Genomic DNA, 84,429 nt, shown 5'->3' with positions numbered 1-84,429 from the left:
TCATCCAATTATTTTAACAGTATTTTTCTTAATAGTGACTATATTACAAGTATTTAAAACGACATTTCGTGTCGTTCATATGGTTTACTCCAGTCGCTTATATCCTCGTGCTGAACCACGAGGTTTTACGCTCCAGTGGATAAAAAAAAGCTCAACCATATAGGGATGGTTGAGCATAAAAAGGATGTGTATAAAAGCACATCCAGAGGGTTTGAAAATCTTGCTGCAAATGATATTTCACTGATTATTGAATACAGTGGATCATTTTCAGTACGTGAATTATGGAGTAATTTAGTCGACTATACAAATAGATTTTTCCTATTAATCCAAGACAAATATTCAATGAAAGATTCATCTTTTTTTCTTAACAATTTAAATTATCTTACTATTTTTACAATTATTTTAGAAAAATTAAAAAAACTGTCATAATTCATAACACTCAATACTGTATAAATTTTGAATAAAAGGCATTTTAAATACACCTTTATGTGATCAAAAAAAACACCAATTAAACTCAACTTTTTGCTTGAATGTGTACGCGTGCTTTCATTTGTGCCAACACAATACCCGTTAAAATAATCAATCCACCGATACTGTGATAACTCCCCCACACTTCTGCCAACCAAAAATATGCAATGATAGCCGTGAAAACAGGCATCAAATTCATAAAAATACTGGTGCGATTTGGCCCTAAATATTGAACGGCCAACATCCATACCAAAGGTGCAATAATTGAAGGAAATATACCTGCATACAGCACACTTAAACCATTTTGGCTATTTAAATGATCCAAGCCGAACCACAAAATAAATGGCAGATGGTAAAGTAAGGCGAATATAATTTGCACATAAAGACTCAGCATGAGCGGCAATTTTAAATTCCATTTCTTTAAAAACACCCCATAAAAGGCGTAAAAAAATACCGCCAAAACCATGAGCATATCGCCCGCATGTCCTGTCAGCTGACTGAGTTGACGCAAATCTCCTTGTGCAATCACATACAACAAACCCGAAAATGAAATAATGCAGCCCAAAACCGCAAATCGTGTCGGAATGTCTTTTAAGATCAGCAATGAAACCAAAACCGTAAACATGGGAATAAACGCATTAATAATGCCCATATTGGTTGCAGTGGTGTAATTGGCTGCGGTATAGCTTAGACCTTGATACAGCACCAAACCAAAAGCACTAAGCACTGCCAACTGTTTCAAATGTGGACGAATCAACTCACGCTGCTGCCAAACTTTGGGCAATATCCACGGGGTTAAAATCAGAAAAGCAATCAACCAGCGATAAAAACTGATACTGACGGGTGAAATATACTCCGCCACATACCTCGTTACTGCAATATTTAAAGACCAAATCAATACCGCAATCAATGGCAATAAAATTGCCCAAAATACGCCTTTATCTGACCGTATCATGTATTCATCATCCTTGTTGTACCAAACAGCATACCTGCTGTGAAACCCTTTTCTATAACTGACTTGTGATGCAAAGTGCTAAAAACCCAGTGTCTATTTATGGCACTTTTCGCTCGATTTATCCATCAATAAAATAAAATGCAGATACGAATTACATTTTTCTGCGCAATATCACGGCTATGCGGGATTCCATCAGTGTCGTAAATTTCTTTGCTATAAAACTTGCTGTACCCAAAAATTACAGTTACAACAGTAGCGGTAAAATACAGATTCTAGGAAGCAACTATGCGCACTTCAGTTTATGACATTGCAGTAAAAACCAATCAGGGTACGGAAACCACATTAAATCAATATGCAGGAAAAGTGTTGTTGATCGTGAACGTGGCATCAAAATGTGGCTTAACCCCGCAATACGAAGGCTTACAGCAACTCTACGCAGCAAAACAGGCACAAGGCTTAGAAATTTTAGCCTTTCCATCGAATGATTTCTTGGCACAAGAACCGGGCAGCGATACAGAAATTCAGGAATTTTGCTCACTGAATTATCAGGTGAGTTTTCCATTGTTTGCTAAAATTCCAGTCGTGGGTGCAGAAAAACATCCTCTCTACACGGCTTTAACGCAAGCAATTCCTGAACGTATTGGTGAAGGCCCATGGTGGAAAGATTTGGTCGATTATGGCTTAACCCCAAATAATCCGCCTGAAGTTTTATGGAACTTTGAAAAATTCCTAGTTAACAAGCAAGGTGAAGTCGTAGCACGTTTTGCGCCTGATCTAACTGCAGACGACCCACGAATTTTGGATGCGATTGAGGCTGAATTGGCTAAATAATTTTTTATTCAGCAAGTTAAAGAGTTCTTTCATAAATTCTCTTTAAATCAATAATTCAGCTCCCCCATCCTCTTGCGGAATATATTCCTCATCCTGAGCCATATATGGCGCAAGAGAAGGGACTATCAATATCAATTCGACGCATTACTTATGATCATTTTTCATTTATGAAAGATGTCTAATACATAGGAGTTTCTTTAAAACTCCTATTTTTTGATTTAGACAAAAAAATTAAGATTTGTTATTGCTTTGCAACAATCTGTTTTTTATTCATATTTTCGTTTTATATTCATTCTCAATGAGTACCAAAAATCACATGAATATGAAAAATGTATCTTCGAAGACACTACTTCCGTTTGCACTATTGAGTTCTGCCTTGCTACTCAGCGCCTGTGATCAAATGAACACGCCGCAAACGCAAACAACTAATCAAGATGATTCCAACGCATCATCCAACAGCAATACAAACCCAACCAACGCTCCATTAAGCAGTGGCAATATGTTCTATATTGTGCGCGATGTGGCTGATCTACAGCTCAAAGCAGGTCAATATGTCGAACAACTGAATCAAACCAAGTCTGAATTGCAAACCGCTGTAGATGCGCAAGATCCACAACAATTACAAATTGCAGCGACTCAATTACAACAGCAGTTACAAGGCTTCAATCAAACACTAAGCAGCCTAGACTTAAAAACACAGGAAATTGATACCATCCGTCAAAACTTATTGGCTGCCAATCAGCAAGTTTTGGCTTCACCATTTTTAAATGGACAAGTCGATTTAAGCAAAGTGGACTTTAAGAAACTGGAACAGCAAATGGGGAGTATTCAAGCTGAAATGCTAAAACTGGCGGGGATGATTTTACAAGGTGAGTCAAATCAGCCTACTGAAACTACCAATACAGCATCTTAAGCAAAGATAAGGCTTCAATTCCAAACAGCATAAAAAAAGCCACTCTTTCGAGTGGCTTTTTTCAATCTTAAACCGACAATTAAAGTGCGCGGTTTTTGATTTTGCGGATGGTTTCCAACTGTGCAGCAGTTTCTGCCAAAGCAGCCAAAGCAGCAGCAGAGTCCAAATCGCTCTTTTGATTTGCCAACAATTGTTCAGCGTGTTTACGCGCTTCAATAATTGCCGCTTCATCTAAGTTTTCTGCACGAACTGCAGTATCTGCAAGAATCGTAACAACATGCGGTTGAACTTCTAGAACGCCACCAGATACATAGATTAATTCTTCTGTACCATTTTCCAGCAGAACGCGGATTGCACCCGGCTGAAGCAAAGTTACCAGTGGTGCGTGACCCGGCATAATACCGAGTTCACCGCCAGCACCTTTTGCAATTAGCATAGTCACAGTGCCCGAGTACAAAGACTCTTTTACACTTACAACATCACATTGCATAGTCGCCATGAGAATCTCCTAAATTAGAGCTGCTAATTAAAGTTTCTCGGCTTTAGCAATCACTTCGTCAATACCACCAACCATATAGAACGCTTGTTCTGGGATATGATCGTATTCACCAGCTAGAAGACCTTTAAAGCCACGAATTGTATCTTTAAGCGGTACAAGTTTACCAGGCGCGCCAGTAAATACTTCAGCTACGTGGAACGGTTGAGAGAAGAAACGTTGGATCTTACGTGCACGGTATACAGTAAGTTTGTCTTCTTCTGACAATTCGTCCATACCAAGAATTGCGATAATGTCTTTCAATTCTTTATAACGTTGAAGAACGTTTTGAACTGAACGAGCAATTTCGTAATGCTCAGTACCAACAACTAATGGATCTAACTGACGTGAAGTTGAGTCTAGTGGATCGATCGCAGGGTAAATACCTTGAGATGCAATATCACGGCTCAATACTACAGTTGCGTCTAAGTGCGCGAACGTTGTAGCAGGTGATGGGTCAGTCAAGTCATCGGCAGGTACGTATACAGCTTGAATAGATGTAATCGAACCAGACTTAGTTGAAGTAATACGTTCTTGAAGAACACCCATCTCTTCTGCAAGTGTAGGCTGATAACCTACTGCAGATGGCATACGACCTAGAAGTGCTGATACTTCAGTACCTGCTAGTGTATAACGGTAGATGTTGTCTACGAACAATAATACGTCACGACCTTTACCGTTCTCATCTTTTTGATCACGGAAGTACTCAGCCATAGTCAAACCAGTTAACGCTACGCGTAAACGGTTACCAGGCGGCTCGTTCATCTGACCGTAGACCATTGCTACTTTGTCAAGAACGTTAGAGTCTTTCATTTCGTGATAGAAGTCGTTACCTTCACGAGTACGCTCACCAACACCAGCGAATACAGATAAACCTGAGTGCGCTTTAGCGATGTTGTTGATCAACTCCATCATATTTACGGTTTTACCAACACCCGCACCACCGAACAGACCAACTTTACCACCTTTCGCGAACGGGCAAAGTAAGTCAATGACTTTAATACCAGTTTCTAAAAGGTCAGTAGAAGCCGCTTGTTCTGCATAAGAAGGCGCTTGACGGTGAATTGGTAAACGCTCTTCAGTTGCAACTGGACCAGCTTCGTCGATAGGGCGACCAAGAACGTCCATGATACGACCAAGTGTCGCTGTACCTACTGGTACAGAGATTGGCGCGTTAGTGTTAGTTACGTTCAAACCACGCTTAAGGCCTTCAGTAGAACCCATTGCAATAGTACGAACTACGCCATCACCAAGTTGTTGCTGAACTTCTAATGTAGTTTCAGTACCGTCAACTTGGAGAGCGTCATAGATCTTAGGAACGCTGTTGCGTTCAAACTCGACGTCGATAACCGCGCCGATGATCTGAATGATACGACCGCCACTCATTGCTGTCTCCTCAATTCAAACTAATAATGTTAAACGGCAGCGGCACCACCAACGATTTCAGAAATTTCCTGAGTAATCGCGGCTTGACGCAGCTTGTTATAAATAAGTTGTAGGCTCTTGATCAGTTCACCTGCGTTGTCTGTTGCAGCTTTCATTGCAACCATACGTGCAGACTGTTCACATGCGATGTTTTCAATCACACCTTGATAAACCATAGACTCGATGTAACGAACCAATAAACCATTTAACAGCTCTTCAGCTTCTGGTTCATAGATATAGTCCCAACCGTATTGACGGTTAAGAGTCTTGTTTTCTTCAGCAGCTGCTAAAGGAACAAGTTGTTCGATTTTCTGATCTTGAGTCATGGCATTGACAAAGCCGTTTGACACGAGGTAAATGCGATCTAACTCGCCTTTATCGTACGCATCTAACATCACTTGCACAGAGCCAGATAACTGTTCAAGACTTGGCGCGTCACCTACGTTTGTAGTTGCACCAAGCACTTTACCGCCGTAGTTTTTAAAAAACGAAACCGCTTTTTGACCAATTAAAGCAAACTGAACTTCAATTGACTGCTCTTGTTGTTGCTGTACATGCTTTACAACTTTCTTGAACAAGTTAATGTTCAAGCCACCTGCCAAACCACGATCTGAAGACACGATGATATAACCAACGCGTTTTACAGGGCGTTCAATCATATAACGGTGTTTGTATTCAGGGTTCGCCTGTACCAAATGAGCAATTACACGGTGCATATTTTCGGCATACGGACGGCCTTGAGCCATGCGCTCTTGCGCACGACGCATCTTAGAAGCAGCAACCATTTGCATCGCGCGAGTAATCTTTTGCGTGCTCTTGATACTAGCAACTTTGGCGCGAATTTCTTTTAAATTTGCCATACGCTTAACCTAGTATTCGAAAGCCCTTTCAGGCTTCCGAAGGTTGATTCCGTGAACCAAACCCCTAACTAGCCAATGCTAAATTAGTAAGTTTGAGTCGCTTTAAAGCTTTCAATACCTGCTTTGATTGCAGCTTCGATGTCTTTGTTGAAATCACCAGTTTCATCGATTTGTTGCATTAACGCAGCATGTTCTGAACGGAAGTAAGAGATTAACGCAGCATCAAAGTCTACGATTTTCTTCACTTCTACGTCAGCCATATAGCCTTCGTTAGATGCATAAACTGAAACAGCTTGGTCAGCAATTGAGTATGGCGCATATTGTTTCTGCTTCATTAACTCAGTTACACGTTGACCATGTTCAAGTTGCTTACGAGTTGCTTCGTCAAGGTCAGAAGCGAACTGAGCAAACGCTGCCAATTCACGGTATTGCGCCAAAGCGGTACGGATACCACCAGACAATTTTTTGATGATCTTAGTTTGAGCAGAACCACCAACACGCGATACAGAAATACCCGCGTTCACAGCAGGACGAATACCCGCGTTGAATAATGATGTTTCTAAGAAGATCTGACCATCTGTAATCGAAATTACGTTGGTTGGTACGAATGCAGATACGTCACCTGCTTGAGTTTCAATAATCGGCAATGCAGTTAAAGAACCAGTTTGACCTTTAACTTCACCGTTAGTGAATTTCTCAACGTAGTCAGCAGATACACGAGAAGCACGCTCAAGTAGACGCGAGTGTAGATAGAACACGTCACCTGGATACGCTTCACGACCTGGTGGACGACGTAAAAGCAATGAAATTTGACGATACGCAACAGCTTGCTTAGACAAGTCATCATAAATGATTAACGCGTCTTCACCACGGTCACGGTAGTATTCACCCATTGTACAACCAGAGTACGGAGCTAAATACAGCATTGCTGCTGGATCAGATGCACCTGCTGCGACAACAGTGGTATACGCCATAGCGCCAGTTTCTTCTAGCTTACGTACTACGTTTGCGATAGTCGATTGTTTTTGACCAATTGCTACGTATACACACTTAATGCCAGAGTTTTTCTGAGCGATGATCGCATCGATCGCCATTGCTGTTTTACCAGTTTGACGGTCACCAATGATCAACTCACGTTGACCACGGCCTACAGGGATCATGGTATCAACTGATTTATAACCAGTTTGAACAGGTTGATCCACTGATTGACGCCAAATTACGCCTGGTGCTACTTTTTCTACAGCATCAGTTAATTTTGCATCAATAGGGCCTTTACCATCAATTGGGTTACCCAAAGCATCTACCACACGGCCTAAAAGTTCTGGACCAACCGGAACTTCTAATACACGACCTGTGCAACGTGCTTTTTGACCTTCTTGAAGGCTTAAGTAGTTACCTAAAACAACGACGCCCACTGAATCCTGTTCTAGGTTCAGTGCCATACCAAATAAGCCGCCGTCGAATTCGATCATTTCACCGTACATTGCATCAGCAAGGCCGTGAATGCGCACAATACCGTCGGATACCATAACAATGGTACCTTCGTTTTTAGCGGTCGCGCTGGTGTCCAGATCGCCGATACGCTGTTTAATGAGCGCACTGATCTCGGATGGATTCAGTTGTTGCATTGCGCTATACCTCAATCTTTTATTAGTTCAGTCTTCGCAATTAAGCTAAAAGACGTGTCCGCATTTTTTCAAGCTTGTTAAGCGCAGAATCATCTATCACTTGGTCGCCTGCACGAATAACCACACCCGCAATTAACGCTGGGTTCACTTCTACAGAAACATTTACTGCCGCAGCGAAACGTTTTTCTAACGCTTGAGCAAGAATTTGTTCTTGTACAGAAGTCAATGGGAATGCTGATTCAATCACAACATCCACAGTATTGTTATTCTGTGATTTGAGCTGTTCGTATTCTGCTTGAATTTCAGGAAGCAAAGCCAAACGGTTGTTTTCAGCAAGCAATGTCAAAAAGTTTGACACTGCTGCAGTTTGGTCTTCACCTAAAACTTTGGCAAAAATACTCACCTGCTCAGCAGGCGTAAGCTCAGGGCGATTTAAGTAAGCTGAAAATGCTTCGTCTTGCACCGCAGCACTGAGCAAGTTAAGTGCTGTTGACCAATTGTCAGTTGCACCTTGCTCAGAAGCGTAAGCAAATGCTGCTTTAGCGTATGGGCGTGCCAACGTCAAGAGTTCAGCCATAATCTGCCTCTCTCTTAAAGTTTAGCAGCCAGCTGAGTCAGCATGGCATTGTGAGCTTCTGCGTCAACTTGCTGGCTAAGAATTTTCTCTGCACCAGTTACTGCAAGCGCAGCTACTTGTTGACGTAATTCTTCGCGAGCAGAATTGATTTCTGTATCAACAGCTTCTTTCGCTTGTTGACGAATACGCTCACCTTCAGCAGATGCTTGGGTACGCGCTTCTTCTACCAATTGTGCTGCACGACGATTCGCTTGTTCGATCAATTGAGCCGCTTGTGCTTTAGCTGCATCTAATTCAGCTTTCACTTGAGCTTGCGCATCGGCAAGATCAGCTTTGGCTTTCTCAGCTGCATTTAAGCCGTCAGCAATACGACGCTGACGCTCACTAATCGCATTGATTAGTGGTGGCCATACAAACTTCATGCAGAATGCAACGAAAATCGCAAATGCAATCGCTTGGCCAAACAATGTGAGGTTGATATTCATTGCAAATTCCTCAAATAGTGAATTTCGGAATTAAGCTGATTAACCTACAAATGGATTAGCGAAGATGAAGAACAAGCCAATACCAACACCGATCATAGGCACAGCATCAAGAAGACCTGCGATTAAGAACATACGAGTTTGAAGTTGTGGAGCCAATTCTGGTTGACGAGCAACAGCTTCAAGGAAGCGACCGCCTAAAAGACCAAAACCAATCGCAGTACCTAAAGCACCGAAAGCGATCAAGATAGCAGATGCAATTGCAACTAGACCTAAAGTGAGTTCCATGATAATTCCTCAGAGGTTAGGTTTTATACCAAATTAAGTTAAAAAATTGTGTGCCCAACCGCCCGATGACAGTTAGGCCATACCATTAATGCTTTTCGCTTGCCATGCTCATGTACACGATAGTCAACATCATGAAAATGAATGCTTGTAGCGTAATAATCAAAATGTGGAAAATCGCCCAAGGCACAGACAATGCCCACTGGATCCAGAACGGTAATAACGCGATAAGAATGAAGATTAACTCTCCCGCATACATGTTACCGAACAGTCGTAGAGCCAATGAAACTGGTCGCGCCAAGAAAGTAGTCAATTCCAACAATAAGTTGAATGGAATTAAAAGCACTTTAGCAACTGGATTACTTGGGTTGAATGGGTTAAGTGCCAACTCACCAACGAAGCCGCCAACACCTTTCTCACGAATACTATAGAAAATAATTAAGAAGAATACAGAAATAGACATACCTAAGGTAATGTTTGGATCTGTAGTCGGAACAATTTTAAAGTAAACCTGATGAGGGTCCACACCCAGCATAGATGCAATCGCCTGTTGAGCTACATAAGGAATAAAGTCAACAGGGATCAAATCCATCAAGTTCATGAGGAAAATCCACACGAAAATGGTTAATGCTAAGGGTGCAATTAATCGAGACTTCCCATGGAAGGTATCACGTACACTTGAATCCACAAACTCGATAATCACTTCAATTACTGACTGGAATTTACCAGGCACGCCTGAATTTGCAGCTTTCGCAACAATCCAGAACAATAAACAGAAGATCAGACCAAGTCCGATAGACCAACCCATTGAATCCAAGTGAATAGCAGTGAACCCCATCTGTTGAGCTTCTTCAGCAGACTCAGCCAACTTCCATGAACCGTCTGGCATTTTGCCATAGGTCATATTGGTCAAGTGATGCTTGATATACTCGGTCGAAGTAAGGGCATGTTCTTCAGCAGCCATAAATCACACCTGGTCAATGTAAAAAAACTAATAGAACAAACGAACATCGCGTGCTGCTTGATATCTCGCCTATTCCTGAAAAACTTTTCAATTTTTGCTGCGTTTAGACTCGTTTTTGTAATCGTGACACCCAAAATGGCGCAACCCACGACATGCTTTGAACGAGCATAAAACCACAAAACAATGCCACCGGGGATAACGGCTGTACATTGCTTAAAATTAAAATGAATCCTACGATCACGATTGCAAACTTACCGAGCATTCCTCTATACATGTTCGAAAGAACCTGTCTGGACGCTCGTGCACCTGCTGCTCGAAACGACTGCCATGAAAAATAACAACTTGCCAACCAACAAACACTAGCACCAAGTGCAGCGCTTAAGGCAGCCGTTGAGTCTTTCAAGACCCACGCTATCAGGGCTGAAACTGGAATCATGAATGCTTGTAAGAAGACCAAAGCTTTAGCTAATCGTCGGTCAATCAAGCGACTAGTTCGGCTCATTTTTTTATCCACTCACAGCATTAATGCTTGACAAGTTCAACTGATGATCGTTTTTTATCGCAGGCATTATAGAGTTAGCCCCCTGAACATGCAATCGTTTCCCGACCTTAGTCGTGTTTTTTTGCATGTTTGTCTCGGAATTGTCATATTTCAATTTTGCTTAAAAAACGCATCATTTTCGTGCATTTAATACACAAGCCTTGGTTTGCTTGGCTAATTGCTGCCAAGCTTGCACAAAATCATCTGCACCGCGCATGCTTTCATCGACCTTTTGAAACACAATTGGATTCAATTTCATATACTGATTTTTACTGGCATGTCCTTCTGCAAGTAGGCACATTTTTGGATTTGGTCGGTGATCGTTCAAATATTTAATTTGTGCGACTGTTGGCGCAATATGCGGATCATTGGTCATCGACCCAGAAAATTCTAAATTTAAGGCACGTTCTAAATATTGATAGGCATCGTGATAAGCCCAATATGGCTGTACTGCAGTTTGAGTCTGAAACTGACTTGCACTTTTGAATAAACTCTGTGCGAAGGCACGTGCGTTATTCCAATAAGCATCGCGATGTTCAGGCATTTGCTGAGAACGTAACGCGGCAATAAAGAAGCCGATACGCACCGCATTGTTTGGGTCTAGCCAGACATGGCTGTCTACTGTATTTTTTAATGCTGCACCACGTTCTGAACGCTGCGGCAAAGTTTTCATAATGCCCGTATCTAATAAAGCAATCGCTTTAGGATTTTGATGTAATACACGTTCTAGCGGTGCTTCATGCGCCTTACCTAGCCAAATAATTAAATCCGCATCTTGGATGATTTTTCGATGTGCAGGCGTGAGCGATACATCATGCCCTGTTTGATCTGCCAGTAATAACGTGGGTGTTTCGATATTTTGCGTGACTTTTTGGGCAATCAAATAGATAGGATGGGTAGACACCACCAAAGCCTTCGCCATGCTGACAGTACTGCATAACGCTAAAAGACAGAAACTAAATAAACGAAACATTGCGGCATATCACGAAAAATCGACAAATGTTATAATATAACAAATTTATAAAAATACCTACGTATAATCGAAACTAATAACGCTTCATGCTAAGATTTACTGTCGTTTTTCTTTTAAAGTTCAACTGGGGTGGCTATGAGCTTATGTTCGCACGAGCATCACAATGCATTACATGGCGTTCACGACCATCACAATGTCGATCAACGTCTTGCCGAAGCTGAAAGTTTATGTGCGGCAACAGGTGCTCGTTTAACACCGCTACGTAAAGAAGTGTTGGAACTCATTCTCAAGGCATCTGCACCAATGGGTGCTTATGATTTATTGGCGAAAATTAAAAGTGAGTCTGATCGTCCTGCAGCACCGCCAACGGTGTACCGTACTTTAGATTTTTTACTGGAAAAAGGACTAATTCACCGTTTGACTTCAATCAATGCCTATATTCCTTGCTGTCATCCACGTGAAGGACACCAAGCGGCTTTTTTAATCTGTACTGAATGTAAAGTCGTTAAAGAAGCTTCAGCGCAAGGTTTATTAGAGCAATTAGATCAGTTGGCAGCCTCTGACCGCTTTAGCCCGCATCACAGCATTATTGAGATTTCTGGAAAATGTCAGCAGTGCAACAGCAAATAACCACTGCACCGCTCATCGCCTTGCACAATATTCAGGTGCGAATAGATGAGCGCGATATTTTAAAAAATGTCGATTTTGAATTACATGCACGTGAAATTGTCACGCTAATTGGCCCCAATGGCGCAGGAAAATCGACTCTAATTAAAGTCTTGCTTGGCATTGTCAAACCAAATGCAGGCAAGCTCGTAAATGCTCGCAAATTGACCTTTTCTTATGTGCCGCAAAAGTTTAATCCTTCACACAGCTTGCCTTTAAGAGTGAAAGATTTACTGGCTTTAGAAAAATGCCCAGACGCAATTAAAGCAGAAATTATCCGCGATACTGGCATTGCCAAACTGCAAGATTCAAAAGTACAACAACTGTCTGGTGGTGAGCGGCAACGGGTGCTATTGGCACGCGCCTTATTACGTCAACCTGATGTTTTGGTACTGGATGAGCCGATGCAAGGACTAGATATTCAGTCCGAAGCTGAACTGTATGACTATGTGCGCAACTTACCGAGCAAATATGGCTGTGCGGTGTTGATGGTGTCGCATGATTTGCAATGGGTCATGCAAGGTACGCATCGTGTGGTATGTTTAAATAAACACATTTGCTGTAGCGGTTTGCCCGAAAATGTACAGCAACATCCTGAATACCAAGCTATTTTTGGAACCAATCGGGTGTTTTATCAACATCACCATGAACACTGCGCCCATGGCGATCATGCCGAGCCTTGTCAGCATGATTCACGTCCTCATATTCACCCTGAACCGGAAGCTTAACCCATGATGGATTGGCTACAATTGCTGTTACCTGCATGGATCATGGGCAGTTTATTGGTATTTTTGACCGCCCCACTTGGCTGTTTAATGCTGTGGCGACGTATGTCCTTTTTTGCCGATACGATGGCGCATGGCACCTTATTGGGTGTGGCGATTGCAGGCGCGTTGAGTTTACCTCTGTGGATGGGTGTGACCTTCTTGGCATTATTATTGGTGGGTGTTTTATGGATTTTACATGATCCACGGTTGCCGAATGATGCATTATTGGCGCTCTGCTCTGCGACCTTGCTCTGTTCAGGGTTGCTCTTTATTCAACATATTCCAAGTTTGCGTCCTGAGTTGCTGAGCTATTTATTTGGTGATTTACTCACCATTTCATGGGCAGATTTACCCGTATTTGCTTTGGTCATTATTGCAGCCTTAGCGGTACTCTATAAGTTTTGGCAGGCTCAAATTCAAATTGCAATTGACCCTGACATTGCAGTCAGTGAAGGTGTGAATGCACAATGGCAACGTCTGATTTTTATGTTGTTATTGGCATTATTTACAGTATTGGCTTTACGTGCAGTCGGCTCTTTATTGATGGGTGCATTGCTGGTGATTCCCGCCTTAACCGCACGTTTATTGGCTCACTCGCCTAAACAAATGGTGATTTGGGCGTTTATTGTGGCGCAAATTGCAGTCAGCGTAGGTTTATGGTCAAGTGCAGGCTTAAACATTTCAACAGGTTTAAGCATTGTGATGACTATGGCGATCATTTTTGCAGTAATTTTTAGCGTGCAAAAAGTCAGAAAGATAGCTTAGTTTTTCGTTAATGAATATCTATATTTTTGTATTGCAGCAATGAGCATTACGACCAAAAATGGCAGTATATACGCTATCCACAGTGCTATATCACTATGAATCACTTGCTGTAAAAGACTCAATTGCTGCTGACTTTCTGAAACAGCATTCCAATCTATCTTTTGTAGATAAAACATTGCATGAATGGCAATCAACAACACAGCCGTAATATTAATCAACACCACACTTTGCCACACCGTATGTTTAAAATAAGTTTGCAAGGCGGCAAATACAAAAGAAAAAATCAAATTGATACTCAAATGTGCCATCAAAGCAATTGGCCAAAACACGCTATCTACTGAAAAGTGAATCGCTAATCCAATTGCAATTAAAGTTGAAAAACTTAAAAGCAACATGCTGATCCACCAATGTTGCCAATAAAGTGCTCGCGGAATACATTTTATTTTCAACGTATGTCTCAATCTATTTTTATAATTACAGCGTACACTTTTGTGTAATTGAAGACATTACTGATGCACCAAACTCAACAAAAACGCAGCACCTGCAAACAATGCAGCAAAAGTACGATTCATAAATTTTTGCTGCTTCGGTGATCTTAACAAACGCAAAACTTTTGCAGCCAAGCCCGTATAGCCCGCCATCACAATCAAATCAATACTAATCATGGTCAGTGCCATAATTGCATATTGCGTCCATTGCGGTTTAGATAAATCTAAAAATTGCGGTAAAACTGCCAATAAAAACACAATTGCTTTGGGATTGCTCATATTGACCAGAAAGCCGTACATCACCAATTTTCCAGCAGATTTTCGCGTCAGCTCATGCTGAATTTCAATCGACTGTGCAGGCGCTGCCCATTGCAAATACGCCAGATATAACAAATATGCCACACCAAACCATTTCACAATTAGAAATGCCCAAGGTGTTGTCGCAAATAATACCCCTGCCCCTGCGGCTACAATCGCGATTTGCAATAATAAAGCGAGTTGTAGACCAATCGCATTCCAATACCCATGTCGAAAACCATAATTCAAACCACTCGACATAGATGCTATTGCACCCGCGCCAGGTGAAACACTAATCACCCAACAGGCCAACATAAACGCAATCCAAACTTGATAAGACATATATCGCTGCTTTTCACAAGACAGTGCATTATATGATATTTCACTTAATCTCATGGCTAAAAACGTTGAATAAAATCGGGTTCGGGCTATTAAGCCTGCATGCAATCAGGCACAATAAAGTCAACTTTATAGAAAACAACAAATTTTCAGGAGCTATACATGACTGCCCAATCTGTAATTTTGCCACTACCTTCAGATCATGCTCGCTTTCTTGTACTTCGTTTAAAAGACTTAAGCATTACTGAGTTAAAAGAAAAATTGGCTGACTTGTTTAGCACACGGGATCGTTTGATTACCCAACATCCACATGCCCAAATTAAAACTGGCGTTGCTTTTGGTCCTGAACTTTGGGCACAACTCTATGAGCAATCTCCAGATGGTTTTAAACAATTACAACCGATTCAAGGGGCGTACCCAATGCCTGTCGTGCCTGCCGATGTGATTATTCATCTCGCGAGTGCCCGTTCAGATATTTGCTTTGCGCTCAGTCAGGCCTTTTTTGAGGGGATCCAAGACAAAATTGAAGTGTTGGATGAACGGGTCTGTTTCCGTTATTTTGATGGACGCGACATGACGGGATTTATTGATGGTACCGAAAACCCACAATTTCCAGATGATCGTGCCGAAGTTGCACTTTTAGGGGAAGATGCAGGCGTGTTTGCCGATGGTTCTTTTATTTTTGCACAGCGCTATTGTCACGATTTAGAAAAATGGAAAAAGCTCAAAGTCGATGCCCAAGAACACGTGATTGGACGCACCAAACTTGAATCGATTGAATTAGACGAAGATGTACAACCTGAAAATTCGCACGTTTCACGTACAGTCGTTGAAGATGATGCAGGCGATGAAATGGAAATTTTGCGCCATTCTTTACCTTATGGTGATGGCAAAGGCGATCAGGGTTTATTCTTTATTGCCTATACCAAAGATTTGAGCATTATTGATGCCATGTTAGAACGTATGTTTGGTACTTCAGGTGATGGCATCCATGACCGTTTACTGCACTTTGTGACTGCTCTAGACGGTGCATATTACTTTGCCCCAAGTGAAGAGTTATTAGAAGAAGTGATGGAAGGTTGATCAAAGCTATCATGAAGTTGCTACAAAGCGACTTCATGAGGATTATCCTATACATCAAATAACATCGGACAGCATAATATATGCCTTTACCACTCCATTTTTTTTACTAATATAATCAATACTTAGGAAAAAATTATCTTTGTTTTTTGCAATATGGTTTATTTTGACTCGATCCCCTTGGATGAGATAAGACTTTTTCCGAATAAAATAACGATCAAACAAGAATGCTTTAGGAGAAGTTATCATCAGATTTTGAATCTCTCTTCCTAAGTCATCTTTAAGCACATAAACTTTATAACCATTTAAAAAATAAGTACTTATATTTATGTTTGGAGCCAAAGATTTCCATTCCTCTTGTCTTGAATAGCTTCCAGACTTTAATGTATAGATTCTTTTGTAGCTGATTGCTCCATCTTTGAACCTTTCAATAATCTGATTATTTATAAATTCAGGATCATACAAAGGACTTAAATAAAATTCTTTTGCCTTCAGGGAAGAAATTTCAAATATTCGATACTGCCCACTTGGATTACAGTCTTCAGTATAATTGACCACTACATATTTTTTTAAAGGAATACCAAAATACTCTACTGAAAAAGCATCTTTATCAAAACAATAGTCTTTTTTATTAAATAATAAGAAATTTTCTCCGTTTTCATTATAATAAATACTATTTTTTTCTTTAATCAATATTTCTTCTGCCGATACATAACAAGTAAAAAGCAATAAAAAAAATAGATAAAATTTATTTAAACCCATCTCTTTTCTCAACCTCTTTTAATATTTTTATAAATAATTTTTTTCTTTCAGCCATACCATTATTTCCACCGTTTATTCTCCTACTAACAGATTCAACAACTTTTAAATGATAGTTATCACTATAAGTGCCATTTAAATCTTTATATCCTTTGTGAATTAAACTATCAGCATTTTTAAATACATTAAAAGCCCAGACTGAGCTATCTACAGCATGAAATAAATCATCACAGAGTAATTCCGGATTATTAACCACGTCAATTCCAGAATAGCTTTTATATTTTTTATACGCACTTTTCCAAGTTAGCTGAATTAAGCCTCGCCCTTTGTATTTAGGGCCATCTCCTAAAGATGTGTTTCCTTCAGCCAAAATTTGTTTTCTTCTTCTACATGCTCGGCTTTTTTTTATATCACAAACAGATGGTGGAAAATTTGAAATATCATAATCCTTACCGCTCGCATACTCAATCAATGTATTAAAATGATCACACTCATGATAAATTTGTGCTAAAAAATGACATAACATTAATTTGTCTTTAAGATTATGCTTAATTAGGCTTTTGTTTAACTCTATAACAAATTTTTCAGGTGGAGTATTATGTGTCGATCGCCCTTTCATTACACGATGAGAAAATAGTTTATTAGAGCCATAAACAGCTTTAAAAAAACTTAATGAAACTATCTCCTCTAAATTATACTTGATACTTTTCTCAATACTCGGCCTACCCTCTGCCGTGATACCTTTAACAACCTCCACATCCAAACGCAATTCAACCGCATCTGCACGCATTCTTTTTGCACTATAAGTCACAGGGCTTAAAGCATCCCCATTCGGCTTTAATACTCTAAATTGCAAACGCTGCCCCACCATACTGAACAATGGAGTACTGCCATTTAAAATGGTAATTATCTGTTTTTTACCCGTATCCAACATCAACATTTCAATATCAGTTGGAGTTTCAATTAACTGCTCACCTGTTCTATCTTTTAGTTTTAATTCAGATCGGCTTTTGAAATTACTATATGGTTCATCGAGTTGTATTAAAATCGGCTGCTGTGAGCCATTTTTAGAATTTACCTCACATTTCACGACAAATTGATCATTTGAAGTTAACACCAAAATTTCAATATCACGCTGTGGTGATGACAATACCTCCACGATCCCATTTTCATTGGTATATCGTTCATAAGCATTTTTCCGCCCTCTAGGTCTTGATTGAATAGGAAAATTTGAAACCACTTTCCCAGCACAATCTACCACTTTAAAAGTAGTTGTAACAATTCTAGCTTTGGTTTCACCTAATTCTTTTTGTTTATATTCTTCAATTGTTTTAGGTAACTGAATTTTTATTGGATCTTGTGATGATGAACCAATAGATGTATGAATGACCTTAAAAACAGTAAAATCTTTTTGATTGGGTGGTTTTGCCAGTATTTCTACTGTTCTTTGTGGAGATGCCTGAAATACAAACTGCCCATGAAGATCAGTTTTCTGAAGATTTTCACGTTTTGAACCTTGGTATCTAGACATAACATTTAAGTTGATCACCCGACGCCCTGAACGATCATAAAATTTTGATGTAATTGTGACTAAATTACTCATTAGCCTAAATCCTCTTCTGCATAAACTTCATCTTCTTCTAATTCTGTTTCTTCTTCTATTTCAGCCCATAATTCATCAATATTATTATCTTGTACAGCCGACTGAGTTAAATAGACATAGGATGAATTAAACCCTAACGCAACGAATTCAGTTTTTTCTGACGTATAAAATCTTAATGAACTGACACTCTGATTTGCATCTTGTATATTTTTATTCGTGTTAATGAGCCTTCCATCTTGCTTTCCGACAACAAAAATCTCTTTCTCATCTTCAGTTGCAACATCCCACTGATAATCAATTTGATGACTATATTCAGTCTCAGCTTGAGGCAAACTGTATTGGACGCTTGCCACCCGTTCCCCACCCTCAAAACAATGCTGTCCTGCTTTCGCCTCAAATTTAGCTGAAGTACTCACAAAAACACCTTTTGAATTAATTTTGATTTGTGAACCACCTGCCGTTAGCACAATTTCTTTTGGACTGGTAATTTCCACCCGATCTTCCGTAGAAATCAGCTTGATTTTCTGGCGTGCAATTGCATCTATAGCACCATCTTGTGCCTGAATTTCGACTTTACCCTTGGCTGCAAAAGCACGTATACCTTGCTCCGCTGCAAATAAACTGATTTTATCGCGTGCATGTGTAATCACAGATTTTTGGGTAGAAACATTAATACTGCCTGCGGCACTTTGATGAATATGTTGATCTGCAGAAAGGTGTAAATCTTGCTGAGTTGAAACTGCAATTGAGTTGGGCGCACAAAGAATCATAACCGCCTGCTTAAAACTTGCCGCTTTAGTTTGATCTTCTAGTTCAATTTGATTTAAAAATTCTTTGAGATGCTCCAGTGTTTCCAAAGGATCTGTTTGCTGATTTTGTGCCAACTCACTTAAGCCTTTGCTTGCCGCTAAACTGGACTCCAATTGCCTTTTGGCAGGACTCGCATCTAAATGATACGCTTGTGCCTGTGCTTGTGGATGAGTTGAAAGCAGTAAGCCTGCACCTGCACGCACAGCTCCCCACCGATCAGTTCTTAATTCAAAGCCTTCGCCGCGCCCAATTGAATCCTCCTGCCGCATTGGATGGCTCAAATATCCTAAATTCAACTGACTCGCAGCATGACTACTCTGCAATTGCGCACTGAATTGTTTGGTGGTGTCATTGAAGCGAAGTTGGTTAAACCCTGCACCACGTATTTCTTGTGAACGAATCCCGCTCAAGTATTTGGTATCGGGTAGAGTTCCAACTGTATCGAATTGTGTCTGTTGTCGTTCTGCCTCATGTAAACGTCCAACCACAAAAGGACGATCAATATTGCCATCAAAGAAATCCACCACCACAATTTCACCAATACGTGGGTGAAATCTTGCACCATAACCCTCACCTGCCCACGGTGTGAGTACATCCACCCACGCCGAATCGCTCTCATTGTCGTTGGCACCCGCACCACCATCATGCAAGTGGTCATCACTTCGGGTAAATAAAAACCGAACTTTAATACGCCCCCACGCATCTACATGCACGGTTTCATCCTCAGGTCCAACCACTTTAGCGCGCTGTGGATAAGCCACGGGACGATGCAGTAATGGATTAAACTCTGGAACGAGCGCAATATGTCGTCGAATCAAATTCAATTGACAAAATTGTTGAGGATCACCCTCCAACGGTAACTGAAATGTCCACTGACTTTGTTGCAGCAGACTCAAAAAATGCTGTTGTAATTCAGGTGCTAAATTGTTTTGGTTATAAAACTGTTTGGACAGTATTAAAAACTCTCGTTCAGTTTGGGGATGTTGATCAATTTCAGCATGCCCGTGTAATTCAAACCAATACCCCACTTGCGCATCACGTAAATTACTTTGCGCGGAAAAATATTTTGCCTGCAAATCATAATACTGAGCCAATTGTTGTCCCAATTGTTCTAATTGTTCGGTACTTGCAGCTGTCACCTGATCTTGCCCAGTTAAGTCTTGCATCCACGCAGGACTCACGCACCACGCCTGTTCTAAACTTAAAGCTTCACTATTTTGTGTGCTACTTTGTAAGGGCGATGTGAACTGTACTGAATTTTGGTCCTGTGCCAAAAGATCGGGTTGCCAGCGTTGTAACTGTACTTCAGTGGGTTGCAGGTTACGCTGTGCCATCCAAGTGTAAATGCTATCCCGCTGCTCGATTGCACTTGTACGCTGAAATGCCACTCGTCTACGTTTTAAGGGCTGATAATGACTATTCTGCTCAATCAGTCTTAATTTTTGTGTATCCATAGGCGTTAAAAAATGCTCAACCCAAGGTTGTTTTTCATCCACCAACCAATTGATGCCTTCGCTACGCCACAAACGGGTTAAAAACTCATAATCGCTTTCGTTGGATTGTATGATGAGAGGTCGAACTGCATAACGCTGACTGAGACCACTTAAATCTAAACTTAAACTTGCAGCAAATAATGCACTGCGGTCTTGCCATTCTTTAAACAGAATTTCACTCACCTCCACCACAGTTTTATTCATAAATACCCGACTGTTGCGGCGTTTATGCCACAAAGCCGTTGCATCCTGAATCTGCAATTTATAGAGACTGAGCGTGCCATCACTTTGCCCTTGCGCTGCTGCAGTAATAATGCCGCTATGTCGAAATAATTCGCCTTGATCGGTGAGTTGATCTACAGCCACCCGACTGCCAATAAATTGTTTCAACGGCAAATTTGCATGCGGTGAGAGGCATAAGACATCCATCTGCAAACCTTGGTTGATGGCATGCTGACCATAAACGCACTGCAAAAAAACCTGATGATTTAAGGCTGAATTAGAAAACTGGATATGAATTGTGCGGTGTTGAGGGCTTAAGCCAAATTTTTCTAATACAGCAAAGAGTGAACTTTGCATTGTTATTATCGTTGCTATTTTTATAGTGGCGCTATTCTAATCAGCAACTTGGCAATTATCTAGAGCGTAAAATGGATAAAGCGATAAACGGAATTTGCAGTTAAGACCATCTCCATCGCCAATTTTGATAATCCTCAATCCCTCTATTGATGAAAAATCAACAAACATGACACATTGCGTTACTCTGCAGTCAAGACAATCTTCAATCGCTATGCTACAACTGAGTTATGCCGTCAAAAAAGGAGAGGTGAAGAAATTTATTGTTTTTTATCAAAACCTTTTTTTATTTTTATTTCGTCATCTCAGCTTTCTACATAAAAGGGTCATCATTAAGCTTTAGCATAATAAAAGCATGCAAATGCCTTACATATATAACTGCTATTCGGGAGCGAACATGAATAACAGCCAAAATTATGTCAAACAAATTAAAAATGCTAAACGTGGAGGATATACGCCTACCATCGCCAAAGACATCAACAAACATAAGATTCAAAAAGCCATTCGCCTAATTGAACAATGGAGAACGCTCGCAAATGAACTCAAACCACAAATGCAACTTGATATGGCCTTTACCTTAGAAGAATGTGCACAGGATTTAGATCGTATCTTAAGAAATAAATAATCGCTTTTTCACACCTCATTTCAGGTTGTTTTCTTCAATGAGCCCACCCGCTGGGCTCATTTCCTACAAAATCTTCTGTGTGATTTCCTCGTTTGTAACGCGCCAAAACCCTGCATACAAAATCTGCAAAAAATCTATGCCATGCATTAAACGGTTACTTTTTGGCTTGCGCACACGTAAAAATTCTGTAAAATTCTCTACACAACGCCGGCATAGCTCAGTTGGTAGAGCAACTGACTTGTAATCAGTAGGTCCACAGTTCGAATCCGTGTGCCGGCACCATATTAAACCTCATAAATTAAAAATTTATGAGGTTTTTTGTTTTTATAAACGTATATTTTTATCTTCCTCATGCTGCTCGAATCTCCAATTTATTTAGGGCTTCGATGTATCTGCAAAACTTCAATTGCAATACAAGATTGTGACTTTTCACTTGTTAAATGTATTTTATGATTTAGAATGCTGTACACATATTTCAGATCGTATTTTTATATTGATGGTCTATTTTGTTGATGTTTCATCCTTATAAACTGACATTTAAAAATATTTTTGTGAATTAAAATAAAAATTTAAAATTATAAGTCTTAGAAAATTGAGTATTAAAACAATGCTTCTCTAAAATTTTCCAGTTTAAGGAATACCTCATGGCTCAAAGCTTTGCAACGCATCATTCCATGACCAATCATGGTGGAATCATCCTTGCCAACCAAATGCGTGTTTCTCAAATGGGAAATTTATTTTTAGTGGCGGGTGATGGACATTTCTGCCCTCAGTGCCAACGTTGGTCCACGATTATAAAAAGTCACGATCATATTCTTTTTGATGATAAAGCCGTGGCTTATGTCGGAGATCAATTGACGTGTGGCGCAAAAATTTTACCGAAGCAGTTTCATGTGGTGGGTAGGATTTAAAGCTAAGCATGGACAACTAAACACCGAAAAATCCCATCATCTAACAGCTCATTACAATAGATTAAGCTTTTTCCGCACTCACCTGCACATATTTAATCCAGCCATCTGCATAGAGCTTGGCACATAAACGTGCGGTCATGGCAATTTTAAACCAGTCTGCATCTCGCGTTTGAATTTGATGCTTGAGATGCTGATGCACATAATCAGCAAAACCCGCCAAAACCTGTGCCGACAAATCTTCCACCTGAATCTGTTTAAATTCAAACTGTTCTAAAACCGCTCGAAGCTGACTTTCGGACATTAGATCTTTAAAATTGACAGCGGCAGATTTTAATAAGGCACGATATTGCAGCTGTTTGAATGCATGTGGTGGCGCTTGTTCTGCCCAAATTAAATAATGAAAGCCCAAACGTCCGTTTGAATTCAAAACTGCATTGACCTGACTTAAAAATGAATTCAAATGACTGTGATATGCCGCATCAATACAGAACACCACATCAAAACGTGGTTGTGGAAAAAGTGCTTTTAAATTTAAAAATGAAGCAGCGTGAATTTTAATATTTGAATTTAAATGTTGTCGAATCGACTGCACATGATGATCTTGTAGCTCAACAGCTTCAAGTCGTTGTATTTGATAGTGTTCCAACCAATATTTAAGACTGGCACCTTGCCCACAGCCTAAATCCAGTACAACATCTTTTGAATTTAAATGCACTGCTGCGGCCAAATGCGCTGCTAAATTTTGACATGCAGCGGGATAATCAGATCCCACTGCATCTGACCAATAACCTAAATTGCTCCACGGCAGTGCGGAAGTATCTCCCAAATATGCCGCTTGAATGGCATATTTATGTTTTGGAAAATGCTGTCGTATCGCCTGTTGCCATTTCATACTGACTCAGTCTAATTCAAAAAAGAGGGGCTGTTGATAATTCATCTATGTTTGCGACAACGCATATTTTTTAGCTGATATAAGGCATGAGGCAGGAAATTTAGTCATTCTAAATGACTGACTCATAACGCAATAGCAGCAAAAAATATGCTTGTCCTGAAAGGCTGTGGCTAAAACTTTCTCAGATTGCGTTATGAAACTTGGCAATAGTCTCGCTATTCCCTGCGTTTCATGCCTGATCTGCTCAGTTTTAGCCTACAGCACAAACCATTTATGAAATATCAACAGACCCTAAACTTAATAACCTAATTGCGGCGCAACCTCAACTTGTGGTTTTAAATCAATAAACGGTAATGGTGCACCAAAAATTTCTGCAATATGCATAGCGGAAGTCACTGCAGATTCTAAAATTGGTAAACCATCGCACGACCATGAACCGCAGAAGAACACTTTACGATTGTCTTGGTGATGGCGCTGCTGCAACTCTTTGTTTAATGCCACTGTCTTTGAATCCACCACAGCGCGGGTTAAAGTTACCGTTGAAATGATCTTTTTCGGATCAATTGGTGTAACTGGACGCCATGTTTGGAACACTGGCGATTTACCGACCAAAGTTGGTTCGATCGAGTTAAGCCATACCGTAAATTGCTGACGAGTAAATTTACGATCCATCATATAACTTAAAACAGACCAATCTTTGCGTTTTGGCGGCATCACCGTTTGATCAGTGTGAATCACCAAATCACCCTGCTCGAATTTGAATTGTTTAAGTAATTCAATATCTTCTGCAAATTGTTGATTGTCCAAGAAATCTTGAACTTTGGTGGTTGGCGTTGCAATCACCACACGGTCAAATGTTTGCGACTGACCTGCAGAATTTTCAACAACCACACCATCTTCTTGTTGATGAACACGAGTAATCGCTGCACCACTTTGAATATTAATACCTTTAATCAACTTATCAACCAATGCAGGCGTGCCACCTTGTAAACGCAATAATGCATCACCATCAGTCAATTGGCGTAAAAATACCAACAATGGTTTTGCTGGCCATTCACCAATGGTTTTAGGGTCACAAGTACAAATGGTGTAAAGCACTGGCATCACTGCACCATGCCAAAACACTTCTTCAATTTCGTTACGGTTGATAAATTCCGCAAGGGTAATGTCTTGGTTTTTAGATTTGAAAAATTTAGCGATGGCTGTTTTTAACTGCAACATGCCTTTTACCAAACGCCAGCCGTATTGTTGTATGCCTTTACGGTTGTTAATGATTGGGAAATTACCAATACGGGTACGGCTTGTGGTCAGCCAAGTTTCGGTACGATCTTCAAATAACCAACTGCACGCCATATAAGTACGCACAGGATAAGTTTTAATGCCTAAATGTGTGGCCAAGCTGAGGGTGTTTTTCCACAAATGTGGGTTCATGACCCGTAACGGCGCATCAATTAAACCATCCTCAAATTCGATGCTATGACTGTCCATTCCACGACCAGGCAGCGCCTCAAAAATTGTAATGTTATGCCCTGCATCTTTAAGAATTCTTGCGGTAGCCAGTCCAGCCATACCACTACCGATCACTGCGATATCCAAACCGATCATCCATCTTTTTACATACTTTATGAAATTATGAACCATGCCTAAGGAAAATGAGCTATTAAAAACTACCAGATTGTGTACTTTTCACAGAGAAACAACACAAAGTACATTGGCAATATGATTACATTTTTTAACAATCAGAAAGTGCTTAAATAAGCCTTAGAATTTATTTATATTATTTCTTTAATACTATAAATAGTGTTCTAAACCATGTAGATAAATTCACCAATTTTATAATTTTCGTTTTACAAATAAATCTCTAAACGCTATGATACCAAGCACAAAAATGATAACTACATCACATATAATTATCATAAGGAATATGATCAATCCGCTAAAACTAGAAATTTGACAGCGCCAGAACAACAAAAGCCTCGGTCGGGACATCGACATGAGGCTTTTTTCTTGGCTAAGATTTTTTAAAGCTTAACCCGCTTGATGTTGAATCGGAATTTCACCAAACTTGCCTTGATTAAAATCTTCAAAAGCTTGAATGATTTCCTGCTTGGTATTCATGACAAATGGACCATAGCCTTGAATAGGTTCATTTAATGGCTTGCCTGTCAGCACTAAAAATTGCGTATCTTGCAGTGCTTCAAGCTGAATTAACGCTTCGCCATCTTGAGCAAATAACACCACTGAGTGATCTTGCACAAGTTGACTGCCATTGACCCGCACTTCACCTGCCAACACCACCAATAAAGTATTGTGATCTACCGGCACATGCAGCGCTTGGGTCTGTGCAGCTTTCAATTGTCCATCCCAAACATTGACAGGGCTAAAGGTGCTGGCAGGCCCAGATTGCTCTGCGTACTGACCTGCAATAATGCGTAAATGCCCCGCCTGATTTTCAAACTCAATTTTCGGAATATTTTGAGATTCAATGGCTTGATAACGTGGCGATGTCATTTTGTCTGCGGCAGGCAAATTCACCCAAAGCTGCACCATTTCAAACAATCCGCCTTGTGCTGCATAGTCTTTGGAGTGAAATTCCTCATGCACCACACCCGCACCTGCTGTCATCCACTGCACATCGCCTGTTTTGATGGTGCCACCACCACCTGCCGAATCTTTATGCGTCACTTCGCCCCGATAGGCAAGCGTCACCGTTTCAAAACCGCGATGTGGATGCGAACCAACACCATGTTGTGCGGTAGTCGCATCAAAATGATACGGCGCTGCATAATCCAAGAGTAAAAATGGACTGATCGCCTGCCCTAAACGGTCATAAGAAAATAGATTTTTGACTGGAAAACCATCGCCCACCCAATGCATGTTTTGGTTGCGATATAAACCGATTATTTTTTTCATGTGTTACACCTATTGCTAGGAGAATAGATGTTTTGATCTTAATCGCTCATCGCACCACAACCTAGTGCAAATTTGGCATACAGCATTGCAAGAATGGAATAATCTTGCTGAAACTTATACATGGTTAAACAAATCATGAGCATAAAAAATCCAGAAGCGAGGTTCTGGATTTTTAAAATTGAGTGCGATGATTCGATTAGATTTTACCCACCAAATCAATAGATGGTGCTAGGGTTGCATCGCCTTCTTTCCACTTGGCAGGGCAAACTTCGCCAGGATGCACATGTACATATTGCGCTGCTTTCACTTTACGCAACAATTCTTGCGCGTCACGACCAATACCACCTGCATTGATTTCTACAATTTGGATTTTACCTTCAGGGTCAATCACGAAAGTACCACGATCTGCCAAACCTTCTGCTTCAATCAGCACTTCAAAGTTTTTAGACAATGTCCAAGTTGGGTCGCCAATCATTGGATATTGAATCTTTTTAATTTCTTCTGAGGTGTCGTGCCATGCTTTATGGGTAAAGTGTGTGTCTGTAGATACTGAGTAAATTTCCACACCCATTTTTTGGAATTCAGCATATTGATCGGCTAAATCGGCAAGTTCAGTTGGGCAAACAAAGGTGAAATCTGCAGGGTAGAAAAACACCACTGACCATTTGCCAATAAAGTCTTGCTCAGATACGTCAATAAATTGACCATTGTGGTAAGCGGTTGCGTTAAATGCCTTGACTTGGGTATTGATTAAACTCATGGATAATTCCTCATTTCATTTCAGGGATTGCTTATCTTGTGTAGTTAGAATACGAAAAACCAATGAATCGGTAAAACAGTGTTTTTTTATAAAAGTAATCGGATTTACAAATTAACAATCCTATCATAGTTTGAAATTTAATCGAGAAAATAGATATTTGCTGAATATCTGCATAAAAAAACCCTTTGTCGAAACAAAGGGTTTGGATGATAATTTCCATTTTAATCAAATGGTTAGTCTAAAATGGCAAGTCATCATCTAAATCTGCTGGTGCAGTTGCAGGCGCAGCTTGTGGCTTCGGTGCAAAACCACTCGGGTTATTGTTGGCATAGCCGCCACCCTGATTTTGGTTAAAACCGCCTTGATTTTGATTCGCATAACCTGTGGCTGGAGCTTGGTTATTGTTAAAACGTGGTTGTGCAAACCCACCATCTTGCTGGTCAGATTGTCCACGGTTCGAAGAATCGAGCATTTGCATTTGATCACCACGAATTTCAGTGGTGTAACGCTCTTGACCATTTTGGTCTGTCCACTGACGCGTACGCAATGAACCTTCAATATATACTTTAGAACCTTTGCGTAAATATTGCTGTGCAATCTCGCCTAAACGGTTATGTAAAACAATGCGATGCCACTCTGTTTGCTCTTTACGCTCACCTGTGTTTTTGTCTGTCCAGACATCACTGGTTGCGATAGAAAATTGAGTGAGAGAACCACCATTTGGGAAAGTTTTTGTTTCAGGATCACGACCTAAAGTACCCACTAAAATGACTTTATTTACACCACGCATTAGACGTTTTCTTCCTATTTGTTTCTATTATTTACTTTATAAGAGTTATGCTTAAATGGCTACCTCTTTCCCAAACAAGTGCGTTAATTGTTGTCGCGCAGCATCATCAATTTGCTGTTTATCCACTTTCACATAAGCCACTTGCTGGTCAGACATCACCACGACCTCTTCAATACCACGAATTGCCAAAAGTTGAGAAGTCCATTCATCTGTTTCTCGGTTCTCAGGCAAACGCAACACCAAAGACGAAAGATAGCGCGGCTGCGCCAATCCAAAACTAACGAATAGCCAAATTATAGCAATCGCGGTCAAAATACTCCAACCCATTGCGGTGTGGTTGAGCATCAATAATTGTCCGCCAATCATCCCACCAAAGAATGCACCCAAAAACTGACTGCTGGCATTTACACCCATCGCGGTGGCTTTAGATTGAATTGGTGCAGCCTTTGACAACCACGAAGGTAATAAGGCTTCCATAACGTTAAAGGCAATAAAGAATAAACCCAAACCCAATAAAAGGATGTATTTCGATTCAAACCCGAAAATCAGCACCAACAGCCCTAAAATAATACCTGCAATCGCGGTCAGGAAAATGCCACGCATTTTGCGATATTTTTCTGCCAAAACAATGCTTGGAAATGCCACGAACAGACTGACCAACAACAATGGCAAATACACCCAACCATGATGCTGCAAAGGAATATCGGCAAATTGGATTAATTGCGAAGGCACATAAATAAACATGGCAGTCAGCAATAAATGTAGGGTAAATACCGATACATGCAGACGGTTTAAATCGCCCATTTTCAGGACTTGCTTTAACTGAGTGATATAGCCTTGCTGAAAATTACGATGATGACGCGTGACTTTAGGCACCAATAACAACATGAGAATCGCTGCTAGTCCCATCACTGTGGTGACCCAAAATAACCCTGAAATACCAACCCAGCCCGTAAGCCATGGCCCTAAACTAAAGGCCACCACAAAGGACATACCGATACTCATCCCCATCACCGCCATGGCTTTCATGCGGTTTTCTTCGCGGGTCACATCGGCCAGTAATGCCATCACCACGGCAGATACTGCGCCACCACCTGCAATGGCACGACCAATAATCACGCCATAAATGGTGTCAGACATGGCTGCAATTGCGCCACCCAAAGCAAACAGTAATAAGCCAAAAACCACCAATGGCTTACGGCTATAACGGTCTGCAATTAAGCTAAACGGAATTTGTAAAATGGCTTGGGTGAGTCCATAAACACCAACGGCAAGACCAATCAATGCAGGAGTTGAGTATTGATATGACTGCCCTGCTACTGAAAATACAGGAATAATCATGAACAGACCCAACATGCGCAATGCAAAAATACTGCTTAAAGCAAAGGTCGAGCGGCGTTCTAAGGCATTCATCATATCAATCGACTAAAACTAAATAATTTTGAATTTGCAGATATCCTACAACATTCAGCTTAAGGATGCTGATTTTTCCCGATGTTTATTCAACAGACCCTACTTTTTCAATAAAAAAGGGCGCAACGTTGTGCACCCAAATTTATATTTTATACAGTCTTCATCACCGTATTGCTCTGTGATTTCGCGGCAATACAGCAACGGGCATCACCATAGCATTAACCCGCTTTTGCCTGACGTTTTTTAAATTGAATAGATGCAATCACCGCCCAAACAATAAAGGCAACACCAATTAAACCTGTCACCACTTCTGGCACATGCAAGCCTGTACCGCTGGCAATCATAATAAAGGCCAACGCACCAATCGCATAGTGCGCACCGTGTTCAAGGTAAATATAGGCATCCAACGTGCCTTTTTCGACTAAATAAATCGTCATCGAACGCACGAAAATTGCACCAATCGCCAAGCCTAACATGATGATCACCACATCAGAGGTGATTGCAAATGCACCAATGACACCATCAAAACTGAACGAGGCATCTAGCACTTCCAGATATAAAAAGCCCCCAATACCCGCTTTCACCACGCCTGTCGGTACGCCATTTTCGTCATGACGGACAGCATTGCCCTGTTCATCGACCTCTGGTTCACCGCCCAACATGTGACTCAGCACTTGTACGCCAATATAAATCACGATGCCCCAAATACCCGCCATCGTCACCACAAGGCGCTTATCTTCCACCACATTGGCCGCCATGATTAACAAAGTCACTAAGGCCAAAAATACCGACATGGCAGGCACGCTTGCCAGATTGCTCAAACGACGCTCAAACCATCTAAACCAGTGCGTGTCTTTTTCATCATCCAAGAAAAAGTTTAGGAAAACCATCAACAAGAATGCGCCACCAAAAGCAGCAATTTCAGGGTGATGTGCCATCAGTTTAGCCGAATATTGCTTCGGATCATTCAATGCCAGTTGCACCACTTCCATCATGCCCATATCGGCAGTGACCGCCACAATGACCACAGGGAAAATTAAACGCATACCAAAAACTGCAATGATAATCCCCACGGTTAAAAACAGCATTTTCCAGAAATGATCCCAACCGCGCAGCACTGACGCATTCACCACCGCGTTATCAAACGACAACGACACTTCCATAATCGCCAAAATTGCGGTAATGGTTAGTGCGGTAAGCATGGTTTGCACACCTGCTTCTGGGCCATGGGTATAGCCCCAGTATGCAGATAGCGCAAGACACACAATCGAAAATACGATTGAGAAACCAAAATGTTTCATCATGAGAAACGACCTATCACTATATTTTGATCTGAACTTTTCATCTGCCGAATCTGTACCATCAACGCAAAGTACAGTTTTGATTAAGCTTTAACAGATACAAAAATTCTGAAAATTGAATTGCCCGAATTTTAAATCGGACAAAAACTGAGAATGTAAAATTTTATGCTGCAATTATGACGCTTTTTCCTCAACTTCGGCAAAATTCTTCGTATGATTTTTGGTTTCCCGATCAGATACCGTGAAAACCGTGTTTTTCATTCCCAAACTGCTATAGTGAAATGCAACGACATATTAGGAATTTAGGATGTGCTTTTCTCAAGACGCTTGGCAACGTAACCTTGCCCTTTATCACAAGACGCTCGCTTTACCATTTAATCAGGAGTTGGCACAAGGCACCTTAAGTAAAGCTGCTTTTGCACATTATGTGATTCAAGATTCACATTACTTAATTGCCTACGGGCGTGCACTGGCAGTCTGTGCGGCTAAAGCTTTTGATGCAGATGATATTATTCAGTTCGCAGATGCCGCCAAAATCGCAATTGTGGTGGAACGTACCTTACATGACAGCTTTATGCAGGAGTTTGATATTTCCAAACAGGAATTTGAAAGTACTCCGCTGACCCTTGCCTGTCATCACTACACTTCTTATTTAGTCGCAACCGCATGGTCAGAAAGCTATCCTGTGGTATTGGCATCACTACTGCCATGTTTCTGGATTTATGCCGAAGTTGGTAAAGATATCGTCAATAATTCTGCACCGAATAATCCGTATCAGGCATGGGTCGATACCTATTCGGGCGAGGAATTCCACACCGCAGTCAATAATGTGATTCAAACCATAGACCGTGTTGCTGCGCGCTGTGATGCCGATACCCTTGAAAAAATGCACCACGCCTACACCAAAGCTGCAGAACTGGAATGGTTATTCTGGGATAGCGCCTATCATCAACGTCAGTGGCCGGGTTTAGATCAAGCTTAACGGCCGCCCTCACGCACCGTATGGCAATCGCTCCATACATACAGTGCGACAGCTCATGACCGATAAAGCATGAAAAATAACACTTGAACAATTTTCATGCGCTATCATATATAGGTTTTTCATTTGCAAAATATCGAGAAGTTTTTATGAGCCAAAGTCATATCCGTATTCGAGGTGCACGTACCCATAACCTAAAAAACGTGAACCTTGATATTCCACGCGATAAATTTGTGGTAATTACGGGTTTATCTGGTTCAGGAAAATCTTCACTGGCGTTTGATACCCTTTATGCCGAAGGACAGCGTCGTTATGTCGAATCGCTTTCTGCATACGCACGCCAGTTTTTATCGCAAATGGAAAAACCTGAAGTCGACTCGATTGAAGGTCTAAGTCCCGCAATTGCCATTGAACAGAAATCGACCAGCCATAACCCGCGTTCAACCGTGGGTACCATTACCGAAATTTACGACTATTTGCGTTTACTGTATGCACGTGTCGGCACACCTTACTGTCCTGAACATGATTTACCAATGGTGGCGCAAACTGTTTCAGAAATGGTCGATGCTGTAAAAGCACTGGAAGAAGGCACTGCCTTAATGCTACTCGCGCCTGTGATTCGTGAGCGTAAAGGCGAATATGTGCATCTGTTTGAACAGCTACAAAGTCAGGGTTTTGTACGCGCCCGAGTTGATGGCGAAGTCATGGACATTGACCCACCACCAGAACTCGATAAAAAGAAAAAACATACCATTGAAGTGGTGGTAGACCGTTTTAAAGTCCGAGATGATTTGGGCAACCGTATTGCCGAAAGCTTTGAAACTGCACTGCGTTTAGGTGGCGATTTAGCCATTTTATCGTGGATGAATGCGGAACAACCTGATCGTATTTTTTCGGCCAAGCACTCTTGCCCGCAATGTGACCGTGCCGTGGCAGAACTTGAACCGCGCCTGTTCTCATTTAACAACCCTTTTGGCGCTTGTCCAACTTGTGATGGTTTGGGGACACGTAGCCATTTCAGTGCGGAAAAATTGATTCCAAACCCTGAACTGTCGATTAGTCAGGGCGCAATTCGCGGCTGGGACAGACAGCGTCCGTATTATTACAGCATGCTGGAAAAAGTCGCGGCACATTATGAACTCTCACTCGATACGGCATGGAATCAGCTGGACAGCGTGACACAAAAGAAATTCCTGTATGGCACAGGTAAAGACAAAATTGACCTGAGCTATACTGATGAACGTGGACGCCACCATAAACGTGTGATTGCGTTTGAAGGCGTGTTACCGCATTTAGAACGTCGTTACCGTGAAACCGAAAGTAATTATGTACGTGATGATTTGGCGCAGTATTTATCTAATGCTGCCTGTGATGCCTGCGGTGGTTCACGTTTAAATGAAATCTCTCGTAATGTCCGCGTGAAAGACAAAACCATTGCTCAAATTACCCAAATGTCGATTGGCGATGCCGAAGACTACTATCAAGGCTTAAATCTTGAAGGGGCCAAAGGTGAAGTCGCAGATAAAATCTTTAAAGAAATTCGTGAACGTCTGCACTTTTTAGTGTCGGTGGGTTTGAATTATTTAAGTCTGTCACGCTCCGCCGAAACTCTTTCAGGCGGTGAAGCACAACGTATCCGCTTGGCATCTCAAATTGGTGCGGGGCTTATGGGCGTGATGTATGTGCTAGATGAACCTTCAATTGGCTTGCACCAGCGTGACAATGATCGCCTGTTGGAAACCCTGATTCGTTTACGTGACTTGGGTAACACGGTGTTAGTGGTAGAACACGATGAAGATGCGATTCGCGCTGCCGACCATATTATTGATATTGGCCCAGGTGCAGGTGTGCATGGTGGACATATTATTGCCGAAGGCACCTATGCAGAACTGGCCGAACATGCAGACTCCCTAACAGGGCAGTATTTATCGGGCAAATTAAAAATTGAAGTGCCGAAAACGCGCACCCAACCGCCACATCCCGAACAACAAATTAAGCTGATGGGCGCAGCAGGACATAACCTAAAAAAAGTGGATCTCACTTTGCCTTTAGGGGTAATGACTTGTGTCACAGGCGTGTCGGGTTCAGGAAAATCTACCTTAATTAACCGTACTTTGTTGCCTTTGGCTGCAACACAATTAAATGGCGCAACTACATTAACCGCAGAAAAATTCGACTCGATTGATGGTTTGCAATATTTAGATAAAGTGGTGGATATTGACCAAAGCCCGATTGGGCGAACGCCACGCTCGAACCCCGCGACCTATACAGGCTTGTTCACTCCAATTCGTGAGCTGTTTGCGCAAACCCCTGAAGCCAAAGCACGTGGTTATGCAGCAGGACGCTTCTCCTTTAACGTTAAAGGTGGACGCTGCGAGGCCTGTGAGGGGGATGGCATGATTAAAGTTGCCATGCACTTCTTGCCAGATATGTACGTGCCTTGCGATGCCTGTCATGGTAAACGCTATAACCGCGAAACTTTGGAAGTCAGTTATAAAGGTCGCAATATTTCTGATGTTTTGGAAATGACCGTTGAAGATGCCATGCATTTCTTTGATGCCATTCCTGTGATTCATCGTCGTTTGGAAACCTTAAATCAGGTGGGTTTAGGTTATATTCGTCTTGGACAATCAGCTACAACTTTGTCAGGCGGTGAAGCACAGCGCGTAAAACTGGCGCGTGAACTGGCCAAGCGAGATACAGGCAAAACCCTGTATGTACTGGATGAACCGACCACTGGTTTGCACTTCCATGACATTGCCAAATTGCTCGACATCCTGCATGAGCTACGCAACAAGGGTAATACCATTGTGGTGATTGAACACAACCTAGATGTGATTAAAACTGCAGACTGGATTGTCGATTTAGGCCCTGAAGGTGGTGCAGGCGGTGGACAAATCATTACCGAAGGCACACCTGAAACTGTCGCAAAATCTAAAATTTCACATACGGCAAAATTCTTAAAACCGATGTTAAAAGGCTAAAATAGATTATTTCAGTTTTTAAGCCCATTCAAGTTTAAATACAGATTCAGCACAAACTTGTGCTGAATCTTTCACTCTAGGCTTTTTATCACTTCGGAAATGCTCGTGGATCAATTACTGTGACTTAGTCACCAGCAACGGCATTGCGCCCACGTGCTTTGGCTCTAAATAAGTGTTTATCGGCTTTTTCCAACAATCTGCTCCATGACGCAGCACCTACCGCCACGCCAGCACTGACTGACACTTGAATATAATCATTCAGTTCTGGAATAAAAATTTCTTGATTTACAATATGACAGCGCAATTTATCTGCCAAATACAGCGCCTCAGTAAATTCTATTTGCTCAATCAAAACCAAAAACTCATCGCCACCATAACGCACCACCAAGTCTGAGGCACGGACATGCGCTTTGAGAGTATCGGCAATACATTTTATAGCTTGGTCACCTACCACATGCCCGAAGGTATCGTTAATGTGTTTGAATTTATCCACATCCATAATAATCAGACCAGTTTTGCTCAATTTTTCAGGTCGATGTTCTAAATATTTGATGTATTCCTCAAGCGCCAAACGGTTGGAAACACCAGTTAAGGCATCGGTATTGGCAATATTACGCAGCTGAAATTCTAAAATATCGCGTTGCTCTAGGCGTTGTTTTAGTTTTTGAATAGCCTCAAAGAGCGTTACCTTGTCTGGATTTTGCGTACCTTGAGCTTCATCTTCATAAGCTGCCAAACGTAAAATTTGACTGCGCGCCTGAATTAAGGGAATAAAGACCTTCGAACGCGCATAGACCATAGTGAAAATCGCAGCCAATAACGAAATAATTGACACCACTAGCGTTAAAATAAAAGTACGCTGAGCCTGATGATAATCTTTGTGTGCAACCTGCAAACTGTGCGCTAATATAAATGACTGCAAACTGACCACAGTGTTGAATTTATCCACAATTTTTTGGGTGAGTTCAGTACCTGTCAATGAATAAGGTTGCCCATCAATACTTTGCTGAATCAATTGATTGACGATAGGAATTCCCTCATCCAGAAACTCCTTTTTTAATTGATCATGCAAAATATTATATTCAGGAATTTTATGTGCTTCAGGCAAAATGGTATGGATTAAATCCCACAAATAATAAGCTTGGCGTTGGGTTTGCAAAGAGCTCGCCAAATTGGTTTCAGGAATTTTTTCAGCAAACGTTACCGCGGCAATAATATTGGATGCCACCCTTCCCGCTTGATCACGCAAATCTGAAAGAACAAAAATCACACTATAATAGGTCGATACCGATGAGTCTTTTGCCACTGAATCGAGCATGACGTGTTTCAGCACATGCTGAGAACTGTCCCATGCCGCAAACATTTTTTGAATCGCATGATCCATCTGTTGAGAGCTACGCAAATGCTGTGGAGTTGCTGCATATTCATCGACCGCCTGACGCCCTTGTTCTAAAGCGGTCTTTAATTGATGCGATAAATGATGCGCATGGATAATAAAACCTTCTTTTCTTAAAATATTGATGGTCTGTTCTACTTGTTGATCCACGCCAGCACGGTACGCTTTCAATTCTTGTAAATTTTGCTGAAATTCAGCTGCTGAACTCGACATGACTTTGTTTGCAGGTGCTCGTTCACGCGAAATACTATTGGTCAGTTCAGCCACTTTGCCTAATACGGAAATTTCAATTAAAGCACGTTTTGTTTTTTGATAACTCTGATAACTATTCACCATCAGAGGAACGCAAATAAAAAGCAATGACACGATAATAATGATCATCGAGATCAACAGTCGCTGACTGATATGCTCTGTGCGCAATTTCATCATCATGCTAAGTTTCACCTACGTCATTATAACTGTGCAAAATCGTGGACTTGATCACTTAATCGGCGACTATATTACATGAGCAATCTTTAAATTACTTACAAAAAAGATAATTAATTCACTTATATTTTGAATTATTTAGTTTTTATCACCAAATCATAACAGCTAAATTGGATCTGATATTTTAAACCTGTCTAACTAGAGCATCTTATTCAAGAAAACGTCCAAAACCATACCCTGTGCCGATTTTCTTAAAACAACAAATACAAAAAATAATGTTTCAGCATGCAGAAAATATTTTACAGATGCAACATTTGGGTGCATAATGCACCTCATTAGGGCGAGTTTAGTTTTTCCTCAGCAGTAAACTAAATTTACCCGCAAATTTTGGCGAAAAATCCCAGTTTTTGAAAGAAAACTGGGATTTTTTTATGGGTTTTGATCATATCACACCCTCAAACTGCACCATATCAGTGCAATTTTCGCAAAACCATTTGCGTTTTCACATGCAAAAAAAAACCCAACCTTGGGGAAAGTTGGGCAGATAAAAAGCAAACAATTATGGAGAATCAGATCGCACTACTGGATGAACCAAGCTTAGGATTTGATGGTTAAATTATGAGATAAGTCACATAATTTACAAACCCGACTTAAGTAGTAGGACTTCATGGTGGAATTATGAAATAAATCACAGTTTATGTAAAGCCTAGTCAACCAGTCTGATTTATTTTTATACAAATATTAAAATTTAATGTGACTAAACTCACATTAATTCAAATATTCCACTCAAATTTATTCTGAACAGACCTTATTTTTAGTTTGTTTTTTATCCAAAAATCATGGTTTCACCCTAAAACAGGTGAATTTTTCCGTTATTCTTCACTCTCCAAGAATTATTATTACAGATAATTTCAATTAAATTTATCGATTAATCCAATTAATGCTTTGCTTATTATTTCTACTTTTGTTGCAAAAACGAACATATCGACTTGTTATCCATACAGTTTTTAGGTTGACAGCAAAAATTTTATTTGAATATTTTTTAAACACCAAAGTCAATTGGACTTAATTCTTAAATAAAGTCCTTTTAGTTCATTGACTTAATAATTTGTTACACTAAAATGATCAATGTTTCATCCATTTTTAACAAAACTGGTAACTATCATGAAAAAACTCGGTTTAGCCACTGCATTATTATTAGCCATGACCGGTGCTCAAGCGTACCAATTCGAAGTTCAAGGTCAATCTGAATACATCGACAATACAGTAAATGATAAGAATTTCACTGGTGCTGTTCAAGGTACTTACTACTTCAAAAATGTTGATGCGACTAAAGGTCCATTGGCTGAAGCTGCGTTCTTAAACCAAGCGTCTAACTTCTCTTTAGCATACAACTATGGTGAATACGATGTAGATGCTGACGAAGCAGATTTCGTATCTCATGTTTATGGTGCTAAAGCTGAAGCGTATATTCCAACTCAATTGGTTCCTGTTTATGCAAGTGCAGCATATAGCCACACCATCAGAGATGGTAAAGGCGGTCAAGATAATGACAATGGCGACCGTTATGCCTTAGAACTTGGTGCAGTAGTAGCGCCTAACTTCTTAGTTGCTGTAGGTTATACAAGCGTTGCAGACCAAACTTCTTATGATGCTTTCAACATCCTTTCTAATGGTGTTGCTAAAGCAGCGCTTGAGTCAACTACAATCGGTGTAGACCCAAACTATGACCAAGATGCAATCACCGCACGTACAAAATATGTAGGCGCAATTGACGGCACCAATATGGCTGTTGGTTTTGAAGCAGGTCTTGTATATGGTGAAGACACTATGTACAACTTAAAAACTGATCTTTACTTAACACCAGCGCTTAGCGTAGGTGCTTCTTATGCAGAAACAAGTGCTAATACTGATACCGATTCTGCTTGGGGTGCGAACGTAAACTACTTCATCACTCCTGCAGTTGCTGTAGGTGCTAGCTATGTAAATGCGAATGCTGTAGGTGAAGCACGTGACACTCAAACTGTTGGTGTAAACGCTAAATTCCGTTTCTAATTTCACATTAGACACTGAAGCTAAAAAAGACGCTCATCTGGGCGTCTTTTTTATGCCTGAAATCTGTCACAAAAATTTGCACGCTGTTTTACTCAGCCGAATCATCATGGTGATGATGCGGTAAGTGGCGAATGTACTGCAATGCGATTAAACGTGACACGATCAATGCCAAATACATCACCCCACAGAACATTTGCAACATGGCAATCAACCGTGCTTCGGGACTGATCGGTATAAGATCAGATAAACCTGTCGCGGACTGCAAACTAAAACTTAAAAACAGTAAATCCAACCAGCTTTGTAAACCTGCAGCATTTGGGTTCTGAAAACTTTGTGGAATCAAAATTTGACAGATGCTATATAAAAAGGCAAAACCCCAAGCGATTAAGGTAAATACCGCGGCGGCTGCAAACAGCTCATCTTTGGTTAAATAACGATCATGGAACATATAACGCAATAAACCATAGGCTGCACTAAAATAGGCTGCAGCTTCACAAGCATGACTCATCACCAAAATAAGAGGATGCCGCACACCTAGTAAAATAAAGAATGAAAAGAACAAAGCCGCATAAACAAAACTGAGCCCCAAAACACTCAACATTGGCGTTTGTCGAATCACTTTAGCAATGAGCAGCAACACCAATACCCCCACCATCCACGTGATGACTTTATAGGGCATGTTGTGATGTGCAAAGAGTGAGAGCAGCAAAATCAAAAACTGCAAAAACAACAGCCATGCCGAAGGCAAGACCCGAAATCTTTTCCAGACATTGTCTAATATGTACATACATCTACTGCCTATTCTTTTTATATTGCATCCAACATAGCAGCTTATTTACGCATGCAATGCAATCACTCTGTATCAAAATTGCATATCTCAATAACCGTATCCATAAATGCTCAAGATATTGATCGGTATGCTTACCCAAGCCAACAGGCAGACATAAAAAAAGTCCCATGACTGGGACTTTTTTTCAGGGGTTTCAGACCTTAGTGGTCAGATGCACCTGAGATACCAATACCAGTTTGTGAGCGTACGAACTGTGCATCAAATGCTTTACGTTCAGCTTGTGCTTGCGCAGAGTTGTCAGTGATAGAGAACAACCAGCAGCAGAAGAATGAAAGTGGCATTGCAAAGATCGCAGGACCGTTAAATGGGTTGATTGGTGTGTCAGAAATTTGAAGCGTATCTACCCAAACTGCTTTAGACAATACAATCAAGGTTACTGCTGAAGCTAAGCCTGCTACACCACCAATCACCGCACCGCGAGTCGTTAAGCCTCTCCAGAACATAGACAATACAAGTACTGGGAAGTTTGCACATGCCGCTACAGAGAACGCCAAACCAACCATGAACGCAACGTTTTGTTTCTCGAAAAGAATACCCAAGATCATTGCGAAGATTGCTAAACCTAAAGTCGCAATTTTAGACATGCGAAGTTCTGATTCAGGTGTCGTTTGACCTTTCTTGAATACGTTAGCATACAAGTCGTGAGAGATTGCTGAAGCGCCAGACAATGTCAAACCAGCAACTACCGCAAGAATTGTTGCGAATGCTACTGCTGAAATGAAGCCCATGAACAAGTCACCGCCAACCGCATCAGCCAAGTGCACCGCAGCCATGTTGTTACCACCAACAAGTTCTAACTTGCCAGTAACTGCCATTTTCGCAACATCAAGGAATTGTGGGTTGTTTGATACATAAAGGATCGCACCAAAACCAATGATGAAGGTTAATAGGTAGAAGTAACCAATGAAACCGGTTGCTACAACTACTGATTTACGTGCTTCTTTCGCGTCTTTTACCGTGAAGAAACGCATCAAGATGTGTGGTAAACCTGCAGTACCGAACATTAACGCAAGACCAAGTGAGATTGCATCAATTGGGTTAGATGCTAATTTACCAGGACCCATAATGTTTGCAGCATCTGCCAAGCTCAAGTCATGTACTTTAGAGAAAACTTGGATCGATTGCTCGAACATGTTAGTGAAGCTGAAGCCCACACCTTTCATTACCATGAAGGCCATGAAAGTTGCACCTGAAAGTAACATCACCGCTTTGATGATCTGTACCCAAGTTGTTGCCAACATACCACCGAACATTACGTAAGCCATCATGAGTAGACCCACGATCACTACAGCAAGGTTGTAGTTCAAACCGAAGAGAAGTTTGATTAACTGACCCGCACCTACCATTTGTGCAATCAGGTAGAATGCAACTACGACAAGCGAACTGAATGCTGCAAGGGTACGTACTGGCTTTTCAGATAAACGGAACGAGACCACGTCAGAAAGGTTATATTTCCCTAAGTTACGTAAACGTTCAGCAATCAAGAACAATACGATTGGCCAGCCCACCATGAAGCCCAGTGAGTATAGCAAGCCGTCAAAGCCTGACATAAACACCATTGCGGAAATACCCAGGAACGACGCTGCTGACATATAGTCACCTGCAATCGCGAGACCATTTTGGAAACCTGAAATACCACCACCTGCGGTATAGAAGTCCTTAGTGCTTGTGGTTTGCTTCGCTGCCCATTTAGTAATGAACAAAGTTGCGCCCACGAAAATCAAGAACATAATAATTGCAGGCCAGTTGGTTGGCTGCTGTTCTGCTGCACCTAAATCTGGTCCTGCAAATGCCATACCTGACATTAATACAGTAGACGCAGCCAGTGCTTTCAATGAATTCCATTTCATCTTAGTGCGTTCCTTTCTCATGTGTAATTGCTTCAACTTCACGCATCGCTTCTTCGTTCAATTGGTCAAGTTTGCCATTCGCAATTGATGAATAAACAGCACACAAAATGAAAGATAAAACGATAATGCTCAGACCTAATGGAATACCCCAAGTCGTCACACCGCCAGAAATTGAACTCAATAAGAATTCTTTGTTATAGCCCACTAAAAGCATGAAACCTACGTACACAAACAACATGATTGCTGTTAATGTCCAACTTAGGTTACTTTTTCTGCGAACCATTTCTTTGAATTTTGGGTTTTGTAGAATGCGTTCTACTTGTACCTCATCCATAACCTGCTCCTTCAAGCGCCCTGCCTTAGGCGCAAATTTTTAATTCGAATTATTTCGAACTTAAAATTAACAATGTTGGAGCCGATTTGCAATTTAGACTTTGGTCGCTAAAAAAATGATCAACCTCAGCGCAAAGGCAATGGAATAGGCTATCATAGCCCTATTGTCGATACTTTTAAGGCATCATGAACAGCTGGCTCATTATGGGGGTTTTAGCCCTCTATATCGCATTACTTTTTATCTGTGCTTTCTATGGGGAAAAACACGCCAGTCGTTTAAGCACGCGTGGGCGCATGCTCATGTTCAGCTTAACTTTAGGGGTGTACTGTTCATCATGGACTTTTTATGGTGCAACGGGCGCAGCCGTTCGTGAAGGGATCATTTTTTTACCCATTTATTTAGGGCCATTGCTGTTTGTCGCTGTTGGTTATGATATTTGGCGACGTTTAGGTCGAGTGCGACAACACCACGCCATTTCATCGATTGCTGACTTTGTTGCTGCACGTTACGGTAAAAGCGGGCCATTGGCATCACTGGTCACAATTTTGGCGGTGATTGCAATTATCCCGTATTTGGCTTTGCAATTACGCGCAATTGCGCTCAGTGCCGCAGTGGTTTTAGATCAAAGCACCAATGTTGAAAGTACCACCAATGCAGTGTTATTCCTGACAGGTTTATTGGCTATTTTGGCGATGCTGTTTGGTACTCGACAAATTGCCAATACCGAACAACACGGCGGCTTAATGCTTGCGGTTGCCTTTGAGTCCTTTGTCAAACTATTTGCCTTGCTGGCTGTGGCCTTCTTCTTTGTATTTGAAGCGCCTGACAATATTCATCAAATTGCCAATGATGTTTCAATTACCTTCCATGAAGTACAGCTGTTTGGTGTGCCTGAAACCTTTTGGGTGCAAACCTTATTGGCGGCATTAGCGATTATTTGTTTGCCGCGTCAGTTTCACGTTGCTGTGGTCGAACTGCGCGATGAAAAACATATTCGGGGTGCGCGTCGCTGGTTTGCCGTTTATCTGATTTTAACCACCATCGCGATTGTTCCAATTGCCAGTTGGGCCTTGCACGCAGCTCCGCAATATTTAGCCATCCCAGATGTAGCGGTTTTGTCTTTGCCACTCAGTTATAACCAAGACTGGTTGACGCTGTTGGCGTTCTTGGGAGGATTCTCCGCCTCAACAGGCATGCTATTGGTATCTTCAGTAGCACTGTCGATCATGCTGAGTAATGACCTGATCATGCCTGCCTTATGGCGCATGGGCATTTTCTCACGCCATGACAAGCGCTTGCCTTTGGTACTGAAATTCACCCGACGCATTTGTATTTTAGCGGTGATGCTGCTCGGCTTCCTGTTCTTCAACTTCTTTAACGATATTGATCAACTTTCTGTGTTTGGCTTGTTGGCCTTTAGTGCAGTGGCACAGTTCTCCCCTGCCCTGATTGGGGGGTTATATTGGCGTGGTGGCAGTAAACAGGGCGTTTATGCAGGCTTAATTGTTGGATTTGCGATGTGGGCCTATACCCTGCTGCTTCCGACCATTTTACGCAGCCTGCCAAGTCAGTTCAGCGACTTTACCCGTGAATTTTTATTGCTGGGACCTTTAGGCATCAACTGGTTACGCCCTGAAGCCTTGCTTGGCTTTGAATCTTTTGCCCCGCTCACACATGGGGTGGTTTGGGCGCTCGGTTTAAATATTTTGTTATATGTTTGGGTGTCACGTATTTTCCGTCCAAGTGTGGCAGAACAAATTCAGGCCGAAAGTTTCTTTTATTATGAAACCAAGCCTTTGCCAACCCAGAACATGAGCAATGAGGTCAGCTATTCACATCAGGATGTAGCGCGTTTAAAAGTAGGCGATTTAATCACACTGGCAAAACGCATTACAGGCGAATCTCCAACCCGACAAGCCTTTGAGCAGTTTAGTCAGCAAAATAATGTGGTGCTGAATGAAAATGCCAATGCCAACGGCATGTGGTGGCGTTTTACCGAACAATATTTGGCAGGCACCATTGGTGCAGCATCTGCGCGTACTTTGCTCACCACTGCCATGGTCAATAACGGACTCGCTTTAGGGCAAGTTGCGAATATTCTTGACCAAGCCTCACAATGGCAACGCTTTAACCAAAACCTAATCATGACCATGATTGACCACATGACCCAAGGCGTGAGTGTGGTAGATGAAAATATGTGTTTGGTAGCATGGAATAATCAATATCTCAAACTATTTGATTATCCTAAAGATATTGTCTATGTCGGGTGCCCAATTGCCGATTTGATTCGCTATAACGCAGAACGTGGTGAATGTGGTCCGGGCTCAATTGAAGAACACGTGCGTAAACGTATTCACTGGATGAAAATGGGCAGTGCACACGAGTTTGAACGCATCCGTAAAGATGGTCGTGTAATTCAAATGCGTGGTAATCCAATTGAAGGCGGTGGTTTCGTGACCACCTTTGCCGATATTACCGCTTTCCGTGAAAACGAAGCCGTACTTGAAGCACGGGTACAAGATCGCACACAACAATTGGCCGATGCTTTGGCAGAACAGCAATTGGCACGTGAACAAGCCGACAAAGCCAATATGTCCAAAAGCCGCTTTATTGCCGCTGCCAGTCATGACTTATTACAGCCAATGCATGCAGCGCGCTTATTCAGTACGGCTTTAGAGCAAAGTATTCAGTCCGATGAAGACCGTAAAACCCTGCAACAACTGGATCGTGCCCTGCATGGTGCAGAAAGTATGCTCTCGGCCTTGTTGGATATTGCCCGTTTGGAAGGCGGTACGATTCAGCCGAAACGTCAGGCTTATCCACTGCATGACTTACTCAGCGATTTAAGCCTGCAATTTAAATCCATTGCGGCACAACGTGGCATTGAATTCCGTGTGCATGACGTACAGTTCTGGATTGATACCGACCCACAATGGATTCGTCGTATTATTCAAAACTTTGTCAGCAATGCGCTGCGCTATACCGCCAAAGGGCGTGTGGTCGTGGGCGTGTTACGTTCTGCAGAACATCCACAACATATTCGAATTGGGGTGTGGGATACAGGTCCAGGTATTGCCGAAGAACAGCGTATTAAACTGTTTCAGGAGTTTGAGCGTTGCGGACATACGTCGCCTTGGGGTGAGCAAGGTCTAGGTCTTGGGTTAGCGATTGTGCAGCGTATGACCAGTTTGCTGAACTACCCTGTGCATGTCTATTCGGAATTGGGCAAAGGCTCGTGCTTTATGATTGAAGTGCCGATTGTCGAAGCTCCAAAAGTAGTGGCTGCACCTGTGCAAGTGGTGCCGTTGAAAACCAAAGCCTATAAAATTTTGTGTTTAGACAATGATGAAACCATTTTGGAAGGCATGGCGACCCTGCTGAGTAAATGGGGCTATCACGTATTTAAAGCCACCGAACCTGAACAAGCAATTGAGTTGATTCAACGTGAGCACATTCAAGTTTGGTTGGTCGATCAGCACTTAAATGACGATAAAATCGGTTTAGATTTTATTCTGGAACATCGTCAAGCCGATGTACCTGTGGCGTTAATTACAGCAGACTCCGACCCAGAATTGCCGCAGCGCTTAAAAGAGCTGAATATTGTATTGCTGAAAAAACCGTTAAAACCAGCATCGCTGCGTTCTTGGTTATCTGGACTGAAAATTTCAGGCAGCTGATAGCAATAAAACTTTGTCTGTCCCGCTTTAAACTGTGCTTGATTCAAGCCATGTTTAAAGTGCAAGGCAGGCAAAGCTATTCAATATCCGTCTTGTGGCGGCTTGAAGCTGTTTTACCAACTGCAACCCTAGACCACTCAAAAAATAACAGATTGCCTGTAAAGTGTCACAGCCATTGGCCTGATGCACAACACCCATTGACCAAAGTTTTCAAAAATGTCGCGTTTTGAGTGCCTGCCCTTCACATTAAATACCATCACCTCACTGGCTATGGCAAAGTCTGACAAGATCGTAAGCAAATACACCCAAACTTGCTTACAATTTCTTTAATTGCCGAGTTTGTAAAGGCTTTTCTGAGCACATTGCAATACATTAGACTTTAGTCTTATACATCTATTGACTATCTGCGCGCATAACTAAGTACAAGAAATGATCAGCGCATTCATCTTCAAGCCACATCCAAACAAATTTCCTGCCCTATTAAGCGTTGATCGACCTGTTTTCACGTTTTAGGAAGAATCTCATGAATACCGTGAACCATGAACAGCAGCTCGCAGAACAAACACAGCAGCTACAGCGTCAATACGGCGTCAATGCGCTATTGCCCGAAATTCACTGGGATCGTCTGTTTCAAAACAGCAAACTCAAAGCTCCTCATCTACAAGCGCTGAATACCCTGTATCAAACCGCAGTACCCTTAGCCCTACAAGTCTTTGAAGAACTCAATTTTGATGTGTTTCGCCCTGCGGCGTATCAACCACAAGGTTTAGGTCTGTTCAACAAACTTTCAGCACAGGAGGAGCAATTACTGGATGTTTTGGAACAAGAAGCGCAAGGCTTAGATCAAAGCACCCGCCAGCATATTTGGAGTATGTTATTACGTGGTGGTGCGGTACTGGTCTTTAAAGCATGGTTAGGCAAAGTCAAAACAGATGAGGCACAACTCGATACAGCTCAATTTGATGAATTGTCCGATTTGCTGTTCATTAAAACCTCACCTTTTGAGCTGGCAGAACGCTTAAAAGTCGATGCGCATGCACCCACTGAACATATTTTTCTACTGTATGGCAATGACGTGTATTTAGACCGTTTTAACAGTCTTGAAACGGCAGCCTTATTTGTCGATTTAGGCGTGTACGATGCTGCGTTTATAAGCCTGAGAGATGACCACGTTGCAAAATACCTGATTGGACAAGGCTATGTCAGTGAGCAGCAAATTGATGAATTACAATGTGCTTTAAATCCATTAAATTGTGCCGATTTAAATCTGAAACAGAATTATATTGCCTAGGGTTTGTTGAGCATTGCATTAAAAAACAAGGCGTGCCAATGGCACGCCTTGTTGGTTCGTCTATCTGCCAATTTAGACAGTAAAATCAAATAATGTGCCTTAAAAAGTTACTCGCTTATAGTCACGGTAAGCAGGCTTCCAAAAGTTTGCTTCTATTGCCTCTCGTAATGCCTCATCACTCATGACAGCTGCAACGCCTGCATCCATTGCTGCTTTTGCGACTCTAAATGCAATAAATTTAGACACCTGCTGAATTTCATTTAAATCAGGCAATAAATCTGCATTTGGATCCTGCAACAATGGTGAGCAGTCCGCCAGCGCATTACTGGATGCAATTAACATACTGTCTGTCACACGTGTTGCCCCTGCAGCGATTACCCCTAAGCCAATACCTGGGAAAATATACGAGTTATTGCATTGGGAAATATTATAAAGTTTGCCCTGATAGTTCACTGGCTCAAATGGGCTACCTGTTGCAATTAAGGCCTTGCCTTCAGTCCATTCCAAAATATCAGCAGGAAACGCTTCGACTTGTGAGGTTGGATTCGACAATGGCAATACAATTGGACGCTCACAATTGGCTGCCAAGGCTTTAATCACTTCTTCAGTGAATAAACCCGGTTGCCCAGACACTCCAATCAATACCGTTGGCTTGGCGTTTTGAATGACGTCCAACAGAGAAATCACACCTTCAGGATTGCCCCAATGTGCAACACGGTCAGGACTTTGTGCCAATTTACGTTGGAAATCGAGCAAGTTTGGCTGATTGCTGGTGAATAAGCCAAAACGATCCACCATATACACACGAGCACGTGCTTCAGCATCGCTTAAGCCTTCCACCACCATTTGCGCCACAATTTGCTCGGCAATACCACATCCTGCAGAACCCGCGCCCAAAAAGGCAATGGTTTGATCTTTCAGCTGCTTGCCTGCCGCACGTGATGCAGCAATTAAACTGCCCACAGAAACGGCTGCCGTGCCTTGAATATCATCATTAAAACAACAAATTTGATCACGATATTTGTTTAATAACGGCATGGCATTTTTCTGAGCAAAATCTTCAAACTGAATCAATGCCTTTGGCCAACGGCGTTTCACCGCATCAATCACCTGATCGACAAATTGATAGTATTCCTCACCACTAATACGTGGCTGATTCCAGCCCATATAGATCGGATCATTCAGTAATTGTGGGTTATTGGTGCCTACATCTAAGGTAATGGGTAAGGTATAGGCAGGACTAATACCGCCACATGCTGTATATAAAGACAGTTTTCCAATTGGAATACCCATGCCGCCAATGCCCTGATCACCCAAGCCTAAAATACGCTCACCATCGGTAATCACAATCACTTTGACATTCTTTTTATTGATGTTTTGTACAATATCATCAATATGGGCACGGTCTGGATAGGAAATAAAAATACCCCGATGACGGCGGTAAATATCGGAAAAACGCTGACATGCCTCGCCTACAGTTGGGGTGTAAATAATAGGCATCATTTCACTCAAATGCTGTTCAATCAGGTGATAAAACAGGGTTTCATTGGTGTCCTGAATGTTGCGCAAATAAATATGCTTGTTGATGGCATCGCTAAAAGCAGAATATTGCTGATACGAACGCTGGCTTTGTTCTTCAATATTTTCAATTGCATGTGGAATTAAGCCATGCAAGTTAAAACGGGTGCGTTCTTCTTCTGAAAATGCAGAACCTTTATTTAATAAAGGCAATTCTAAAAGGCCGTTGCCCGCATAGGGAATATATAAAGGACGTTTCTGCTGCAAATTTGCGGTTGTCATTGTTCATCTCATTCTAATCGGTTGCTGATGGCGCATGGATTGAGATGCACCATCTGACATCTGACTAGCTTAGCCCGAATTGCAGCAAATAGGGCATTTAGAAGTTTGATAACCAAATCTGAATGATTTTTATTTCTGATAGCCCATGTTATATAGGCATCGAACCTAATTTATTTGGGTGGTTGCAGTGGCGTCATATCTACAATTAAGCCAGTGAACTTACGCACCAAAGGCAGCACACATAATACGACTGGAAAAGCAAACGCCCAAGAAATCATCCAGTTATGCAACCACAGGGTAAAAAATCCCTCAATCCAGCCCAAATTTCGGATCATATTAATCAACGAAATGATGCCACTCATCAAACATGATAAAAAGAAAGGCATTACCACCGTGGCCCATTTCATGGGTAATTTGGGTACATTGCCAAAAATCATTGCACGTTGTTTCATGCTCTAGCCTTTTCGCCTCACTGAATGCCGCATACTATGCCATGAATTGCTTGCTTAAAGGATGATTTTTCAGGCAATTTGTTCATGCTTAGCTACAATCTCTGAAATTCGATAAAGCATACAATTGCACTCCCCTAAAGCCCCTGAAATTTGCTATATTTAGCGTTTTTCTGCACATCTATTTTTCGACTAAATATGAATACGGCAATACAAGCAGCGCTCGATCATGCAGTGCAATCCCTTCAAGCTGAAGGTGTACTCCCATCTGACTGGAACAATACGAGTAATTTAACCCGTACCAAAGACCGCAGCCACGGTGATTTCGCATCAAATATTGCCATGATTGCCTCTAAAGCCGCAGGCATGAAGCCACGCGATTTAGCCGAAAAAATTCTTGCTGCTCTGCCTGAAGTTGCAGACATCAGCAAAGCAGAGATTGCAGGCCCTGGTTTTATTAACTTCTTTTTAAATGCCGACCAGCGTTTTAGTGTTTTAGATCAAATTCAAGCACAAAAACAACAATTTGGACGCAGCCAAATCAATGCAGAAAAACGCATTCAGGTCGAGTTCGTTTCTGCTAACCCAACCTCAAGCCTACACGTGGGTCATGGTCGTGGTGCTGCTTATGGTATGACGGTTGCCAATTTACTTGAAGCCACAGGTGCTAAAGTTGACCGTGAATACTATGTCAATGATGCTGGCCGTCAAATGGATATTTTGGCGACTTCAACTTACTTGCGTTATTTGGAACTGGCAGGTCAAACGCTGGTGTTCCCCAAAAATGCGTATCAGGGTGACTACGTTAAAGACATCGCACAAAGCATTTTAAAACAGGATGGTGAACGCCATGTACGCCCTGTTGCAGATGTATATAACAATGTGCCTGAAGATGTGCAATATGCGGCAGAACTCGATGCCGATGGCAACAAAGTGGTCTTGTCGGGCGACAAAGAAAAACACATTGATGGTTTGATTTTCAATTCACAAACGCTCTTGGGTGATGATTACCGCGTGTTCCATCAGGCTGCGCTGAATGCTATTTTGGCCGACATTAAAGATGACTTGGGCGAGTTTGGTGTCACCTTTAACCAATGGTTTAGCGAAGCGTCATTGACTGAAAAAATTGATGAAGCTCTGCAAACACTAGATCAACGTGGTTATCTATACGAACAAGACGGCAATATCTGGTTTAAATCGACCGCATTTGGCGATGAAAAAGACCGTGTGGTGAAACGCCGCAATGGTCAAACCACTTACTTTGCTTCAGACATTGCTTATCACCTGAATAAATTACAACGTGGCTACACAGACCTAATTGATATTTGGGGTTCAGATCACCACGGTTATATTTCACGTGTGAAAGCGGCCATTGATGCACTAGGCTACGACTCGAAAAAATTAACGGTACTGTTAGTGCAGTTCGTGAGCTTATGGCGTGGTGGTGAAATGGTACAAATGTCATCCCGTTCAGGTCAGTACGTGACCTTGCGTGATTTGCGTAAAGAAGTCGGCAACGATGCTGCACGTTTCTATTATGTCATGCGCAAATCTGAACAGCACATTGACTTTGACCTAGATTTGGCCGTTTCACAAAGTAAAGACAATGCGGTCTACTATATTCAATATGCTCATGCACGTATTTGTCGTATGCTCGAAAAAGCTGCTGCTACGCAATTGAATTTTAATGCGACAACTGCACGTCAGTTTGCCGCTAAACTTGAGCTAGATGCTGAAACTGAAATTTTAGCCAAACTGGCTGCGTATCCTGAAATTTTAGTACGTGCTGCCAACAGCCACGAACCGCATCAGGTAGGTAACTATTTGAAAGAATTAGCAGCATTGTTCCACGGTTGGTACAATGAGCATAAAGTTCTGAATGATGATGCAGCCTTGACTCAAGCACGCTTATTGCTTTCAGTAAACGTACAACAAGTCTTGCGTAATGGTTTAGAATTATTAGGTGTCTCTGCACCAGAAACAATGTAAAAGCCAAATAAAAGCATAACAAGAGGAAGTCCACGTGTTTGGAAAAACGCAACGCGGTGTATCTGAACGACCGAATAAGCCCAAAAAACCACTAATTCCAACGTGGTTAGGCACACTCGTGGTGATTTTAATCGTGTTGTGTTTTGCTGTAGCCTTAATGCTATGGAAACCGTGGGCACCTGTACAGCCTAAAGGGCAAATCAATTCTGAGCATTATCAGGAAGATACCAACAAAGACTATCGTTTTTATGATTTGCTGCGACAGCAACAGGTTACCCCAATTCCTGAGCAAGCGGTGCCTGAAACACAGCAACAGAATACCGTAGTCATTGTTGAAGCGCCTGCTGCTGTAGAGGCGCCAGCGGCCAGCGAAGCCAATGTTGGTCTGACAGAAATGCCTGCCCCTGTGGTACAAGCCAGCTATATTCTACAAGTGCGTAGCTATACCGACCCAGATGCTGCAGATGCACGTCGTGCCGAAATTATTTTGAATGGTTTATCGGCAGATGTAGTGAAAAGTGTAGAAGGTGGTGAAACTTGGTATCGGGTGATTTCAGGCCCTTATGATTCAGCCGATGCTGCAGTGATTGCTCAGCAAACTTTGCAGCATAGTGGAATTGATTCAATTGTCGTGAAACGCTAAGCCTCATTGTTATCAATCGACCAAAATCAATTAAAAAAAGATGCCTCGGCATCTTTTTTTAGGTCTATAGAACGATGTACTCACAAAAATCATCGCTAGATTTGCATTAACTGCTGCTCACGTTCGCGTGCACGCTGAAATGCAGGACGCTGTTCCACGCGTGCCAAATAAGCCGCAATCTGTGGATAATGATGCCCGGTACGGCTTTGCAATGCTTGGAGCGGGAAACCCATTTGAATATCGGCAAAAGAAAAATCCCCTGCAAAATAATCATGTTTGCCCAAATAATCTTCTAAATAAGCAATATGATCTTTTAAACGAGGCTGAATAAACCCTGCTTTAACACCTGCAGTAATTTTTTGCGCCATTGGTCGAACTAACCATGGCACATGCTGCGGCACATTGGTCATCACCAATTGCATCACTAACAATGGCATTAGCGAGCCTTCGGCATAATGCATCCAGTATTGATATGCTTGCTGTGCTGAAGCCTGCTGCGGTTTAAACTGCCTTTGCGTATCATAATGCTGCTGCAAGTACTCCAAAATGACTGCAGATTCTGCAATGGTCTGCTCTGCATCCGTCAAAATTGGTGCTTTACCCAATGGGTGAATCAGCTTCAATTCATTGGGCGCACTTAAATTGGGCTGACGGTGGTAAAACTTGATTTCATAGTCCAAACCCAGCTCTTCGAGCGCCCACAAAATGCGGAAAGAGCGGGATTGATCAAGGTGGTGTAAAGTAATCATAAACGTCCTATTTTGTTTTTATTACATCTGTTTTTAAGTGATTGTTATATCTTCTGTTTCACGCAACATTATAAAAAGGCATGTCCTGCATGCCTTTTTATAAGAGACGGATTCAACTCTAGGTTTAACCCAATTCAGTACGAATTTCCACACTGCGCAACAAGGTTTTCGTCACAGGTGTTTTTTGACAGATATTCAGTACTTTTTGCTGTAATTCTGCATCTAACGCTGCTTCAGTTTGCACACGGCGTTCAATCCACTCCTGCCCTTCCTGATTGGTAAAGAAGTCCGCCTCGACCTGAATTTTGCCAAAATCCAAACCCTTATGCTGTGCATACATACGCAAGGTAATCATGGTGCAAGCGACCAAACTGCTACATAACAGATCATAAGGTGCAGGACCTGCATCTTGACCACCTAACTTTTCAGGCTCATCTACCTTCCATTGGTGCTGACCACTTTGGATCTGACCTTGCCATGCCGTGTCTAAACTGCGTACCTGTGCTGTGCCAATCTTGGCCATAAGATGCTCCCTATAGATTGATATTCCATCATTTATTTTGATGCACGCATTTTTGCGGGGAAAGTCGGCGCTTCTAAACGTGGTCCATCGTAGTCTGGTATTGTGCCAAAACGAGGATCATGATTGACCCATTGCTCACGTGCAATGCTGAGTTCCTCTTGGGTACGACCGACGAGATTCCACCACAACAAAATTGGCGACTCAAAAGGTAAACCGCCCAATAGCAACAGACGCGCACCCGCATGTAAATCTAGCTGAATTTCGGTTAAGCCCGGTTCAAGCACCAGCATATTTTCATCGTTTAATTCATGCCCATGCACAGTGGCTGTGCCTTCCAGCATCATCAAACCATATTCAAATTTAGGATTCAGCGGCAAACGGGTTGTCGTGCTGGTTTCACTATAAATATCTACCCCTAGCAACTCACTATGTACTAATACTGGTGAAGTGGTATTTAAAAATTCACCAACTAAGATGGTAAATTCCACTCCATCTAGCAAAACCACAGGCAAGTCAGGGTAATGATCAAAACGTGGCGCCATATTGCGCTGATCATCAGGTAAAGCAATCCACAGTTGCGCTGTATGCATGTGTGTTTCGGTGTCGGGAGCAACTTCGGTATGTGAAATACCATAACCCGCGGTCATTAAATTAACCTGTTTGGGACGAATCAATTGCTTAGTACCCAAACTGTCGGTATGCATAATGCTGCCTTCAATCATCCAGGTGAATGTTTGCAAACCAATATGTGGATGCGGCCCGACATCTAAGCCTTCACCTTGTGGAAAATTAACAGGACCTGCGTGATCTAGAAAACACCATGCCCCAATCATGCGTTTATGCCGACTCGGTAAAGCACGTTTAATTAAAGTTCCCTGCCCAATTTCAGCACTACGCAGTGGAAATTCCTGTATAAATTGCTTGACGTACTTATCACAATCGTCTGAATTGGAAAGCTCGGTATAATTGCTGTTGCTCATCCTATACCTCTTATATTTCTGTAAATTCCTTGACTATTAAATATAGTAAATCACTAACGAAGAGCAAGATGAAATTTGTTGTTCTGATTTTTATGGTTCAAACTTGAACTACACCATAAAATATATGGCATAATTTTGACCAAAATTTAAAAAAAATAGAGAAAATACCCAAATTTAGGGAGGTTATTTTTTCTGCATTTTGCGCATAATCCTCACTATAAGTTGTCAATTTGAGTAAATATCGCTATGTCTGTAAAAGCTCGAATGGGGGAACAGACCCGTTCGAAGATTTTAAGCAATCAGGAAGCCTCAGAAAAACTTTTAAAAACAACTGAGTGTGATCTTGAAAACCGACAAGCAATTGAAAAAGCATTGCAGCACCCTGCTGCGCAACTCCCGCCGCAATTTGAAACACATTTTTATCAACACCAGAATTTACATCAGCGTCGTTATTTACGCCAAGTCAATTACATTGGGCAAATGACGTTCCTGCTGTATTTCTTTATCGATTATTTCATCATTCCAGATGTCACTACACTCTCGGCCACACTCCGTCTCAGTGCTGTTGTATTGGCGCTGATTGGCAATTATTTCTGCTTTAAATTGATCAAAGATATTCGCCTGCTAGATTTAATTTTACCAGTCAGCGCCACACTGTGCTGCGGTATTTGGTTCTATATCCTGTCGCAATCACAAAGCCCTTGGATTTCCACTTATGTGTATGCCTCGGTCATTTTTGTGCTCATGGCGAACCTATGTATTCAAGTGCGTTTCCGCCCTGCGGTCTACAATTCATTGGTCATGAGCGTACTCATGTTTTTGGGGGTGATTTCCCTCACCAATTTGCAGGATGCCTTAGTTTTTATGGTGGTGTATATCCCTGTATGTTTGTTGAGTTTGTATATCAGTTGGATCAACACCCTAAATGCCCGCCATCACTTTTTACGCAGTTTGCTGGATGACTGGAATTTTCATACCTTGCAAGCCTTGGCACACACCGATGAACTGACCCAACTCAATAACCGACGTCAGTTTGTACACATGGCAGAACACAAAATTCATGCATGGCCTAAATCTGAATCGGTCTGCTTACTAATGTTTGATGTCGACTTTTTTAAACAAATTAACGATACCTATGGGCACGATATTGGAGATCGGGTCTTACAAAATATTGCAGACATTGCTCGTAAAGAAATGCGCCGCAAGGATATTTTGGCACGCTTTGGCGGTGAAGAGTTTATCGCTCTGCTTAGTGAAACCAGCTTAGATGAAGCACTGATGATTTCAGAACGCTTAAGACAAAAAATTGCTCAGCATGAAATGTGCATTGATAAAAAATGTTTTAATTTCACTGTCTCCATTGGAGTATCCAGTTTAAAACCACAACAAACCGACTTACAGACCCTAATTAAAGAAGCCGATTTGGCCTTATACCAAGCCAAACAACGTGGACGAAATTGTGTCATCAGTTTTGATGTGGGGATGCCTGAGCCCCCTAAATCTACGGTAAAAAAAGAAATTAAATCTTGGATTGTTTAGCAGGCATAAAAAAGAGCACATGGAGTGCTCTTTTTTTATGTGCAAGAGGAAAGCTAGCTGCCGCAAGCATCTTGCACCCATTTTAAAAGCCGTGCTTTAAAATGGGCTCATGTCGTAAAACTGGCAAGCAGCAGTGCTGCTTGAAACCCCTAGCTGCCGCGCGTATAGCGCTTGGCGTAATTCAGGCACGAAGCAGTGCTTCGTGAAATCCCTGAATTACTCCCATTCAATGGTTGCAGGTGGTTTAGACGATACGTCATAAACCACACGTGAAACCTCTGCAATTTCATTCATGATGCGCGTTGAAATACGATCCACCAAGTCATACGGCAAGTGTGCGAAACGTGCGGTCATAAAGTCCACTGTTTCTACGGCACGTAGTGCGATTACCCATGCATAACGACGACCATCACCTACGACACCAACAGATTTTACAGGTTGGAATACTGCAAATGCTTGAGCTGTTTTGTCATACCAGCCACTTGCACGTAATTCCTGCATGAAAATATCATCAGCTAGACGTAAAATGTCTGCATATTCTTTTTTCACTTCACCCAAAATACGCACGCCCAAACCTGGACCTGGGAATGGATGGCGGTAAATCATGCTGTGTGGCAAGCCTAAAGTGGTGCCAAGCTTACGAACTTCATCTTTAAACAAGTCACGTAATGGTTCAACCAATTCAAAAGCTAAATCTTCTGGTAAACCGCCCACGTTGTGGTGTGATTTAATCACATGCGCTTTGCCTTGTTTGCTGGCTGCAGATTCAATCACGTCTGGGTAAATCGTACCTTGTGCCAAGAATTTCACGCCATCCAGCTTACGTGCTTCTTCGGCAAAAACTTCAATAAATTCACGACCAATGATTTTACGTTTTTTCTCTGGATCAACTTCACCAGCCAATGCACCTAAGAAACGCTGTTCAGCGTCGGCACGAATTACGCGAATCCCCATGTTTTCTGCAAACATTTGCATCACTTGATCGCCTTCGTTCAAGCGCAACAAACCGTTGTCTACAAATACACACGTCAATTGATCGCCAATGGCACGGTGCAATAAGGCAGCAACCACAGATGAATCGACACCACCTGACAAGCCAAGTAATACTTTTTCATTGCCAATTTGCTGACGTAATTGTTCTACACGCAAGTCGATGATGTGTTCTGGTGTCCACAAACCACGACAACCACAAATTTGATGTACGAAGTTAGACAGTAGTTCTGCACCTTTAGCTGTGTGCGTTACTTCTGGGTGGAATTGAATACCATAGAAACGGCGTGTTTCATCAGAAATCATCGCCACAGGGCAGCTTGGTGTGCTTGCCGTAATTTGGAAGCCTTCTGGAATGCGTGCCACTTTATCGCCATGGCTCATCCAAACGTGCAATTGGTTTTCACGGTCTTGCAAGTTACCAATCAGTTTGTCACGTACCAAAATATCGACTTCGGCATAACCGAATTCATGCACTGAGCCTGCTTCAACCTTACCGCCCAGTTGTTCTGACATGGTTTGTAGGCCATAGCAGATACCCAGTACAGGTACGCCTAAGTTAAATACAATTTCAGGTGCGCGTGGACTACCCGCTTGGTGAACACTTTCAGGTCCACCCGATAAGATAATACCGTTTGGATTAAATGCACGAATGTCTTCTTCCGACATATCGTAGGCATACATTTCAGAATATACGCCCGCTTCACGAACACGACGTGCGATCAGCTGGCTATATTGCGAACCGAAATCCAGAATCAGGATACGATCTTCAGTAATTTGAGTATTGGTAGTCATGACAAACAACTATAGAAAGGCAAACGAATTAAGCGCGCTATTCTAGCATTTTTCCACGCCTTGCGCACACTATTCAGACAATCCTAAAAATGGCTATTTTTCTTCGTGATATTGCACTGACCACATACTCTAAGTTTTAAAAGACTATGCATTTTCTATGGCATAAAAAAAGCAACCTTCTTGAAGATTGCTTAAATTGTTGAGCTGATGTGGAAATCAATGACTTACTTTTTTGCTTCCAAAAGATGGTCTAGACTTATTTTGCCTGCACCGTAAAGCATGATGTAGAAGAAACCGCCAGCCAAACCAATATTTTTCATAAAATTCAGCGCATCTTCTGGTGCAGCATGGAATAAAAATGCAGTTAAAAGACTAAAAACACCTAAACCCAAACCCACGACACGTGCTTGTAAACCGAATAGAATTGCCAAACCACCACCAAGTTCTAGCAAAATCACCAAAGGTAGCAATGAACCTGAAACACCCATAGCTTGCATATAGCCCACTGTTGCATCATAGCCTGCAATTTTTCCCCAACCAGATACAATAAATAAATACGCTAAAAAAGCACGTGCAAACAAACTTACAATGGCTTGCACACTTGCTTTTTCGACCACACTTTTTAACACAACATTTGGATTAAACATCAGATCACCTATATTTTTGATTCATTCTTGAAGACAAATACATCTTAGTTTTTTCAAAATTCAGGATAAATACGCATTTAAAAGACATGTTGTTGCATCTATGCAACGAAAAAGAACCGATGTGGCTGGTCTAGCATCCCTAAAATCACTGTGAAAATTATTTACCTTTTCATACTGACTTTCCGCCTGTGGACTGCTAGGATTTGAGCACACTTTCGCTTGTTTTTCCCCATGGAACTGATTGATTTTATCTTACACGTCGATGAGCATTTGCTCGAATTCATCACCCAATATGGGGTATGGATTTACGCTATTTTATTCCTGATTATTTTTGTAGAAACAGGCTTGGTGGTCATGCCGTTTTTACCTGGCGATAGTTTGCTGTTTGCAGCAGGCGCACTGGCTGCATCGACAGGGGTAATGGATCCGTGGATTTTGGGTATTTTATTGTTTACTGCTGCGGTACTCGGTGACACCCTGAATTACCATATTGGTAAATATATTGGTCCACGGGTTTTTGAACTGGAATCACGTTTTATCAATAAAAAACATTTGATCGAAACCCAGAAGTTTTTTGAGCGACACGGCGGAAAAACCATTATTTTTGCGCGTTTTGTGCCTTTTGCGCGTACCTTTGCGCCCTTTGTGGCGGGTGCAGGCAGCATGAATTATAAATACTTCCTAACCTATAACGTAATTGGCGCTTTTTGCTGGATCGCGTCGTTTATTACACTCGGTTATTTGTTTGGCAATATGCCAATTGTGAAAGACAATTTCACCCATTTAATTTTCGGCATTATTATTTTAAGTGTCTTGCCTGGGGTGATTGGTTTTATTCGCCAAAAACTCAAGAAAAAACCTGCTTAAGTTGTGTAATTCTTTGGGCATGCCTGTTACAGCGCTGCCCTCATACATTCAAAACAGGTGAGATGATTGCTCAACTCACCAAAAGTCTCTAAATCTTTAGAAAAAACGTGCCACCACAGGCAGCATACACACCACCAACAGCAAAGCCGAGCCTTTATATAACAGATCTGCCGTCACTTTATTGGTTTCTCGCGCCAAAACTGCTCGCCCAAAAGACATCCAAAATAACGCTGTTGGCAATAAAATCAGACCAAATAAGACATAGACCATAGCAAAGTTGGTCGGGTTATCCCACGTTTCTGTAGGAAAAATACCTGCAGCAAATAACAAGGCTTTTGGGTTTTTAAAAGTCGAAAAAAATAATTGTGCAGGGCGAATGGCAGAGTGTTTTTGACAATGTTGCTCTAAATGTGACTGCTTCCATAAATGAAAAGCCATCCAAAACACATAGCCTGCGCTTAAAACATGCAGTATATCAATTAAATAAGGCCAAATTGGCGCACTCAAATGAATGAATAACGCCCACAGACTAATGGCATACATATAACCAAAAAACTCTGCGGGAATCAGCAGACTGGTTTTGGCAATGCCTTGTTGGTGGGCTGAGCTTGCCAATAGCGCATTGGTCGGGCCAGGAATCATCAAGACCGCAATCATTGCTAGGACAAAGAGCCAACTTTCAATCATAAACACCAGAGCATGCAAATCAAAAATAGGAGCACACCTTATATGAAAGCCATTGAAAATGACAAGTTTTTCTATCTGGCAGGACTGACCCAAGGGTATAAATAGAACAGAAAATAAAATTAAGTTTTTGTTTTTAAAGTATTAGATTAAGATCAACCTTGAATTATCTTGCTACATTTTTTAAGCAATGGTGCTGCACAAATGGCAGCACCATAGACAAAATATTCGTAAACCCTAAAATTTAAGATGTTGCGGGTTTGAGTTTGACAATAATCGGGCAAGCTTTAAATTTTGCTGCTTGCACAATGGCTTCTTGCTCACCTAAAAGACGTGCCAATTCTGTTCTTTTGGTATTGGATGACTGTCCCATATTGACAGAAACACTCGGTGCAACGCCCCAACCGCCACGGCTGCCCCAACCACCGCCTAAACCGATACCCACACCAACACCTGTACGTTTCGGTGCTTCAACACCGCTTTCAATATATTGCTGAATACGGTTATATTCGCTTTGTAATTGTTGGCAATTCAAAGCCTGATAATGTGTAGGCGACACATAGCTAGGTTTCACTGTGGTCGCACAAGCCCCTAGCAATAAACTACTTGCCGCGACAAGACCAATTGCAAATGTTTTCATGTCTACCTCTGTATCACGCTTGCTCAATTTCATTGAACAATGATTGATAAGCCTGCGTCAATTTATGATCTGTTGCCAAATGAATTAATGGCAAATTTTTATGATGTGATTCTTTCATCAACACCGAAGGCGGTAACATACTATTCAAAACAGGCAAACCTTCATCTTTAAGTTGCTGCACCACTTCACGCGGTAACTTGGCCTGTGCCTGATATTGATTCACCACAATGCCTTCAATTTGCAAGTTTGCATTATGGTCATCCTGAGTTTCCAACACATTTTCAATCAGGCTTTGCAAAGCGCGTTTAGAAAAGACATCGCAGTCAAATGGAATGAGCACCCGATCTGCAGCAATTAATGCCGACAAGGTAAAGAAGTTAAATGCAGGCGGGGTATCAATAAACACGCGGTCATATTGATCGGACAATTGTTGCAAGGCATCGCGCAGCTTGTAAATTTTATGTTTTGATTCAAGTGCATGCACCAAGCCGCCCAATTGCGGACTCGCAGGAATCACATCCAAATTTTTAAATGGCGATTGATGCACATAAGCTTCTAAACCTTTGCTGCGGTTTTTTAAAATTGAGCCCAAAGCATTGCCCAGTAAACCTTTGGATTGGTTTGCACCCAACACTTCTTCAAAATAATTTTCGATGTTGGGCTCAAGCGCAGGCTTGTCGGCAGAATAAGTAGCATCATCACCCAACAAATATTGGCTGGAGTTGGCTTGCGGGTCGAGGTCAATCACCAATGTTTTTAAACCCTGATGCGCACTGATTGCAGCCAAATTGACGGTAATACTGGATTTTCCAACACCACCTTTCTGATTAAACACCACACGTGTGCGCATTGCCGCCCCTCTTTTCAATTTTTGTTGTGACATCACTTCAGTTTAACTGAGCTGTAAATATTCTTGCCGAATTATGTCTAACAATTCACCAGTGCTCAAATATGCAGCCAATCTTTTGCCAATATTTACATACATTCAATGCTCGTGAGTTCACACCCACGAGCAACATCCACAATAAGATCTGCTGACTTAGCCAAAGCTTGGCTTTAACATCACCAAACCTAAAATGGCAAAAAATGCGACTAAGGCTAAGCCCCAACCAACACGGCGTTGAATCAACAAAATACTGTCATCTTTTTTATACGCTTTGATTAAAGATGACAGCATCACCAAAAATAAAATAATTTTGGCATAAAACCATGTTTCGACTTGAAAGTCTTTTAAAAACAAAGCAATGACACCTGTCACTACAATCAACGTCAGTGCTGAATGTTGCAATGCCACAAAGACTGTCCACGCTTTAGGATTAGGCGAGTTATTTTGTGTGCCCTTAAACAAAGTCATGGCACGTACAAACAGCACCAAAAATAATAAAGCCGCTGCAGCAACGTGAATGGTATTCAGCATTCCTAAATTTTCCATTTATTTCATTCCATTACGATGTTTTTGGTGCGTGGGCGCATTCTGGGCTGCTGGTGTCTTGTCCCTGCCATTCAGATGCAACAAAGGCATGAATCGCCAGTGCATGAATTTTATTTGGCGCGAGTAGATCACCCACAGCAGCATAAATTTTTTGATGGCGTTGTACAGCGCGTAGCCCCTGAAAATCTTCACTCACCATCACCACTTTAAAATGCGACTCTTTACCCGGGAAATAACCGCCATGTCCTGCAGATTCATTCACTACCTCTAAATGGCTTGGATTGAAAACGGCTAAGCGTTCTAGCAACTGTTGTTCTAAGCTCATGCTTGTCTTTCCCCGAATGGTTTTTTAAAAGCTCCCTGAAGTATAACGTGTTCTGTGTAATTCGCAGCATCTTGCCGTGAGGATTCTTCGATTTACGATTTGAGTCACTTTTTATGATGAAATTTAAGCTGATTGCGGCTGTTTTTTCTAAAAATGTTGTTTATTTATTCAGTCAGTACAACGATATGCAAAAAATGATTGACCCTATTTTTGCATCATGTATTATACACCGCATGCGGGAATAGCTCAGTTGGTAGAGCACAACCTTGCCAAGGTTGGGGTCGCGAGTTCGAGTCTCGTTTCCCGCTCCAGAATTTCAAAAGCCTCAGTCGAAAGATTGAGGCTTTTTTTGTTGATTTTATTCAATATTTTTCTTCATAAGAGATCTTTATTCTAAAAAAGTAAGTTTACAAAAGTGCTATATCAAAATTGGTGACCAAATGGTGCCTTCAATAAATCAAAAAGATAAGAACCCCTTTCTAAAACTGCCTAAAAAAATATTCCACCGAAAATCTCTATGTCATTAGACTTCTATTATTTTCAATTCAATATTTTTCAAGATCAATTAGGATCGTGACCAAATTTGATCACACAATAAAACTTGAACCGTACCGGGTTTGTCGGAGACTTTTTTATTTAAGTTAGGCCACCTGACCTAACGGATTAATCTTATCATAGTACATTGCTTCAAACTCAAAAGGCGATACATAACCCAGTGCACTGTGTACACGCTTTTTATTTGAACCAATCTACCCAGTTTAGTGTCGCAAGTTGTACATCTGCTAAACCTTGCCAATCTGCTTTTAGATATTCAATCACCTCTGTTTTGTATAAGCCATTCACCGTTTCAGCCAAAGCATTATCGTATGAATCACCAGTTGTACCGACTGATGCTCGTAAATTTGCAGCTTCTAAACGATTGGTATAGCGAATCGAAAGATATTGAACACCTCTATCTGAATGATGAATCACATTCTTAGGCATACCTCGATCGTGCAATGCTTGCTCCAATGCATCGAGCACCATATCTGTATTCATCCGTGTAGATACTTTCCATCCAACAATTGCTCGTGAAAATACAGCAATAATAAAGGCGGTATAGACCCACCAGCCTGAATGAGTTTGAATATACGTAAAGTCACCCACCTGAGATACCGTCTTGGTAGTCAATCAGGTTTTGAGATTATTCGACCAATAAATAATCTCTTTGATAGGCAGTCTGATGTTTTAAAACGCCAAACACCTTGTATATCTAGCTTCTGCATCAATCGAGCAACTGTACAACGTGCAATAACATAGCCTTCACGTTTCAATTTTTGCCAGACTTTACGTACACCATATCGACCTAAACTTTCTTTCCAAATACGTTTGATTTGCTCTGCATGATGTAAATCATGCAGAGCACGTTTCGCTCGATGTTCTGGATTGTCAGCGAGATCTAAAGCCCGATAATAGGTCGAAGCCGCGATCGGTAAAATTCTACAAATCGCATCAACACCATATAAGTCTTTATTGTTATGGATGAAATCCACCATTATTTGTGTGGGCGGTCGAGCTCCGCCTGGGCGAAAAAAGCGGCTGCTTTACGTAGAATTTCATTGGCACGTTTTAATTCTTTAATTTCACGTTCCATTTGCTTCATTTTTTCTTGGTCAGATACCTGTTGTAGTTTGGCGGGATTTTGTTCTAAGTATTTTTGATACCAAACACGTAGTGTTTCAGGAGTACAGCCAATTTTAGGAGCAATTGCGGAAACTGCTGCCCAATTCGATGGATAATCTTTTTCAGATTCAATTAGTAATTGAACCGCTCTTTCTCTGATTTCAGGGGTATATTTTAATTTTGTCATCGGGATAGTCTCTCAGAATATTGACTCTCCGACAAACCCGGTACGGTTCAATAGCAGCTTTTAATCTGAGTTTCTTTTACATTAATCATAGTTTTGTATAGTGGTGTTAAAATGAGCAGCATACATTTTGAAACACCACCAAAAATCACTATCAAAACGGATAACTTTCTCTTTATCAAGAGGAATGTATGATCCAGTGTGAACTAATACAATTAATCAGATAGAAACAGGATTATTGGCTTGTTGCATTTCAACATCTACCTCGATATGTGATAAATCATAATCACCCATCCAAGGAGAATCACCATAAAAAGCCCCATTCAGTTGGGAATAATTAATCAGCTCTTCACGGAAATAGTTGAAATACACCTGATCGACCTTGCCTGGATTTCTCCAGAATTTAGCCAATGGACGTTGGTTGGTCAATTTAGGTAAATTATAAAGTGCATACCCCAATACCTTGACAGGAATATGGTGATATAAAGCCTGAATCCCTGTCGTACTGTTTACTGCAACAAAACCCAGACTATTTTTTAATAATGTAGGCAAATGAATATCACAAAAATAGTGAACACGCCCTTCAACATCGTGAGACTTTGCTAGCTTACGAATATAAGAGGCATAATTACGATAGCCACGATCCATCGGATGATGTTTGAGCACCAAATGATGATATGGATCTGCATGTTGTGCAAAATCCTGAATAACCATTTCAATGTACTTTTTCATGCATTTTAAATCAGAATGGGTACGAATCTGAAAGTCATTATGTACTTGTAGTGCAAAAACAAAATAACGTTTTTTATAAGCCTGCATAAATACATTAAAGCGTTTTTCTTCTACGAAAGAATTTTTAATCCGTCGCACACCCGACCAGACCCAATAATAAATTTCTGACCAGATACTCATCTGCCGATGATGTTTATAATGCGGGTATTTCCAGGAGAAAAGCAGCATAAATACATAATAGACCATGACACTGATCAGCATCGAACGATAACTATTATTGACTTCAGATACTTTTTTCACTTGGGTATTTTTAGGTTTTTTTGTTTTTAATTTTAAATGCGACAAAAAGTTGGAAAAGAAATTTACCCCATCTTGCTCAAACGTAATATAGTTCGGCCGAATATAGCCTTCCTCAAAAGCAAAAAAGTTAATTCGATGTTTTAATGCGACTTTTTTTGCAACTTGATGATACTTACGACAGTCTCCAAAACAGACCACTGCATCAATCTCTTGAGATAAGAGCAAGTCTTCGATCCACGCCGAAAAATCGGCATAAGGACCGGTAAAATCAAAATTATGTTCAAAAGAACGTGAGAAAAACTGATCTCCACCATTCAAGTTTACTTTAAAACACTGAATATCATGATCTTTTAGCCAAGCAGAAAAACGGTTAAAAAAGCCTCCCATCGGCCCCTGTAACAACAGAACCCGTTCAGAGAGCAATAAACGATTCACATGGACTGACATAAAAAACTGGCCTATTTTTTAAACTTTTTATATAACTGTAATAATACACGCTTATACTGATGATCATGATCTAGCGGTTGATCCAATTGACTTTTAATATAAGCGATCACATCCTCGGGGCGAACCAGGGGAATACCCGACGCCTGAGTATGTGGTAAATTATATGTTGGATATTCTACAAGAGTTACATATAACAAAGTTTCCAATGTCACATTTTTATTGTTGCGTCTTTGTGAGGTATACAAGTCTTGTGTCAAGCCCCAACCTGCATAAAATGGTAAACCATAACAATAAACTTTTAAGCCTCGAATCAAGGCCTCAAAGCCACTGAGTGAGGTTATGGTATGGACCTCATCACAAATATCAAAACATTCCAAAATAGAGGTATTCAATTCAATCTGATCAGCATAAATCCACATATCCTTTTCGGGAATTTTCCCTACACGTAGCCCCGTTTGTACATCTGGATGTGGCTTATAAATAATATAACTGTCCGGATGATTTTCTCGCACTTGTTTCAGTAACTCCAGATTGGTCTTAATACCCATTCCGCCGAGCTGAATCGACATATCATCTTCAACCTGCCCCACCACCAATAAAACCCGCGAATGCTGAGGACGTTTTAATGGCCTTGACTCACCTACATTGTATTTTGAAATATTAAGATCTATCAGCATTTTTTGCAAACGCTGTGCGCGCTGTATTTGCGAAGAATCCAATTCTATCTGATTAAGTAGCTGCTCAATACGCGATGACTGCGTGGCATCATAATAAATCCCGATATCATCAAAAACCAGAGAGCATGGACGAATCAGCTTCGCACCCAAGCCCACAGAACGAATAAAGCCATCTTCAACAGTCGTCACCTGCTTATAGTTCAAATCTTTTAACTGTTTGGCTTTCTTACCCCATGCCAGAACATCAGCAGTTTTTTCAGGTTTGAAATAGCGTTGAAATTTCAGATGAAGCTTGGGAAAAGCAAAATAAGCAGCGATAAACTTTTTCTTCCAGGGACTAAATCCATAAGCTGTATAAGATTGAGCCAGACGCTGTTGAAACAAAATATTGGGAATCAGCAACTCCAGGATCTCTTCCAATTCACAGCGTTGTCCTGTCACCGGATTGACGTAACGGGCATATTGCAAATACGCACAAGCAAATAAATGTTCTAAGGATTTAGTTTGAGCACGTCGCCCATTTAAAATATGCAATGGTGCGTGTTGATCTTGGGTTAAACCCCAGCCGGCATACCATGGCACCCCAAAACAATGAACATTCTTGCCACACAGCAAGGCTTCAAAGCCAAGCTGTGAACTGACCACATAAACTTCATCAATATAGCCCAATAATTCAATCGGATTATAAGCATCTGTTAAGACCTGAATATTTGCAGATGCGAAGTCTTGAGGTTGAAAATGGGATTGTGCTTTGCCTGCCAATACGTCTGGATGAGTTTTGACCCATATAATCGCATCTGGATGGTCAATACAGGCTTGTCTTAACATGCTTTTAAATGTGTCAGGAGTAGCCCCTGCATATTTGATTGATTGATCACCAAAAGTTTGATCTATCACTAAGATATGTGTGCTTTTTTGATCAAACTTACCTAAATCTATTGTTTGAAATTTTTGATTATATTTAGTAATTCCAAATTTTAAAATTTGGTCAATGGCATGCTGGGCACGAAGATTATCTTTAAGACTCTCATCTTTTAAAATGAGGTTTTCTAGATCTGAAGGCTGTAGTGCATCGAAATAAATACCGGTTTCATCAACAACAAGCGATAGAGGTGGATAACCATCTTTACCAAGACCTAGAGAACGGATAAATCCATCCTCTAAACATAGAGCCTTAAAGCCTTTTTTTCCAGCTAAGGCTTGCGCTTTAAAGAAACTTTTTTTACGGCCCCAGCCAGCATGAAATTCATGATAGATATTTAAGGATTTTTTCCAATTACTTAAATTATGCTTTTCTAAATATTGATTTAGAATCATTTAATACATACTCAACAACTGTCTTTGTAATTCAATCTTTTTTTGCGTAGCGAAATGGCACAGCCAATGTATTCGTTCCCGAAAACTCTTTTGTTCTAAATGACTTTCTTGATAATCTATTAAATAATCGAAATGTTTTAATATTTCCTTCATTCGAGCTTGGAAACCAGCATCATCAATATTAAAAGCCTCTAAAGAGTTCTTAGCATCATATAGATGCGCTATGCGTTTAGGAATAATTAGACCACCCAACTGCTTTTCTTGATATAAAACTAGAGTTGGGATATGTTCGCTAATCAATTGCATTTCCATCGCAGAAATATCAACAACCGCTCCTTTTAAAGCAATCGGTTTGAGATCATCTGATGTCTGTAACTCACAACTAAAATAATTAAATCGATCAAAAAATCGAAAATTTGATTTGATCAAAATCACAGCAATGTCTAATTTATTTAGATTTTTAACCATATTTTTAAGATAATCAAGGTATCTTTTATCCCTATGGCCCAAATTAGGGTGTACTTGAATATAAAGTTTCTTAATTTTGTTTATCTGAATAAGCCACGTTAATTTTTTTGTCGCTTGTGAACCGATTGAACAATAGTTCTCACTCGGCACCCCTCCCTCCCATGTCGGTGCATATAACATAGCATCAGAATTTGCTTCAGCATAATAGGAATGCTGACCAATAAACGTATTTCCCATGGGAATAACACGTTGTTCATTTTGGATATTAAATGAGTTAAAAATACCAGCTTTCAGAAAACGATCTACACCTACTTGCCCTGAGGTTATCACAAAATCGTAAATGCGTATGATGGGCTTTATAGATGCCAATTTATGGCTTTCCCCATGTGTCACAAAGACATGTACTAAGTCGCGATGAGCAACTACACGGCAATTAGATTGAGCATTAAAGAGATAAAAAACAACTTTATTCTTCTGAAAAGAAAAATCTGAATTTTTACGAATAAATTTATATCGAATGGAAGTACTTTTAAATCGTTTATGAATATACTTTTCAATATCTTTATAAAACTTGAAGTAAATACAAATACAATCATCAGGATGGAAAATACTAGCCTGAAAATAACCCATCAACTGATCTATAGTTCCTTCAATTTTTGAATCTATATAGATATAGTACAGATTATTTTCAGGCATATTCAACTTCTTAGCGACCGTCTTTACGAACGTCAACAATTATACCTGTATTTTTAGTTCCTAACACTTTAAGACTAGTCATTGCAACCTCCTTAGCCGAGAGCAACAATTCCGCTGGCTCTATACCAAAGTTCGCTGTACGCATTGGTGTTGCCGTACGCTCAGGGTTGATACAAGTCACGCGAATGCCTTCATCGCTCCATTCCTCTGCAATTGCTTGAGTAAGGTTCACGATTGCCGCATTCGTTGAAGAGTAGAGCGCATAAAATGCACGACCGCGTGTATATGAACTAGAAGTAAAGTTCATCAGCATACCTGAGGTCTCTAGTAAATATGGTTTAGATGCAATTGCTACATTTACCGCACCAGTATAGTTCACCCCAATCAATGCGGTAATTTCTTCAATAGTCAGAGTATCAATTGGCTTTTTAATTAACAAGCCAGCAGTATTCACGACATAATCAATACGACCTAGCTTCGCTTTAATATCTGTAAGATAGTTTTTTACACTTTGCAAATTACAGATATCCACCTGATTATAAGAGCGACTTGCAACTTCAACCTGGGCACCATGCAGTGTTGCAATGTTTTTCATTTCCAAACCAATACCACTGGTGCCTCCAAAAATCACAATATTTCTATCTTTTAGATAATCAAAACTGTCACCTTCACGGAAAGGGATTCCATGTGCAGATTGAAGAAATTTTTCAGCAATAAACAAGTCAACGGGATGAGTAACTTTTAAATTGCGCTCACTTCCTTCTACAGTTGCTACACGAGTGCGCGGCAACATTGCCCGAATCACACCACAGTCACATGTAAAAATTTTACGATTTTTTTCCAAAGCTTTTTTATAAGCTAATTGGATTGAGCCCAGTTTGAATGCTTGCGGAGTTTGGCCTCGACGCATATGTGAGCGCTGAGGAATATTGGCAATACATCCATCATCATAAATTTCAACCAAAGTATCCGCTGAAGAAATAACAACATCTACTGCATCAAAATCCTTTAAAGCTTCGACACAGTTACTAATAATTTCTTGATTGACTAAAGGTCGGACTGCATCATGAAATAGCACATTACATGAGTTATCATATTCTTTTAAAGCCGTTAAAGCTGAATAGGTTGAATCAAAGCGTTCATCCCCACCTGTTACTACTTTGGAAATTTTAGACCACTTGTTTTTTTTAATCAAATCCCAGGTACGGTTAATATGATGGGTTTGAGAAACAATAAAAATTTCATCAATATCATCTGAGTTTTGAAAAACATCAATGGTATATTCAATAATCGCCTTACCCGCAAGTTTAGTGAATTGCTTTGGTAAAGCTCCTCCGAAACGTGAACCTGAACCACCCGAAAGGATTACAGCTATGTTTTTCATTTAATTAAACCTAAAATTATTAAAGATTACTGAGTTTAGAAATCATATGCTCTTGATGGTAAAGATGATACATCTTGTGCTTCCAAAGACTTTAATTGATTCACAAATTCTTTGTTTAAAGTTTCCTCATAACCAATGAGATAATCAATAGCTTTCTTTCTACTCTCTACTAAGTAGTCATCACCAGACAATACTTTATATAATAATTCATCTAATTGATTAATATCTGAGAAAGCATAACAATAATCTTCATACCTCATATTTGATGCGGCAATATTGATTACTTTATCTTTCGGAATATAAACAAAAATTGGTCCATTTGCTGCTAAACATTCGCTAATTACAGCAGAAATATCACATATAAATATATTACTTAAACTTAGAACTTGTTCTAAATTAATAGATTTATCTATGATGTTAATTGTGTCTAGTTGATCAGGGAAAGTACTTGATAGCTGTATATCGAGATTTTGATACGCAAGATCTCTATTACCAGTCAAAGGATGGAATTTTGCTGAAATTTTGCACAAATACTTAGCAGTAATGAGATTGAGAATTTCGGATGCTAAATGTATGGATGAGTAATTTGCCTCCTCCATAAACCCTTCCCACGTTGGCAAATATAAGAAGTTAAACTTTCGTTCTGTCCAATGCTGTTGGCAATCAATCAAAGTTTTGAAAGAGTTTGGTCTACCAACTTTTTTAAATACTATATGATCAGAATTAAATGATGCATTTTTAAAACGATCTATATGTGCTTCACCAGCAGTCCATACTTCGTCGTACAATCTTAAACCTTTATGAGCACTTGATGCTTTGTCACTGTCACCATGACCAATAAAAACATGATTTAGGAATGAAAAACGAACTAAATGAATATTATTACCTGTACTTGATGGATAAAATACAGTTTTTACAAAAGGTAGTTTTGCTATAAATTCTTCTATATCAATAGGTCGCTTAACAAAAGCTATATTAAGCCATGGATATTCTTGCTTTATCGCATTATATAAAGCAAGATCACGAACTAAGACAATAAAATCAATGTTGGACTCTAAAAAAGATGGAATCCATAAATTGAGGTGTGCTAAACCTGCTTTAGCACCTTCGCCACTATGCAGAATAGCCACATGCTTTTTGAAAAAGTTTACTTGATAATTCATTGAAGCTACTGGAGGTCTAGTAGCTGTTTTAACAGCAACAGGAGATACGGAAGCCGATACATTTTTTGAAGATAGGCCAGCATTACTCGAGTATTTTTCTATAAAGAGACTCAGCTTGTTAGATTGATTTACTACTCCACCTAGTAAAGTAGAAGTTTCTCTTTTTTTTAAAAAGTCGGCAAAAAAACCTTTTGGATTTTTAACGAACTTAGTAATTTTAGTCAACTCATTATACTCCTGGGCTATTTCTTTCAAATAAAGATAAAATCTCAAAATCTCCAGTTTTAAAGAGATCTAAATACATGTGAAGATCTCGATATATCTGTTTTTTATCTAAAAACAAAAAACCAAGTGATGAAATATTATATAGCTCAGTATAATTACGATTTTTGAATGCATAATTATATTTCTTTGCATTAATTAACTTCATAGTCTGCTCTAGAGCAATAACCATCCATGCGTTATATAATTTCTTTTTTATCTCAAAAGATCTTTTAGCATTATAGATTGTTAGAAAACCTAAGCTAATTATATAAAACATATCCTCAATTACAAAACTGGTTCTGCTTAAATGACCTTGATCATGTAGTGAAGCACAATAGTATTTTTTTTCTGCCAAAATGGATACATTTCTTGCAGCACATAAACAATCCAGCATAAATAACTTATCTTCTGCCACACTTATACTAGGATTAAATAAAATTCTATTTTTTATCAACATCTCTTTATTTAAAAACTTAAATACAGACAAGCTTCTCATTAGATGATTTTTTATAATATCTGCTTTGTTGATATCACCATTTTTATAAGGTCTAATAGGGACTTGTCTTTCATTATCAGAAAACATTTTAAAATAAACAATATCGCTATTATTTTCTTGAATGCTTTTTAAGCCATCCTCTAATGTATAGGGTGCAATAGTGTCATCTGAATCCACAAAAAATATATATCTACCTTTTGCCGCCTTGATTCCTTCATTTCTTGGAGCAGAAGCATTACCTGAACCTATAGGTCTTCTCAAGATTTCAAAATTTATTGACTTATCGATAAATTTTTCAATTGCGTTAACTGTATTATCCTTTGAATAATCATCTACAAAAATAACTTCAAATAAACTCCTATCTAATGTCTGACTATTTATTGACTCAATGCATTTTTTTATAATTAATTCTCTATTATAAACAGGTATCACAATAGAAATAGGAAATTCATACAATTCGTTAATATTTTTAATTACAGATTTCAAATGAATACTAAGAGTATTTAAAATATCACTCTCATCCACATTACTACTAACAACTCTTTTCTTATTATCATTTTTATAAAATTTTAAATCTCTATCAACAAAATCAATTTTCAAACAACCATCTTCATCATAAATATCATATGCAAAAGAAAAATTATTGTATATAAAATCAACAACAATAATATTATCATTATACAACCATACTTTATTCAAAATATGACTATACAACTCATATACATCTTTTTTAATTTTAGTGAAAATACTTCCAATCATCATTTTTTAATAACTCAACTATTAGAACTACTTAAAATATCTATCTTTTTAGAATAAGAAACTCCTAAGTATATTTCTTTATTATAGTCATCTGTGACTTTCCATAAGTTTGGATCTTTTTTGATATGATCAGAGTTAACTCTCAACCATGGCTTATGTCTAGCAACATTAGGACGCTCCCATGCAATATTCCTTCTAACACATTTTGATGGAGCACCAACAATGGTGCAGTTATTTGGATATGATGACTTCACTATAGAATTTGTACCAATAATAGAGCCACTTCCAACTTTAGCACCTCCATAAATTTTTGCAGCGTATGCGACCCAAACATGAGCACCTATGATAATGTCCTTTGATGGGTTTAATCTAAGACCTGTTTTTACATCATAAATGGCATGTGCATCATCGGTACGGATATGATTATCCGTTGCAAACATACAATCATCACCTATTAGAATTTTGGTTGCTTCGCTAGCACATATAAAAAATGGTTTGGTACATGTTACTTTATCTCCAATTACTACTAAACTTTTATATCCTACTCTAATATTTCCCCTTGCTTGGAGGGCCCCCTCAACATGACCAATATAAGCTTTGCCATCATTTGATGAGAACTCAAAATTAATATTTTTAAGAATTTTATTTTTATCATCAATCACTAATAAATTATTGTTCCCCCTAAACTCTACTTTGATATTTTCTAACTTAGTAGAATCAGAAACAATTACCTTATTGCCAAATTCATCACTATAACTTTTCTCTACATTAATTATTAACTTCATTGGTAATACCCTACAAATCCAAAGCCACTTTCGCCGCTACTGCAATTTGATACAGTACTTGCGTAATACCACGCGTTAACTCAATCCCCTTGGTCTGCGCTTTAGGCAAAACTAGGATCTCATCGCCCTGCTTAATTTTTTCACTTTTCCGAACAAGTTCAGCTTTACCATTTTGTCGAATCACAATCACTTTGGATTTATTCGATTTTTGGCTAAAACCGCCGACCTGCTCAATATATTCCTTGGCACTTAGACCTTGCTTGTACTCCACCCCATTTGGAAAAGCCACTTCACCATGTACCATGACCACAGAGGTTTTTTCAGGAATATATAAAATATCACCCTGCTCCAAAATTACATTTTGGAAAGTGTCTGGATTCAGCACCACCTGTCCCTTAGGTTCAACTTGACGTGCTTTAGCAATGAATTGTTTTACCAGTTCAGCATCACGCAAACGTAAAGCTGCTTCTTCCTGTGTACTTGAACGGGCATTAAATGTTGTTTCTTCCAACTTATCCAAAGCAACATTTAACATCTCTTTTTGTCGCTTGGCCACAGAAGGACGGAACAATTGCAAAGATTCCACTTCAGCCAAAGCATTCGGTTGTAGCTGCGTCAATACATCACTCAGTTTAGCGCCATAAGGCAATACAACGGCGTGAGCACCATTGTGTGCGCCATCCACACGTACTTGGATCGTACCTGCATAGCGATCAGCCGTTACAGTGACAATATCACCATCCTCAATCATGATATTCGGTGCTTGATTCAACGAATAATATTCACTACGGTATTCTGCACCTTGCCGGCGCTGAATACTGACATTGGTCGCCCCTGGTTTAAGCTTGGCAAATGCCAAAGCCTGTGCCAAGCTAACCGCAGGCGAGTTAAACTCGAAATCATTCTGGTTATAGACTTCACCTGAGACATTAAAGGTATGAGTGCGCTGTCCTACCACAATCACATCCCCATCCCGGAAAGAGAAAGGGCGAATTTGACCTTGTAACAGGAATTCATATAAGTCGACCTGCTGAATCGTTTGGCCATTGCGCATGACTTTAATATCAATATAGCTGCCACGCTCTGGATCCACCCCACCCGCACGGTCCAAGTAAGCAATGACACTATCATTGGCGACACCACCATAATTACCAGGTTGATTGACAAAACCAGTCACCATGACTTTGACAGGCTGAGCTTGCTCAAGGGCTGCATATACCCCAACATTAGAGACATAAATACGGCGTACTTGTGCTTCAACCACCGACTGTAGACTGCCATTCCGAACACCTGCTACTTTGACCGGTCCGACATTCGGAATAAAAATATTGCCTTGTGGATCGACGCTTTGAGTGCCGTTAAACTGATAGGCACCCCAGAGGCGTAAATTAATATTATCGCCTGGATTTATTTGATAACTACTATTGAAGGTCGATCCCGCAGTTGAGGCAAAAGCCCCTTTAAAAAGCTGCGAACCAAACATCTTGTTTTGAATTGGATATTTCATTGAGCTGCTTGGAGAAAGCTCAACCACAGACTGGCTGTTTAACAGGGCAGTACTGTTAGCACTTGCTGTATCGAAATTTCCGCCACTGAAGGTCTGAGATACTTCGCTTGGCAATAAACTTGGATCAAATGCATAACCAGCCGTCGCACAGGCCAATGATAAAACTGATAATAACGCAATTTTTTTCATAATTTATTCTCTGTGCTCACGGATAATTGAATGAATCAGTAATCCAATACCAAAAATAATATTCAATAAAATAAATGAAGTCAGACTGATATACACTTTCCGCGGATATAAAGCATCCTGAGCTAAACGCGGTGTCGCAATCACCACCAATTTCTTGAGCTTACGTGAAGCTTCTAAACGCGCTTTTTCCAAAGATACCAAAGAGATTTTATAAAGATCAGCGGCAAATTCAACCTGCGCCTTCAGTGCTTCAAAGTCAGCTACATTCTTATTCAGTTTTAAGTTATTCGGTGAAGTCAGTTTTGAACTTTCAGTATTAATTTGCTGTTGCAAGGCTGCGATTTGACTCTGTAACGCCACTACTTGAGGTGCTTCAGGCGTCAAATAACTAAGTAAAGTGCGCTCTTCAGTTTTCAATTGCGCCAAACTACTCTGTAAACCTGCAATTAGTGTCGCCACCGCTTTGGCTTGTAATTCAGGATCAAAGATTTCATTTTCATTTTGGTACTGGAGTACCGCCTGACGAGCCTCATCTAACTGCGCTGTTGCTTCTGCATACTGTTTCTGTGCAAATACTTGCTGCTCTTGCGCAATGGTCTGGGAAATTTCATTGATAAACTCATCACTTTGCTTTAATACTTCTTGATTGAGTTTCAGTGAGAACTCTGGCGAAAAGCCCTGAGCATGTACATGTAGCATCATGGTTTGCTCATCAAGTTCGACTTTAATCATTTTATTGAAATATTCAACCAGGTCTTCTACTGAAGCATCTTCCGACAATGCAAAAATCGGATCACGAACCGATGAAAACTCCTGACGTAAATTCAAGGTTTGATCTAACTGCTCAATCATATCGCGAGAGCCAATATACTCTTTGAGAATCTGAGAGTCTTCACGACTGGTATTGGGCACTCCCAACAAAGCTCCTAATCCTGCAGTATCGGCCACTGGAGTATCAGCCACTTGCTTTACCAGCAATGTAGAAGAAGACTGATAACGATCTTTAGCAAAGGCAAAAAGATAAAATACAATAACCAATACCGGAATGAGAACACAGCAAGTATAGGCAATCCAAAGCCGCTTATTTATTTTAGCTTGCATACGCTTTATATACCTCTACTGCATCTTGCACATTATCGAAATATTCTGCTTTGCCATCTCGCACCAGGAAAGCGACATCACAATTGCGGGTCAAATCTTTTAAATCATGGGAAACCATAATGATATTTGAGTTTTCTTTGAGTTCGTCGAGTAAAGCCTGACTTTTTTTTCGGAAAGAAGCATCTCCTACCGCCCCGGCTTCATCGAGCAAATAATAATCAAAATTAAAGGCCATGCTTAAACCAAAACCAATCCGGCTACGCATACCACTCGAGTAACTTTTCATCGGCATATCAAAGTATTTACCAATTTCAGCAAACTCTTCAACAAAATTTACCACATGTTCAACTTCTTCATGACTATTGACATAAAGTCTGGCCACAAAACGTACATTTTGCCGAGCCGTTAAACTTCCCTGGAAGCCCCCTGATAATGCCACCGGCCAGGAGATGGTCTGGTTGGTAATTACTTTACCAGAATCGGCATAGTCAATTCCGCCAATGACACGCAGTAAGGTACTTTTACCAGCCCCGTTTTTCCCCAAAAGGGCCACACTTTTATTTGCAGGTAAAATCGCATTGAGATCTTTAAATACATAATGCCGACCTTTCGGTGTGGCATATGATTTGGTTAAATTTTTTAATTCAATCATTTTGATTTCACCATACGGCGTTCAAAGCGTGTATACAGGAGCAAGCCTATAAATAAAGAAATAATCATCCATATCATGAAGTAACTTAGACTAATTCCTGGCACTAAACTATAAGTAGGCGCAACTGCATGGCGCATTAACTCAAAGATATGAATCAATGGGTTATATAATAGATATTCGCGGTATTGTACTGGAATGATATGGATGGAATATAAAATACCAGACAGCAAATAAAGGATTAAAAAGAAAACCGAAAGAAATTTACCCACTTCTTTGGAAAAATCGCCAATCACAATAAAAATCAGGCTACACGCCAGCATAAATATAAATAAGAGCGCCCAATAGCCTAGAAGTTGCGGAATTTGTTCAAAACTGATGTGATAGCCAAACCATACAAAGGCTGCAGTAAAAGCAATATAAGCAGTAAATTTCAGCAGAAATTCGAGAACATTTCGTGCAAGCAAGGCATCAATCGGCTTTACCGGGCGATAGCTAAACAAACCTCGGTTAGATTCGGTAGCGCTAATCCCCAGTGTCACGCCTGTTCTAAACATAAAGAATGGAATAATGCCATTAATTAAAAAAACAGCATAATCTATACCCGGTAAAGTTCTTTGCATGACTGTACCAAACAGGATTACCATGATTCCAATGGTCAATAAAGGCTCTAGAAAGATCCATAAATAGCCTAGACGGTATTGACCAAAGCGGGTTTGTAATTCCCGAAGCAATAATGCACGTATCGATGCATACATCACTTGTAAACCACCACGCGCTTTCAATCGTGGGAGTTTTCTTAATGGCATCTGATGTTGTGGTTCCATTGCGATGACTTAAAAACTTATTGTATAAAATTTTCGATATCATACAGCGATCAATAAAGAGAAGAAAGCTAAACTCCTGTAAATCTGTCTGAGGCAACTTAAGTTGTATCCGGCATAATCTACAGATGCTGAAATGAATACCTTTATGATATACAGAGTTTTGCATTTCATTAAAGATATATTCAGCAAACTGACTCAAGAATTTTTTATTTACTGGTCAAAACCGCAGGATCGGTTGCGCATTTTTTACCCACTTTCTTCCAGGGATTATTTCGTTGATATTTTTTTTCCAGAAAGTCCAAACCTGACCAATATAAGGGCACTAAATTTGATCTTAAAAAGGGCAAGGAAAGAGGATCGCCCCCTAACCAGGGCACAAATGGATTTCGACGTGCATAAGCCCATAGTTCGATTCTCATCGAAGGTTTGAGACTTTTTGCTCTGGCATGAAAACCATAAGTATCCGCAATCACCAATGTATTTGCTTTCACCGCAAAAGCTTGCGGTTTCGCATAGCCCAATTCAAGCACTTCTTTTTCAGAGACCCGAAAAGAACCTCGACGCATCATGACATCAGTTTTTGCTGTGATCGACTCAGATTTCCGCTGTTCCCAAGCCAATCGTTCAGGACTTAAATGATGCGACCCTGGTACATAGACGAAAGGCCCCTCGTCTTCAGCAACATCTTCTAAAAATAACCAAGCTTTTGCACTAGAGTGAAAAGTATCGCTATGTAAATTTGTCTGAGGGTCAGTTTTGGCTTTTCTGACATGTGAAAATATCACTTGCAGATAACAGATGGGCTGCACTTTAAAACTGGCAACATAATTCAGCAGGTTTTTCCATTCATCTGAATGTAGGAATTGTTTGGTCACGGGCATATGCTTCAAGGTTTTTCCATCTAATGCCATACGGCGAGTGACCGTATCCCCTTGCAATGTTTCCCGGGTTTCCAGCGGAGTCGTCAATAATTCTTGTTTTAATTGAGCAAACTCATCTGCAGCCAAAAAGTTTTCCCTGAATATAAAGCCATTTTTTTGAAAACTTTCGACATCTGCCGGCTGAATGAACTTTGATAACTTCAATCTACGTTGTACTGCCATTTTTGCGGCAAACTGAACCCGGAAACGGTGTAAACCAAGTTGATTTAATTTGGAATTCCCTAATATAGAATTAGATTCGAAGGATTTGGACTGTGTCATCAAGGCCATACTGTCGCATATAAATTTTCCTGGAGATTGAACCAATATCTTGCCCAACTCCTGAGCTGCAGCTATTTGTTTTTGCTGATCCAGTTTTTTAATATTTTCAAAGACATTTTTTTTAAAGAAGTTCAATTGAAGTAACCCTGTTCTGTATTGGATCAATATTTGAAAAAATTATAACCAAAAACAAACTCGCTCGGTAAAACTTCTATCCAATCATTTTCTAGCTTAGCCAACCATCCTATAAAACCGTCTTTTATCAAGTTCGGTGTGTGAAATTCGAGTTTCCTTTCCCGCTCCGGGTGGATCTCCACAAGGTGCAAGGCCAAAAGCGCTCATCTATCGTGATCCTGACCCCAACGAATTCTCAACAGTTAGCTCACATCAACATGAAGCTTGGCTGATCAAATTTCCCGCTCAGCAAGAGCATCCTGAAGTTTGTGCAATTGAAGCTGTTTATGCAGAATGTTTGCGTCATTGTGATATTGACACCCCTGATACTCAATATTTTACTCTTCCGAATGGATTAACCGCATTTGCATCAAAGAGATTTGACCGCCACGATGGCATGTGTATCCCTATGCAAAGTTTAGCGGCCTTCACCGGAGCTGATTTTAAATCACCAGGGAGTTTAGACTACAGTAACTTTCTTCGCGCTGCACACTTTTGCACCAATGATGTTCGCGAAAAAGCAATTGCATTCAAGCGAGCTGTTTTCAATGTAGTCTTCAATAATCGAGATGATCATTGCAAAAACTTTTCATTTCTGATGTCCCAAAATGGGCAATGGAAACTTTCCCCTGCCTATGATGTTACTTTCTTTGAAGGGCCAGGTGGGGGTTATGTTTCGCCTTTTGAGTTTGAAGCAATGTACTATGATAAGATTAACACGTTAGGTCAGGTGACCTAACTTAAATAAAAAAGTCTCTGACAAACCCAGTACGGTTCAAAAGTGCTCTTTCAAAACTGTGAACAAAAAACCGTGTAGATGATGCTCCAGAGTATCAATCATACAAGATAAAAAAAACTCCAAAACAAAAGATAGTATTAGCTACTACTAAGTGGCTTATGTTAAACAAGATCAGCTTGCCTAGATCCTAAATATTGATGCCGCGGAGCCTGTTAATAATTTCTGTCATTGCTTCTTAATAAAAAAGCAACTAATATGCTTCTTACACCACCAAAAAGCAATAAATATGTCTACACTAAATAAGTCTTTACTACAGCAAGTCAAAAAAAGACGAACCCTATTGGGTTTAAAGCAAGTTGATATGCAATCACGTACAGGCATTTCAAGACAGCAGTACCAAAAACTGGAAAGTCAAGGCAATCCTCGATTAGATACCTTAGAAATTATTGCGGCAGGACTAAATGCTCAACTGATGCTCATCCCAGATGATAAGGTTCATTTGATTAGACAATTATTGAATGATGAAATTAAAGTCACTATTGAAGATCAAGATGACTTAATGTCTAACCCATGGAAAGGTCTTCTCGGAGGAGAGGAACCATGAATACTGTTGCCGTCCTGAAATTAACATTACATCATGTTGTCGTTGGATACTTGGCAGGATTTCAGAGCGGAAAAAATATTCTGGTTTTCACAGATTCTTTTCACTTGGATCAGCAACGTCCGACCTTGAGCTTGCTTACTTCCCCTTTATATCCTCAAGCGGATAAGATTTTAGAAAAGACCTATGTTACACATCAGCGCTTACACCCCTTGCTATCAAATCTGCTACCAGAAGGTGCATTACGCGAACTCATAGCACAAAGCCTCAAAATACATATAGACAATGAATTTCAGTTATTGGCAGCTTTAGGTCATGACTTACCTGGGGCACTGATTGCAACCCCAGTAGATCCAGAAGAAATCCCAGATGAAATAAAATTCAAATTGCAGATCTCTAATCCAGATCAGATCTTAAAGCAAGAGATCCGAACAGATAATAAGTTTTCCTTGGCCGGCGTCCAAATGAAGTTTTCCATGAAAGCCAAAGATGGGCGTTTTACACTAGTCCAGGCAACGGAATCGTCTCTACTCGGGGACTGGATTGTCAAAACTCCTTCTTCCAGACATGCTTTTGTTCCGCTAAATGAATATTCTATGATGAGCCTTGCAAAAATGGTCGGAATAGATGTCCCTGAGATTCGCTTGGTGGATATGGCACTCTTACAAGACCTTCCACCATTAAATTTACCCCAAGAGGAATATGCTTTTGCAATCAAAAGATTTGATAGACAGAATACTGCTGATACTACAGAGCTTATTCACATCGAAGACTTTGCTCAGATCTTCGGTGCATATCCACAGCAGAAATACAGCACCACAAATTATGAGCAGATAGGAAAGATCATTTATCAATTTTCAGATAACAAAATTTTTGATATTCAGCAATTTGCCAGCCGCTTACTTGTCAACATTTTGCTCGCCAATGGAGATGCACACTTAAAAAACTGGAGTATGATTTATCAGGACAAAAGAACACCAAGATTATCTCCCGCATACGATATATTGATGACTAGTGTATATGTTGAAAATGAGCGTCATTTCGCATTGAATCTTACCAAAAATAAAGATTGGTATTTAGCTGAGATGAAACACTTTGAAGAATGGGCTGAAAAAGTCGGTGTTCCATGGCGTGTTATTGAAAAACAACTTCACGCGATCATGGACAAAGCACGGTCAGTATGGCCAGTGCTATTACTAGACTTACCTATGATTCCTGCTCATAAAGAAAAATTAAGAGAACATTGGAAAAAATTGCATCCAGACTTTCAGATACTTACAGATGATTAGGGTAATCTGAAACCAAACTAAAATTTCTCAAACAAGTTCATCACGTCATTTTCCGTCAGTTTCGCTTCGCCTTCATGATCTGTACTTAGAATAGAGTGTGCCAGTTCTGCTTTATTTTGCTGTAAGGCAAGAATTTTTTCTTCTATGCTTTTATTAGTAATCAGCTTATAGACAAATACCGGCTTGTCCTGTCCAATCCGCCATGCACGATCTGAAGCTTGATCTTCAGCAGCAGGGTTCCACCATGGATCATAGTGAATGACCGTATCTGCGGCAGTTAGATTCAAACCGACCCCTCCTGCTTTCAGACTGATTAAAAATACCGGCACTTGTCCAGACTGAAACGCTGTAATGACTTCATCTCGCTTTTTGGTCTTTCCAGTCAGCTTCACATAGCCAATTTCTGCGTGATGGAACTGTTGTTCAATCAGTTCCAACATTGAGGTAAACTGAGAGAAGATAAGAATTTTTCGCCCCTCTTCCACCATTGGAACGACCATATCCATCAACTGTTCAAGTTTGGCAGAATGCGCCTGCCCAATTTTCACTGAATCCAGCTTTAGTAAGCTAGGATGGCAGCACACCTGACGTAGCTTCAGTAAGGCATCTAAAATTTGAATTTGACTACGTTTAAAGCCTTTTTCTGCCACAATTTTCTGAATGCTTGCCTGCATCGTGGCACGAACAGCCTCATATAACTTGGATTGCTGGTCATTCATATCAATATTGACTTCAATCGTGGTTTTTTCTGGCAACTCTTTGGCTACGTCAGTTTTCAAGCGACGTAAAATGAAGGGCTTAATCCGGTTGACCAACTTTTGTCTTAACTGCTCATCACCGCGCTTTTCAATCGGATGACGGTACTTTTTATTAAAAATTTCTTGTGAATATAAAAATCCTGGCATCAGGAAATAAAATAGTGCCCACAGCTCACCCAAATGATTTTCCATAGGTGTACCGGTTAGACATAGACGATGTCGCGCTGTTAATTGCCGTACTACCTGTGCAGCTTTGGCGCGCGGATTTTTGATATTCTGCGCCTCATCCAAAATGAGTTGATGATATTCATATTGCTTTAGTTGCTCTTCATCTCTCGCCAGAAGCGGATAGGTGGTTAACACAATATCATAGTGCGGAATCTGCTCAAAATACTGATGGCGATCGGGCCCCTGTAGCAGCAATACCTTGAGCTCTGGGGTAAATTTCTCCGCTTCTTTGAACCAGTTATGCATCAGCGATGTGGGTGCAACAATTAAGGCGGGACTATCCTGCAAATATCCAGCCTGCTTTTCCATGAGTAAATGGGCTAAAGTTTGTGCTGTTTTCCCCAAGCCCATATCATCTGCCAGAATCCCGCCATGCTGGGTTTCCCTTAAAAACTGTAACCAGCCTAAGCCCTGCTGCTGGTATAGACGCAACTCCCCCTGAAAACCTTGTGGTGTTGGCAGTTGTTGCTGATAGCCTTGTTTGAATTTATGTACAAATTTCTGCAGGCGATCACTGACCTGCCATGTCATCCCAAGATTATGCTGCAATTCTAATAATTGACTCGCATCATAGCGATCAATACTGCGCTCTTCTTGCTGTAAAATGCTCTGCAAATGCAATAATACCGGCTTAATATCCCTAGCGGATAGCGCCAAATCAGGTTGATCAACTGCAGTTTTCACGGTGAAAATTTGACTGTCATGCAGATGAATAAAAGTCCGCGGATCAAGTAAATCAGGATTTACTCGCACCAAAGCTACGAGCGCATCAAGTAAATTATAAGAATTGCCTGCACTGTCTTGAACCGTCGCCCCGATATTGAACCAGTCCTGCTGGCCTTCAGATTCAGTGATAGAAATATTTAAATTTTCGACATATTGCAGGTTAAAGGGGCTGTTTTCCAGATGCTCTATCTGCCAGCCCATCAACTCAATTTGATTGATGGGCATCAGCTGTTTGATCCAGTCTCCATAGAAAGCAAAAACCATAGAATCGAGACGTTGTTTATCCAGTTTTAATTGCTGGTCATAACTAAGATCTTTCACCCACTTCAGTGATTCGACCAATAGCTGTAAACGCTGGATTGACTGTTGTTCCTGAACTAAGTCCCGAAGCTGTCGCACCATTTTGTCATGCTGCTCACCAATGAAACTGTCACCTGATGTACCTGCTTTAATTCGCCCGCCTGCATAGGAGAATTCAATTTCAGCACAAACAGATTCTTCCCATTTCCAATCAAATTTATCTAAAACACCGAAGCGTAAAATTGGCTGGGGACTACCCTCAAGGACATCAATATGCTGAATAGACTCGGGCTGAGGCAGATTTTTCACGTCTGAATATTGATGAGTCAGTTTCTCAAACTCTGGCAAGAGCATAGATGGAAGATCAGGCATCTGTAAAAAATGGTACAGAAGATTTGCCGTATATTCACCATATAACTGGCCCACCGTGTTCTGTTGAATATCCACATAACACGGTGGCTGGCTAGCGAGAATTTGGATATGTGGATTTGATTTTAAATCGAGTCGAATATCACCATTGACCAATTCAATATTTAAATGCTCTGTCTGTTTGTTTACACCTTGTTGCCAGATCAGTTCGATGTGATAGCCTTGTTCTGACCATTGAAGTGCAGTATGGCTCTTTTTTTGCCAGTACACATCGCCACTTTGAATAAAAGATTTGAAATGCTCCAATAAAATTCCGGAGATATCAAGATTGCTTTGATAAAAACGTTCGTCACTGTTTATTTTGGCATAATAATAAATCTGGTTAAATAATTGTCGTTTTTGTTCAGGTAAAGTCAGATGCTTTCTGGTGATATTTTCATATTGGGTATAATAACTTTCCCCCGCAATTGAGCCGTTTTTATTGCGTCTGGCCTTCTGAACATCAACTGTCAATTTCTTTAAGCTGACAGACTGATCTAACAGGTAAATTAAATAATTGTTTGTTTTGACAGATTGCTCTGGTTCAGTCTGTTGTAAATACCGTTTAAAATCATTCAACCAGCGCTGTGCCTGATCATCCCCCCGTAGGCGTTTTGCGATTCCCTGCGGAGATTGAGAGTCAGCATAACGCTGCTGAAATTCCTGGCGATATTCCTGAAAGAATAACCGCGCTAAAGCAGCAGCATGTTTACAGTTATATCCAACCGGACAAGTGCAGTCGTCATCGATTAAACGGTCTTTTTGGGGATTATAGGTAATTGCAGTATCGTAATAATCTGTCCCTTCAATTTGGGCAT

Annotated in this window: 71 protein-coding genes, 2 tRNA genes, 3 pseudogenes and 1 other annotated feature (1 of these 77 cut by a window edge); of the genes and pseudogenes, 23 read left to right on the top strand and 53 right to left on the bottom strand. The window is 40.6% G+C overall.

From position 1 onward, the window contains the following. The first annotated feature begins 135 nt into the window (after positions 1-135). Complete coding sequence (locus FTU09_RS06095; protein WP_004970123.1) at positions 136-429, top strand: hypothetical protein; 294 nt, start codon at positions 136-138, stop codon at positions 427-429. Between the two features lie 85 nt (positions 430-514). On the opposite strand, the gene FTU09_RS06090 is transcribed toward FTU09_RS06095, so the two are convergent. After that, on the bottom strand, positions 515-1,423 hold the full coding sequence (locus FTU09_RS06090) for a DMT family transporter (RefSeq protein ID WP_096902732.1): 909 nt from the start codon (positions 1,421-1,423) through the stop codon (positions 515-517). 285 nt (positions 1,424-1,708) lie between these two features. Between FTU09_RS06090 and FTU09_RS06085 the strand changes: the two genes are divergently transcribed. Together FTU09_RS06085 and FTU09_RS06080 are read left to right on the top strand one after the other, a co-directional pair. Further along, positions 1,709-2,254 carry a glutathione peroxidase gene (locus FTU09_RS06085; protein ID WP_180079813.1) on the top strand — a complete coding sequence of 182 codons (546 nt, stop codon included), beginning with the start codon at positions 1,709-1,711 and terminating at the stop codon, positions 2,252-2,254. Positions 2,255-2,576: 322 nt separating this feature from the next. Next, positions 2,577-3,167: a hypothetical protein gene (locus tag FTU09_RS06080; RefSeq protein WP_154321292.1), complete on the top strand. Its 591-nt coding sequence runs from the start codon at positions 2,577-2,579 to the stop codon at positions 3,165-3,167. Positions 3,168-3,246: 79 nt separating this feature from the next. On the opposite strand, the gene FTU09_RS06075 is transcribed toward FTU09_RS06080, so the two are convergent. From FTU09_RS06075 to FTU09_RS06030, 10 genes are all read right to left on the bottom strand, one after another. Continuing rightward, positions 3,247-3,666: a F0F1 ATP synthase subunit epsilon gene (locus tag FTU09_RS06075; protein WP_004970132.1), complete on the bottom strand. Its 420-nt coding sequence runs from the start codon at positions 3,664-3,666 to the stop codon at positions 3,247-3,249. A gap of 27 nt (positions 3,667-3,693) precedes the next feature. Further along, complete coding sequence (gene atpD, locus FTU09_RS06070) at positions 3,694-5,088, bottom strand: F0F1 ATP synthase subunit beta (RefSeq protein WP_004970134.1); 1,395 nt, start codon at positions 5,086-5,088, stop codon at positions 3,694-3,696. Positions 5,089-5,117: 29 nt separating this feature from the next. Continuing rightward, a complete protein-coding gene (gene atpG, locus FTU09_RS06065) occupies positions 5,118-5,987 on the bottom strand; it encodes a F0F1 ATP synthase subunit gamma (RefSeq protein ID WP_096902733.1) in 870 nt (289 codons plus the stop codon). Between the two features lie 83 nt (positions 5,988-6,070). Continuing rightward, entirely contained in the window at positions 6,071-7,615 is a 1,545-nt protein-coding gene (gene atpA / locus FTU09_RS06060; protein ID WP_004970138.1) for a F0F1 ATP synthase subunit alpha, read from the bottom strand. Positions 7,616-7,655: 40 nt separating this feature from the next. Then, positions 7,656-8,192, bottom strand: a complete 537-nt coding sequence (locus FTU09_RS06055; RefSeq protein WP_004970141.1) for a F0F1 ATP synthase subunit delta — start codon at positions 8,190-8,192, stop codon at positions 7,656-7,658. A gap of 14 nt (positions 8,193-8,206) precedes the next feature. Further along, positions 8,207-8,677: a F0F1 ATP synthase subunit B gene (locus tag FTU09_RS06050; RefSeq protein ID WP_004970142.1), complete on the bottom strand. Its 471-nt coding sequence runs from the start codon at positions 8,675-8,677 to the stop codon at positions 8,207-8,209. Positions 8,678-8,716: 39 nt separating this feature from the next. Beyond that, positions 8,717-8,962, bottom strand: a complete 246-nt coding sequence (gene atpE, locus FTU09_RS06045; RefSeq protein ID WP_000424060.1) for a F0F1 ATP synthase subunit C — start codon at positions 8,960-8,962, stop codon at positions 8,717-8,719. Positions 8,963-9,047: 85 nt separating this feature from the next. Continuing rightward, on the bottom strand, positions 9,048-9,923 hold the full coding sequence (atpB, locus tag FTU09_RS06040; protein WP_004970145.1) for a F0F1 ATP synthase subunit A: 876 nt from the start codon (positions 9,921-9,923) through the stop codon (positions 9,048-9,050). A 103-nt stretch (positions 9,924-10,026) separates the two neighbouring features. Continuing rightward, positions 10,027-10,425: an ATP synthase subunit I gene (locus tag FTU09_RS06035; protein WP_004970147.1), complete on the bottom strand. Its 399-nt coding sequence runs from the start codon at positions 10,423-10,425 to the stop codon at positions 10,027-10,029. Between the two features lie 172 nt (positions 10,426-10,597). Continuing rightward, on the bottom strand, positions 10,598-11,437 hold the full coding sequence (locus FTU09_RS06030; protein WP_180079811.1) for a metal ABC transporter solute-binding protein, Zn/Mn family: 840 nt from the start codon (positions 11,435-11,437) through the stop codon (positions 10,598-10,600). Between the two features lie 135 nt (positions 11,438-11,572). On the opposite strand from FTU09_RS06030, the gene FTU09_RS06025 reads away from it, so the two are divergent. Genes FTU09_RS06025 through znuB form a run of 3 tightly spaced genes read left to right on the top strand, consistent with a single transcriptional unit; the run spans position 11,573 to position 13,635 of the window. After that, positions 11,573-12,067, top strand: coding sequence for a transcriptional repressor (locus tag FTU09_RS06025; RefSeq protein WP_004970151.1), 495 nt, complete (start codon positions 11,573-11,575; stop codon positions 12,065-12,067). Continuing rightward, positions 12,043-12,831, top strand: a complete 789-nt coding sequence (gene znuC / locus FTU09_RS06020) for a zinc ABC transporter ATP-binding protein ZnuC (RefSeq protein WP_131261255.1) — start codon at positions 12,043-12,045, stop codon at positions 12,829-12,831. Before FTU09_RS06025 ends, znuC begins: the two co-directional genes overlap by 25 nt. A 3-nt stretch (positions 12,832-12,834) precedes the next feature. Further along, entirely contained in the window at positions 12,835-13,635 is an 801-nt protein-coding gene (znuB, locus tag FTU09_RS06015; RefSeq protein ID WP_180060360.1) for a zinc ABC transporter permease subunit ZnuB, read from the top strand. Here znuB and FTU09_RS06010 read toward each other — a convergent pair. After that, entirely contained in the window at positions 13,632-14,030 is a 399-nt protein-coding gene (locus FTU09_RS06010) for a hypothetical protein (RefSeq protein WP_131261257.1), read from the bottom strand. The genes znuB and FTU09_RS06010 overlap by 4 nt on opposite strands. 111 nt (positions 14,031-14,141) lie before the next feature. Further along, on the bottom strand, positions 14,142-14,762 hold the full coding sequence (locus FTU09_RS06005; protein WP_026438405.1) for a LysE family transporter: 621 nt from the start codon (positions 14,760-14,762) through the stop codon (positions 14,142-14,144). Positions 14,763-14,921: 159 nt separating this feature from the next. Between FTU09_RS06005 and FTU09_RS06000 the strand changes: the two genes are divergently transcribed. After that, the gene (locus FTU09_RS06000; RefSeq protein ID WP_104852878.1) at positions 14,922-15,842 is read left to right on the top strand and encodes a Dyp-type peroxidase; all 921 of its coding nucleotides are present in this window, start codon (positions 14,922-14,924) and stop codon (positions 15,840-15,842) included. 54 nt (positions 15,843-15,896) lie between these two features. Here the strand turns inward: FTU09_RS06000 and FTU09_RS05995 are convergent, their stop codons facing one another. Genes FTU09_RS05995 through FTU09_RS05985 form a run of 3 tightly spaced genes read right to left on the bottom strand, consistent with a single transcriptional unit; the run spans position 15,897 to position 21,083 of the window. Next, positions 15,897-16,601: a hypothetical protein gene (locus FTU09_RS05995; RefSeq protein WP_004970164.1), complete on the bottom strand. Its 705-nt coding sequence runs from the start codon at positions 16,599-16,601 to the stop codon at positions 15,897-15,899. Further along, the gene (locus FTU09_RS05990) at positions 16,588-18,201 is read right to left on the bottom strand and encodes a glycoside hydrolase family 19 protein (RefSeq protein WP_131261260.1); all 1,614 of its coding nucleotides are present in this window, start codon (positions 18,199-18,201) and stop codon (positions 16,588-16,590) included. Before FTU09_RS05990 ends, FTU09_RS05995 begins: the two co-directional genes overlap by 14 nt. Continuing rightward, positions 18,201-21,083 (bottom strand): type VI secretion system Vgr family protein, encoded by a 2,883-nt coding sequence (locus FTU09_RS05985; protein WP_180079809.1) that lies wholly within the window; start codon positions 21,081-21,083, stop codon positions 18,201-18,203. Before FTU09_RS05985 ends, FTU09_RS05990 begins: the two co-directional genes overlap by 1 nt. A 394-nt stretch (positions 21,084-21,477) precedes the next feature. On the opposite strand from FTU09_RS05985, the gene FTU09_RS05980 reads away from it, so the two are divergent. The 3 genes and pseudogenes from FTU09_RS05980 to FTU09_RS05970 all read left to right on the top strand — a co-directional run. Then, on the top strand, positions 21,478-21,705 hold the full coding sequence (locus FTU09_RS05980; protein WP_004970172.1) for a hypothetical protein: 228 nt from the start codon (positions 21,478-21,480) through the stop codon (positions 21,703-21,705). 206 nt (positions 21,706-21,911) lie between these two features. Continuing rightward, positions 21,912-21,987, top strand: a tRNA-Thr gene (locus tag FTU09_RS05975). A 362-nt stretch (positions 21,988-22,349) separates the two neighbouring features. After that, positions 22,350-22,607: pseudogene (locus FTU09_RS05970) on the top strand (PAAR domain-containing protein); the annotation flags it as partial. A gap of 70 nt (positions 22,608-22,677) precedes the next feature. On the opposite strand, the gene FTU09_RS05965 reads toward FTU09_RS05970, so the two are convergent. The 7 genes from FTU09_RS05965 to FTU09_RS05935 all read right to left on the bottom strand — a co-directional run bounded on the left by FTU09_RS05965 (position 22,678) and on the right by FTU09_RS05935 (position 30,688). Continuing rightward, a complete protein-coding gene (locus FTU09_RS05965) occupies positions 22,678-23,508 on the bottom strand; it encodes a cyclopropane-fatty-acyl-phospholipid synthase family protein (protein ID WP_180079807.1) in 831 nt (276 codons plus the stop codon). A 297-nt stretch (positions 23,509-23,805) separates the two neighbouring features. After that, positions 23,806-25,113: an FAD-dependent oxidoreductase gene (locus tag FTU09_RS05960; protein WP_180079805.1), complete on the bottom strand. Its 1,308-nt coding sequence runs from the start codon at positions 25,111-25,113 to the stop codon at positions 23,806-23,808. Positions 25,114-25,536: 423 nt separating this feature from the next. Beyond that, positions 25,537-26,421 (bottom strand): pirin family protein, encoded by an 885-nt coding sequence (locus FTU09_RS05955; protein ID WP_154321175.1) that lies wholly within the window; start codon positions 26,419-26,421, stop codon positions 25,537-25,539. 196 nt (positions 26,422-26,617) lie between these two features. After that, positions 26,618-27,181 (bottom strand): alkyl hydroperoxide reductase subunit C, encoded by a 564-nt coding sequence (gene ahpC, locus FTU09_RS05950; protein ID WP_179995287.1) that lies wholly within the window; start codon positions 27,179-27,181, stop codon positions 26,618-26,620. 238 nt (positions 27,182-27,419) lie between these two features. Beyond that, positions 27,420-27,971, bottom strand: a complete 552-nt coding sequence (gene ssb / locus FTU09_RS05945) for a single-stranded DNA-binding protein (RefSeq protein ID WP_004970192.1) — start codon at positions 27,969-27,971, stop codon at positions 27,420-27,422. Between the two features lie 51 nt (positions 27,972-28,022). Beyond that, positions 28,023-29,387 (bottom strand): MFS transporter, encoded by a 1,365-nt coding sequence (locus FTU09_RS05940; protein WP_104852874.1) that lies wholly within the window; start codon positions 29,385-29,387, stop codon positions 28,023-28,025. 215 nt (positions 29,388-29,602) lie between these two features. After that, complete coding sequence (locus tag FTU09_RS05935) at positions 29,603-30,688, bottom strand: DUF475 domain-containing protein (protein WP_004970195.1); 1,086 nt, start codon at positions 30,686-30,688, stop codon at positions 29,603-29,605. Between the two features lie 304 nt (positions 30,689-30,992). Here FTU09_RS05935 and tenA point away from each other — a divergent pair, with 304 nt between their 5' ends. Together tenA and uvrA are read left to right on the top strand one after the other, a co-directional pair. Further along, positions 30,993-31,667, top strand: a complete 675-nt coding sequence (tenA, locus tag FTU09_RS05930; RefSeq protein WP_180079803.1) for a thiaminase II — start codon at positions 30,993-30,995, stop codon at positions 31,665-31,667. A 146-nt stretch (positions 31,668-31,813) separates the two neighbouring features. Then, entirely contained in the window at positions 31,814-34,648 is a 2,835-nt protein-coding gene (uvrA, locus tag FTU09_RS05925; RefSeq protein WP_180079801.1) for an excinuclease ABC subunit UvrA, read from the top strand. 124 nt (positions 34,649-34,772) lie between these two features. Here the strand turns inward: uvrA and FTU09_RS05920 are convergent, their stop codons facing one another. Continuing rightward, positions 34,773-36,473, bottom strand: coding sequence for a GGDEF domain-containing protein (locus FTU09_RS05920; RefSeq protein ID WP_180079817.1), 1,701 nt, complete (start codon positions 36,471-36,473; stop codon positions 34,773-34,775). Positions 36,474-37,598: 1,125 nt separating this feature from the next. On the opposite strand from FTU09_RS05920, the gene omp33-36 reads away from it, so the two are divergent. Continuing rightward, positions 37,599-38,525 (top strand): porin Omp33-36, encoded by a 927-nt coding sequence (omp33-36, locus tag FTU09_RS05915; RefSeq protein ID WP_257223285.1) that lies wholly within the window; start codon positions 37,599-37,601, stop codon positions 38,523-38,525. 88 nt (positions 38,526-38,613) lie between these two features. On the opposite strand, the gene FTU09_RS05910 is transcribed toward omp33-36, so the two are convergent. The 3 genes from FTU09_RS05910 to FTU09_RS05900 form a co-directional block, all read right to left on the bottom strand. Further along, the gene (locus FTU09_RS05910) at positions 38,614-39,312 is read right to left on the bottom strand and encodes an ion channel (RefSeq protein ID WP_180079799.1); all 699 of its coding nucleotides are present in this window, start codon (positions 39,310-39,312) and stop codon (positions 38,614-38,616) included. 203 nt (positions 39,313-39,515) lie between these two features. Next, positions 39,516-41,225, bottom strand: a complete 1,710-nt coding sequence (locus FTU09_RS05905) for a cation acetate symporter (protein ID WP_179996437.1) — start codon at positions 41,223-41,225, stop codon at positions 39,516-39,518. Between the two features lies 1 nt (position 41,226). Continuing rightward, the gene (locus tag FTU09_RS05900) at positions 41,227-41,559 is read right to left on the bottom strand and encodes a DUF485 domain-containing protein (protein WP_167845675.1); all 333 of its coding nucleotides are present in this window, start codon (positions 41,557-41,559) and stop codon (positions 41,227-41,229) included. 185 nt (positions 41,560-41,744) lie between these two features. Between FTU09_RS05900 and FTU09_RS05895 the strand changes: the two genes are divergently transcribed. After that, a complete protein-coding gene (locus tag FTU09_RS05895) occupies positions 41,745-45,236 on the top strand; it encodes a PAS domain-containing hybrid sensor histidine kinase/response regulator (RefSeq protein ID WP_180079797.1) in 3,492 nt (1,163 codons plus the stop codon). Positions 45,237-45,759: 523 nt separating this feature from the next. Further along, positions 45,760-46,527, top strand: coding sequence for a hypothetical protein (locus FTU09_RS05890; protein WP_180064672.1), 768 nt, complete (start codon positions 45,760-45,762; stop codon positions 46,525-46,527). Between the two features lie 99 nt (positions 46,528-46,626). On the opposite strand, the gene FTU09_RS05885 is transcribed toward FTU09_RS05890, so the two are convergent. Beyond that, positions 46,627-48,327, bottom strand: coding sequence for an NAD-dependent malic enzyme (locus tag FTU09_RS05885; protein WP_180079795.1), 1,701 nt, complete (start codon positions 48,325-48,327; stop codon positions 46,627-46,629). A gap of 170 nt (positions 48,328-48,497) precedes the next feature. Beyond that, the gene (locus FTU09_RS05880; RefSeq protein WP_004970219.1) at positions 48,498-48,779 is read right to left on the bottom strand and encodes a DUF2798 domain-containing protein; all 282 of its coding nucleotides are present in this window, start codon (positions 48,777-48,779) and stop codon (positions 48,498-48,500) included. A 195-nt stretch (positions 48,780-48,974) separates the two neighbouring features. On the opposite strand from FTU09_RS05880, the gene argS reads away from it, so the two are divergent. After that, a complete protein-coding gene (argS, locus tag FTU09_RS05875) occupies positions 48,975-50,765 on the top strand; it encodes an arginine--tRNA ligase (protein WP_104852866.1) in 1,791 nt (596 codons plus the stop codon). Between the two features lie 34 nt (positions 50,766-50,799). Next, on the top strand, positions 50,800-51,408 hold the full coding sequence (locus FTU09_RS05870; RefSeq protein ID WP_180079793.1) for an SPOR domain-containing protein: 609 nt from the start codon (positions 50,800-50,802) through the stop codon (positions 51,406-51,408). A 95-nt stretch (positions 51,409-51,503) separates the two neighbouring features. On the opposite strand, the gene FTU09_RS05865 is transcribed toward FTU09_RS05870, so the two are convergent. The 3 genes from FTU09_RS05865 to FTU09_RS05855 all read right to left on the bottom strand — a co-directional run bounded on the left by FTU09_RS05865 (position 51,504) and on the right by FTU09_RS05855 (position 53,660). Continuing rightward, entirely contained in the window at positions 51,504-52,157 is a 654-nt protein-coding gene (locus FTU09_RS05865) for a glutathione S-transferase family protein (protein ID WP_004970224.1), read from the bottom strand. Positions 52,158-52,281: 124 nt separating this feature from the next. Next, a complete protein-coding gene (locus FTU09_RS05860) occupies positions 52,282-52,680 on the bottom strand; it encodes an OsmC family protein (protein WP_004970227.1) in 399 nt (132 codons plus the stop codon). Between the two features lie 32 nt (positions 52,681-52,712). Next, on the bottom strand, positions 52,713-53,660 hold the full coding sequence (locus FTU09_RS05855) for a pirin family protein (protein WP_004970229.1): 948 nt from the start codon (positions 53,658-53,660) through the stop codon (positions 52,713-52,715). Positions 53,661-53,906: 246 nt separating this feature from the next. Between FTU09_RS05855 and FTU09_RS05850 the strand changes: the two genes are divergently transcribed. Further along, on the top strand, positions 53,907-55,199 hold the full coding sequence (locus FTU09_RS05850) for a GGDEF domain-containing protein (protein ID WP_004970230.1): 1,293 nt from the start codon (positions 53,907-53,909) through the stop codon (positions 55,197-55,199). A gap of 216 nt (positions 55,200-55,415) precedes the next feature. Here FTU09_RS05850 and guaA read toward each other — a convergent pair whose 3' ends face one another. Both guaA and FTU09_RS05840 read right to left on the bottom strand, forming a co-directional pair. Next, a complete protein-coding gene (guaA, locus tag FTU09_RS05845) occupies positions 55,416-56,984 on the bottom strand; it encodes a glutamine-hydrolyzing GMP synthase (protein ID WP_004970232.1) in 1,569 nt (522 codons plus the stop codon). A gap of 224 nt (positions 56,985-57,208) precedes the next feature. Then, on the bottom strand, positions 57,209-57,631 hold the full coding sequence (locus FTU09_RS05840; protein ID WP_004970234.1) for a DoxX family protein: 423 nt from the start codon (positions 57,629-57,631) through the stop codon (positions 57,209-57,211). A gap of 231 nt (positions 57,632-57,862) precedes the next feature. On the opposite strand from FTU09_RS05840, the gene FTU09_RS05835 reads away from it, so the two are divergent. After that, positions 57,863-58,498 carry a DedA family protein gene (locus FTU09_RS05835; RefSeq protein ID WP_004970236.1) on the top strand — a complete coding sequence of 212 codons (636 nt, stop codon included), beginning with the start codon at positions 57,863-57,865 and terminating at the stop codon, positions 58,496-58,498. A gap of 96 nt (positions 58,499-58,594) precedes the next feature. On the opposite strand, the gene FTU09_RS05830 is transcribed toward FTU09_RS05835, so the two are convergent. The 5 genes from FTU09_RS05830 to FTU09_RS05810 all read right to left on the bottom strand — a co-directional run bounded on the left by FTU09_RS05830 (position 58,595) and on the right by FTU09_RS05810 (position 61,579). Then, positions 58,595-59,185 carry a LysE family translocator gene (locus FTU09_RS05830; RefSeq protein WP_004970239.1) on the bottom strand — a complete coding sequence of 197 codons (591 nt, stop codon included), beginning with the start codon at positions 59,183-59,185 and terminating at the stop codon, positions 58,595-58,597. Between the two features lie 241 nt (positions 59,186-59,426). Further along, positions 59,427-59,822: a hypothetical protein gene (locus FTU09_RS05825; RefSeq protein ID WP_131261282.1), complete on the bottom strand. Its 396-nt coding sequence runs from the start codon at positions 59,820-59,822 to the stop codon at positions 59,427-59,429. A 13-nt stretch (positions 59,823-59,835) separates the two neighbouring features. Next, positions 59,836-60,672: a ParA family protein gene (locus FTU09_RS05820; RefSeq protein ID WP_180079792.1), complete on the bottom strand. Its 837-nt coding sequence runs from the start codon at positions 60,670-60,672 to the stop codon at positions 59,836-59,838. A 189-nt stretch (positions 60,673-60,861) separates the two neighbouring features. Beyond that, on the bottom strand, positions 60,862-61,254 hold the full coding sequence (locus tag FTU09_RS05815) for a SirB2 family protein (RefSeq protein ID WP_004970245.1): 393 nt from the start codon (positions 61,252-61,254) through the stop codon (positions 60,862-60,864). A 13-nt stretch (positions 61,255-61,267) separates the two neighbouring features. Next, complete coding sequence (locus FTU09_RS05810) at positions 61,268-61,579, bottom strand: BolA family transcriptional regulator (RefSeq protein ID WP_179996443.1); 312 nt, start codon at positions 61,577-61,579, stop codon at positions 61,268-61,270. 235 nt (positions 61,580-61,814) lie between these two features. Here FTU09_RS05810 and FTU09_RS05805 point away from each other — a divergent pair. Beyond that, positions 61,815-61,890, top strand: a tRNA-Gly gene (locus FTU09_RS05805). 330 nt (positions 61,891-62,220) lie between these two features. On the opposite strand, the pseudogene FTU09_RS05800 reads toward FTU09_RS05805, so the two are convergent. The 13 genes and pseudogenes from FTU09_RS05800 to FTU09_RS05740 all read right to left on the bottom strand — a co-directional run bounded on the left by FTU09_RS05800 (position 62,221) and on the right by FTU09_RS05740 (position 78,523). Next, positions 62,221-63,428: pseudogene (locus tag FTU09_RS05800) on the bottom strand (IS3 family transposase). Beyond that, positions 63,040-63,156: a sequence feature (AL1L pseudoknot), on the bottom strand. It overlaps the preceding pseudogene by 117 nt. Positions 63,429-63,644: 216 nt before the next feature. Beyond that, the gene (locus FTU09_RS05795; protein ID WP_180079790.1) at positions 63,645-64,904 is read right to left on the bottom strand and encodes a capsule biosynthesis protein; all 1,260 of its coding nucleotides are present in this window, start codon (positions 64,902-64,904) and stop codon (positions 63,645-63,647) included. Positions 64,905-64,915: 11 nt separating this feature from the next. Beyond that, on the bottom strand, positions 64,916-66,898 hold the full coding sequence (locus tag FTU09_RS05790) for a capsular polysaccharide biosynthesis protein (protein WP_257226850.1): 1,983 nt from the start codon (positions 66,896-66,898) through the stop codon (positions 64,916-64,918). Beyond that, the gene (locus FTU09_RS05785) at positions 66,899-68,062 is read right to left on the bottom strand and encodes a hypothetical protein (protein WP_180079788.1); all 1,164 of its coding nucleotides are present in this window, start codon (positions 68,060-68,062) and stop codon (positions 66,899-66,901) included. It abuts the gene before it with no gap. Positions 68,063-68,072: 10 nt separating this feature from the next. Beyond that, a complete protein-coding gene (locus FTU09_RS05780; RefSeq protein WP_180079786.1) occupies positions 68,073-69,446 on the bottom strand; it encodes a bifunctional cytidylyltransferase/SDR family oxidoreductase in 1,374 nt (457 codons plus the stop codon). 35 nt (positions 69,447-69,481) lie between these two features. Beyond that, a complete protein-coding gene (locus FTU09_RS05775; protein ID WP_180079784.1) occupies positions 69,482-70,834 on the bottom strand; it encodes a hypothetical protein in 1,353 nt (450 codons plus the stop codon). A gap of 4 nt (positions 70,835-70,838) precedes the next feature. Then, entirely contained in the window at positions 70,839-72,131 is a 1,293-nt protein-coding gene (locus tag FTU09_RS05770) for a glycosyltransferase family 2 protein (RefSeq protein ID WP_180079782.1), read from the bottom strand. A gap of 11 nt (positions 72,132-72,142) precedes the next feature. Continuing rightward, positions 72,143-72,913: an acyltransferase gene (locus FTU09_RS05765; RefSeq protein ID WP_180079780.1), complete on the bottom strand. Its 771-nt coding sequence runs from the start codon at positions 72,911-72,913 to the stop codon at positions 72,143-72,145. A 10-nt stretch (positions 72,914-72,923) separates the two neighbouring features. Further along, complete coding sequence (locus FTU09_RS05760; RefSeq protein WP_180079778.1) at positions 72,924-74,609, bottom strand: polysaccharide biosynthesis/export family protein; 1,686 nt, start codon at positions 74,607-74,609, stop codon at positions 72,924-72,926. Positions 74,610-74,612: 3 nt separating this feature from the next. Further along, positions 74,613-75,572 carry a capsule biosynthesis protein gene (locus tag FTU09_RS05755; RefSeq protein ID WP_228619164.1) on the bottom strand — a complete coding sequence of 320 codons (960 nt, stop codon included), beginning with the start codon at positions 75,570-75,572 and terminating at the stop codon, positions 74,613-74,615. A 127-nt stretch (positions 75,573-75,699) separates the two neighbouring features. Further along, positions 75,700-76,362 carry an ABC transporter ATP-binding protein gene (locus tag FTU09_RS05750; RefSeq protein WP_004970263.1) on the bottom strand — a complete coding sequence of 221 codons (663 nt, stop codon included), beginning with the start codon at positions 76,360-76,362 and terminating at the stop codon, positions 75,700-75,702. Then, positions 76,359-77,186, bottom strand: coding sequence for an ABC transporter permease (locus tag FTU09_RS05745; RefSeq protein ID WP_180079776.1), 828 nt, complete (start codon positions 77,184-77,186; stop codon positions 76,359-76,361). Before FTU09_RS05745 ends, FTU09_RS05750 begins: the two co-directional genes overlap by 4 nt. Before the next feature lie 206 nt (positions 77,187-77,392). Then, complete coding sequence (locus tag FTU09_RS05740; protein WP_180079774.1) at positions 77,393-78,523, bottom strand: phytanoyl-CoA dioxygenase family protein; 1,131 nt, start codon at positions 78,521-78,523, stop codon at positions 77,393-77,395. 169 nt (positions 78,524-78,692) lie between these two features. Between FTU09_RS05740 and FTU09_RS05735 the strand changes: the two are divergent. From FTU09_RS05735 to FTU09_RS05725, 3 genes and pseudogenes are all read left to right on the top strand, one after another. Then, positions 78,693-79,301: pseudogene (locus FTU09_RS05735) on the top strand (type II toxin-antitoxin system HipA family toxin); the annotation flags it as partial. A 286-nt stretch (positions 79,302-79,587) separates the two neighbouring features. Further along, positions 79,588-79,905 carry a helix-turn-helix domain-containing protein gene (locus FTU09_RS05730; protein WP_004883943.1) on the top strand — a complete coding sequence of 106 codons (318 nt, stop codon included), beginning with the start codon at positions 79,588-79,590 and terminating at the stop codon, positions 79,903-79,905. Next, positions 79,902-81,191, top strand: coding sequence for a type II toxin-antitoxin system HipA family toxin (locus FTU09_RS05725; protein WP_180079772.1), 1,290 nt, complete (start codon positions 79,902-79,904; stop codon positions 81,189-81,191). Before FTU09_RS05730 ends, FTU09_RS05725 begins: the two co-directional genes overlap by 4 nt. A gap of 17 nt (positions 81,192-81,208) precedes the next feature. Here the strand turns inward: FTU09_RS05725 and FTU09_RS05720 are convergent, their stop codons facing one another. Further along, positions 81,209-84,429: the 3' portion of a DEAD/DEAH box helicase gene (locus FTU09_RS05720; protein WP_180038326.1), read on the bottom strand. Its footprint extends 127 nt past the window's final position; 3,221 of the gene's 3,348 nt are visible here — the last part of the coding sequence; its start codon lies beyond the right edge, outside the window; its stop codon occupies positions 81,209-81,211.

Origin of the sequence: Acinetobacter sp. YH12058, assembly GCF_013419805.1 — a bacterium.
Taxonomy (GTDB): Bacteria; Pseudomonadota; Gammaproteobacteria; order Pseudomonadales; family Moraxellaceae; genus Acinetobacter; species Acinetobacter towneri.
This window is presented reverse-complemented; position numbering and strand designations above follow the sequence as displayed.

Coding starts and splice junctions, on each gene's coding strand:
- argS (WP_104852866.1), top strand. CDS start 48,975: ATGAATACGGCAATACAAGCAGCGCTCGATCATGCAGTGCAATCCCTT.
- znuB (WP_180060360.1), top strand. CDS start 12,835: ATGATGGATTGGCTACAATTGCTGTTACCTGCATGGATCATGGGCAGT.
- FTU09_RS05905 (WP_179996437.1), bottom strand. CDS start 41,225: ATGAAATGGAATTCATTGAAAGCACTGGCTGCGTCTACTGTATTAATG.
- FTU09_RS05825 (WP_131261282.1), bottom strand. CDS start 59,822: ATGAAAACATTTGCAATTGGTCTTGTCGCGGCAAGTAGTTTATTGCTA.
- atpA (WP_004970138.1), bottom strand. CDS start 7,615: ATGCAACAACTGAATCCATCCGAGATCAGTGCGCTCATTAAACAGCGT.
- FTU09_RS05895 (WP_180079797.1), top strand. CDS start 41,745: ATGAACAGCTGGCTCATTATGGGGGTTTTAGCCCTCTATATCGCATTA.
- FTU09_RS05935 (WP_004970195.1), bottom strand. CDS start 30,688: ATGATGAAACATTTTGGTTTCTCAATCGTATTTTCGATTGTGTGTCTT.
- guaA (WP_004970232.1), bottom strand. CDS start 56,984: ATGACTACCAATACTCAAATTACTGAAGATCGTATCCTGATTCTGGAT.
- atpE (WP_000424060.1), bottom strand. CDS start 8,962: ATGGAACTCACTTTAGGTCTAGTTGCAATTGCATCTGCTATCTTGATC.
- FTU09_RS06030 (WP_180079811.1), bottom strand. CDS start 11,437: ATGTTTCGTTTATTTAGTTTCTGTCTTTTAGCGTTATGCAGTACTGTC.
- FTU09_RS06010 (WP_131261257.1), bottom strand. CDS start 14,030: ATGTTGCTTTTAAGTTTTTCAACTTTAATTGCAATTGGATTAGCGATT.
- FTU09_RS06055 (WP_004970141.1), bottom strand. CDS start 8,192: ATGGCTGAACTCTTGACGTTGGCACGCCCATACGCTAAAGCAGCATTT.
- tenA (WP_180079803.1), top strand. CDS start 30,993: ATGTGCTTTTCTCAAGACGCTTGGCAACGTAACCTTGCCCTTTATCAC.
- atpB (WP_004970145.1), bottom strand. CDS start 9,923: ATGGCTGCTGAAGAACATGCCCTTACTTCGACCGAGTATATCAAGCAT.
- FTU09_RS05790 (WP_257226850.1), bottom strand. CDS start 66,898: ATGATTCTAAATCAATATTTAGAAAAGCATAATTTAAGTAATTGGAAA.
- FTU09_RS06005 (WP_026438405.1), bottom strand. CDS start 14,762: ATGTCTTATCAAGTTTGGATTGCGTTTATGTTGGCCTGTTGGGTGATT.
- ssb (WP_004970192.1), bottom strand. CDS start 27,971: ATGCGTGGTGTAAATAAAGTCATTTTAGTGGGTACTTTAGGTCGTGAT.
- FTU09_RS06050 (WP_004970142.1), bottom strand. CDS start 8,677: ATGAATATCAACCTCACATTGTTTGGCCAAGCGATTGCATTTGCGATT.
- FTU09_RS05850 (WP_004970230.1), top strand. CDS start 53,907: ATGTCTGTAAAAGCTCGAATGGGGGAACAGACCCGTTCGAAGATTTTA.
- FTU09_RS05730 (WP_004883943.1), top strand. CDS start 79,588: ATGTCTACACTAAATAAGTCTTTACTACAGCAAGTCAAAAAAAGACGA.
- FTU09_RS05840 (WP_004970234.1), bottom strand. CDS start 57,631: ATGTTTAATCCAAATGTTGTGTTAAAAAGTGTGGTCGAAAAAGCAAGT.
- FTU09_RS05780 (WP_180079786.1), bottom strand. CDS start 69,446: ATGAAAAACATAGCTGTAATCCTTTCGGGTGGTTCAGGTTCACGTTTC.
- FTU09_RS05965 (WP_180079807.1), bottom strand. CDS start 23,508: ATGAAATGGCAACAGGCGATACGACAGCATTTTCCAAAACATAAATAT.
- FTU09_RS05920 (WP_180079817.1), bottom strand. CDS start 36,473: ATGATGAAATTGCGCACAGAGCATATCAGTCAGCGACTGTTGATCTCG.
- FTU09_RS05815 (WP_004970245.1), bottom strand. CDS start 61,254: ATGGAAAATTTAGGAATGCTGAATACCATTCACGTTGCTGCAGCGGCT.
- FTU09_RS05955 (WP_154321175.1), bottom strand. CDS start 26,421: ATGAAAAAAATAATCGGTTTATATCGCAACCAAAACATGCATTGGGTG.
- FTU09_RS05745 (WP_180079776.1), bottom strand. CDS start 77,186: ATGGAACCACAACATCAGATGCCATTAAGAAAACTCCCACGATTGAAA.
- FTU09_RS06000 (WP_104852878.1), top strand. CDS start 14,922: ATGACTGCCCAATCTGTAATTTTGCCACTACCTTCAGATCATGCTCGC.
- FTU09_RS05770 (WP_180079782.1), bottom strand. CDS start 72,131: ATGATGATTGGAAGTATTTTCACTAAAATTAAAAAAGATGTATATGAG.
- FTU09_RS05835 (WP_004970236.1), top strand. CDS start 57,863: ATGGAACTGATTGATTTTATCTTACACGTCGATGAGCATTTGCTCGAA.
- FTU09_RS05855 (WP_004970229.1), bottom strand. CDS start 53,660: ATGAGCAACAGCAATTATACCGAGCTTTCCAATTCAGACGATTGTGAT.
- FTU09_RS06035 (WP_004970147.1), bottom strand. CDS start 10,425: ATGAGCCGAACTAGTCGCTTGATTGACCGACGATTAGCTAAAGCTTTG.
- FTU09_RS05785 (WP_180079788.1), bottom strand. CDS start 68,062: ATGCCTGAAAATAATCTGTACTATATCTATATAGATTCAAAAATTGAA.
- FTU09_RS05860 (WP_004970227.1), bottom strand. CDS start 52,680: ATGGCCAAGATTGGCACAGCACAGGTACGCAGTTTAGACACGGCATGG.
- FTU09_RS06090 (WP_096902732.1), bottom strand. CDS start 1,423: ATGATACGGTCAGATAAAGGCGTATTTTGGGCAATTTTATTGCCATTG.
- FTU09_RS05900 (WP_167845675.1), bottom strand. CDS start 41,559: ATGGATGAGGTACAAGTAGAACGCATTCTACAAAACCCAAAATTCAAA.
- FTU09_RS05985 (WP_180079809.1), bottom strand. CDS start 21,083: ATGCAAAGTTCACTCTTTGCTGTATTAGAAAAATTTGGCTTAAGCCCT.
- FTU09_RS06025 (WP_004970151.1), top strand. CDS start 11,573: ATGAGCTTATGTTCGCACGAGCATCACAATGCATTACATGGCGTTCAC.
- FTU09_RS05810 (WP_179996443.1), bottom strand. CDS start 61,579: ATGAGCTTAGAACAACAGTTGCTAGAACGCTTAGCCGTTTTCAATCCA.
- ahpC (WP_179995287.1), bottom strand. CDS start 27,181: ATGAGTTTAATCAATACCCAAGTCAAGGCATTTAACGCAACCGCTTAC.
- FTU09_RS05795 (WP_180079790.1), bottom strand. CDS start 64,904: ATGTCAGTCCATGTGAATCGTTTATTGCTCTCTGAACGGGTTCTGTTG.
- FTU09_RS05890 (WP_180064672.1), top strand. CDS start 45,760: ATGAATACCGTGAACCATGAACAGCAGCTCGCAGAACAAACACAGCAG.
- FTU09_RS05880 (WP_004970219.1), bottom strand. CDS start 48,779: ATGAAACAACGTGCAATGATTTTTGGCAATGTACCCAAATTACCCATG.
- FTU09_RS05760 (WP_180079778.1), bottom strand. CDS start 74,609: ATGAAAAAAATTGCGTTATTATCAGTTTTATCATTGGCCTGTGCGACG.
- FTU09_RS06085 (WP_180079813.1), top strand. CDS start 1,709: ATGCGCACTTCAGTTTATGACATTGCAGTAAAAACCAATCAGGGTACG.
- FTU09_RS05990 (WP_131261260.1), bottom strand. CDS start 18,201: ATGAGTAATTTAGTCACAATTACATCAAAATTTTATGATCGTTCAGGG.
- atpG (WP_096902733.1), bottom strand. CDS start 5,987: ATGGCAAATTTAAAAGAAATTCGCGCCAAAGTTGCTAGTATCAAGAGC.
- FTU09_RS05750 (WP_004970263.1), bottom strand. CDS start 76,362: ATGATTGAATTAAAAAATTTAACCAAATCATATGCCACACCGAAAGGT.
- FTU09_RS05820 (WP_180079792.1), bottom strand. CDS start 60,672: ATGCGCACACGTGTGGTGTTTAATCAGAAAGGTGGTGTTGGAAAATCC.
- FTU09_RS05865 (WP_004970224.1), bottom strand. CDS start 52,157: ATGATTACTTTACACCACCTTGATCAATCCCGCTCTTTCCGCATTTTG.
- atpD (WP_004970134.1), bottom strand. CDS start 5,088: ATGAGTGGCGGTCGTATCATTCAGATCATCGGCGCGGTTATCGACGTC.
- FTU09_RS05980 (WP_004970172.1), top strand. CDS start 21,478: ATGAATAACAGCCAAAATTATGTCAAACAAATTAAAAATGCTAAACGT.
- FTU09_RS05830 (WP_004970239.1), bottom strand. CDS start 59,185: ATGATTGAAAGTTGGCTCTTTGTCCTAGCAATGATTGCGGTCTTGATG.
- uvrA (WP_180079801.1), top strand. CDS start 31,814: ATGAGCCAAAGTCATATCCGTATTCGAGGTGCACGTACCCATAACCTA.
- FTU09_RS05910 (WP_180079799.1), bottom strand. CDS start 39,312: ATGTACATATTAGACAATGTCTGGAAAAGATTTCGGGTCTTGCCTTCG.
- omp33-36 (WP_257223285.1), top strand. CDS start 37,599: ATGTTTCATCCATTTTTAACAAAACTGGTAACTATCATGAAAAAACTC.
- FTU09_RS06075 (WP_004970132.1), bottom strand. CDS start 3,666: ATGGCGACTATGCAATGTGATGTTGTAAGTGTAAAAGAGTCTTTGTAC.
- FTU09_RS05725 (WP_180079772.1), top strand. CDS start 79,902: ATGAATACTGTTGCCGTCCTGAAATTAACATTACATCATGTTGTCGTT.
- FTU09_RS05960 (WP_180079805.1), bottom strand. CDS start 25,113: ATGATCGGTTTGGATATCGCAGTGATCGGTAGTGGTATGGCTGGACTG.
- FTU09_RS05940 (WP_104852874.1), bottom strand. CDS start 29,387: ATGATGAATGCCTTAGAACGCCGCTCGACCTTTGCTTTAAGCAGTATT.
- FTU09_RS05995 (WP_004970164.1), bottom strand. CDS start 16,601: ATGGGTTTAAATAAATTTTATCTATTTTTTTTATTGCTTTTTACTTGT.
- znuC (WP_131261255.1), top strand. CDS start 12,043: ATGTCAGCAGTGCAACAGCAAATAACCACTGCACCGCTCATCGCCTTG.
- FTU09_RS06080 (WP_154321292.1), top strand. CDS start 2,577: ATGAAAAATGTATCTTCGAAGACACTACTTCCGTTTGCACTATTGAGT.
- FTU09_RS05765 (WP_180079780.1), bottom strand. CDS start 72,913: ATGAAGTTAATAATTAATGTAGAGAAAAGTTATAGTGATGAATTTGGC.
- FTU09_RS05885 (WP_180079795.1), bottom strand. CDS start 48,327: ATGACAACCGCAAATTTGCAGCAGAAACGTCCTTTATATATTCCCTAT.